Source organism: Desulfuromonas thiophila, assembly GCF_900101955.1.
In the GTDB taxonomy this organism is placed as follows: domain Bacteria; phylum Desulfobacterota; class Desulfuromonadia; order Desulfuromonadales; family Desulfuromonadaceae; genus Pseudodesulfuromonas; species Pseudodesulfuromonas thiophila.
On the sequence record NZ_FNAQ01000010.1, the window covers coordinates 1 to 88,012 of the forward strand.

86 protein-coding genes, 2 tRNA genes, 1 other RNA gene, 2 pseudogenes and 1 riboswitch are annotated in these 88,012 nt (G+C 59.9%); of the genes and pseudogenes, 50 read left to right on the top strand and 41 right to left on the bottom strand.

The window, feature by feature from the left end:
* The 3 genes and pseudogenes from BLR80_RS08620 to istB all read left to right on the top strand — a co-directional run.
* Nucleotides 1-297 (top strand): integrase core domain-containing protein (locus BLR80_RS08620; RefSeq protein ID WP_143012121.1); only part of this gene is annotated, 297 nt, incomplete at its 5' end.
* A 39-nt stretch (nt 298-336) separates the two neighbouring features.
* A pseudogene (istA, locus tag BLR80_RS08625) lies at nt 337-977 on the top strand (IS21 family transposase); the annotation flags it as partial.
* Nucleotides 974-1,768: an IS21-like element helper ATPase IstB gene (istB, locus tag BLR80_RS08630; RefSeq protein ID WP_092078730.1), complete on the top strand. Its 795-nt coding sequence runs from the start codon at nt 974-976 to the stop codon at nt 1,766-1,768. The pseudogene istA and the gene istB, both read left to right, overlap by 4 nt.
* Before the next feature lie 12 nt (nt 1,769-1,780).
* Here the strand turns inward: istB and BLR80_RS12955 are convergent, their stop codons facing one another.
* Entirely contained in the window at nt 1,781-2,014 is a 234-nt protein-coding gene (locus BLR80_RS12955; protein ID WP_171906389.1) for a hypothetical protein, read from the bottom strand.
* 69 nt (nt 2,015-2,083) lie between these two features.
* Nucleotides 2,084-2,900, bottom strand: a pseudogene (locus tag BLR80_RS08635) (IS3 family transposase); the annotation flags it as partial.
* Between the two features lie 239 nt (nt 2,901-3,139).
* On the opposite strand from BLR80_RS08635, the gene mnmE reads away from it, so the two are divergent.
* The 13 genes from mnmE (at nt 3,140) to BLR80_RS08700 (ending at nt 16,261) form a co-directional block, all read left to right on the top strand.
* A complete protein-coding gene (gene mnmE / locus BLR80_RS08640; protein WP_092078733.1) occupies nt 3,140-4,495 on the top strand; it encodes a tRNA uridine-5-carboxymethylaminomethyl(34) synthesis GTPase MnmE in 1,356 nt (451 codons plus the stop codon).
* A 256-nt stretch (nt 4,496-4,751) separates the two neighbouring features.
* Nucleotides 4,752-6,638, top strand: a complete 1,887-nt coding sequence (gene mnmG, locus BLR80_RS08645) for a tRNA uridine-5-carboxymethylaminomethyl(34) synthesis enzyme MnmG (RefSeq protein WP_092078736.1) — start codon at nt 4,752-4,754, stop codon at nt 6,636-6,638.
* Nucleotides 6,631-7,290, top strand: a complete 660-nt coding sequence (gene rsmG / locus BLR80_RS08650) for a 16S rRNA (guanine(527)-N(7))-methyltransferase RsmG (protein WP_092078738.1) — start codon at nt 6,631-6,633, stop codon at nt 7,288-7,290. Before mnmG ends, rsmG begins: the two co-directional genes overlap by 8 nt.
* Nucleotides 7,291-7,369: 79 nt before the next feature.
* Nucleotides 7,370-8,161: a ParA family protein gene (locus BLR80_RS08655; RefSeq protein WP_092078741.1), complete on the top strand. Its 792-nt coding sequence runs from the start codon at nt 7,370-7,372 to the stop codon at nt 8,159-8,161.
* Nucleotides 8,136-8,996 carry a ParB/RepB/Spo0J family partition protein gene (locus BLR80_RS08660; RefSeq protein WP_092078744.1) on the top strand — a complete coding sequence of 287 codons (861 nt, stop codon included), beginning with the start codon at nt 8,136-8,138 and terminating at the stop codon, nt 8,994-8,996. The genes BLR80_RS08655 and BLR80_RS08660 overlap by 26 nt, the downstream gene beginning before the upstream one ends.
* A 485-nt stretch (nt 8,997-9,481) precedes the next feature.
* The gene (locus tag BLR80_RS08665; protein WP_092078747.1) at nt 9,482-9,910 is read left to right on the top strand and encodes a F0F1 ATP synthase subunit B; all 429 of its coding nucleotides are present in this window, start codon (nt 9,482-9,484) and stop codon (nt 9,908-9,910) included.
* On the top strand, nt 9,907-10,506 hold the full coding sequence (locus BLR80_RS08670; protein WP_092078750.1) for a F0F1 ATP synthase subunit B: 600 nt from the start codon (nt 9,907-9,909) through the stop codon (nt 10,504-10,506). Before BLR80_RS08665 ends, BLR80_RS08670 begins: the two co-directional genes overlap by 4 nt.
* Nucleotides 10,503-11,045 (top strand): ATP synthase F1 subunit delta, encoded by a 543-nt coding sequence (gene atpH, locus BLR80_RS08675; RefSeq protein ID WP_092078753.1) that lies wholly within the window; start codon nt 10,503-10,505, stop codon nt 11,043-11,045. Before BLR80_RS08670 ends, atpH begins: the two co-directional genes overlap by 4 nt.
* Before the next feature lie 8 nt (nt 11,046-11,053).
* A complete protein-coding gene (gene atpA / locus BLR80_RS08680; RefSeq protein WP_092078756.1) occupies nt 11,054-12,562 on the top strand; it encodes a F0F1 ATP synthase subunit alpha in 1,509 nt (502 codons plus the stop codon).
* Between the two features lie 24 nt (nt 12,563-12,586).
* On the top strand, nt 12,587-13,453 hold the full coding sequence (atpG, locus tag BLR80_RS08685; RefSeq protein ID WP_092078758.1) for an ATP synthase F1 subunit gamma: 867 nt from the start codon (nt 12,587-12,589) through the stop codon (nt 13,451-13,453).
* 50 nt (nt 13,454-13,503) lie between these two features.
* A complete protein-coding gene (atpD, locus tag BLR80_RS08690) occupies nt 13,504-14,913 on the top strand; it encodes a F0F1 ATP synthase subunit beta (RefSeq protein ID WP_092078761.1) in 1,410 nt (469 codons plus the stop codon).
* A 56-nt stretch (nt 14,914-14,969) separates the two neighbouring features.
* A complete protein-coding gene (locus tag BLR80_RS08695; protein WP_092078764.1) occupies nt 14,970-15,383 on the top strand; it encodes a F0F1 ATP synthase subunit epsilon in 414 nt (137 codons plus the stop codon).
* 215 nt (nt 15,384-15,598) lie between these two features.
* On the top strand, nt 15,599-16,261 hold the full coding sequence (locus tag BLR80_RS08700) for a GntR family transcriptional regulator (protein ID WP_092078767.1): 663 nt from the start codon (nt 15,599-15,601) through the stop codon (nt 16,259-16,261).
* Nucleotides 16,262-16,447: 186 nt separating this feature from the next.
* Here the strand turns inward: BLR80_RS08700 and BLR80_RS08705 are convergent, their stop codons facing one another.
* Entirely contained in the window at nt 16,448-17,215 is a 768-nt protein-coding gene (locus tag BLR80_RS08705) for an ABC transporter permease (protein ID WP_092078770.1), read from the bottom strand.
* Entirely contained in the window at nt 17,205-18,155 is a 951-nt protein-coding gene (locus tag BLR80_RS08710; protein WP_245691439.1) for an ABC transporter ATP-binding protein, read from the bottom strand. Before BLR80_RS08710 ends, BLR80_RS08705 begins: the two co-directional genes overlap by 11 nt.
* 135 nt (nt 18,156-18,290) lie before the next feature.
* Between BLR80_RS08710 and queC the strand changes: the two genes are divergently transcribed.
* The 8 genes from queC (at nt 18,291) to metX (ending at nt 25,369) form a co-directional block, all read left to right on the top strand.
* Entirely contained in the window at nt 18,291-18,974 is a 684-nt protein-coding gene (gene queC, locus BLR80_RS08715) for a 7-cyano-7-deazaguanine synthase QueC (protein WP_092078775.1), read from the top strand.
* 5 nt (nt 18,975-18,979) lie between these two features.
* Nucleotides 18,980-19,759, top strand: coding sequence for a GTP cyclohydrolase FolE2 (gene folE2 / locus BLR80_RS08720; protein ID WP_245691433.1), 780 nt, complete (start codon nt 18,980-18,982; stop codon nt 19,757-19,759).
* A 41-nt stretch (nt 19,760-19,800) separates the two neighbouring features.
* Complete coding sequence (locus BLR80_RS08725; protein ID WP_171906390.1) at nt 19,801-20,463, top strand: TIGR04282 family arsenosugar biosynthesis glycosyltransferase; 663 nt, start codon at nt 19,801-19,803, stop codon at nt 20,461-20,463.
* A gap of 81 nt (nt 20,464-20,544) precedes the next feature.
* A complete protein-coding gene (tolQ, locus tag BLR80_RS08730; protein WP_092078781.1) occupies nt 20,545-21,219 on the top strand; it encodes a protein TolQ in 675 nt (224 codons plus the stop codon).
* On the top strand, nt 21,219-21,635 hold the full coding sequence (tolR, locus tag BLR80_RS08735) for a protein TolR (RefSeq protein ID WP_092078787.1): 417 nt from the start codon (nt 21,219-21,221) through the stop codon (nt 21,633-21,635). The genes tolQ and tolR overlap by 1 nt, the downstream gene beginning before the upstream one ends.
* A 20-nt stretch (nt 21,636-21,655) precedes the next feature.
* Nucleotides 21,656-22,618, top strand: a complete 963-nt coding sequence (gene tolA / locus BLR80_RS08740; protein ID WP_092078790.1) for a cell envelope integrity protein TolA — start codon at nt 21,656-21,658, stop codon at nt 22,616-22,618.
* Nucleotides 22,615-23,916: a Tol-Pal system beta propeller repeat protein TolB gene (tolB, locus tag BLR80_RS08745; RefSeq protein WP_092078793.1), complete on the top strand. Its 1,302-nt coding sequence runs from the start codon at nt 22,615-22,617 to the stop codon at nt 23,914-23,916. Before tolA ends, tolB begins: the two co-directional genes overlap by 4 nt.
* 110 nt (nt 23,917-24,026) lie before the next feature.
* Nucleotides 24,027-24,133: riboswitch (SAM riboswitch) on the top strand.
* A gap of 120 nt (nt 24,134-24,253) precedes the next feature.
* Complete coding sequence (gene metX / locus BLR80_RS08750; RefSeq protein WP_092078959.1) at nt 24,254-25,369, top strand: homoserine O-acetyltransferase MetX; 1,116 nt, start codon at nt 24,254-24,256, stop codon at nt 25,367-25,369.
* A 46-nt stretch (nt 25,370-25,415) separates the two neighbouring features.
* Here the strand turns inward: metX and BLR80_RS12960 are convergent, their stop codons facing one another.
* Nucleotides 25,416-25,574, bottom strand: coding sequence for a hypothetical protein (locus BLR80_RS12960; RefSeq protein ID WP_171906391.1), 159 nt, complete (start codon nt 25,572-25,574; stop codon nt 25,416-25,418).
* Nucleotides 25,575-25,617: 43 nt separating this feature from the next.
* Nucleotides 25,618-26,685 (bottom strand): tRNA 2-selenouridine(34) synthase MnmH, encoded by a 1,068-nt coding sequence (mnmH, locus tag BLR80_RS08755; protein ID WP_092078796.1) that lies wholly within the window; start codon nt 26,683-26,685, stop codon nt 25,618-25,620.
* Between the two features lie 186 nt (nt 26,686-26,871).
* Here mnmH and BLR80_RS08760 point away from each other — a divergent pair, with 186 nt between their 5' ends.
* The 5 genes from BLR80_RS08760 (at nt 26,872) to BLR80_RS08780 (ending at nt 29,390) form a co-directional block, all read left to right on the top strand.
* Nucleotides 26,872-27,144: an AtpZ/AtpI family protein gene (locus tag BLR80_RS08760; protein WP_281241632.1), complete on the top strand. Its 273-nt coding sequence runs from the start codon at nt 26,872-26,874 to the stop codon at nt 27,142-27,144.
* Nucleotides 27,141-27,503 carry an ATP synthase subunit I gene (locus BLR80_RS08765; protein WP_092078802.1) on the top strand — a complete coding sequence of 121 codons (363 nt, stop codon included), beginning with the start codon at nt 27,141-27,143 and terminating at the stop codon, nt 27,501-27,503. The genes BLR80_RS08760 and BLR80_RS08765 overlap by 4 nt, the downstream gene beginning before the upstream one ends.
* A gap of 23 nt (nt 27,504-27,526) precedes the next feature.
* Nucleotides 27,527-28,201: a F0F1 ATP synthase subunit A gene (gene atpB, locus BLR80_RS08770; protein WP_092078805.1), complete on the top strand. Its 675-nt coding sequence runs from the start codon at nt 27,527-27,529 to the stop codon at nt 28,199-28,201.
* Nucleotides 28,202-28,308: 107 nt separating this feature from the next.
* Nucleotides 28,309-28,575, top strand: coding sequence for an ATP synthase F0 subunit C (atpE, locus tag BLR80_RS08775; protein WP_092078809.1), 267 nt, complete (start codon nt 28,309-28,311; stop codon nt 28,573-28,575).
* A gap of 200 nt (nt 28,576-28,775) precedes the next feature.
* Nucleotides 28,776-29,390, top strand: coding sequence for an NUDIX domain-containing protein (locus BLR80_RS08780; protein WP_171906392.1), 615 nt, complete (start codon nt 28,776-28,778; stop codon nt 29,388-29,390).
* A gap of 59 nt (nt 29,391-29,449) precedes the next feature.
* Here the strand turns inward: BLR80_RS08780 and BLR80_RS08785 are convergent, their stop codons facing one another.
* The 9 genes from BLR80_RS08785 to BLR80_RS08825 form a co-directional block, all read right to left on the bottom strand.
* On the bottom strand, nt 29,450-30,427 hold the full coding sequence (locus BLR80_RS08785; protein WP_092078815.1) for a beta-ketoacyl-ACP synthase III: 978 nt from the start codon (nt 30,425-30,427) through the stop codon (nt 29,450-29,452).
* A gap of 55 nt (nt 30,428-30,482) precedes the next feature.
* Nucleotides 30,483-31,439, bottom strand: coding sequence for a PLP-dependent cysteine synthase family protein (locus tag BLR80_RS08790; RefSeq protein WP_092078817.1), 957 nt, complete (start codon nt 31,437-31,439; stop codon nt 30,483-30,485).
* On the bottom strand, nt 31,426-33,270 hold the full coding sequence (locus tag BLR80_RS08795; RefSeq protein WP_092078820.1) for a UbiD family decarboxylase: 1,845 nt from the start codon (nt 33,268-33,270) through the stop codon (nt 31,426-31,428). Before BLR80_RS08795 ends, BLR80_RS08790 begins: the two co-directional genes overlap by 14 nt.
* A 12-nt stretch (nt 33,271-33,282) precedes the next feature.
* Complete coding sequence (locus tag BLR80_RS08800; protein WP_092078823.1) at nt 33,283-34,311, bottom strand: LOG family protein; 1,029 nt, start codon at nt 34,309-34,311, stop codon at nt 33,283-33,285.
* Between the two features lie 49 nt (nt 34,312-34,360).
* Nucleotides 34,361-34,900 (bottom strand): hypothetical protein, encoded by a 540-nt coding sequence (locus tag BLR80_RS08805; protein ID WP_092078826.1) that lies wholly within the window; start codon nt 34,898-34,900, stop codon nt 34,361-34,363.
* A gap of 18 nt (nt 34,901-34,918) precedes the next feature.
* An RNA gene (gene rnpB, locus BLR80_RS08810) (RNase P RNA component class A) lies at nt 34,919-35,294 on the bottom strand.
* 16 nt (nt 35,295-35,310) lie between these two features.
* Nucleotides 35,311-36,015 (bottom strand): zinc ribbon domain-containing protein, encoded by a 705-nt coding sequence (locus BLR80_RS08815; RefSeq protein ID WP_281241634.1) that lies wholly within the window; start codon nt 36,013-36,015, stop codon nt 35,311-35,313.
* Between the two features lie 44 nt (nt 36,016-36,059).
* Entirely contained in the window at nt 36,060-37,187 is a 1,128-nt protein-coding gene (locus BLR80_RS08820) for a Nif3-like dinuclear metal center hexameric protein (RefSeq protein ID WP_092078832.1), read from the bottom strand.
* A 128-nt stretch (nt 37,188-37,315) separates the two neighbouring features.
* Nucleotides 37,316-37,392: transfer RNA gene (locus BLR80_RS08825), tRNA-Ile, on the bottom strand.
* 186 nt (nt 37,393-37,578) lie between these two features.
* Between BLR80_RS08825 and BLR80_RS08830 the strand changes: the two genes are divergently transcribed.
* From BLR80_RS08830 to BLR80_RS13395, 3 genes are all read left to right on the top strand, one after another.
* A complete protein-coding gene (locus BLR80_RS08830; RefSeq protein WP_092078835.1) occupies nt 37,579-38,412 on the top strand; it encodes an MBL fold metallo-hydrolase in 834 nt (277 codons plus the stop codon).
* Nucleotides 38,413-38,437: 25 nt separating this feature from the next.
* Nucleotides 38,438-38,914, top strand: coding sequence for an outer membrane lipoprotein (locus BLR80_RS08835; RefSeq protein WP_245691435.1), 477 nt, complete (start codon nt 38,438-38,440; stop codon nt 38,912-38,914).
* 156 nt (nt 38,915-39,070) lie between these two features.
* Complete coding sequence (locus BLR80_RS13395; RefSeq protein WP_407654989.1) at nt 39,071-39,370, top strand: HesB-like (seleno)protein; 300 nt, start codon at nt 39,071-39,073, stop codon at nt 39,368-39,370.
* An 82-nt stretch (nt 39,371-39,452) separates the two neighbouring features.
* On the opposite strand, the gene BLR80_RS08845 is transcribed toward BLR80_RS13395, so the two are convergent.
* A complete protein-coding gene (locus BLR80_RS08845) occupies nt 39,453-40,244 on the bottom strand; it encodes a lysophospholipid acyltransferase family protein (RefSeq protein ID WP_092078841.1) in 792 nt (263 codons plus the stop codon).
* A gap of 90 nt (nt 40,245-40,334) precedes the next feature.
* On the bottom strand, nt 40,335-40,964 hold the full coding sequence (locus BLR80_RS08850) for a YIP1 family protein (protein WP_092078844.1): 630 nt from the start codon (nt 40,962-40,964) through the stop codon (nt 40,335-40,337).
* A gap of 312 nt (nt 40,965-41,276) precedes the next feature.
* On the opposite strand from BLR80_RS08850, the gene BLR80_RS08855 reads away from it, so the two are divergent.
* Complete coding sequence (locus tag BLR80_RS08855; protein ID WP_092078847.1) at nt 41,277-41,456, top strand: Rho termination factor N-terminal domain-containing protein; 180 nt, start codon at nt 41,277-41,279, stop codon at nt 41,454-41,456.
* 39 nt (nt 41,457-41,495) lie between these two features.
* Here the strand turns inward: BLR80_RS08855 and BLR80_RS08860 are convergent, their stop codons facing one another.
* Both BLR80_RS08860 and BLR80_RS08865 read right to left on the bottom strand, forming a co-directional pair.
* A complete protein-coding gene (locus BLR80_RS08860) occupies nt 41,496-42,356 on the bottom strand; it encodes a YitT family protein (protein ID WP_092078850.1) in 861 nt (286 codons plus the stop codon).
* Between the two features lie 211 nt (nt 42,357-42,567).
* Nucleotides 42,568-42,643, bottom strand: a tRNA-Phe gene (locus tag BLR80_RS08865).
* Between the two features lie 442 nt (nt 42,644-43,085).
* On the opposite strand from BLR80_RS08865, the gene aroF reads away from it, so the two are divergent.
* From aroF to serA, 3 genes are all read left to right on the top strand, one after another.
* On the top strand, nt 43,086-44,123 hold the full coding sequence (gene aroF, locus BLR80_RS08870) for a 3-deoxy-7-phosphoheptulonate synthase (RefSeq protein WP_092078853.1): 1,038 nt from the start codon (nt 43,086-43,088) through the stop codon (nt 44,121-44,123).
* 35 nt (nt 44,124-44,158) lie between these two features.
* Nucleotides 44,159-44,440, top strand: coding sequence for a hypothetical protein (locus tag BLR80_RS08875; RefSeq protein WP_216095198.1), 282 nt, complete (start codon nt 44,159-44,161; stop codon nt 44,438-44,440).
* A gap of 133 nt (nt 44,441-44,573) precedes the next feature.
* On the top strand, nt 44,574-46,172 hold the full coding sequence (serA, locus tag BLR80_RS08880; RefSeq protein ID WP_092078856.1) for a phosphoglycerate dehydrogenase: 1,599 nt from the start codon (nt 44,574-44,576) through the stop codon (nt 46,170-46,172).
* 103 nt (nt 46,173-46,275) lie between these two features.
* Here the strand turns inward: serA and BLR80_RS08885 are convergent, their stop codons facing one another.
* The 7 genes from BLR80_RS08885 to BLR80_RS08915 all read right to left on the bottom strand — a co-directional run bounded on the left by BLR80_RS08885 (nt 46,276) and on the right by BLR80_RS08915 (nt 53,653).
* Complete coding sequence (locus BLR80_RS08885) at nt 46,276-46,947, bottom strand: nitrite/sulfite reductase domain-containing protein (protein ID WP_092078859.1); 672 nt, start codon at nt 46,945-46,947, stop codon at nt 46,276-46,278.
* Between the two features lie 73 nt (nt 46,948-47,020).
* Complete coding sequence (locus BLR80_RS08890; RefSeq protein WP_092078862.1) at nt 47,021-47,860, bottom strand: 1,4-dihydroxy-6-naphtoate synthase; 840 nt, start codon at nt 47,858-47,860, stop codon at nt 47,021-47,023.
* Nucleotides 47,861-47,866: 6 nt separating this feature from the next.
* Nucleotides 47,867-48,607, bottom strand: a complete 741-nt coding sequence (mqnB, locus tag BLR80_RS08895; protein ID WP_092078865.1) for a futalosine hydrolase — start codon at nt 48,605-48,607, stop codon at nt 47,867-47,869.
* Nucleotides 48,604-49,704, bottom strand: a complete 1,101-nt coding sequence (locus BLR80_RS08900; RefSeq protein WP_092078868.1) for a hypothetical protein — start codon at nt 49,702-49,704, stop codon at nt 48,604-48,606. Before BLR80_RS08900 ends, mqnB begins: the two co-directional genes overlap by 4 nt.
* A 115-nt stretch (nt 49,705-49,819) precedes the next feature.
* Complete coding sequence (gene meaB / locus BLR80_RS08905; protein ID WP_092078871.1) at nt 49,820-50,794, bottom strand: methylmalonyl Co-A mutase-associated GTPase MeaB; 975 nt, start codon at nt 50,792-50,794, stop codon at nt 49,820-49,822.
* 84 nt (nt 50,795-50,878) lie between these two features.
* Nucleotides 50,879-53,020: a methylmalonyl-CoA mutase gene (gene scpA, locus BLR80_RS08910; protein ID WP_092078874.1), complete on the bottom strand. Its 2,142-nt coding sequence runs from the start codon at nt 53,018-53,020 to the stop codon at nt 50,879-50,881.
* A 69-nt stretch (nt 53,021-53,089) separates the two neighbouring features.
* Entirely contained in the window at nt 53,090-53,653 is a 564-nt protein-coding gene (locus BLR80_RS08915; RefSeq protein ID WP_092078877.1) for a cob(I)yrinic acid a,c-diamide adenosyltransferase, read from the bottom strand.
* 442 nt (nt 53,654-54,095) lie between these two features.
* Between BLR80_RS08915 and BLR80_RS08920 the strand changes: the two genes are divergently transcribed.
* The 3 genes from BLR80_RS08920 (at nt 54,096) to BLR80_RS08930 (ending at nt 59,439) form a co-directional block, all read left to right on the top strand.
* Nucleotides 54,096-54,656, top strand: coding sequence for a helix-turn-helix domain-containing protein (locus BLR80_RS08920; protein ID WP_092078880.1), 561 nt, complete (start codon nt 54,096-54,098; stop codon nt 54,654-54,656).
* Nucleotides 54,657-54,766: 110 nt separating this feature from the next.
* A complete protein-coding gene (locus BLR80_RS08925) occupies nt 54,767-56,491 on the top strand; it encodes an acyl-CoA carboxylase subunit beta (RefSeq protein WP_092078884.1) in 1,725 nt (574 codons plus the stop codon).
* Between the two features lie 71 nt (nt 56,492-56,562).
* Nucleotides 56,563-59,439 carry a biotin/lipoyl-containing protein gene (locus tag BLR80_RS08930; protein ID WP_092078887.1) on the top strand — a complete coding sequence of 959 codons (2,877 nt, stop codon included), beginning with the start codon at nt 56,563-56,565 and terminating at the stop codon, nt 59,437-59,439.
* Between the two features lie 129 nt (nt 59,440-59,568).
* Here the strand turns inward: BLR80_RS08930 and BLR80_RS08935 are convergent, their stop codons facing one another.
* Nucleotides 59,569-59,778, bottom strand: a complete 210-nt coding sequence (locus tag BLR80_RS08935; protein ID WP_092078890.1) for a hypothetical protein — start codon at nt 59,776-59,778, stop codon at nt 59,569-59,571.
* A gap of 418 nt (nt 59,779-60,196) precedes the next feature.
* Here BLR80_RS08935 and mce point away from each other — a divergent pair, with 418 nt between their 5' ends.
* From mce to BLR80_RS08960, 5 genes are all read left to right on the top strand, one after another.
* Complete coding sequence (gene mce / locus BLR80_RS08940) at nt 60,197-60,622, top strand: methylmalonyl-CoA epimerase (protein ID WP_092078892.1); 426 nt, start codon at nt 60,197-60,199, stop codon at nt 60,620-60,622.
* Nucleotides 60,623-60,727: 105 nt separating this feature from the next.
* On the top strand, nt 60,728-62,104 hold the full coding sequence (locus BLR80_RS08945; RefSeq protein ID WP_245691437.1) for an alginate export family protein: 1,377 nt from the start codon (nt 60,728-60,730) through the stop codon (nt 62,102-62,104).
* Between the two features lie 237 nt (nt 62,105-62,341).
* Nucleotides 62,342-63,688 (top strand): hypothetical protein, encoded by a 1,347-nt coding sequence (locus BLR80_RS08950; RefSeq protein ID WP_092078895.1) that lies wholly within the window; start codon nt 62,342-62,344, stop codon nt 63,686-63,688.
* A 559-nt stretch (nt 63,689-64,247) separates the two neighbouring features.
* A complete protein-coding gene (locus tag BLR80_RS08955) occupies nt 64,248-65,603 on the top strand; it encodes an alginate export family protein (RefSeq protein ID WP_092078898.1) in 1,356 nt (451 codons plus the stop codon).
* A gap of 157 nt (nt 65,604-65,760) precedes the next feature.
* Nucleotides 65,761-67,515, top strand: coding sequence for an FG-GAP repeat domain-containing protein (locus BLR80_RS08960; protein ID WP_092078901.1), 1,755 nt, complete (start codon nt 65,761-65,763; stop codon nt 67,513-67,515).
* 80 nt (nt 67,516-67,595) lie between these two features.
* On the opposite strand, the gene BLR80_RS08965 is transcribed toward BLR80_RS08960, so the two are convergent.
* Nucleotides 67,596-68,918 (bottom strand): ammonium transporter, encoded by a 1,323-nt coding sequence (locus BLR80_RS08965; RefSeq protein ID WP_092078904.1) that lies wholly within the window; start codon nt 68,916-68,918, stop codon nt 67,596-67,598.
* 261 nt (nt 68,919-69,179) lie between these two features.
* On the opposite strand from BLR80_RS08965, the gene BLR80_RS08970 reads away from it, so the two are divergent.
* A complete protein-coding gene (locus tag BLR80_RS08970; protein ID WP_092078907.1) occupies nt 69,180-70,082 on the top strand; it encodes an ATP-binding protein in 903 nt (300 codons plus the stop codon).
* An 86-nt stretch (nt 70,083-70,168) separates the two neighbouring features.
* Here BLR80_RS08970 and BLR80_RS08975 read toward each other — a convergent pair whose 3' ends face one another.
* The 9 genes from BLR80_RS08975 to BLR80_RS09015 form a co-directional block, all read right to left on the bottom strand.
* Nucleotides 70,169-71,320, bottom strand: coding sequence for an ABC transporter substrate-binding protein (locus BLR80_RS08975; protein WP_092078910.1), 1,152 nt, complete (start codon nt 71,318-71,320; stop codon nt 70,169-70,171).
* Nucleotides 71,321-71,409: 89 nt separating this feature from the next.
* Nucleotides 71,410-73,497, bottom strand: coding sequence for an ATP-binding cassette domain-containing protein (locus BLR80_RS13325; protein ID WP_092078913.1), 2,088 nt, complete (start codon nt 73,495-73,497; stop codon nt 71,410-71,412).
* Nucleotides 73,497-74,261 carry an ABC transporter ATP-binding protein gene (locus BLR80_RS08985; RefSeq protein WP_092078916.1) on the bottom strand — a complete coding sequence of 255 codons (765 nt, stop codon included), beginning with the start codon at nt 74,259-74,261 and terminating at the stop codon, nt 73,497-73,499. Before BLR80_RS08985 ends, BLR80_RS13325 begins: the two co-directional genes overlap by 1 nt.
* Nucleotides 74,248-75,258: a branched-chain amino acid ABC transporter permease gene (locus BLR80_RS08990; RefSeq protein ID WP_092078919.1), complete on the bottom strand. Its 1,011-nt coding sequence runs from the start codon at nt 75,256-75,258 to the stop codon at nt 74,248-74,250. Before BLR80_RS08990 ends, BLR80_RS08985 begins: the two co-directional genes overlap by 14 nt.
* Nucleotides 75,259-75,262: 4 nt before the next feature.
* Nucleotides 75,263-75,763: a 2-oxoacid:acceptor oxidoreductase family protein gene (locus BLR80_RS08995; RefSeq protein ID WP_092078922.1), complete on the bottom strand. Its 501-nt coding sequence runs from the start codon at nt 75,761-75,763 to the stop codon at nt 75,263-75,265.
* Entirely contained in the window at nt 75,760-77,625 is a 1,866-nt protein-coding gene (locus BLR80_RS09000) for a thiamine pyrophosphate-dependent enzyme (RefSeq protein ID WP_092078925.1), read from the bottom strand. The genes BLR80_RS08995 and BLR80_RS09000 overlap by 4 nt, the downstream gene beginning before the upstream one ends.
* Nucleotides 77,626-77,661: 36 nt before the next feature.
* On the bottom strand, nt 77,662-78,531 hold the full coding sequence (locus BLR80_RS09005) for a branched-chain amino acid ABC transporter permease (RefSeq protein ID WP_092078928.1): 870 nt from the start codon (nt 78,529-78,531) through the stop codon (nt 77,662-77,664).
* A gap of 240 nt (nt 78,532-78,771) precedes the next feature.
* Nucleotides 78,772-80,262 (bottom strand): hypothetical protein, encoded by a 1,491-nt coding sequence (locus tag BLR80_RS09010; RefSeq protein WP_092078930.1) that lies wholly within the window; start codon nt 80,260-80,262, stop codon nt 78,772-78,774.
* A gap of 289 nt (nt 80,263-80,551) precedes the next feature.
* A complete protein-coding gene (locus BLR80_RS09015) occupies nt 80,552-82,120 on the bottom strand; it encodes a DUF445 family protein (protein ID WP_171906393.1) in 1,569 nt (522 codons plus the stop codon).
* 217 nt (nt 82,121-82,337) lie between these two features.
* On the opposite strand from BLR80_RS09015, the gene BLR80_RS09020 reads away from it, so the two are divergent.
* A complete protein-coding gene (locus BLR80_RS09020; RefSeq protein WP_092078968.1) occupies nt 82,338-82,925 on the top strand; it encodes a nitroreductase family protein in 588 nt (195 codons plus the stop codon).
* A 24-nt stretch (nt 82,926-82,949) separates the two neighbouring features.
* On the opposite strand, the gene BLR80_RS09025 is transcribed toward BLR80_RS09020, so the two are convergent.
* The 3 genes from BLR80_RS09025 to BLR80_RS09035 form a co-directional block, all read right to left on the bottom strand.
* Nucleotides 82,950-83,498, bottom strand: a complete 549-nt coding sequence (locus BLR80_RS09025) for a nitroreductase family protein (RefSeq protein WP_092078936.1) — start codon at nt 83,496-83,498, stop codon at nt 82,950-82,952.
* 408 nt (nt 83,499-83,906) lie between these two features.
* Nucleotides 83,907-84,260, bottom strand: a complete 354-nt coding sequence (locus tag BLR80_RS09030; protein ID WP_143012122.1) for a NifB/NifX family molybdenum-iron cluster-binding protein — start codon at nt 84,258-84,260, stop codon at nt 83,907-83,909.
* A 215-nt stretch (nt 84,261-84,475) separates the two neighbouring features.
* A complete protein-coding gene (locus tag BLR80_RS09035; RefSeq protein WP_092078942.1) occupies nt 84,476-85,786 on the bottom strand; it encodes a sigma-54 interaction domain-containing protein in 1,311 nt (436 codons plus the stop codon).
* A gap of 184 nt (nt 85,787-85,970) precedes the next feature.
* On the opposite strand from BLR80_RS09035, the gene BLR80_RS12720 reads away from it, so the two are divergent.
* The 4 genes from BLR80_RS12720 (at nt 85,971) to BLR80_RS09055 (ending at nt 87,787) form a co-directional block, all read left to right on the top strand.
* Nucleotides 85,971-86,192 carry a hypothetical protein gene (locus tag BLR80_RS12720; protein WP_143012123.1) on the top strand — a complete coding sequence of 74 codons (222 nt, stop codon included), beginning with the start codon at nt 85,971-85,973 and terminating at the stop codon, nt 86,190-86,192.
* Between the two features lie 129 nt (nt 86,193-86,321).
* A complete protein-coding gene (locus BLR80_RS09045; RefSeq protein ID WP_092078947.1) occupies nt 86,322-86,660 on the top strand; it encodes a hypothetical protein in 339 nt (112 codons plus the stop codon).
* Between the two features lie 23 nt (nt 86,661-86,683).
* A complete protein-coding gene (locus tag BLR80_RS09050) occupies nt 86,684-87,055 on the top strand; it encodes an alginate export family protein (protein WP_092078950.1) in 372 nt (123 codons plus the stop codon).
* Nucleotides 87,056-87,238: 183 nt separating this feature from the next.
* Nucleotides 87,239-87,787, top strand: coding sequence for an ammonia-forming cytochrome c nitrite reductase subunit c552 (locus tag BLR80_RS09055; protein ID WP_092078953.1), 549 nt, complete (start codon nt 87,239-87,241; stop codon nt 87,785-87,787).
* A gap of 30 nt (nt 87,788-87,817) precedes the next feature.
* Here the strand turns inward: BLR80_RS09055 and BLR80_RS09060 are convergent.
* Nucleotides 87,818-88,012, bottom strand: a 195-nt coding sequence (locus BLR80_RS09060; protein ID WP_143012125.1) for an integrase core domain-containing protein, incomplete at its 5' end; no start/stop codon positions are given.

An 88,012-nucleotide genomic window follows, 5' to 3' on the forward strand; every position in this document is an offset into this window, starting at 1 on the left:
CGAGGGCTATCCCTGCGCATGGATCACGGCACCCAGTACCTCTCAGACCATTTTCAGAACCAGATCAAGTTCTGGGGGATCACTCCCAGCTTTGCCTTTGTTGCCGAACCCCAGACCAATGGAGTTGCCGAACGGTTCAACCGCACCTTGAAAGAGCAGGCCATCTATGGCCGGGTTTTCCGTAACATCACCGACGTTCGCGAAGCCGTGAAGACCTTCGTGGAGCTTTACAACAGCGAATGGCGTGTTGAGAAAAACGGCTTCAGATCACCCGATGAAATCCGTCAGGCGGCGTAAGCTAAACTTGTGTCCAGGGAACCGGTTCCGCTACAGGTTGAACTGCGCAAGGGAAAGCAGCCTCTGCACGCCTTTGTCGCCACCTTGGGATTCAGCCGTTTTTCGTTTGTTATGTTCACCACCAGCCAGAGTTTCGAGGTGCTGCGACAGTGCCACGAGGAGGCGTTTTCCTTCTTCGGCGGTGTCCCTCGTGAAGTACTTTACGACAACATGAAGACGGTGGTGCTGGAGCGCAACGCCTTCGGTGAAGGGAAACACCGCTTTCATTCCGGGCTGTGGGATGTCGCCAAACATTTTGGGTTCATGCTGCGCCTGTGCCGGCCTTACCGAGCCCAAACCAAGGGAAAGGTTGAGCGGTTCAACCGCTATCTTCGCTACAGTTTTTACTATCCGTTGCTGTCGCGGCTGAAGCAGGCCGGTCTGACGCTGGATGCGGCAACGGCCAACATCGAGGTGCGCAAATGGCTCGACGAAATCGCCAATTGTCGCATCCACAGTGAAACCGAGGAGCGGCCCTGCGATCGCCTTGATCTTGAACAACCGGCGCTGTTGCCATTGCCTTGTCGGCAGACCGTTGAACCGGGAAGACCGAATACCGCCTTCCAGCCTCCTGGCCAGTGACGCCCCTGCAGCGGCCGGTAGCCATTTATGAGCAGATGCTGCAAGGGGGTCAGCTATGAGCGATGTTCTGCATCAACGGATGGTGACCCTGTGCGATGCCCTCAAGTTTCAGGCGGTGGCCAATGTCTATAGCGACCTGGCCGAGGTGGCGGCGAAACAGGAGACATCCTACATCGAGTACCTGGAACAGGTGCTCAAAGCCGAGAATGACCTGCGCCAAGGGCGTTCGCGGCACACCATGGCCAAACTGGCTGGCTTTCCGGCCATCAAGACCTTGGAGGATTACGACTTTGAGTTTGCCACCGGCGCGCCACGGCAACGCATCATCGATTTGGCCGGCATGGCGTTTCTGGAGCGCAAGGAGAACGTCATCCTGCTCGGACCCAGCGGCACCGGCAAGACCCATCTGGCCATCGCCCTGGGCTATCGGGCCACGCAGTGCGGCGTCAAGGTGCGCTTCATCTGCGCTGCCGACCTGATGCTGCAACTTAAGAGCGCCCAGCGGCAAGGCCGTTATAAAGAAGTGTTGCGACGCAGCGTGCTGGGGCCGAGACTGCTGATCATCGATGAAATCGGGTATCTGCCCTTCAGCGACACCCAGGCGAACCTGTTCTTCCAGGTGATCGCCAAACGCTACGAAGAAGGCTCGGTCATCCTGACCTCGAATCTGAGCTTCGGCGAATGGGAGCAGGCCTTCGGCGGCAACACGGCCCTGACATCGGCCATGCTGGACAGACTGTTGCACCATGCCCATGTCATCCAGATCCGAGGCGACAGCTATCGGCTGAAAGAGAAACGCAGAGCGGGCATCATGGGCACCCCGCTACCGACAGCCCAGATTGAAGACTGACAGGCGGGTGGGTCAATTTTCAGTTTCCAAAGAACCGGTAAAATGGGTCAGTTTTCGATTGCCGTTGACAACGTTCTTCTTATGCTCCAGAAACGCCATGCCGGCCTGATCGATGAGGCGCTGAACTGATACTGAAGTTCGGACAGTGTGGCGGCGGGAATAAGGTGGAAAGCCATCATGGTTATGCCGCCAGTCCGAGTGTCGGGCCGGCGTAGCCGGGCTGGAGTTTTTGCCAATATGCTTCATCCTGGGTCTTATCGTCCAGGCTGGAATCAGGCCGCCGGGTGTTATAGAAACCGATCTAACGTTTCAGCCCCTGTTGGACCTGTCGGTTTCAAAGGCGCACAGATAAATGCACTCATATTTCAGAGAGCGCCAGAGTCGCTCAATCATTACATTGTCCATCCAGCGCCCTTTGCCATCCATCGAAATACAGATGTCAGGGTGCTTTTGGAGGCCCTCTTCGAGGGCTTCGGTGCAGAAGTCGGCTTCTATGGTGTTGGACAGCCGCCAGGACAGAGAACCTTGCGGGTTGCCCAGTCCATGATCGCCACTAGGTAGAGAAAGCCCCTGGGCATGGGGATATAACTGATGTCGGCGCCAGACTTTGTTAGAGCGATCGATGATTATCCCTTGCAGCAGATAGGGGTAGATCTTGTGTTGCTTGTTCGGTAACGAGGTCTTTGGCTTTTGGTAAATCGCTGACAGACTCATTTGCTTCATCAACCGGCTGATCAGGGTGCGGCTGACGGCATAGCCTTCTCGGCGCAGATGGCGGGTCATCTGCCGGGACTGTAAAAGTGTGTTTCCAGGTATTGTTCGTCGGTCAGGTGCATCAGTTCCAGATTCAGTTCAGTTTCGCCGCTCGGCCGGTAGTAGGTTGAGTGAGTAACCGATAAAAGCTCGCATTGCTTGACAATGCTCAAGTGTGGATGATTGGGTTGAACTAGGGCTTTCCTTCGGTCGTAGCTCAACGAATGCGACCGAAGGCGTCGGCTAAAAAATCCTGCTCCACCGTGAGCTGGCCGATCTTGGCGTGCAGTTCCTTGATCTGCGGATCATTGTTGTTGCGGGTACGTTCCGCTTTGCTGCTGAATGTTTCGGCCATATTGTCTATAGCCTGTCGCTTCCAGTTGGTGGTTTGTTTGGGGCCTCCTCCGCAGAATCTGTGGGTAGAGGGCGGTAAAAATTAGAGCATTGTCTCCCCCGGGTGGATAGGAAAATAACGAAGACCTGGGCTTTGAACTTGGCCAAATAGCGTTTACGTTTCAACTTGATCATGGAATCTCTCTTTCGTCAGTGCGTGGCTCTACACCTTAATGCACAGTCCGAAATTTTAGTACCAGCTCTATGCGTTAGAGGAGGCTTGTTGTGTACAATACAGCAGATACTATAATTGCGCCTGCTACGGCTATTGGTAATGGTGGTATAGCTATTTTGCGACTTTCTGGGCCCGATAGTCTTTATCTTTTGCAATTGCTTTTTACCCCTATGCGTCCGGATAATGCTTTTTGTAGTCATTATTTAATGTATGGTGTTTTGCGCGATGGCGATTCCCTTGTTGATCGTGTTATGGCTGTCTTTATGCGTTCTCCTAACAGCTTTACCCGTGAGGATGTTGCTGAAATTCACTGTCATGGAAATCGCCATATCGTTAATCGTATTCTTGACCTGTTTCTATCCAGAGGTGCCCGATTGGCACATCCAGGCGAATTTTCTTATCGATCCTTTCTTAATGGTGGAATGGATCTAACGCGGGCAGAAGCTGTTTCCGGATTAATTCAGGCTCGGAGTCATGACGGGGCTGTTCAGGCTCAGCTTCAGTTAGGTGGCAAGCTTCATGCTTTGATTGAGGAGGGGAGCGAGCGGTTGGTTTATATGCTCGCTTTGATTGAGGCTTATCTTGACTTTCCCGAGGATGAAGTATCGCCAGAGCATTATAAGACTCTGGAGGAAGAGGGTAGTGCTGCGCTTTCTTTTTTTTCGCGACTTGCTGATAGTTATTGTTATGGTCGCCTTTTGGCTGATGGGATCAAAATTCTGATTCTTGGTCCTCCTAATGCGGGTAAGAGTTCCTTGTTGAACTGCCTGCTAGGTTATGAACGGGCTATCGTTAGTCATGTCCCTGGTACAACTCGTGATTTTATTCAGGATGAATTTGTTCTTGGTCCATTTGCAGCCCAGTTGATTGATACTGCCGGTCTTCGCGATACTGATGATCCTGTTGAGTTGATCGGAATTCGAGTCGCGCGCGGCAAAATAGTTGAATCCGATCTTATTCTTTTTGTTGTTGATGGCACTTCACCTTTTGACTGTTCTCTTCCTGCAGATATTCCTCAAGGTAAACCACTTCTTTTAATCAATAATAAAATGGATGCGCCAGGCTTTCGAGATTTCCAGATGTCGGTACCTGTGGTTAATTTCTCTGCGAAGACAGGTGAGGGTCTCGATCGATTGAAAGCTAATATGCTTGATTGTTTATTGCCGGGGGGTGATTTGCCTGATCGTGAGTCGGTTGTCATTACCCAGCAACGGCACTATCAATCTCTTAAGGTTGTCAATGCTGAGTTGTCTGCGTTGTTGTCAGCTTTACGTGAAGGTGTTGAGGGTGAGTTTCTTTCTTGTCATTTGCGGCAAGCTCTTCAGGTTTTGTCTGAGCTGACTGGTGAGGTTTCTAATCCTGATATCTTAAGTGTGGTTTTTAGTAAATTCTGTATCGGCAAGTGAAGCTAGTCCTTTGTTGACTTTTATGTCTCCTGACGTCATATGTGTGGCCATTTTCCTTTTCTGTTGATGTCTGGCCATTAATTGCGCACTTAGTGCTCATCTGCTTCTTGCTTGCAGTTAAGGCTCAGTTGTAACTTGCGATTTCGTTTTTCTCTCTAGTTGTAGTATGATTCTTCGGTTGATTTCAATTTTTTCGTCTTCTGGGCTGAATTTGTGTACGAATGTTTCACGTGAAACATGAAGAATCGAGGCAAGAGTGTCGACATACGGTAAGATTTACGATGTGGTAATCGTTGGTGCAGGCCATGCAGGCTGTGAGGCGGCGTTCGCCAGCGCCCGTATGGGTTGCTCAACCTTGCTTTTAAATCTGAGTCTTGATGCCGTGGCGCAGATGTCATGTAACCCTGCGATAGGTGGGTTGGCCAAGAGTCAGCTGGTGCGAGAAATTGATGCCCTGGGTGGAGAGATGGCCCTGAATATTGATCAAACCGGTATTCAGTTTCGGGTGTTGAATACGCGTAAGGGGCCAGCCGTGCAGGCTTTGCGGGCTCAGGCTGATCGACGGTTGTATTCCTTGCGCATGAAACAACGGTTGGAAACTTGTGCCGGTTTGGATCTTAAGCAGGGTTCGGTGTGTCGGTTGCTGTTGGATAAAGACAGAATCTGTGGGGTGGTAACGCGCGAAGGGTTGGTGTTTCGGTGCCGTGCCGTGGTTTTGACTACAGGAACCTTCATGCGAGGGTTGATTCATGTGGGGTTGGATCATTATGCCGGAGGACGCGCGGGTGAGCCTCCATCTGAGGGATTGTCTGATCAGCTGCGATCACTTGGCTTTGATGTTGGACGTCTGAAGACGGGGACGCCACCGCGGCTAAATCGTCGTAGTATTGATTTCAGCCAGACTGAGGAGCAGCCGGGAGACTGTCCAGCCCCTGTGTTCTCTAGTATGTCGTCCGCTGTGGTGCAACATCAGGTGTCTTGTTTTATTACGGGGACCAACGAGCGCACGCATGAAGAAATTCGTAAAGGATTAGATCGCTCTCCGCTTTACAGTGGTGTGATAGAGGGGGTCGGCCCGCGCTACTGTCCATCAATAGAGGATAAGGTTGTTCGCTTTCCGGAAAAAACATGTCACCAGGTTTTTTTGGAGCCAGAGGGTTTAAAGACCGCCGAGATTTATCCAAATGGGGTGCCGACATCTCTGCCAGCAGACGTACAGCTGGCATTTTTGCGGACCATACCAGGGTTGCAGCAGGTAGAGATAATGCGGCCCGGATATGCTATCGAATATGATTATGTCAACCCGGTCCAGCTTAAACCCTCTCTAGAAACCAAGGGAGTTGCTGGACTCTTCAATGCAGGGCAGATTAATGGTACGTCGGGCTATGAAGAGGCGGGTGCCCAGGGCTTGATGGCTGGTCTCAATGCGGTGCGTTATGTGCGTGAACAAGAGCCTATAGTGCTGCGGCGTGATCAGGGGTATATCGGGGTTTTGCTGGACGATCTCGTGACTCTTGGGGCGACAGAACCCTACCGTATGTTTACGTCACGGGCGGAATACCGTTTGCTGCTGAGAGAAGATAATGCCGATCAGCGGCTGACTCCGCTGGGTCGTTCATTGGGTTTGGTAGATGATTCGCGTTGGTTCCGCTTTGAGAAAAAAATGCAGGAGCTATCACGCGCTGAAGAGTTGCTGGAAAAATGTCGGCTTCAGCCGCAGGAGGAAACCATCTGGCGAAGTGTTGGGCTGGATGAACTGAAGAATGGCATGAATCTGAAAACGGCGTTAAGGCGGCCTGAGATCGATATTAATCGACTGACCGGTTGCTTTGAAGAGCTGTCCTCTGTTGATCGGCAGATACTCAGGCAGCTGGAAACAGAAATAAAATACGCCGGATATATTGAACGGCAAAAAAAACAGGTTGAAGCCAGCCGAAAGCTGGAAGCGGTGAGGATTCCCGAGGATTTCGATTATCGATCAATTAATGGTCTCTCTCGCGAGGTGGTTGAAAAACTGCAGCGGGTTCAGCCACGCAATCTGCGTCAGGCGGGAATGATCTCCGGGGTAACACCCGCAGCCGTGGCCATCTTGGCAGTTATGCTGCGCCGACGCTCGCGGGAACGGCAGACGGCTGATGTCTGAGAAGTTATTCTTTCCGCTTGAGTTGTCTGAGCAGTTGCAGCTTAAAGGGCAAAATTCTCGCATCGTTGCCTTGGCCTGCGAGCGTTACATGCAGGAGCTGCTTAACTGGAATCAAAAAATAAACCTGACCGCGATCACAGACTGGGCTGAATGCTGGGAAAAGCACATCATCGATTCGCTGCAGTTGCTGGAGTTTCTGAAGGGAACAGAACGTTTGCTGGATCTTGGTTCGGGTGCGGGTCTGCCTGGTCTGGTGCTAGCCCTCGCCGTACCGCAACTGCAGGTAACTTCTCTGGATAAGGTCGAGAAAAAAATACGCTTCCAACGGCATTGTCAGCGACTGCTCCAACTGAATAATGTTCAGGTTGTTGCAGGGCGGATAGAGCAGCAGGTCTCCATATTGGAAAACAGCTTTGATGTGGTAGTCTGCCGAGCTTTGAACCGACTGGCCGATTTTGCCCGACTGGCGCAGCCTTTTTTGGTCGCTGATGGACGGTTGATAGCGATGAAAAGCACGCAGGTGCAAGCCGAGATTGAGCAATGGCGTCAGGAGGGTGGTGAAGAGACCCTGACGCTGGTGGATGTGCATGAATACCGTTTACCGTATTCAGGGGCCTATCGCGCCCTGGTGACACTAGCCCGGCGAACCTGACGGGTAGTCAACGACAACAAAAGAGCTGTGGTGGTGGCCAAGGGGGGCTTTTGGCTGAAAAGCCCAGAAGGAGAAATATATGGCAGCAACCATACTTGCCATTGCCAATCAGAAGGGCGGCGTAGGAAAAACGACTACAGCAGTAAATCTGGCTGCCAGTCTAGCGGTGGCAGAACAGCGCACGTTGCTGGTGGACATGGATCCCCAGGGCAATGCCAGCAGCGGGGTAGGGGTCGACAGCCGCGGCCTGGCTGAAACGATTTATCCGGTACTGCTGGATGAGGCACTTCTGTCCGAAGTTATTCGTCGCACTGACCTTGGGGGTCTTCATCTGGTTGCAGCCAATACCGATCTTATCGGGGCCGAACTGGAGTTGGTTGCCCTGGATGACCGTGAAACCTGTCTGCAACGCGCCCTGCTTGAGGTGATGGATGATTATGATTATGTTCTCATTGACTGTCCACCCTCGCTTGGCCTGCTGACCGTCAACGCGCTGGTGGCGGCTCATCAGGTTCTTGTCCCGCTGCAATGTGAATACTACGCCATGGAGGGCTTAGGCCACCTGACTAAAACCATTGAATTGATCAGACAGCAGCTCAATCCGAGACTGATTTTAGAGGGTATTGTTCTGACCATGTTCGATCAACGTAATAATCTGTCGCATCTGGTCAGCGAGGAGGCGAGACAGCATTTTGGCCGAAGTGTTTATGATACCGTTATTCCGCGTAATGTGCGTTTGTCGGAGGCGCCCAGCCACGGACAACCGGTGCTGCTGTACGATATTGGCTCAAAAGGGGCTCAGGCTTATATGCAGTTAGCTGAGGAATTTCTCAGGAGGTGTGCACATGGCGAAAAGACCCGCGTTAGGTAAGGGGATGGGGGCTTTGCTGGCAGGCGTGGCCGATCAGCGAGAGGGAAATTATTTTCTATGTCCGATCGAAGAACTCCGCCCACACGGCCAGCAACCGCGCAAGTCGTTCGATGACGAACGGTTGCAGGAACTGGTGGCCTCGATCCGGGAAAAGGGCGTGATTCAGCCTCTGGTGGTTCGGCGGGTAGAGGATCACTACCAGATTATCGCCGGCGAACGACGCTGGCGAGCGGCGCAGAAGGCTGGTCTGAGCGAGATTCCCGTTACGATTCAGAACGTCAGTGAGGATTGGGCTCTGGAAATCGCTCTGATTGAGAATATCCAGCGCGAAGATCTCAATCCGATCGAAGAAGCCAACGCCTACCGTAACCTGATTGAGAACTTTGATCTGTCGCAGGAGGATGTGGCTCGCCGTGTTGGCAAGAGCCGTTCGACGGTTACCAATGCCTTGCGCTTGCTGCGCTTGCCAGAAACGATTCAGCAGGAGGTCTTGAGTGGCCAGTTAAGCATGGGTCATGCCCGGGCGTTGCTGAGTCTGAATGAACCGGAAGATATGCTGGAGGCCAGCCAGCAGATCATTAAAAAGCAACTGTCCGTACGGGAAACGGAGGCTCTGGTAAAAAAAATCCAAGCATTCGAGGGGGGCGGTGCGGCGAAAGTAAAAGCCTCGGTAGCAAGTTTGTCCGCCGAATTGGAACAGTTGCAGGATATCCTGCGCAAGAATCTTGGCACCCAGGTGCGTATCCGGCCGGGCGGGGCAGGTGGCCGCATCGAAATTCATTACACTAACAGCAGTGAATTACAGCGCTTGCTTGATTTTATGAACGTTGTCTAGGAGTAGCTCCGCGTGGGAAAAACAGTCCGGCCGCAGCTGCCGCTGCTGTTTAACTGGCTGCTGAAAAGTCACCTCCGGGCTTTTTCAACGACGTAAGCCGCTGAAGCCATGCTTTCCGTCTTGCTCACAAAGTCAATCAATAGCAGGGTAAGGATTGATTTAGTGAGCCCTGTAAGGGACTCCAGGGGCTGATTCTGAACAGCCTGTTAATGCCGCTGAACAGGGTCGACGGGGATCGGGTGCTTGGAAAACGATTACAGGTTCTGGCCGCAGTGACTGGGGTGCGATGGGCTGGACGGCTACGATCAGGAGCCGCCCCCCCGATGGCGGAAGAAGAATGAAACTGCCTGATTGCTCTATAAAATTCTTGACTTACTACAAAACACTGTGTTAGGAATGCCCTGCTCTGCCCTGCAGGGTTTTTTTATGTATTCACTGGCAGCAAGCGCGAAAACTGGGAACAAAAAACGAAACGAGGTACCGCAGTGATCAGCATTGATTGGACCCTATTGGTGCAGTTTGTCAACTTCCTGGTGCTTATGGCCGTACTCAATGTCCTGCTGTACCGTCCGCTGCGGCGTGTTATGGCTGAAAGGCAGCAGGCAATCGACGGTGGCCATCAGAAAGCACGCGATCTGGAAGCGTCGATCAACGAGAAAATGGAACGCTACCAGAATCAGCTGACCCAGGCCAAGGTTGAAGGTAGCCAGCAGGCTGCCGCCCTGCGCGCCGAGGCCGCTCAGGAAGAAAGCCGTTTGCTGAGCGCAGCCCGCGACGAAGCTGGTCAGCGGCTGGAACAGCTCAAGGGCGCTGTTGCACAGGAAGCTGAACGGGCCCGCAAAGGTCTCAAGAAGGATGCAGAAGGCTTGGCGGCGTCGATCGCCAGCAAGGTTCTGGGGAGAAATGTGAAATGATGTCGCTTGCCCGTATCAACAAGATATGTCGGCCCGTCGTGCTGGGTTCGGCTGCCCTGATCGTCGCTGCTGGTGTCAGCTATGCTTCCGGTGATGCACATCATGCGGATAGTGGTGTGTTGCTGAAGGACTTTCTTTACCGTGTCTTCAATTTCAGTATAACCGTTGGTGTACTGGTCTATTTTGTGGCCCGGCCCCTGAAGAAGGCGCTGAGCGGCCGTCGTGAAGGCATTGAAAAAGCTTTGCGCGAGGCTCAGGAAACTGCCGCTGCCGCCGAAGCCAAATTTGCCGAATACGATGCCAAGCTCAGTCGTGCCGCAGAAGAGATTGTGACGCTTAAGGCAACACTGCAGGCGGAAGCCGTGGCCGAGAAGGAGCGTCTGGTGGCCCAGGCCAGGGCAGCAGCCGACCAGATTCGTCAGGAGGCGGGTAAGACCGCCGAAAGCGAAGTGGCACGGGCACGACTGCTGCTGCAGCAGGAAGCTGCTGGCCTGGCTGTGGAACTGGCAACGGATCTGCTGAAGAAAAACTTCACCCGGGAGGATCAGGCCCGCCTGGTCGAGGAATACAAGATTAAAGTGGGAGAATTGCATTGAGTACCAGCGCGATTTCAAAACGGTACGCCCAGGCTCTGGTGGAGCTGGCGGCGGAGCAGGAACTGGTCGAGCAGACCGGGACAGAGCTGGAAGCTGTTACCGCGCTGCTGGCGCGGGAGCGCGCTTTGCGCCTGCTGATGGAAAGTCCGACCCTGGCCACAGAAAAAAAGCAGGCGATTTTTGCCGACATCGCCGACAAGATACAGCTCAGCGCGATTATGCGCAACTTTGTCGGATTGTTGGTCCAAAAGGATCGCATGCGTTATGTGAAGCAAATCACGACGGATTACCGCGCTTTGGCCGATGCCCGTTCCGGCATTGTGCGGGCGCTGGTGACCTCGGCGACAAAGCTGACCAAGAACCAGGCCGATCTCATCAGGCAGGGACTGGAACAGCAGACCGGTTGCACGGTTGATCTGCAACTGGAGGTGGATTCGAGCCTGATCGGTGGCTTGAAGGCCCAGGTGGGCGACAAGGTTTTTGACGGCAGCATCAAGACCCAGCTCAATCGGATTGAAGATACCTTAAAGAAGGGGTAAGCGGACTCATGGAAATCAAAGCAGAAGAAATCAGCGCGATTATCAAGAAGCAGATCGAGAATTTCGGCCGTGAGGTTGAAGTCAGCGAGACCGGCAGCATCATCTCTGTGGGCGACGGTATTGCTCGTATTCACGGTCTGGATAAGGCCATGTCCGGTGAGTTGCTGGAGTTTCCCGGCAACACCATGGGGATGGTACTCAACCTGGAAGAAGACAATGTCGGCGCCGCCATTCTGGGGGATTCCGAACATATCAAGGAAGGCGATACCGTCAAGCGTACTGAGCGCATCGTTCAGGTACCGGTTGGTGAAAGTCTGATTGGTCGCGTAGTTAATGGTATTGGTCTGCCGATTGATGGCAAGGGCGAAATCAAGTCTGATCATTACAGCCAGGTCGAAATCAAGGCCCCGGGTATCGTTGCTCGTAAATCGGTTCACGAGCCGATGCAGACCGGTCTGAAAGCTATTGATGCCATGGTTCCTATCGGCCGCGGACAGCGCGAACTGATCATTGGCGACCGTCAAACCGGCAAGACGGCAGTGGCCATTGACACCATCATCAACCAAAAGGGCCAAGACGTTATCTGTATTTATGTCGCCATCGGCCAGAAGCGGTCAACGGTCGCCCAGGTGGTTGACAAGCTCAAGCAGCACGGTGCCATGGATTACACCATTATCGTTGCCGCCACTGCTTCCGATCCGGCCCCGCTGCAGTTCATTGCACCCTATACCGGTGTCACCATGGGTGAGTTCTTCCGCGACAACGGCCGCCATGCACTGATCATCTATGATGATCTGTCCAAGCAGGCTGTTGCCTACCGCCAGCTGTCACTGCTGCTGCGTCGTCCGCCTGGACGTGAGGCTTTTCCCGGTGACGTATTCTATCTGCACAGCCGCCTGCTTGAACGTGCGGCCAAGCTCAATGACAACCTCGGCGCCGGTTCGTTGACCGCGTTGCCAATTATCGAGACCCAGGCCGGTGACGTTTCTGCTTATATCCCGACCAACGTGATCTCGATTACAGACGGCCAGATCTTCCTCGAAACCGATCTGTTCTATTCCGGTGTGCGTCCGGCCATCAACGTCGGTCTGTCGGTCTCCCGCGTCGGCGGCAGTGCCCAGATCAAGGCCATGAAGCAAGTGGCCGGTACCCTGCGTCTGGCTCTGGCTCAGTATCGTGAAATGGCGGCTTTTGCTCAGTTCGGATCAGACCTCGATGCGGCTACCCAGCGCCAGCTGCAGCGCGGTGAGCGTCTGGTCGAGATTCTCAAGCAGGGGCAGTATCAGCCGCTGCCGGTAGCCCAGCAGATTGTGGTGATTTACGCTGCCAATAATGGCTATGTTGATGCCTATCCGACTCAGGCCATCCGCCGTTATGAAGCCGAGCTGTTGTCGTTCATGGCGACCAAGCATGGTGATATCATGAATGATCTGACGACGAAAAAGGCCATCGATGCCGATCTGCAAGGTCGTATCAAGGCAGCACTGGAAGAATTTAAGGGCCAGTTTGTTGCCTAACAGCTTTAATCCGAGGGTGCTCTGATGGCAAATCTGAAGGATATCAAGAAGCGGATCGGCACGGTTAAAAACACGCAGCAGATTACCAAGGCTATGAAAATGGTGTCTGCCGCGAAGCTGCGTCGTGCCCAGGACGCTGTTGTCGCTGCCCGGCCCTATGCCGACAAGATGGCCGAAGTTCTGGCCAGCATGGCCTCGCGCGAACTCGAACAGAGTCATCCGTTGCTCGAACAACGTGAAAAAAAGCGTGCTCTGGTTCTGGTGGTTACAGCAGACCGCGGTCTGTGCGGTGGTTTCAACAGCAATATCGCCAAGGCTGCCGAGGCTTTTGCCCGTGCTAACGAGGTGGATTTTGAGGAAATCGCTCTGCGTATAGTCGGCCGCAAGGGCAATGAGATGCTCAAACGCCGCGCCGGTCTGGTGATTGACAAGGTCTATGAAAACATCACCGGGCACATAAGCTATGCCACTGCGGCGTTGCTGGGTCAGGAAATCGTGTCGGACTACGAAGCCGCCCTGTACGACTCGGTGTACGTTTTATATAACCGGTTTAACAGTGCGATCAGCCAGGAAGTCACGTTGACCCAATTGTTGCCGATCCAGCCGGAACCTGTGGTGGAAGACACCTACATGGCCGATTACATCTACGAGCCAGGTTGCGCTGAGGTGCTGTCGTCGATTCTGCCGAAATATGTCGAGGTGCAGATCTTTCGCTCGCTGCTCGAATCGGTGGCGTCGGAGCATGGTGCCCGCATGAGCAGCATGGACAATGCCAGCAAGAACGCGGCGGAGATGATCAATAAGCTGACCCTGCAGTACAACCGGGCTCGTCAGGCAGCCATCACCACCGAGCTGATGGAGATCATTTCCGGCGCTGAGTCGATCAAATAACGTCTACCCGTCTTCGCTCCACCCCGTGGGTGCCAAAGGAGTTTTAGATCATGAATAAGGGAAAAATTGTACAGGTCATCGGCCCAGTCGTTGACGTTCAGTTTGAAGCCGGCAAACTGCCTGAAATCTATCACGCTGTTAAAATCACCAATCCCTCCCTTGGTGGTGGCGAGTGGAATCTGGTGTGTGAGGTTGCGCAGCATCTGGGCGAAAATACCGTCCGGACCATTGCCATGGACTCCACCGAGGGTCTGGTGCGTGGCCAGGAGGTTTTGTCCACGGGCAAGCAGATCGTCATGCCGGTTGGTCGCAAAACCCTTGGCCGCATTCTTAACGTGGTTGGTGAGCCCGTCGACGAGGCTGGACCGGTCAATGCTGACAAGGAATGGGAAATTCACCGGCCAGCGCCGGCTTTTGTCAACCAGTCGACCAAGGTTGAGTCCTTTGAAACCGGTATCAAGGTCATCGACCTGCTTGCTCCCTATGCCCGTGGCGGCAAGATTGGTCTGTTCGGCGGTGCCGGCGTCGGCAAAACCGTTCTGATCATGGAACTGATCAACAATATCGCCCAGCAGCATGGCGGTTTTTCCGTATTTGCCGGCGTTGGCGAGCGTACCCGTGAAGGCAACGACCTGTGGCAGGAAATGAAGGAATCCGGCGTTCTCGATAAGGCAGCGCTGATTTATGGCCAGATGAACGAGCCCCCTGGCGCCCGTGCCCGAGTGGCATTGTCGGCGCTGACCGTGGCGGAATATTTTCGCGACGAGGAGAATCAGGATGTGTTGCTGTTTGTTGACAACATCTTCCGTTTCACTCAGGCAGGTTCCGAGGTTTCGGCACTGCTTGGCCGCATTCCGTCGGCTGTCGGTTATCAGCCGACACTCAGCACCGAAATGGGCGAGCTGCAGGAGCGCATTACCACCACGGACAAGGGCTCGATTACCTCGGTCCAGGCCATTTACGTTCCGGCGGACGACCTGACCGACCCGGCTCCGGCAACGGCTTTCGCCCACCTTGACGCCACGACCGTTCTTTCCCGTCAGATTGCTGAACTCGGTATCTATCCGGCGGTGGATCCTCTCGACTCTTCCAGCCGTATTCTTGATCCTCAGGTCGTCGGCGAAGAGCACTATCAGCTGGCGCGTGACGTGCAGTATGTTTTGCAGCGCTACAAGGATCTACAGGACATCATCGCGATTCTCGGTATGGATGAGCTTTCCGAGGAGGACAAGCTGGTGGTTGCCCGTGCCCGCAAGATCCAGCGTTTCCTGTCGCAGCCGTTCCATGTGGCTGAAGCCTTTACCGGTACGCCGGGTAAATACGTCGAGCTGAAGGATACCATTCGCGGCTTCCGTGAAATTGTTGATGGCAAGCACGATAGCGTGCCCGAGCAGGCCTTCTATCTGGTGGGCACCATTGAAGAGGCGCTGGAAAAAGCAAAATCGATGGCTGCAGCCTGATCGTGTGCGTACAGGGACGGCACCTTGCCCTCCTGCTAAGATAAAGGAAATCGCTCATGGCTGAAAAAATGAAACTGGAAATGGTGACGCCCTATAAAAAGGTGCTGTCAGAGGAGGTTGACGAGATCATCGCGCCTGGCATTGTGGGCGAGTTGGGTCTACTTCCTGGCCATACCCCTCTGCTGACGACCCTGAAGATAGGTGAGCTGACCTATCGCAAAAATGGTGCTGCCTTTCATGTGGCGGTCAATTGGGGCTATCTTGAAGTTGAGGACGATACGGTCACGGTTTTGGCCGAAACGGCCGAGCCGGCCGACGAGATTGACCTGGCACGGGCTCAGGCCGCACTGGGACGGGCAGAAATCGCCCTGAAGACCCTGACGCCGGAAGACAAGAACTACCGGATCATGGAGGCCGCGCTGGAACGGGCTCTGATTCGTATCCAGGTGGCGGGCAAGAAGGTGCGCTAGTCCGACCTTCTGCTATCAGCGCGTGGCATGCAAGACGGCATTTCCTGAACAGGGAGTGCCGTCTTTTTTCTTGGCAGGTTGTATCGGGCAGAAGCGGTTCGGGTAGCGTTGCAAATAGAACTTGCCTTTACGGATGTATACTGTATACACTAAAAACCGTTACCGGAACGATCAATACAGTTTCGCCTGCTGCAGGCGGAAGGAAACAGTTCTTCATGAAGAATAAGTCTATCGAACGTCATCAGACGCTGCGCGAGAAAATTCTCGAAAGTATCCGTGATGCTATTTTGCGGGGTAGCCTGCGGGCTGGCGAGCGGGTATCCGAGCCTGAACTGGCGGAACGCTATGGTATCAGTCGCACTCCGATCCGGGAGGCCTTTCGTCAGCTGGAATCGGAAGGCTATCTGACCGTGGTGCCGCGCAAAGGCGCGGTCGTGACGGCGCTGTCCGAACGGGATGTTGAGGAGTTTTATTCAATCAAAAGTATTCTTGAGGGTTATGCTGCTAATCTGGCAGCGCAGCGCCTGAGCGACAAGGATATTGAAAAACTTGAAGCGATCAACAACCGGTTGGCCAAGCTGGCTTCTGCTGGGGATGTGAAAACCTTTTTTCGCGTTCACAATGAGTTTCATGAACACTTTATCCGAGCGTCTGGCAACTCCCGCCTGCTGGAGTTGATCCAGCAGTTGCTCAAGAAGTTTGACCGCCTGCGCATTGCCTCTTTATCGCTGCCCGGCCGCATGGAGATTTCGGTGCAGGAGCATCGCAAGATCATTGATGCCTTTCGTCAGCGCGACAGCGAAACAGCTGATCTTCTCGTTCGCAAGAACGCGGCCTATGGTGGTCAGGTGTTGATCCAGAGTATGAATAATGATTAGCATCGTATAGCGCCTGTCCACCAGGAGGGGTGCAGCCAAGGTGCGACAGGTTGGCACAGCGCGCAGACCGGATCAACATGTAATCTTCAGGAACGTCACCGGCACAGAGCCTTAGGTGGCGTTTTTTCGTTGGGAGCGATGGGGAGCAATTCAGTGCCGAAAGCTGGCGGTTGCTGACAAAGGAATTCAGGGGCGAAAGCGGGGACAGTGCTCGATCAGATAGACAGCGACGCCAAAGAGGACGAGTGCGCCGGCGAGGCTCAGGCCGAAGGAAAGGGCAAGTTCCAGTTCACCAAAGCCGAGCAGGGCGTGACGGAAACCGTCGAGCAGATAGAGCAGTGGATTGCACAGGGACAGTTTCTGCCACAGCGGCGGCAGAATCGAGACGGGATAGAAGACGCCACCCAGAAAGATCAGCGGCAGCAGCACAAAATTGATATACATGGACAGACCATCAAAACTGTTGGCAAACAGTCCGGCGATCAGTCCCAGCAGGGCGAACAGGAAGCTGGCCAGTAGTGCCATCAGGGCGGCCAGAAAGGGATGGCTCCAGGGTAGCGGGGTGAAAATGCGGGCGATTAGGCCAACGGCTGTGCCCACCAGCATGCCCCGCAGCATGGCTGCCAGACAATAGGCCGCAACGATTTGGCAGGCAGATAATGGCAGAACGAGCAGGTCGGCGATGCTGCCGAGATGGCGTGACATGAACAGCGATGAGGAGGTGTTGGAAAAAGCGTTGTTGATAATGCCCATCAGGATCAGTCCGGGAGTAACAAACTGGACATAGCTGAAACCATCGACAACGCTGATGCGCTGGCCCAGGGTGGCGCCGAAGACAAACAGATAAAGCACCGCGATCATCACCGGGGTCAGCAGGGTCTGACTGTAAACCCGGGTAAAACGGCGAATTTCCTTAAGCAATAGGGTTGTAAAGCAGCGCCGGCTATTGAACATGGAGCACTCCGGTGGTTTTGGCGCTGGCTACATCGCGGGTCAGGTGCAGGAACACGTCTTCGAGACTCGGACCGCTGGTATCAAAATCGCTGATATCCAGGCCAAGCTGCTGCAGCTGTGTCAGCAGCAGACAGACGGAGGTCTCGGCCGGCAGGCGCAATTGCAGCGCACGGCCGCCAGAACTCAGCTGAGGTTGCCAGGGCATCAGTGCCGACGGTATCGCCCGCAGCGGGCGAGACAGCCTGACGTGCAGCTGGCGCTGCTGGATCTGCTGTTTGAGCCGCTCTGTGGCATCAAGCGCTACCAGTCGACCCTGCTTGAGGATGGCGACGCGCTGACACATCTGTTCGGCTTCCTCCAGGTAGTGGGTTGTCAGCAGAACCGTGGTGCCGGACCGGTTGACATCGCGGATGAACTGCCACAGGCTGTGACGCAATTCCAGATCCACACCCGCGGAGGGTTCATCAAGGATCAACAGGGCAGGCTTGTGAATCAGGGCTTTGGCTAGCATGAAACGGCGCTTGGTGCCACCGGAGAGATGATTAACCGGTTTGTGCAGATAGGGAGTAAGGGCCAGGCGTTCAACAATGTGGGCGTACCAGTGCGGGTCGAGCTGGGTACCATAGAAACCGGGCTGCAACTGCAGGGCCTGATGGATGGTGAAAAAGGGGTCGGCGATGAGTTCCTGATGCATGACGCCGAGCTGGCAGCGGGCTGCCCGGCTGCGACTGGCACTGCGGAGTACTGGCTGACCGAAGACATGGATGGCACCGGAACCAATGCGGCAGCCACCAGCGATCATGTTGATGGTGGTACTTTTGCCGGCGCCGTTGGGACCGAGCAGACCGAAGATTTCGCCGGCCTCCACGCGGAAACTCAGATGATCCACCACCAGCTGGGAGCCGAAGTGTTTGCACAGGTCAACTATGTCCAACGCCACTGTCATGGCGGCACTATAACGCAAAAAAGGGATGGGAGATAACCTTTCTTTTCCGCGGGGTTTTGTGTAGAGTGTGCGCCGCCGCGGGGCCGGCTCTCGCCACCCTGACCGACACAGCCGAATGGGACGATAACGATGAAAAAAGCAGTGGTTCTCTACAGTGGCGGCCTGGATTCAACAACCTGTGTCGCCCTGGCACAGGCAGCGGGTTGCCGGGTTCATGCCCTGAGTTTTGCTTATGGGCAGCGCCATCAGATCGAGTTGGAGCAGGCTCGCCGGTTTGCCGGCCGTCTGGGCATCAGCGAGCACCGGATAGTCAGTATCGATCTGCGTCAGTTTGGCGGCAGTGCCCTGACCGCCGATCTGGAGGTGCCCAAGGACTGCTGCGATGAGCCTGGTATTCCGGTTACCTATGTGCCCGCCCGTAACACCATCTTTTTGTCCTACGCCCTGGCCTGGGCCGAGGTGCTCGGTTGTTTCGATATCTATATCGGGGTCAATGCCCTCGACTACTCCGGTTATCCCGACTGCCGGCCCGAGTTTATTGCCGCCTTTGAACAGATGGCCAATCTGGCGACCCGTGCCGCGGTGGAAGGACAGGGCCATTTCCGCATTCACGCGCCACTGTTGCAGCTGACCAAGCGCGAAATTATCGAAACCGGTCTGCGGCTGGGGGTAGACTACAGCCTGACCCATTCCTGCTACGATCCGGATGCCAGCGGTGCCGCCTGTGGCCGCTGCGATTCCTGTCTGCTGCGGCTCAAGGGCTTTCGCGAAGCCGGCCTGACCGATCCGGTGCGCTACCAGGCGCGGGGCTAGCCGCCATGAAGACCATGCCCGATCTGCAACAGAGCCGCGATACCCGCCAGATCGCCATTGATCGCGTCGGCATCAAGGATGTCCGTTACCCCATCGTGGTCCTGGACAAGAACCGGTCACGCCAGCACACCATTGCCAGCGTCAATATGTATGTCGAGTTGCCCCACCAGTTCAAGGGCACCCATATGAGCCGTTTTGTGGAGATTCTCAACCAGTACCGCGGCGAGATTACCTTCTACAATATGGATCGGATTCTGGCGGCCATGAAAGAGCGACTCGAATCCGATTGTGCTCATATGGAGCTGAGTTTTCCCTATTTTATCGAGAAAACAGCACCGGTTTCGGGCGCCCGCAGCCTGATGAGCTACGATTGCCGGTTTATCGGCACCCTGGCCACTGACAAGGATTTTGTCCTGGAGGTCTGTGTGCCCCTGACTTCTCTGTGTCCCTGCTCACGCGAAATCAGCCGCTATGGCGCCCATAACCAGCGTAGCTATGTACGGGTTGCCATTCGCGCTCATGACATGGTCTGGATTGAGGATCTGGTGGCGCTGGTGGAGGAATGCGGCAGTGCGCCGGTCTATGCCCTGCTCAAGCGTGAAGACGAAAAAGCGGTAACCGAGCAGGCCTACGAGAACCCGCGTTTTGTCGAGGACATCGTGCGCGAGGTGACCCGCCGGCTCAAGGCGGTGGCGGCCATAGACTGGTTCAGTGTGGAGTGTGAAAATTTCGAGTCGATTCACGACCATTCAGCGTATGCCACCCTGGAATATCGCCGGGGATAACTGTGGATAAGTCGGTGGTTTCTACAGAGTTATCCACAGAAGTGCCACCGCTGGCGCCGCAGCAGTTGTGGATACTGGCGAAACAGCCGCTGGCGGGGCAGGTAAAAACCCGCCTGGTTCCGCCGCTGCAATCGCGCCAGGCGGCGGCTCTGGCGGGGCTGAGTCTCAAGGATAGTCTGACCCTGGCCAGACAACTGCCGGAGGTGCATACCGGTTTGTGTGTGGCGGGAGATCTCGCCTGGTTTGCCCGCCAGGCTGCTGATCTGCCCTGCCGAGCGCAGGTCGAGGGTGATCTGGGGGCGCGGCTGACGGCGTTGTTCGCGCAGGCTTTTGCCGCTGGCGCCCGTCGCGTCTGCGCCATCGGCAGCGACAGCCCCGATCTGCCACCTGGTCGTATTGGCGAGGCCTTTGCCGCCCTGGCGGACCACGATGTTGTCATAATTCCTGCATCTGATGGCGGTTATGTGCTGATCGGCTGCAGCGGCGCTTATCCGCAGCTGTTTGACGCCATCGCCTGGAGCAGTCCGCTGGTCTGTCGCCAGAGCTGTGAGCGGGCGGTTGCGGCCGGTCTGCGGTTGCGGCTGCTCCCGCCCTGGCACGATCTGGATACTCCGGCGGATTTGCGACGGCTGGCAATGCAGCCCGGCCGGTTGCGGAGTCAGCGTTATGCCCGTCGTTGTCTGCGGGCGTTGCCAAAAAGTTGACCTCCCTGTCAAGAACGGCGGGGCCGGATTGGCCGGTGGCGCCAGCAGGGGGGCGTGTTCTGTAACGAGAAGGAGTGTCAGGTGGCGGAATTGATCTGGAACGCCGGACCGGTCGTCAAACTGGTGATGCTGTTACTGGTTTATCTGTCCGTGGTTTCCTGGGCGATCATATTGTACAAATGGCGGCTGGTGCGGCGGGCCTTGCAGCAGAGCCAGGCGTTTCTCGACTGTTTCTGGAGCAAGCGGCGCCTTGATCTGGTGGCCCAGCAGCTGGATAGCTTCAGCGATTCACCGCTGACGGCACTGTTCCGGGAAGGTTATCAGGAGCTGGTGCGGGTGCAGCCCCCACGCAAGGAGGGCGAGGCGCCGACGCTGGTGCTCAGCGACAGTGGCGCCGACAATATCGCCCGTGCCCTGCGGCGCAGCACGACCCAGCAGACCCAGCAGCTCGAAAAATATCTGACCTTTCTGGCCACTACCGGTTCGACCGCACCCTTTATCGGTCTGTTTGGCACGGTCTGGGGCATCATGGATTCCTTCCATGGCATCGGTCAGACCGGCAGCGCCTCGCTGGCGGTGGTGGCGCCGGGTATTTCCGAGGCCCTCATCGCCACGGCCATCGGTTTGCTGGCCGCCATTCCAGCGGTGGTCGGCTATAACTACTTCCTCAGCAAAATCAACCGCCTGATCGGCCAGATGGATACCTTTAGTCAGGAATTCCTCAATATTGTCCAGCATATGGCGCGGAGGGCGTAATGGAACTGGGCCCTGGGCCACGCCGTGGCGCCATGTCGCAGATCAACGTGACGCCCTTTGTCGATGTCATGCTGGTTTTGCTCATCATCTTCATGGTGACAGCGCCGATGATGGAAAAGGGTGTCGATGTCAATTTGCCGGAAGTCAGTCAGGCGCCTGATCTACAGGCGGCCCAGACCGCGCTGATGGTCAGTATCGACGCCAAGGGGCAGATCTTTGTCTCCGGCCAGGCGGTCGAGAACCCCCAGCAGCTTGTCGCTGTGCTGCAGCAAATGCGTAAGGAGGCAACGGATAAGGCCGTCTATCTCGAAGCGGACCGGGAGGTGCGCTATGAGCAGGTGATGCAGGTGATGGCGGCAATTCGCCAGGCGGGTGTCGAGCGGCTGGGCATGGTGGCTCAGGAAGAACGCCGTTAACGGCAAAGGCAGAAATTCTCATGAGCACTGAGCAGGGCGTTTCCGCTGAAAATTCTTCCGTTCCCGGCGGTCTGCGCCGGACCTTGTTCGTGTCGCTGGGCCTGCATCTGCTGTTGCTGGCTCTGGCGCTCAGTGGTTGGCAGTTTCATCGCCAAAAACCCCGGCCCCAGGTCTATCAGGTGAACCTGCTGCACAAGCCGGTGATGCGGCCGCAGGCGGGCCGGCCCGATGCGCCGACCAAACCGCAGAAGCCGGCGGCTAAACCGGCAGCTCCTGCCCGTCCGCCGCAGTCCGCCAAGCCCAAGGCGCCGCCAAAGCCGGCCGAACCCAAAGCCAAGGTGCCGCCGCCAGCCAAGCAACCGCCGCAACCTGTGCCCCCCAAGCCCGCAGCCAAACCGGCGCCGAAACCCGAGCCCAAAGCGGCACCGAAGGCTGAGCCCAAACCGGTGGTGCCACCGAAGCCGGCGCCTGTCACCAAAGCCAAAGAGGTGGCCAAGCCGAACATTGATCAGCAGTACAGCCAGACCCAGGACGCCATTGCCGAGATGCGCCGCCGCCAACAAAACGCGGCCACGCAGGAATCCAGCAGTCGCCAGCGCATTGAGGAGCTCAAACGGCAACTGGCGGAACAGGCCCAGCGGCCCCTGCCGACCACGGCGGGCGTGACTGCGCCGGTGGGGCAGGTGGGCGGCAGCGGGGATCAGATTGGAGTTGATATGCGGGCCTGGATCGAGGAAAAACTGGCTTCCAACTGGATTCTGCCCGATGCCTATCGTGATCGCGGCCTGCGGGCCGAAATGCGCCTGCGTTTCAGCCCGCAGGGCGCCCTGCTGAGCTTCAACCTGATTCGCTCGTCGGGCAACGCGTTTTTCGATGATTCGGTGCAGCGGGCCGTTGCCCTGTTGCAGCAGGAGGGTCTGCCGACACCACCGGAACGCGTTCTTGAGCTGACAATCGCCTTTGACCCGGAAGAGATGCTATGAACCGCCTTGGTTTTGTTGTGTTCCTGCTGCTCGGCGTGCTGCTGACCAGCCTGGCTGTTCCGGTGTGGGCAGCCGATATCACCATTACCCGCCCCGGCGGCCAGGCTGTGCCCATGGCACTGGTGCGGGCACTGCCCGCCCAGCAGGTCGATCTGGCGCTGGAGACCACGCTGAATCAGGTACTGCAGGCCGATCTCGATCTCAGCGGCCTGGTCAGCCTGATTGATCCGGCGGCCTTTCTCGATGACGCCCGTCGCCCGACGCTGACCAGTCGCGATATCAATTTTGCCCAGTGGCGGATGCTGGGTGCCCAGCTGCTGATCAAGGGGCGTTATCATCTGGCTGGCAGCAACCTGACGCTGGAGCTGCGTCTGTTCGATGTGAGTAACCGGCGCCTGCTGACCGGTCAGAACTACCAGGGCCGGCCACAGGAGGTGCGCCGCATGGCCCATCGCTTTGCCGACGAGGTGATGCGGGCCTTGACCGGCCGCAAAGGGCCCTTTGATACCCGCATTGCCTATATCTGCACCAACAGCGGCCACAAGGAGCTTTACATTGCCGATGTCGATGGTCATGAGCCGCGCCGCATCACCAATCACGGTCACCTGGTGCTGAACCCGGATTTCGCTCCCCATGGCCGGGAATTACTGTTCACCTCCTACCGTCATGGCAACCCGGATCTGTTCCGCAAGGAGATCTTCAGCGGTCATGAGGCGCGGATCTCGCATCAGCCCGGGCTCAACATTGCCGCCCGTTACAGCCCCAGCGGCCGGGAAATCGCCCTGACCCTGTCGCGCGACGGCAATGCCGAACTCTATCTGATGGGCCTTGATGGTCGGATTCACAAGCGGTTGACCAATGCCTGGGGCATCGATGTCGATCCCAGTTTCAGTCCGCTCGGCGACCGGTTGGTGTTCGTGTCTGACCGGCTCGGCAGTCCGCAGCTATTTCTTCTCGATCTGCTCAGTGGTCAGACACAACGTTTGACCACCAGCGGTTCCTACAATGTCACGCCGGCCTGGAGTCCTGATAACCAATGGATTCTGTTCAGCCGCCTGCAACAGGGGGTGTTTAATCTGTTCCGCATCCGGCCAGATGGCAGTGACGAGCAGCAACTGACCTTCGATGGTGGCAGCAAGGAACATGCGCGCTGGAGCCCCGACAGCCGCTTCGTGATTTATTCCGAGCAGCAGGGTAGCCAGAAACGGCTGATGGTGATGCGTGCCGATGGCACCGGCCAGCGGTCGATTCTGACGCCACCGGGCAGCAGCAGTCATCCGGCCTGGTCGCAGCAGTAAGCGGGAGCAGACGAGCTCTGGCTGCGGTGAAAAGAGGCCCTGTTTGTCCGCAGGCGCATTGGAGCGTTGACAAGGACGGTCCCTTGCTCTACCGTGACGGCCAGACATCGTCGTTATCCAGAGTGGTGGAGGGATTGGCCCGATGAAACCACAGCAACCGATCCGCCGGGCGGATGTCAGGTGCTAAATCCAGCCCCGCAACCGGGGAAAGATGGGACGGAGTCTTGCAATACGCTGGATACGTCCTGGTATTGAAAGGCCCTTTTCCCCTCTGCCGGAAAAAGGGCCTTGTTTGTTTTTCTCCGGGGTTTCCCGGCAGGGGGCGCCATTGACCGACATGGAGCAGGTTACCACCCGGTTTGTCACCTTCGAGGAAGAACTGCGTCTGGAGAGCGGCCGGCTGCTGGCGCCCGTGACCCTGGCGTATGAGACCTATGGCCGCCTTAACGCGGTGGCTAGCAATGCCATTCTGGTGGCACATGCCTGGACCGGCGATGCTCACGCTGCCGGTCGTTACAGCCCGCAGGATCGCAAAGGCGGCTGGTGGGACGATATGATCGGACCGGGCAAGGTGCTGGATACCGAGCGTTTCTTCGTGATCTGTTCCAATGTCATTGGTTCCTGCAAGGGTTCCACCGGTCCAACCAGCCTGAATCCGCAGACGGGCCGGCCGTACCGGCTGTCGTTCCCGATTGTCATGGTGCGCGATATGGTGCGCGCACAGCAGCGGCTGATTGACCATCTGGGCATTGGTCGGCTGCTGGCTGTGATCGGCGGCAGCATGGGGGCCATGCAGGCGCTGGAATGGGGCATTCATTTTCCCGAGCGGGTGGGCGCGATTATCCCGATCGCCGGTACCGGTCGGACCTCGCCCATGGCCATCGCGCTCAACGCTCTGGCCCGTCAGGCGATCTACAATGATCCGCTGTGGAAGAAGGGCAACTACAAGCCGGAACATCCGCCGGCCAGCGGCTTTGCCTTGGCACGGGCGGTAGGGCACATCTCGTTTTTGTCCGAACAATCGATGCAGATGAAATTCGGCCGGCGCTTTTCGGCCCGCGATGGTCTGTTCGACTTTTTCGGTCAGTTCGAGATCGAACGCTATCTGGAATACAACGGCAACAGTTTTGTCGAACGCTTTGATCCCAATGCCTTCCTTTATCTGGCCAAGGCCCTCGATCTGTATGATGTGGCCTGGAATTTTTCCAGCCCGGACGAGGCATTGGAGCGGTTGAATTGCCCGTCGCTGTGGTTTGCCTTTAGTTCTGACTGGCTCTATCGGCCAGAGGAAACCGAGGCGGTGGTAGCGATTCTGGCCCGCCAGAACAAGCCGGTGGACTATCACTGCATCGCTTCAGACTACGGTCACGATTCGTTTCTGGTCGAACCGGAAAAGTTCACGCCCTATGTGGTGAGGTTTCTTGATGAGCAGGCCCGCCAGGCCGGTTGCTAAAAAGCGGCATGGCCTGTCAGGTAAAAGAGAGAATGTTGAGGCTGACTCAGAACAGATCGAGCTGACGCGGATTTTTTTTGACGGGAATAAAGAAGGGTTTGGGCAGAAAACGCGGACATTCGAGTAGCCGCGTGCCGTAAAGCTGGCGGCAGCTGCGCAGGCAGCGTTCACACAGGGAGTTGTAGCGCGGGGACTCGGTAGCCAAGGGACACGGCTTTCAGTTTCGGCGCCGGTGAGCAGCGCAGCTGTCAGATCGCGCCATTATCAGGCTGACTCAGAATCCTGTCAATAGCCGCCAGCAGCTCCCTTTGCTGATTGGCAAAGGGATCGATCCACAGGTCAATACGCCGCTCTGGCTTGGTGTGGCCGTAGAGGGGATCGTAATAGTCCGTCATCAACGCGGCGATCAGCGCCGGCCAGTCGCGCTGCTGTTGCAGCTGCAGCAGCGCGTCGACCCGGGCCTGCCCCAGCCGTTGGCGCAGGGCGCGAATGGGCGGGATGAAATCCGCCGCCGGCTGGTCGCCAACGGCATAGTCCTCGGCGATGACCTGTACCCGCTTGTCCAGAGCGGTTTCCAGCCACAGGGTGGTCTCCTGCTGCAGGGCGTCGTACAGACGTAACGGCAGCACCAGCCGGCCGATATGACGGCTTTCGCCTTCTGTCAGGGCCCACTGGTCAGGGCCGATGTGGCGCAGTCGCTCCCACAGCAGGGCTTCAAACTGTTTCTGACTTGGCTGGGGGTGCAGGCCAATGGCGCCGAAGGCACTGCCGCGGTGGTTGGCCAGGCCCTCCAGGTCCAAAACGCTGACCCCCTGTTGATCAAGCTGGCGCAGAATACGGGTCTTGCCGACACCGGTGAGGCCACGCAGAACCAAGAGCCGACCCCAGGTGCCGTTGGCAAAAAAATCAACCACATGACGTCGAAATGCCTTGTGACCACCCTGCAGCTGGAAGGCCGGCAGTCCGGCGAGTTGCATAAAGGCGGTCATGGCCTGGCTGCGCTGTCCGCCGCGCCAGCAGTACAGCACCAGCGGCCGTCGCCGGTCGCCTTGCAGGCGGACAATCTGGTCGATCAGGCGTGGCAGCTGCGGTGCCACCTGTTCCAGTGCGAACTGGCGCGCCGCGCTGCTGCCCTGCTGCTTGTAGAGGGTGCCGACGGCAGCGCGTTCGGTGTCGTTCAGTAGCGGCACGTTGCAGGCGCCGGGGATGTGGCCGTCGGCGTATTCAGCCGGGCTGCGCACATCAATGAACAGGCTGTTCTGATCGCGCCAGTCAAGGGCGGTGGCCAGGTCGATAATCAGTCCGGGATGCAGCATGCGGGATTCCCTTGCGCTCGGGGAGAGGGGCAAACAGGCCGGCGAGTGTAGCACGGATGCGCGGCAGCAGCCACAGTCACAAAGGGGGTGCCGCTTCGAATGCGGCCATTGACCGGCGAAAGCCATTGACAGTTTTTAGCCCCCTGTGGTACAAAACCGCGTTTGAAATGTCAGGCAGTTAGCGAAATGAAGAAATGGAAGCGGGCGATGGCCGAAAACCGGCGCGAGCTGTATAAATCCCTCGGCTTTTTGTCGAGTGTCGGCATCTGCATGGTGGCATCCATTCTCATTGGCATGGCCATGGGCTACTATCTTGACCAGTGGCTTGGTACCGCGCCTTGGCTGCTGCTGATTTTTCTCGGCTTCGGTATCGCTTCGGGTTTTCGTAACATCTTCATTCTGACCGAGCGTGAACTGAAGCGCCAAAAACGCGAAGAAGGCCAGGACCGGCAGGCGTGAAGACCGATGAAACCCTGCTGCTTGCACGGCTGGCACGCCGTAATTGGCTGCTGCTGGTGGTTTTGGTGCTGGCGTCGCTGCCGTTGCAGCGCTGGGATCTGACCCTCGGCGTTGCCAGTGGTGGGCTGGTGGCAGTGGGCGGTTATCAATGGCTGTACCGTTCGCTGGTTCGTGCCCTGCAGGAAGGCAGCGGTGCCGCGCGGCGTTTTCAGCGGGGCTACTTGCTGCGCCTGGCGGTTCTCGCGGTGCTGCTGGTGATACTGATCGCGCTGGTGCGGGTACACCCAGCCGGTCTGGTTGTTGGATTGTCCATCGTGGTCATCAATCTGTTTTGGGCCACTGTTGAGCGTGTATTTTAAGGCATAAGGAGGCGCGATCCCCCATGACTCACCCGTTTCTGATTTTCCAATGGCTCGAGCAACAGTTGCACACCCACATCGGTGAACATGTTACTTACACCTGGTTCGTCATGCTGCTGCTGATCGTGCTGGGTTTTATTGTGTCGCGTGCCGTCAAGATGGTGCCCGCGGGCTGGCAGAACCTGATGGAATCTGTCGTCAGCGGTATTGAAAACCTGATTGTTGAGACCATGGGGCCCAAGGGTAGAACCTATTTCCCGCTGATCGCTACCTTTGCCCTGTTCATTCTGGTTTCGAACCTGATCGCCCTGGTTCCGGGTTTCTACCCGCCGACCGCCAATCTGAACACCAACGCCGCCCTGGCGCTGACCGTTTTTGCCATGACCCATATCATTGGTGTCAAGGAGCACGGCATTTCCTATGTCAAGCACTTCATGGGGCCGATTCTGGCGCTGGCACCGCTGATCTTCATCATCGAGATCATTGGCCATCTGGCTCGGCCGCTGTCATTGTCGCTGCGTCTTTTCGGTAACATGTATGGCCATGAGATTGTGTTGATGATCTTTTTTGCCCTGGTGCCGCTGTTCCTGCCTATTCCGATGATGATGATGGGCATTCTGGTGGCCTTCATCCAGGCCTTCGTCTTTACCCTGCTGGCCATGATCTATATTGCCGGCGCGCTGGAAGAGGCTCACTGATTTCGCTTCATTGCTGAGGCTTTTAACGCGCCGGATGCCGGCGCGAGGTCCTATTCAGTATAGGAAGAAAAACCACCCACCCCAATGTTTGCAGAAGGAGAATGAAGATGACGTTTTTCGCATGGTGTATGATCGCTGCAGGTTTCGGTATGGCTATCGGTTCCTTCGGTACCGGCCTTGGTCAGGGTCTGGCTATCAAATCGGCAGTTGAAGGCGTTGCTCGCAATCCGAGTGCCAGCGGTAAAATCCTCACGACCATGATGATCGGTCTGGCCATGATCGAGTCTCTGGCCATTTATGTCTTCGTTGTGGCCATGATCATTCTGTTTGCCAATCCGTTCACCGCTCAGGTGATGGAGCTGGCCAGCAAGTAATCGTTCTGCCCGCTACGCTTAAAAAGGCGCCCTCCTGTGTGGGGCGCCTTTTTTTGTGTGTAGCCGGCAGAGGGATGGCCGCTGCGGTGGCAATCCGCGCGCGTCATGAGGGCGCGCATTGGGCGGCAGCAATCGGGTTAGCCTGTCTCCCGCAGGGTAAAAAGGCTTGGGCAGAAACGCTTTCGATCAAGGAGAAGCCGATGAATACGCAAGAAAATCACCATGGGCCACTGGCCGGGCAGGAGGTTGAAATCGGCCAGCGTCAGCTGCTCTATCGTGGTTTCATGCAGATTGAACAATTGCAGCTGCGCCATCGTTGCTATGATGGCCATTGGTCGGCCTGGATGCGGCGTGAATTGCTTGATCGTGGCCAGGCCGTGGCGCTGGTGCTGGTTGATCCCGTGGCTCGGATGCTGGTGCTGGTGGAACAGTTCCGCGTTGGTGCCCTGGCGGACGAGGCGGGTGCCTGGTTGCTGGAATTGGTGGCGGGTATGATAGAGATCGGCGAGCAGCCGGCAGCAGTGGCGCTGCGTGAGTGTTTGGAAGAGGCCGGCTGTCAGCCGCACCACTTGACATTCATAAACCGCTTTTATCTGACCCCCGGGGGCAGCAATGAGCAGATTTACTTGTACTACGGTGAGGTGGACAGCCGGGGCCTGAATGGTCGTCTGGCCGGTGCGGCTCATGAGGGCGAGGATATCCGGGTGCGGCTGGTGCCGCTGACGCAGTTGGAGGAACTGTTGGCCAGCGGCCGGATTCGCAATGCCACCACCCTGGTTGGGCTGCAATGGCTGTTGCTGCAGCAGCGGGTCTGAGCGGCTAAGAAGCTCAATGGCGCAGTTCGTTAAGCCCGCCAATGATCAGAAAAGGCGATTCAGAAGCGCAGGATGGCGGCGGCCCAGGTCAGTCCGGCGCCGAAGGTCGTCAGGCCGATGTGCTGGCCGGCTTGAATCCGGCCGCTACGCCAGGCCTCGTCAAGGGCAATGGGGATGGATGCCGCCGAGGTGTTGCCGTAGCGGTCAACATTGATATAGACCCGTTCCGCCGGCAGGCCGAAACGCTTGCCAATGGCTTCAATGATGCGGCGGTTAGCCTGATGAGGAATCAGCAGGTCAAGATCATCTTGAGCGATACCGGCCTTGTCCAGGGCCTCCTGCAGGGCGTCGGCCATGCTGACGACCGCGTGACGGAAGACCTCGCGTCCTTCCATGTGAATGGTGGCGAAGCCGCTGGCCAGATCCGCAGCGGTGAGGGGATGCTGACTGCCGGCCGGGTTGTACAGCAGGCCGTGCTGGCGCCCGTCACTGTGAATTACGCTGCTAAGCAGACCGGCGCTGGTTCTGGCCGGGCCGAGGACCAGGGCGCCGGCACCATCGCCAAACAGCACGCAGGTGTTGCGATCCTGCCAGTTCACCATGCTGGAGAGCATTTCTGCGGCCACCAGCAGGATATGACGATGGCCGCCGCAGCGGATCAGACTGTCGGCCAGATGCAGGCCATAGAGAAAGCCGGAACAGGCGGCCGACAGATCGAAGGCCGCCGCCTGGTGCGCGCCGAGTTTTTCCTGCAGCAGGCAGGCCATGGCGGGAAATTTGAAGTCACCGGTGACCGTTGCCACCAGAATCAGATCGATTTCGCTGGCTGTCAGCTGCGCGGCGGCCAACGCCTGGTGGGCCGCTTGTGCTGCCAGATCAGACAGAGCGCTGCCCGGTTCGGCGATGTGGCGCTGGTGAATGCCGGAACGTTCAACAATCCAGGCATCGCTGGTGTCTACCAGGGTTTCCAGGTCGGCATTGGTCAGAACACGCTCGGGAACCGCATGACCAGATCCGAGCAGACAGCAGGCAGGCATTGTTTTCCTCCCAGACAGGTAAAGAGAGCGGACAGCCAGTAAAGATCATGCCCGGCTAGGGCGGGCAGCAGGCGCAGGTCGAACGGAACAGCGCGGTGCTGAGATAGCGGTCACCGCGATCCGGCAGCAGCGTGACAATGGTGCCGCGCTGCATCCGGGTCGCCAGACGCAGGGCTCCGGCGACAGCGGCGCCGCTCGACATGCCGACAAACAGCCCTTCCTGCAGGGCCAGTTCGCGGGTACAGGCAAAGGCCTCCTCATCGCCAACGGTCAGTTTGTCATCAAGCTGATCGGGCTGGTAGATGGCCGGAACAATGGCTTCACTCATGTTTTTGAGCCCCTGCACCCGGTGCCCGAGGGTGGGTTCGACGGCCACCAGTGCCAGATTCGGGCTGTATTCCTTCAGTGCCCGCCCCGTTCCCATCAGGGTGCCGGAGGTGCCCAGACCGGCAATGAAGGCATCAATGCGGCCAGCGCATTGATGCCAGATTTCCGGTCCGGTGGTTTCGTAGTGCGCCAGCGGATTGTTGGGATTGCTGTACTGGTTGGGCATGAAATAGCGCTCCGGTTCCTGGCGTACCATTTCATGGGCCAAGCGGATAGCGCCATCGGTGGCCTGGCCGGGGGCCGACAGCACCACCTTGGCGCCGTAGGCTTCCAGGACGGCGCGCCGTTCCATGCTGACACAGGGTGGCATGACCAGGGTCACCGGAATGCCTAGAGCCGCGCCCAGCATGGCCAGGGCGATGCCGGTATTGCCGGAGGTCGGCTCCAGCAGGATTTTACCGGGCGTCAGACAACCCTGGGCCAACGCCTGCTTGACCATGTACCAAGCCGGCCGGTCCTTGACCGAGCCGCCGGGATTGCTGCCTTCGAGCTTGGCCAGAATCCGTACCGCCGGGTTGGGATTGAGTTTGCGGATTTCCACCAGCGGTGTGTTGCCGATGGCGCTGGTCAGGTGATCTGCGGCGGGAGTCCGCAGGTTTTTGGCGTGCAATTCAGATGATGCCATGCAGTGGTCCTCCGTGGACGGCCCAGGATTCGAGGCGGCGAATGACACCGGCATCGTCCTCCAGTGGCGGCGCATGCTGGGGTTTGCGCCGTGCATCGAGAACCAGTGCGCCGTTGCAGCCCCAGTGTTTGTCCTGCTGGAAAGCGCCGATGCCGTAGAGATCACGGGCCGGATCGGAACGGGTAAAGCTGACCCACAGCAGGTTCTCCAGGGTAGTAGCAGCAAAGGCGCTGTCATCACAGAGAATCAACAGGGGAAAGCTGTTGATTGGATGGTCTGTAGCGTAATGGCTGCAGAAACGTTGCAGGTCGGCGGTCGGCTGGCTGCCGGGGGCGAAACAGGGCGGCCCCTGCAGCACCAGTACGCCAGGTAGGGCGATCTGTGGCGCGCTGAAGCCGGACGGCAGGTCGAGTCTCTCGGGCAACTGTTCCGGCAACGGGCGCCTGGGTGGTCCGCAGGCGGCGATGACGACCTTCGATCCCTGATTGAGCCCTGTACCACTGTAATCCAGGGTGTCGATGGTGGCATGGGTGTGGAAATGCAGATCACGGCGCCAGTCACAGCGCTGCAGCATGTGCTGTAAAAATGCCGCGCAATTATGAATATCCAGCTGTGCGGCGTCCTGTTCATTGGCGATGAGCAGGTACTTGGCCAGCGATAGCTGACCCTGGCCGAGAATGGCACAAGCCTGGGTCAGCAGTTCCTGTGGCCGATCGCAGGGGCTGTAGGGGGTATAGCGTTCACTGCCGATGGCCAGCAGCAGCGGATGGACACCGGCGGCATCGACGGCATGGACAGCGCGCACGCCGGGAAGCACCTGGGGAATCAGCGTGCCGGTCAGTTCGTGGATGAAGGCGCCGAAGCTGGTGTCCTCCTGTGGGGGACGGCCAACGCTGGTGAAGGGCCAGATGGCGCCGGGGCGGTGGTAGACACGTTCGACCTGCAGCACGGGGAAATCATGGATCAGGCTGTAATAACCCAGATGATCGCCAAAAGGGCCTTCGGGCTTGGTCTGCCGTGGCGCGACCCGGCCGCACAGAACAAAATCGGCTTCCGCCGGTACCGGCAACGGCCAACCGGGGGGCTGGGCCAGCGCCAGGCGCTGGCCGGCCAGGGCGCCGGCAAAAGCCAGTTCCGGCAGACCTTCAGGTAGCGGCATGACCGCGGCCACGGCCAGGGCCGGCGGTCCGCCGACGAAGACATTGACCGGCAGATCCTGGCCACGGCTGGCGGCTGCCTGGTGATGGACGCCGATTCCGCGGTGAATCTGGTAGTGCAGGCCGACTTCCTGATCGGCCGCATAGGCGTTGCCGGCCAGCTGGATACGGTACATGCCCAGATTGCTGTGACGCCAGCCAGGTTGGGCCGGATGTTCGCTGTAAACCTGGGGCAGGGTGATGAAGGGGCCGCCGTCGGCTGGCCAGCTCACCAGCTGTGGCAGGTCATGCAGCTGGCAGCGGTGCGTTAGCACGGCTGCGCTGCGCCGCCGACGTGGCAGCAGATGACTGGCGCCGTGCAATGCCGCCAGCAGGCGGGTTGGTGGCCGCAGCAGGCTGGCAGGGTCGCTTTTGGCACCGATCAGGGCCTGCAGGCGCGGCAGGCTGTCGCGGAAGATATAGCGGGTGCGCTCCAGGCTGCCATAGAGATTCGCCAGCACCGGAAAACGGCAGCCGCGCACCCGCTCAAACAGCAGCGCCGGAGCCTGACGGGCATAGGCCCGCCGGGCGATGGCGGCCAGCTCCAGATGGGGATCGACCTCGATGGTGATGCGGCGCAACTGACCGCTGCGTTCGAGGTCGCAGATACAGCTGTGCAGATTGGCGTAGCCCACGCAAGCCCCGTGCTAGAAGGAATTGATGCGACGGATAAAGGCGATCAGATAGCCGTAGCTGCGGCGGTTGAAATCCACCGCCAGACGGGGCAGCTGCCACAGGTCCGGCTCGTCCTTTTCCTTTTCGAAGGCGCGGCTGGCCCGTACTCTTCCGCCGTCGCGCAGCAGGTCGGAAAACTCTTGTTCCAGCGTGGCGATCTGGCCGGTAGTCAGTTCCTTGTTCAGGCGGATAACCAGCGTCTGGCCGATGTAGCGGCTGGAATGGTAGACCCGGTAGAAGGAGTCGATGACATCAAAGGCTTCCTGCACGTTCTTGGTGATGGTGAACAGGCCGAAGTCCTCGCCGGAAATCAGATTGCGCGGCAGCAGCACCTTGCGCATGAACTGGAACAGATCCTCCCAGTAATTGCTGTTGTCGTCCTCGATCAGTACCAGCGGAATGGGTTGATTCTTGCCGGTCTGTACCAGGGTCAGGGTTTCCATGGCCTCATCAAGAGTGCCGAAACCGCCAGGAAACAATGCCACCGCCTGGGCTTCCTTGAGAAAGGCGACCTTGCGGTTGAAGAAGTATTTGTAGGTCAGGGTGCGGTCACTGTTCTCCATGACCGGATTGGTGTCCTGTTCGAAGGGCAACTTGATGTTTACGGCAAAGGAATTCTCGGCGCCGGCACCGGCATTGCCGGCTTCCATGATGCCGCCGCCGCCGCCGGTGATGACCATGTAGTTGTTGTCGGCCAGCAAGCGGGCGAAGGCCGCGCACTTCTGGTAGATAGGTTCTTCCGGCAGGGTACGGGCCGAGCCGAAGATGGTCACCTTGCGGCGCTCGCGGTAGGGGCTGAAGATTTTGGTGGTGTAGCGCATCTCCTTGAGGGTGGTGCGCATCAGCTTGAGATCGGCCAGGTAATCACTGTCCTGGCCGGCCTTGAGGGCGCTGAGAATCATTTCACGGATGATGTAGGGATGGTGCACCTTGCTTTGAGCCATCAGCTCGTCGATGAGGGTATCAATCGGGCCGTTGGTGCGGGAAAACTGGATATCCATGCAGGATCCTTTCGCCGTAACAAAGAGAAAGACGGCAGGAGTGAGGCTGTCAGCGTCGCTGCAGCAGGGCTCTGCCGTGTTGGCCGCCACCGATGAGCAGTCCTTGGCGGCTGCCACCCTGGTAGCGTTGTTCAACCTGCAGGTAGAGGTCACGCAACGCGCCTTCGAGCTGGTAGAAATGACGTAGCTGCCGCGGCGGCAATGCCTGCTCGATGGGTTCGCACAGGAAAATGATGCAGTTGAACGGTCGCCAGTCCACCGCCAGCAGGCAACCTGCCGGACCGATAAAGGGGCAGGGTCGCTGAAAGTCGGCCTCTGGCAGGGCTGCCGCCTGCAGGGCGGCCACCGCATTGATCAGGGTCAGGTGGTTGTGACCGCTGTCGCAGCAGCTGCCGGCACAGGCTTGGCAGCGCGCTGGGCCATCCGCCGCCAGGAACAGGGCGTACAGCTGGTGTTGCAGTACGGCGATTGCCTGGCTCTGGCAGCGCAGCCAGTCGCGTTCCGTCTCCGGCAGGCGCGCCCATTCGCCACGCAGCTGGTCGATCAGTTGTTGCCAGTGTTGTTGGCGCTGCTGCAGGTCGACAGCCATGTGTCCCTTCACAAAAAAAGGTCGAAGAAGCCCATAAGCCGGGTTCTGTCCCCGTCAGCCGTTACCGGCTCGACGATGGGCGATCATTCCTCTAGGACCGCCGTTGCCGACGGCCTCAAGCAGCCAACCCGGAAGCTTCGGGCGGACCACCCTCAAGCGCTTCCCTATGCGGCCTTGCTCCGGATGGGGTTTACCGAGCCGGCTCTGTCACCAGAACCGCTGGTGAGCTCTTACCTCACCCTTTCACCCTTACCGTGCCATGCACGGCGGTCTGCTCTCTGTGGCACTGTCCCTGGGGTCACCCCCGGTTCCCGTTAGGAACCATCCTGTCCTGCGGAGCCCGGACTTTCCTCCCGTTTCGCAGGCGAAACCGGCGATCGCCTGTGCTTCTTCGACCTTAGTCCAGTAATCTAGTGGGTCTCAGGGGCAATGTAAAGCAGCCGGTTGCAGTGCGGGCAGCTGGTGATGTCGCGATTTTTCAACATGGCGTTGAAGAATTGTGGTGGCAGGCGCATATGACAGCCCTGACAGGTGCCTTCGCGCGCTTCGACCAGTGCCTGGCCATTGAGCCGGCTGAGAATCAGCTCGTAACGCTTGCGCAGGGGTACGGCAATCTTCTCAATGAGTTCGCCACGCTGGCTGTCCTGCTGATGCAGGGCGGCATCCAGCTCTTCCACCAGGGTGGCGATTTCGTTGCAGCGCTGACTGCTGTCGCTGCCGAGACTATCGTGCTGCTGTCGCTTTTCCTCGGCATCGGCCTGCAGCTCACTGAGCACCTGTTCTTTGGCCAGCAGGGCATCCTCCAGATCCTTGACCTGTTTTTTGGCCGCGTCGACCTCCTTGAGCACCGCCAGATATTCCTTCTGGGTCTTGATCTCCGGCAGGCGGCCTTCGCACTGTTCCACCTGGCCCAGTTGCTGCTGCAGGGCTTCCTGACAGCTGTCGCGTTGGGTTTGGGCTTCGGCGATCCGGTCATCCAGCTGGCCCAGCAGTTCCTGCAGGGCATCGGTCTGCTGCAGCAGCTGATCGCGCTCCTTGAGCAGAGTGGTTTTTTTGTGGCGGGCGGAGAAAATCCGCTGATCGAGTTCCTGTACATCAATGAGCAGCTGTACCATGTCCTTCACCGTCGGGCCTCCCTGGGGGGTTGGGTATCTGTGTGTCAAATAAACGTAAAGGGATCCTGCTGTTGTTGCGCGGTTTCGATGGCGACGGACCAGGGGGAGGCAGTCAGAGCCCGGGTCAGGGCCTGCTGCAGGCCCGCGCAGATGATCTGTTCGGTGGCAAAGTGGCCGGCATCGAGTAACGCCAGCCCCAGATCGCGCGCCAGACAGGCATCGTGATATTTGATGTCGCCGGTTACCAGCACGTCGGCGCCCTGGCGGCTGGCTTCGCCGATCAGGCTGGCGCCACTGCCGCCGCAGACGGCAATCTTGCGTACCGGCCGCGTTGCTTCGCCCACCAGCCGCAGCTGGTGGCAGCCCAGCTCAGTCTTACAACGTTCGGCCAATTCGATCAGCGTGACAGCCTGTGTCAGGCGGCCGATGCGCCCGAGTCCCAGGTGCGGGACCGGGTTGTCCAGCGGCAGCAGATCGTAGGCAACCTCTTCGTAAGGATGGGCCTTGAGCAACTGGGCAAGAACGCGCCGCAGCTGGGGGCGTGGCACCAGGGTTTCAAGGCGCACCTCCTCGACCTCGGTCGTGACACCAACCTGTCCCACGAACGGGTCACTGCCGGCCAGCGGCCGGAAGCTGCCCTGACCGGTGCTGGCAAAGGCGCAATGGTCATAGCGACCGAGCTGGCCAGCACCAGCGGCGAACAGCGCCTCGGCAACGGTCTGGTGGTGGTCAGCCGGAACATAAACCACCAGTTTAAGCAGATAGCCGGGGGATAAAGGCTGTAGCACCTCAACCTGCTCCAGCCGCAGATGGGCGGCCAGCCAGTCATTGAGGCCGTCAGCGGCGCGGTCGAGATTGGTATGGGCGCAAACGATGGCGATCTGGTCGCGGATGGCGGAGAAAATCAGGGAACCGCTGCTGTCTTGTGACGAGATGCGGCTGAGGGGCTTGAAGATCAGGGGATGATGGGTCAGCAGCAGTTGGCACTGCCGCTGGCGGGCTTGGTGCAGACTGTTGACATCGGCATCGAGGGCGATCAGGATTCGGTCGATTTTTTGCATTGGATCGCCGACCTGAAGGCCGACATTGTCCCAGCTTTCAGCCAGGGCGGGGGGGTAGAGGCGATGGAGCAGTCCGCACAGATCCTGCAGCCGTGGCCGGTTGTCCTTCATCACCACCACCTGTCAAAAAAAGAGAGTGCAACTGTGGCGCCGTTGCACTCCCGTAAAGCCGGTGGATTGCTGTTGCCTGCAAGGGGTCTGGGCATGGAATTCCTGTTGCTGCAAACAAGCGGAAAAAATGGTGGGCCCACCAGGACTCGAACCTGGGACAAACCGGTTATGAGCCGGCGGCTCTGACCAACTGAGCTATAGGCCCGCGCAAAACAGAGGCTAGATTCTAGTGAAAGGGGCAAACCCCTGTCAAATAAAAAACCTGTTCCCGTTCGGTTCTGGTCGGCCGTGTCTGTCGGGGCTGTGCTATACTTCAAGGCCTGTAATCAAAAGCTGGTGCCGGTAGCCGGGTTTGTATGGATTGGGGTGTGATGATTTCAGGGAGGTGGCAATGGCAGTTACGGTAACGATCCTGTGCGAAAACACGGTGGGGCGGGCGATTCCCGCCATAGGCGAGCATGGTTTTGCCTGTCTGGTGGAAACGCCCCAGGCGCGTATTTTGCTCGATAGCGGTCAGGGGCTGGGCATTGAGCGCAACGCCCAGGTGCTGGACAAGGATCTCGGGGGGCTGACGGCGGCGGTGCTCAGCCACGGTCATTACGACCATGCCGGCGGCTTCGACCAGGTTTTGCGACATACGGGTCCGCTGGATCTGTTTGCTCATCCGGCGATTTTTGCCGAGCGCTATTCGCGCACGGCCCATAGCCTGCGCTTTATCGGTATTCCGCAACGGCGCGAACTGCTGGAAACCCTGGGTGCCCGGTTTCGCTTTACACCGGAGTTTTGTGAGATTGCCCCACAGGTTTTTGTCACTGGTCGGGTCGAGCGTACGACCGACTTTGAAAGTGGTGATCCGAATCTGGTGGTGCGGACAGCAACGGGCGATTTTGTGCCGGATCCTTTTGATGACGACATGGCGCTGGTGGTGCGTAGCGAACGTGGCCTGATCGTTGTGCTGGGTTGCGCTCATGCCGGCATGATCAATACCTTGCGGCACATCCGCCGCCAGTTGCCTGGCGAAACGATTCATGCCGTTCTTGGCGGCACCCACCTGGGACCAGCCGGGCCGGAGCAGTTTCGGCGCACACTGGAGGAATTGGAAGTGTTTGCCATCGAAAAAATCGGGGTTTCGCATTGTACCGGCCAGACACGGGCGGCTCAGGTGCGTGAGCGGCTGGGACAGCGTTTTTTCTTCGCCAGCGTCGGCGCGGTCCTTGAGGTCTGATGGTTTTTTCAACCAGGGAGGTTTGATGATGCACAAGCAGCGCATGAAAGGGATTGGCCGTTTCGGTATTCTGATGGCCCTGGTGGTGATGCTGGCGGCCTGTGGGCGTGCTCCCTCGGCCCAGGTTTATTCGCGGCAGCAGGCCCAACGACAGCTGTCGGTTTATTATGGAACCGTGCTGGCCGTGGCGCCGGCGGTAATCGAAGGCGGGCAGACCGGTCTGGGAGCTGTTACCGGGGGTGTGCTGGGCGGTGTTGCCGGGCACAGTGTCGGTGGTGGTCATGGCCAGGCTCTGGCCACGGTAGCTGGTGCCGTTGGCGGCTTACTGTTGGGATCGGTGGTGGAGGAAGGTGCAGGCCGGCGCGAGGCACTGGAACTGACCATTGAACTCGATAGCGGTGAGCTGATTGCGGTGGTGCAGGTGGCTGACGAGACCTTTGTCGTGGGCGACCGGGTGCGGCTGGTGCGCGGTGCCGATGGCGAGGTGCGTATCCGGCAATAGCCACCGTCGCTGGAAAATTGAAATAAGACAGAGCAGGTTATCTTTGCAGTTGACAGTATTATCGGCTTTTTCTAGGGTATGGCGGAAATATTATTGGCCAAACTGATGATTTTATCGAGCGGCCAGGAGCTGAACCTTCAGAAAGGATCGAAAATGCTGACCATTACTGACGACGCCAAACGGGTTCTGCAGGAGATTCTGCAGCAAAACCCGGGCAAATCCCTGCGTGTGACCATGGCCGGTTTTGGCTGAGGCGGGCCCTCACTGGGCTTGACTCTGGATGAGTCAACAGACGGGGATACACAGAAAACCATCAATGAGATCGAGGTGTTGCTTGATCCACAGGTGATCCGTTTTACCGATGATCAGGTGATCCATTATGTGCAGGATGGCTTCACCATCACCTCCAGCAAGGGCGGCGGTTGCGGTTCGTCGTGCGGTGGTTGCCGCTCCTGATCTCTTCAGCTTTCTTGCAGCGTAACGACAAAGGGCGCATCCTTCAAAAGATGCGCCCTTTGTCGTTCGCGGTGATCCAGTCCTAACCTTGCGGCTGCCAGAGCTGCAGCTGTTCGCTGATAAAGGCGACACAATCGGCCTGTGTCTGGCGGGCCTGGGCTGGGCTGGCGACTGTCAGGGGCGCGCCAAAATGGAAGTGAATGGGCCGGTGTGGCTGGATCGGGCCGAAATCCTTGATCCAGTGGCCGTTACCCCAAGCGTCGGTTCGCAGGGCGACGGGAATCACGGGGACCCCGGCCTTCTGGGCCAGCTTGATGCCGATGCTGTTGAATTGTGCGGCATCAAAGCCGGTGGTGCGGGTGGTTTGGGGAAAGACCACCACCGAAATGCCGGCCGCCAGGCGTTCGCTGCCCTGTTCCAGGACGGTTTTAAGATCCTCGCGCGGGTTGTCACGCTGAACCACAATGGGGTTGCGTGAGCGCATGACATGCCCGAATACCGGATAGTCAATCAGGCTCTGCTTGACAACAAAGGTGACCCGCCGGTAAGGAGCGATGAGACAGGGCAACACGAAGGTTTCCAGGGTGCTCATGTGGTTGGCGATGAACACGCAGGGCTGTTGACTGCTTTGTACATGTTGCAGGCCCTGTAACTGGAACCGGCAACCGCAGGATTCCAACGCCCGCAGGATGGCAAAACTGCTGTGGGCCCAGTCGCCATCGGTATAGATCTGCTGGCGGGCCATCCGCGCGGCCTGGGCGACAATCAGCAGGGCACGGCTGTAAAAGCACAGGCTGGGCAGCTGTTGCGCCAGCCAAGAGGGACGGCCTGGTGGGGAATCATAGCGGCCGTCGGTAAGCGGAACCGTCAACATGGGGAAACCTCCCTGGTCGTGAAAAAGCCCTGACCGGCAGCAAAAGTGCCGGACAGGGCCGTTAAAAAGTCGGATGGTGCCAGGCGGACGCTAACTGCGTGGAGCCGCCTCCTGCACCAGTTCCACTGCCACCGGACAGCAGGACTGGGGCTGGCGAGCGCGGTATTCCGCCGCGACGGCAAAGAGGGCCAGCAGGGCACAGCCGACCCCAAAAACGGCCCAGGCGGTATTGCTGCCGAGCTGGTAGACTTCAATCGCAGCGATAACCAGCAGGTAGGCCAGGGCAGCAAACAGCAGCAGGTTGCCCAGATAGGGAATCGCCAGGGCCAGCACTGCCAGGGGCGCCAGAGCACATAGGTGGGCCACCACGCGGAAGGCGGTCTCCAGCTCACTGTTCCGCCCGAGCAGGCGCATGGCCAGCCACAGCAGGAAGGCGGCAATGTAACTGATGGCCAGAAGACTCACCGGCACGAACAGAATAGCCGACAGGGCGCGCAGCAGGCCGACACTGGCGCCGTTGGCCATGTGATAAAAGGTTACGAAGATTCTGACCACGCCGGCCAGCAGGCCGAGGCGAACAATCAGCAACACCGGCTCGGTGAAGCCACCACTTTTTTCCATGTCGCGCAGCTGGGCCGCGGGAGCCAGCAGCATCTGCCGGATAAAGTCGAGGGTGGCGCGCAGCATGCCGCTGAAGCCACCGGTCGTTTTCTGGTCCATGGGTTACGCCCTCCTGAAACCGTTGAAATCATGAACGGATGAAAGAACCGGACCGACAGCGCCGGCTTTTGTTAAGCCGGACGGGCCTGGGCCCGCAGGTGAATTGCTGTATACAATATACAACAACGTTTGATTATAGTAACAAAAGGCAGCAGCGTCCAGCGCTTTTTGCAGCGATTGTCGGCTGCCGGTTCACCACGGCTGGCATGGCTTGAAGCCTGCAGCGGCTCTGTTATAACAGGGCGAGAAAGGGCGTCATCTGACGCAGTGTCAGGCCGAAGCATAGACAGTGACTTGATGAGGAGGCAGACGATGAAGATGGACCAGATTCGCGCCATTGCCCAGACGCATGGCATCAAGACCGGACGGCTGAAGAAGGCTGATCTGGTGCGGGCCATTCAGCAGGCCGAAGGCAACAGAGCCTGTTTTGCCACAGGACAGCGTGCCGATTGTGGTCAAACCGGCTGTCTGTGGTGGGAGGATTGCGACTAGCCTGGGCGAGCGCTGTGCCGCCGGAGGGCCGCAAACCGCTCAGTAGATCTTGCGGCGCGAGAAGGTAGAACCGATTACGGTGAAGGTGTTTTCGACAATAAACAGGCTGTGGGGATCGGTGGTGAAGGTGATTTCCTCCAGCCGTTTCAGCTGGATGTTGTTGGTGACCACCATCAGAACGCGACGTGGCTCCTTTTTATAGGCGCCGGTGCCTTCGAGAAAGGTGGCGCCGATTCTGAGTTTAGCCATGATCTGGGCTGCAATGGCGTCACTACGCGGGGAAATGATCAGGCACAGCTTGCGCTGGCTGAACAGCGACAGGCTGTACTCAATGCAGACCGAGGCGACAAAGGCGGCGATCAGCGAGGCGATCACCAGGTCGGTGTCGAGGCTGGCGAAACTGCAGGAAAACAGCAGTAGGTTAAACAGAAAGTAGGTTTTGCCGACCCCGATGTTGAAGCGCTGGTTGAGGATCACCGCCACCACGTCGAGGCCGCCGTTGGAACCGAGCGAGCGCAGGACAATGCCAGCACCGCTACCCGAGAGCACTCCGAAGCTGACGGCGGCGTAAAGCTGATCGGTGATGGGCAGTTCCAGCGGCAGCAGCGAATAGGCCAGTGCCACCACCAGCATGGCGACGAAACTGTAGCCAAGAAAACGGCGACCGATATAGAGATAGCCCAGCACGAACATCGGAATGTTCAGCAGCAGATACCAGACGCCGGCATCCAACAGGCCGCCATTGTACTCGATCAGGGCCGCCAGACCAAACAGGCCGCTGGGCACGAAGCCGTGCATGGCGGCGATGCCCTTGTAGCCCAGTGCCTGGAGCAGCGAGCCGCTGACGATCAGAAACAGGTTCCAACTCAGGCGGTAATTGAAATCAACTTTGGGGGACACGGCCTTCTCCTTTCGTGGCTGGCCACCAGGGGCAGCTGTTACAGGGAGAGCGCATGAAGCGGATAAAATTTCTCTGACGCCGTAGGACGTATGGTGACAGGAGACCCCGCTGGGCCCTGGAAGTGGATTGGGACCGCAGCGAACAGGGACAAAACGAAAAAGATGAAAATAAAAAGGGGGTCAGCTTGTGGCTAACCCCCCTTGAATTTTCTGGTGCCCAGAGACAGAATCGAACTGCCGACACGAGGATTTTCAGTCCTCTGCTCTACCGACTGAGCTATCTGGGCGATGCGGGGGCAGTTATAGCCTGAGCCTGTTGGCCTGTCAAGGATGAAATGTGCTGCCTGTGGCCCGGTCCGCCAACTTTTTCCGGATTTTTTTCTTGTCAGTGGCGGACGCCTGTTCTAACGTGTCGATCGTTGTGCTGGCGCGCTGTTTGCGTCGGCAGGTTTGCAGACGAGGTTGTTCGATGCATCACAGCGTTTTTTTCAGCTTTTATTCCTTTTTCTGGTTCGGCTTTAGCAAGCCGTGGGCCCGGGGAGGAGTTTGCTGAGATAGCGCGATGCGCGCCAGACCAGATAAAAACTTCAAAAGACCACGGGCAGCACGGCTTCCCGTGGTCTTTGTGTTTGTGCCTCTCAAGAGCAGGCGCGATCCCACGGGAAGACCGGAGCAGGCGAGCGTGGTCCCATTCAACCGCCGACAGGCGCACACAAAGGAGAGCAGGACATGATCATCGTCATGAAGCAGAAGGTCAGCGCGGAACAGGTGGATGCCGTCAGCCAGCGGATTCGCTCGCTGGGCTATGAGCCCCATATCATTCATGGCGAAAGTCGTGATGTCATTGGTGCCGTCGGCGACGAGCGGGGCAAGATGGTGTTGCAGAGTCTCGAATCCATGGCCGGGGTCGAAAAAGTGGTGCCGATTCTCAAGCCCTACAAGCTGGCCAGCCGCGAGGTTTGCCCGGAGCCGAGCCAGGTGGAGTTGGCGCCTGGTGTGGTTATTGGCGGGGCCGAACTGATCGTTATGGCGGGGCCTTGCTCGGTGGAGAGCGAGGAGCAGATTGTCTTTACCGCCCAGGCGGTCAAGCGTGCCGGTGCCAGGGTGCTGCGCGGCGGCGCCTTCAAGCCGCGCACCAGTCCCTATTCCTTTCAGGGCATGGAGGAAGAGGGCCTGAAGCTGCTTGATCTGGCGCGGCAGGAAACCGGTCTGCCTATTGTGACCGAGGTGGTTAACCCCCGCGATGTTGAACTGGTGGCCCGCTATGCCGATATCCTGCAGGTGGGTGCCCGCAATGTGCAGAACTTTGCCCTGCTGAAGATGTTGGGTCAGCTCGACAAGCCGGTGCTGCTTAAACGCGGCATGGCGACCACCATTCAGGAATACCTGATGAGTGCCGAGTATATTCTGTCCGAGGGTAACCGCCGGGTGGTGCTGTGTGAACGCGGCATCCGCACCTTCGAGACGGCTACCCGCAATACCCTGGATATTTCAGCCGTTCCGGTACTTAAGGAGCAGACCCATCTGCCGGTGGTGATCGATCCGTCTCATGCCACCGGCCACGCCCAGCTGGTACCATCCATGTGTTATGCCGGGGTGGCGGCCGGCTGCGATGGCCTGATCGTTGAGGTGCATCCGACACCGGAGACCGCTGCCAGCGATGGTCCCCAGTCGTTGCGCCCGGCCGAATTTGCCGATATGATGCTTAAATTGAAACGGTTTGCCGAGGTTGCCGAACGTACCCTGCCGCAGGTTGGGGGCTGCTGACCTCGTTGCCAGTCATCGCTGTCTGCGGAGGTTCCATGTTTTTCATCCCCCTGGCCCAACGTGAAAGTATTGCCCTGGTGGTTCACGCCCTGCGTGCCGCTGCCGGCGAGGCCGATTGTCGCCAGTGTCCGGCCCGCCGGGTTTGCATGAAGCAATGCCTGGTGATTGCCGACTCCATTGCCGCCATGCTTGATAATGGCACTCTGCCGGCGCTGGCGGACGAGCCGCAAGATGCTCCGGCCGGTGAGGTGTCGCCCGAGGTGACCAGCATTGGGCCAGGCAAGGGGCGTAAGCCGCACCTCGAAGTGGTCAAGTGAAGCCGGCCAGCTGGCAGGAAATTGACAAGCCGGCCGGCCTGATCGTAGAATAGCGCGCTTTTTCACCGCGCCCGTTTTCAAGCGGGCGCCTTTTTCTGTGTGACCGACTCTGCGAGCCGGGGAAGGAGTCTGCATGAACGTGATCGTTACCGACGAAGTGTCCGAGGCCGGCCTCGAAACCCTGCGCGGCGATGCGCGTATTCACCTTGATGTGAAGTTGGGCCTGAGTGTCGAGCAGCTGCACGAGGAGATCGGCCGCTACGATGCCATCATCACCCGAAGTGGCACCACCGTTGATGCCGCTCTGTTGGCGCGGGCCAGCCGGCTGAAGCTGGTGGCCCGTGCCGGTGTCGGCATTGATAATGTCGATGTCGACTGTGCCAGCAGCAAGGGCATCATCGTGGTCAACGCGCCGCTGGGCAACACCAATTCCGCCGCTGAACATACCCTGGCGCTGTTGCTGTCGCTGTGCCGCAATATCCCCGTTGCCAATGCCAGCCTCAAGAGCGGCGCCTGGAAGCGGGCCCCCTTTACCGGCTTTGAGCTTAAACACCGCACCCTTGGCATCATCGGCCTGGGCAAGGTCGGTGGGCGGGTGGCGTTGCGCGCCAAGGCTTTCGAGATGAATGTGATCGCCTATGATCCGTATATCTCGGAAAAACGCGGTGACGATCTTGGGGTCAAGCTGGTTTCCCTGGAAGATATCGTTCGTTACGCCGATGTGCTGACGGTCCATACACCGCTGAACGACGAAACCCGCGGCATGATCGGGGCGGAGCATTTCGCCCGCATGAAGGATGGCGTGTTGGTGGTCAATTGTGCCCGTGGTGGCATTATCGACGAGGCCGCCATGCTCGCGGCACTGGAAAGTGGCAAGGCCGCCGGTGCCGCTTTCGATGTCTGGAGCAGCGAACCGCCGGCCAGCGAGACCCTCAAGGCCCTCATCGGTCATCCGCGCATGGTGGTCACGCCCCATCTGGGCGCCAACACCTTCGAGGCGCAGAAGAATGTTGCGGTCGATGTCAGTCGCGAGATCATCAACTATCTTGATGGCAAGCCGCTGGAGAACGCGGTCAATATTCCGCGTTTCGATCCCGACCTGATGGAGCACATGAAGCCGTTCATGACGCTGGTCAGCACGCTGGGCGAGTTCATCTCTCAGCTGGCACCGGCCAATCCCGACAAGGTCATCTTCAGTTATACCGGCAAGCTGGCCCGTTTTGATTGCGCGCCCCTGACCGTCTGTGGTCTGGCCGCCCTGCTCAACCGCCAGACCGAGCAGGATGTCAACATGGTCAATGCCCATATGGTGGCGCGGGAGCGTGGCATCGTGGTCGAGGAGGTGCGTACCACCGAATCGGAGCTGTTCTCCAATCTGGTGACTCTGACGCTGGAGTCCTCGGCCGGTCGGCGCACCATCGCCGGCACCATGTTCGAAGGTCGTCCCCGTATCGTAAAAATGCGTAATTTCAATACCGATTTCAGCCCCGAGGAGCACATGCTGGTGATTCACTACGAAGACCGGCCGGGCCTGATCGGCAAGATCGGCACCATTCTGGGCGAGGCCCAGGTCAACATCGGCAACATGAATCTCGGCCGGCAGGAAAAGGCCGGCGAGGCCATGGTGGTGCTGTCGGTGGATACCCCGGCGTCGGAAGAGGCCTTGCGCGCCGTGGCCGAGGCGATTGATGCCCGCTATCTCAAGGCGGTGCACCTGACTGGTGGCGCCTGATCCGGTCCGTTCTCCCTGTGTTTGTCATCAACAAAAAAGCCGTCCTGCAGGACGGCTTTTTTGTTGGCCTTTATTGGCGCAAGGCAGGTTGTATCTCTGCGGGTCAGCCGCCAAAGCTGTCCAGAATCTCCTTCTGAAAAGCCTCGAAACCCATTTCTTCAACAAATTTGCCCAGGCGGCCCTTGCGGTTGTTTTTAACGAACCATTGCACGATGTGGTCCAGCAGCGCCAGGGCTTGTTGGTCATCCAGCCCTTCGCTCAGGGCGGCTGACAGGCGGGCACCAGCGCCGCCATTGCCACCGACGCAGACTTTCCAGCCCTTGGGCGTGCCGATCAGACCGACATCCTTGATGCAGACCTCGGCACAGTCGTTGGCACAGCCGGAGACGCCCATCTTGAATTTCCACGGCAATTCCATGCCGTGATAGCGCTTGTCGAGTTCCAGCCCGAGGCTGACGGAATCCTGCTGGCCGCGTTTGCAGAAGGTGGTGCCGGGACAGATCTTGACCGAGCGGACGCACATGCCGATGGCGGCGCCGGCCGGTTCGTCGAGATCGGCCCAGATGGCATCCAGCTGATCCTCCGGCAGGCCGACGATGGCGATGCGCTGGGCGCTGGTGATCTTGAGGGCTTGGGCCTGGTATTTTTCTGCCACGTCAGCGATTTTGCGCAGCTGCGCCGGATTGGTGATACCGCCGGGAATGTGGGGCGCGACGGCGTAGGTTTCCTTGTCGCGTTGCAGGACGGCACCTTTTTCAAGCAGATCTTTTTTCATGGATTCATGCCTCGCTGAAGTTTGGGGTCAAAAGTTGGGCGTTTTTGCCATGGATGAGCTGGCCTGTCAAGAATCAGGGCGTGGTTGCGAACAGTGGCAGCTTACAGGATGGCACCAGTCCGGCCTGCTCGGCGCGCTGCAGCAAGGTGGTTACCGCCAGCTCACCCTCGGCGCCCAGGTCGCGCGAAAAGGCGTTGACGTACAGGGCGATGTGCTGACGCGTTACCTGCTCCGACAGTTCCTGGGCGTGCTGGCGGATGTAGTCGGCTGACGCCTGGGGCTGGCTGTAAGCGAAGTCGACACTGGCCCGCAGGGCGGTCTCGATTTGGTGGATCAGCTCCGTCGGCAGATTGCGGCGTGCCAGAATGCCGCCCAACGGTATTGGCAGACCGGTCTGTTCTTCCCACCACTGGCCGAGATCCGCCAGGGCCTGCAAGCCCTGGTCGGCATAGGTGAAGCGCGATTCGTGGATGATGACGCCGGCCGCAGCCTGGTTCTGCAGCAGGGCCGGCAGAATGTGGTCGAAGGGCAGCACCCGGGTGCGGTAACGTCCGGCGCCAAACAGCTGCAACAGCAGGCTGGCGGTGGTCAGCTCGCCGGGAATCAGAATCTGCTGGCCGGTCAGGGAACTCAGGGTCTGACCCGGCTGTGCTACCAGCAGCGGGCCACAGCCGCGCCCCAGCGCGCCACCGCTGCGCAGCAGCACATAATCGCGGCGCAAATGACCCAGGGCGTGGTAGGACACCTTGGTCAGATCCAGCACGCCCTGCAGGGCCAGCCGGTTGAGGGTTTCGACATCCTCCAGCTGAACCCTGAACTCAACGTCGGGACAGGTCACCAGACCATGAATCAGGGCGTGAAAGATAAAGGTATCGTTGGGGCAGGGGGAAAATCCCAGACGCACAGACGGCATGAAACATCACTCCTGCGGCAGAGGAGGCAAGTCGGCAAGAAAGGCCAGCGTCGCCTGCTCGGCCCGCTGCATGGCAGTGGCCAGATCCCACTGGCGCAGGTCGCGGTTGCCGGTGGCATTGGACAGGCCGCGCACCTCAATAAACGGCACGCCGACGGCCAGGCATTGGTGAGCGACGGCCGCGCCCTCCATGTTTTCACACAGCCCGCCACAGTGTTGCTGGCGCAACAGCGCCAGATCGTCGCGGCCGCTGCCGCAGGAGACGGTGACGAAGGGACCACAGCCGACCTGACAGCCCAGCTGCCGCGCCAGTGTGCGGCAACTCTGTGCCAGTTGTCCGGTCAGCAGCGGGTCACAGGGAAAGCGGTTGTAATAACATCCGGCTGGCGTGCGCAGCAGGGGCAGGTCAAGCTGGCTCAGATCGCGAAACCCCTGCGGTGTGGCTACCCCCTCGTCACCGTAATGTTCTTCACAGGCGACAGCCAGATCACCGACGGCCAGACCGCTGGCCGGATAGAACCCGCCGCAGCCGTGCAGCACGACCAGCCGTGGGCGTTGCTGCAGCAGCAAGGCCGCTGCCGCCGCCGCGTTGGCCTTGCCGACACCGCCACAGAGCAGCGCCACGGGCTGGCCCTGCAGGGTTCCCTGGCAGAGGTCGTAGGAGCCGAGGCGGTGCTGACGGGGGTGCAGCAGCTGTTCACGCAGCTGCCGCTGTTCGGCGGCCACGGCGCATTGCAGGACAATCATGGCCGCCGGCGGTACCAGCCGCAGCGGATCAGGTCGCGGCGCAACGAGGCACCGTGCTGACGCGGAATGCCCCAGTGCCAGAAACGCTGATTGCGTGGCTGGGTCTCGGCCTGGCTCAGACAGTGGCCGGTTTCGGTCAGCTGGCGGCGGAAACGGTTGTCGGCATCGGCGATGAAGCGCAGCAGCTTGTAGCGTAGTCGGCTGTCAACCCGGTCGGCCACCCAGGCGATCAGGTCGCGCAGCTTGAGCCCTTCGAGATAGTCTTCCAGGCAGCCGTCGAAGCACTCCTGGCAGCAATCGACGAAATCACGCCATTCCAGCAGGATGTTGACGAATTCGTCTTCCGGTTCCCAGCAGACATCGGGGTGGTCGTGCAGCAGCTCGTAGATGCTGTCCTGCTCGCGGGCGCTGAGAAAAAAATCCTCTCCTTCGCTGGCCGGACTCATCTCAAACAGCTCGACCAGTTCGGCCCCGTAGTGGATGTAGTCGAGCTCACGGTTGCTGAAGCCCTGCAGTTCCAGTGGCCGTGAGGCGCGCGGGATGCTGACCAGGGAGAGGTGGTCGTGGGCGAAGTCGGCCGGAAACAGCAACTCCTGCCGGTGCGGCAGGCCATAGCGCGCCAGCAGATTCATGGTGCGGATGTGGTTGGCGGTGAAACAGGTGAAGGCTTTTTCTTCGGAATAGAAGATTTCCGCGCCCAACCGGCTGTTGGCCAGACCGAAGCCGACAAAACCGTCGTGCAGCAGGCGACTGAAATAAGGCCGTAACAGGTCGACGATTTCCAGCGTCGGCATGTAGGGCGAATAAAATACGGTTGGTTGGGTCGGCTGTTCCGGATCGCTGGTGAGTTGCTGCTCGGGGTAGTACTCGAAAACAAAGAAGCTCTCGTCGGAAACCAGCACGCTGCAGGCTTCGAACAGGGCCGGCAGCAGATTGAGATCAGCCAGCACGACAAAGCGGTAGGCATCGCGGCAGTCCTCTACCGGGGCCAGGCTGTAGCCCGGTGTCAGCTGGCGGTAATCGCTGCGCAACTGCTCGCTGGGCCAGACGCGCAGGCCACAGGGCTGCTCTAGGGAAGAACGGAAAAAATGGGCCACGCAGTCAACCTCGGATGGATATACGCCGGATGGGAACAGCAGGGGGCAAACTGCGGTAAGAATAGAGACTTGGCGCGCCAAAGTCAACGCCGCGGCGCAGGCTGGTAATGTACCGTCAGTGGCGGCGAAAACGTTCCAGCAGCCGTTGGCAGGCCGCGCCCGGCGTGGTAATGCCGGCGACGACAGCCTGTTCCACCTGTGGCAGCAGGGCCGCCACCTGGCGATCGTGCAGGAACAGCTCCTTCAAGGCATCGAGCAGCAGCGCCCATAGCCAGTCGCGTGCCTGCTGGCGGCGTTTTTCACTGAAGGTGCCATTGGCCTGCATCTGTTGGCGAAACTGTTGCAGCATCTGCCAGAATTCGGCGATTCCCTGCTGCTGCAGGGCGCTGCAGCATAGCACCGGTACCTGCCAGTCGGGATAACGTGGTCGCAGGATGTGCAGTGCGTTGCGGTACTGCTGCCGGGCCAGCTCGGCCCGCTGGCGATTGTCGCCATCAGCCTTGTTGATGACAATGGCGTCGGCGATTTCCATCACGCCCTTTTTGATGCCTTGCAATTCGTCGCCGGCACCAGCCAGCTGCAGCAGCACGAACATATCGACCATGGAGGCGACGGTAATCTCCGACTGGCCGACGCCGACGGTTTCCACCAGCACGATGTCGTAGCCGGCCGCCTCACACAGCAGCAGGGTTTCACGGGTCTTGCGCGCTACGCCACCGAGGCTGTCACCCGCTGGCGAAGGGCGGATAAAGGCGTTGGCATCACGCGCCAGCTGTTCCATGCGGGTCTTGTCGCCCAGAATGCTGCCGCCGGAGATCTGCGACGAGGGATCGACAGCCAGTACCGCCACCCGGTGTCCCCGCGCGGTGAGATAAAGGCCAAAGGCCTCTATGAAGGTGCTTTTGCCGACGCCGGGCACGCCGGAAATGCCGATGCGCAAGCTGTTGCCGGTGGCTGGCAGCAGGGTTTCCAGTAGGGCATCGGCCTGTTGGCGGTGTTCGATGCGGCGGCTTTCGATCAGGGTGATGCCTTTGGCCAGGGCACGCAGCTGGCCGGCGCGAATCTGCTCGGCAAGGGTGGCGATGGACATGCGTTTCTCCAAAAAAGCGGGCGTACTCGTAAAAGCACGCCCGCTCTGGTTCAGGGAGGCGAAAACAGGTTGGCCCCGTGTCGGCTAATTCTTCTGCCGGGCGCGGATGGCAGCGAGGGTCTCGCGGCCGGATTTAACGATCGGGGTACCGGGGCCGAAGATGCAGGCAGCGCCAGCGGCATAGAGGGCGTCATAGTCCTGCCGCGGGATGACACCACCACAGACGATGACAATGTCGTCGGCGCCGAGTTTTTTCAGCTCCGCCGCCAGCTGCGGTACCAGGGTCTTGTGGCCGGCGGCCAGGCTGGAAACACCAACGGCGTGGACGTCATTCTCCACGGCCATTTTGGCCGCTTCCGCCGGGGTCTGGAACAGCGGGCCGACATCGACATCGTAACCGACATCGGCGTAAGCGCTGGCCACCACCTTGGCGCCACGGTCATGGCCATCCTGGCCCATCTTGGCGATCAGGATACGGGGGCGGCGGCCCTCCTCGGCGGCGAAGGCCTCAACCTGCTGTTTCAGTTCGGCAAAATCGTTATCGTTGGCACACACCGAGGCGTAGGCTCCTGACACCAGTCGAATCTCGGCCCGATGGCGGCCGAATACCTTTTCCATGGCATCGGAAATCTCGCCCACGGTCGCGCGGCAGCGGGCCGCCGCGACGCAGAGGGCAAGCAGATTGGCGTCGGTATTCTGGCAGCCGGCGCTGATGGCGTCAAGGGCGGCTTGGCAGGCGGTTTCGTCACGGCTGGCGCGGATCTGCTGCAGGCGGCGAATCTGCGATTCGCGCACGGCAGTGTTGTCGATATCGAGCACCTCGATGGGGTCTTCCTTCTCCAGCCGGTATTTGTTGACGCCGACAATGACATCGCGGCCGCTGTCGATGGCGGCCTGCTTCTTGGCGGCCGATTCCTCAATACGCAGCTTGGGCATGCCCGACTCGATGGCCTTGGTCATGCCGCCGAGTTCGTCAATTTCGGCCAGCAGCTTGCGTGCTTCCTTGATCAGCTCGCCGGTGAGGCTTTCGACGTAGTAGGAGCCGGCCAGCGGGTCAACCACATTGCAGATGCCGCTTTCCTCCTGAATCACCAGCTGGGTATTGCGGGCGATGCGCGCTGACTGGTCGGTCGGCAGGGCGATGGCCTCGTCCAGAGCATTGGTGTGGAGCGACTGGGTGCCACCCAGTACCGCCGCCAGGGCTTCAATGGTGGTGCGGATGACGTTGTTGTACGGATCCTGCTCGGTCAGGCTCCAGCCCGAGGTCTGGCAGTGGGTGCGCAGGGCCTTGGATTTGGGATTCTTCGGCTGAAACTGCTCCATCAGCTCTGACCAGAGGAAACGGGCGGCGCGCAGCTTGGCCGCCTCCATAAAGAAATTCATGCCGATGGCGAAGAAGAACGACAGGCGTGGAGCGAAGGCGTCGACATCCAGTCCGCGGGCCAGAGCGGCGCGGACATATTCCAGGCCATCGGCCAGGGTGAAGGCCAGCTCCAGGGCGTTGTTGGCGCCGGCTTCCTGGATGTGGTAGCCGCTGATGGAGATGGAGTTGAACTTGGGCATGTGGGCGCTGGTGTAGGCGATGATGTCGGCAATGATGCGCATGGAGGGTTCGGGCGGGTAGATGTAGGTGTTGCGCACCATGAATTCCTTGAGAATGTCATTTTGGATGGTGCCCGCCAGCTGCTCCTGAGTCACGCCCTGCTCCTCGGCGGCAACGATGTAGTTGGCCATGATCGGCAACACCGCGCCGTTCATGGTCATGGACACCGAAACCTTGTCGAGGGGGATGCCACCAAAGAGGATCTTCATGTCCTCCACCGAGTCGATGGCGACGCCGGCCTTGCCGACATCGCCGACCACCCGTGGATGGTCGGAATCGTAGCCGCGGTGGGTCGCCAGATCGAAAGCCACCGACAGGCCCTGCTGGCCGGCGGCGAGGTTGCGGCGGTAGAAGGCGTTGGATTCCTCGGCAGTGGAAAAGCCGGCGTACTGGCGCACCGTCCAGGGTCGGCCGGCGTACATGGTGGCTACCGGGCCGCGCACGAAGGGCGGCAAGCCCGGCAGGCTGTCGAGATGTTCCAGCCCGGTCAGATCCGCGGCGGTGTAGAGGGGCTTGACGACAATGCCCTCGGCCGTATTCCAGTGGAAGCCGGCCAGGTCGTCGGTCTTCTTTTCCTTGCGCGCCAGAGCCTGCCATTGCTCCAGGGTTGGTTTGTCTGCCATCTATGATCCTTTCAGCGATTGTGAAAAAACGGGGGAATGAGGGGCAAGGCCGGATGAAAAGGCCGAAAGTCAGTATTCGATGCCGAGGCGGGCCTCCAGCCCGGCGTTGTAGTAGTGCTTGATGCAGCGCATTTCGGTGACCAGATCGGCTGCTGCGATCAGGGGCGCCGGGGCGTTGCGGCCGGTCAGCACCAGCTCGGTGGCTGGCGCCCGGCAGGCCAGCAGCTCCAGCACGGCTTCCAGGGAAACCAGACCGAAGTCGAGCGCGTTGATCAGTTCATCAAGAATCAGCAGATCGATCTGGCCTTCACGCGCCAGGGTGAAGGCGCGCTGCAGCCCCTGCTGGGCGCAGGCGATATCCTCGGGGGCGGGATGCTGGCGGTTGACGAAGTTGGGCCGGCCGCATTGTTCCACCTGCCAGTTGTTGCCCATACGGCCGGCGCTGTGTATCTCGCCGTAGCTGGAATCCTGCTTCATGAAGTGAAGAATGTGAACGCGCCAGCCGTGCCCGGCAGCGCGGAAGGCCAGTCCCAAGGCCGCCGTGGTCTTGCCCTTGCCATCACCGGTATAGAGCTGTACGCGGCCCCGGCGGTTGGCAGGCAGGCTGGAAAGGGGCTGAGCGTTGCTGGTCATGGCTGGCTCTCCTGTCGCGGGTTGGGAGCATCAACCGCAGTTTTGGCTGGTAGAATTGTTTTTTAAAGACGCTAAAAACTTTTAGCGAGGTGAAATATATCAGCCACTGGAAAGCCTTGTCAAGCAGCCTGATCCGGCCCTTTGTGCCACAAAAGAGCGTGCTAGAACACCTCTTTTTTCGTTGGAGGCGTTCCATTGTCGCGCTGTCTGGTCGTGGCGGAGGCCCGGTTCCGGCCCCGCCGCGCCGCTTTCAGGTTTCTGGCCGGTCATGTTTAATTTTACGTCAAATGGTTGGAATGAAAGGATTATTTTGCCAGTTCGATGATTTACTGCGGGTAAAGGTTTTTACTGACGATAAACTATCCGATTGACAATTAAATCGACATGTTTTATACCGTGCGAGCCAATAGAACCGCTTTCTATTTTTCTGTGAGGCAGGCCCTTGGAATACAACATCGGCGCGAAAATCAAAGAGCTGCGCAAGGCCCGCAAGCTGACCCTCCAGGCCGTCGCCAGCGAGACCGGTTTCTCGCCGGCGCTGATTTCCCAGATCGAGAACAACAACGTATCCCCGCCCATTGCCACCCTGTCGAAAATCGCCCGTTTTTTCGATGTCAAGATCAGCCATTTCTTCGAGGAAGAGGAGGAGGCGCGGCGCTATGAGGTGGTGCGCGTGGTCGATCGGCGCGTGGTCAGTCGGGTGATTTCCAAGGCCGGCAAGGGCCATGGCTATACCTATGAGGCCCTGTCGGTCCACAAGCTCAACAAGAAGATGGAACCCTTCATCGTCAGCCTGTCAGAGCGCAGTGACGATGAAACGCTTTACAATCACGATGGCGAGGAATTCCTGCTGGTACTGGAAGGCTGCGCCGAAGTGCTGCTCGATGACGAACGCATCCGCCTTGACGCGGGCGATGCCGTCTATTTCGATTCGTCCATGCGCCACCGTTTGCTGTCCTATGATGGCCGGCCGGTGCGGGTGCTCGCCATTGTCACCCGCTGATGGTGGCGGCGAGCGCGTAACCTTCTTAACTGCCTGATCTGTCCGGCCGGCTGCGGAAGGCGTGGCTGACCGGGCTGCCTGCTCTCATCAAAATCAAGGGATGGCCAACCATGTCGAAAAACATCATCAAGCCTACACTGGAGAATCCGCTGGATCCGCCTGTCAACGTCGAGTTCACCATCCCTGGTGAAATCCCCGGTCGCAAGGGGCCCTACGAAGAGGCCATGAAGGAAGGGCATGAGCTGATCGAGCGGCCCATCCGTTCCGTTGATGTCGGTCAGATCGAAAAGCAGCACTTCAAGCAGCGCATGACCGTGTGGGAGCGCATCCGGGTGCTGACCAGCGAAAACCCCAACATTCTGTTCCAGAACTGGGGCAAGAATCTCGACGGGGCCTCGCTGGTGACCGGCATTCTCAGCATCAACGGTCGCGACGTGGCCTTCTACGGTCACGATTTCACCGTGCGGGCCGGTTCCATTGATGCCACCAACGGCAGCAAGCTGGCACGGCTGTTCACCATGGCTGGTGAGCAGGGCATTCCGGTTATTGGCATGAACGATTCGGCTGGCGCCTTCGTGCCGGCCGGTGTCGGCGGTCTCGATGGCTATGCCGAGGCGTTTACTGCCCTGCGCAAGATCAGTGGTGTGGTGCCCTCGATCATGTGCATGTTCGGCTTCAACGCCGGCGGCGGTTCCTATCTGCCGCGGCAGGGCAGTTTTGTCATTCAGCCTGAGGACACCTTCTTCGGCCTGACCGGGCCGGGCGTGGTCAAGTCGGTGCTGGGCGAGGATATCTCGCCAGAGGATCTAGGTGGGCCCAAGGTGCATGGCGCGTCCGGCGTGGCCGATCTGACGGTGCAGGACGAAACCGCCGCCCTGCGCGCCGCCGTGCATTTGCTGAGCTATCTGCCGGACAACAACCACAGCATGGCGCCGGTCATCAAGACCAGCGACCCGCTGGAGCGCAAGACCTGGGAAATCAATACCCTGCTGAAAAAGGCCTTCAACTCGCCGACAGGTTTCAATACGCCTTTCGATGTCTCCATCATCATCCAGCAGATTTGCGATCACGGCGACTACTTCGAGATTCAGCCCAATCGCGCCCGCGAGGCCGTGACCGCTTTCGGCCGCCTTGGTGGCAACGTGGTTGGTTTTGTCGCCAACAACAGCGCGGTCGCCTCCGGTCAGATCGACTGTGATTCCGCTGTCAAGATTGCCCGCTTTGTGCGCTTCTGCAATATCTACAACATTCCGCTGATCTTCATGGAAGACACCACCGGTTTTCTGCCGGGGCGTGAGCAGGAGGCGCGCGGCATCGTTCAGGCCGGTCGTTCGATGCTCGATGCCATCGTCGATGTGCGCACGCCGCGCATTCTGCTGATTTTGCGCAACGCCTTCGGTGGCGCCTATGCCTCATATAACAACTACCCCACCGGCGCCGACCTGGTGCTGGCACTGCCGACCACCCGTCTGGCGGTCATGGGGCCGGCCGGCAAGGAGTTTGTCTACAAGAACGAATTGCGCAAGATCCGTTCGGCGGTGCCGGCCATGGTGCAGGAAGGAACCCAGCAGCGCATCGGCGCCGGCATGAACGGTGCCGAAGCCAAGAAGGAGGCCGAAGCCGAAGTGGCCGACTGGCTCAAGCAGCAGGAGGCGGCGCTGAATCTGCGCTACGAGAAGGAACTGATGAACCCGAAGGAGGGTCTGGCCCTGGGCTCGATCTCCTCGCTGGTGATGCCGACGGATCTGCGCGAGGTGCTTGGCCGCAATCTCAATTTCTTCCTGCGGCATTATCAGCCCAGCGCCTGGCAGTCGGTGCAGCGCGAGTTCCATTGATGCGCTTGCCGGTGACGGTTTTCCCAGCGCGAGCATTTACGATAACCCCCCTGTAACGGGAGATTAGGCCCATGGCAAAGCAGACCGATTTCTACACCCACAATCCGCTGATTCATAAAGACCGCCGCCTGAGCCAGTCCACCTCGGCCTGGGTGCGCTCCTTTTCGTGTGAGGCTCTCCGGCCGCTGATTGTCTGTCGCGGTCCGATTCGCAAGGAGGCGATGGATGTTTACGATGAAATGGGCATCCACGGCTACGGCATCCTGCTGTCGGAAAAGGATTCCATCGTCTACCCCAATGCCCTGTCACCGGAACTGCGCAAGCTGACCGACAATCGCCGGGTGCATCGCGTGCCCGATTACACCGGCGCCAGTCGCGAGGAGCGCTTGGAGCGTATCGGCCAGATCATCCAGATCGCCCTTGACAATGGCTACGATTCCCTCTTCGCCGGCTATGGCTTCATGGCCGAGGACGATGAGTTTGTCGCCGCCATTGAAAAAGCCGGCCTGCGCTTTATTGGGCCCTGCAGTGCCACCCAGCGGGGCGCCGGTAAAAAGGACGAGGCCAAGCGCACCGCACTGACGGTCAAGGTATCGGTCACGCCGGGGGTCGACAACGTCACCGCCCGCACCCTGGTGGCCAAACATCCCAGCCGCGAAGCCCTGCTGGCGCTGGTGACGGCCGAGGGTTTGCGCTGTGACAGCCGGCTGCTGGCCGACGAGAGCCTGAGCCTGGAACAACTGGCCGATCATATCCTGATGGCGTCCTACGACAAGGGCATCGATCTGTTCAGCATTGAGGAACTGGGCCGCCAGGTCGAGGCCGAATGCGCTGCCATGTTCCGATCCCATCCCGGCAGCCGCATCCGTCTCAAGGCTATCGGTGGTGGTGGCGGCAAGGGTCAGCGGATTCTTGGCGCTTCGCTGCTGGGTAAGAAGAGTCCGACCGACGCCGATGTGGCCAAGGCCGCCGCGGCGGCACCGGGACTGGTGTTGGAGGTGCTCAACGAGGTCAAGGCGGTGGGCGTCGGTGACAACAAGAACGTGCTGATCGAGCTCAACATTGAACAGACCCGCCACAACGAAATCCAGCTGTTGGGCAACGGCCAGTGGTGTATCGCCCTGGGCGGGCGTGATTGCTCGCTGCAGATGCATGAACAGAAGCTGCTGGAAATCTCCGTGACCCAGGAAGCACTGGCGCTGGAGATCGAAAAGGCCCGTGCCGCTGGCCAGTGCGAAGCCGCCGCCGCGCTGGAAACCGATCTGCAGGTGCTTAAGCGCATGGAGGAGGAGTCCGAGCGTTTCGGCCAGGCGGTAGGGCTGGATTCGGCTTCGACCTTCGAGTGCATTGTCGATCGCGACCGTCATTATTTCATGGAGGTCAATACCCGTATTCAGGTGGAACACCGCGTTACCGAACTGGTCTACCGCCTGAGGTTCACCAATCCCGACGATCCGCAGGATTTCTTCGAGGTGGAATCGCTGGTGGAGGCCATGGCCCTGCTGGCTCTGCACAAGGAGCGTCTGCCGCGGCCCGAGCGTCTGCCGCGTTTTGGCGCCGCTGCCGAGGCGCGGCTCAACGCCACCGACTGCTCGCTGTCGCCGTCGGCCGGCGGTGTTATCCGCTATTGGTCGCGGCCCATCGAGGGTGAAATTCGCGATGATCAGGGCATCAGCATGCTCAATCCGGACACCGGCCTGTTCATGCGCTACCGCGTGGCCGGTGCCTATGATTCCAACATCGCCCTGCTGCTGACCAAGGGCGACGACCGTCGGGCCAGCTACGAGCATCTGGCCAAGGTGCTGCGTTGTACCACCCTGCGCGGTACCGACCTGGCCACCAATCTCGATTTCCACTATGGCCTGGTCAACTGGTTTCTCGGCAACACGGTAATGGCCAAGCCGACCACCCGGTTCGTGGTGCCTTACCTGACGCTGGTGGGTTGTCTGAAGGAAGAGGCGGCCAAGATTGATCCGGTGGTTGCCTTTGTCACCCTCAAAAAGCACTATACCCAGCGTTATGCTGCAGACCCTGAGGCCAAGAAGGCCATTGCCGCCGTTCTCGACCGTAAGGGAACCCTGCTGACCCGGCCGATGCAGAAGCTGCTGGATAATCCGCATCTACTGGCCGGCTGGCTGAGTCTGAATCGCAAGAACTTTCGCCATGACAACGGCAAGCTGGTATGGCTGCGCAATCCGCTGGTGGTACTGGCGGAAACCTACGCCTATCTCAATATGGAATGGCGTGCCGGCGTGCCGGCAGCGGAAATCATCTGGTCGCACGACAATGAGCTGTTGCAGAAGGCCATTGCCTTCTATGCCCGCCTGCGCGAGCACTTCAGTTTGGGTGCGGCCGATTTTGAGGAACTCAATGCCCTGCTAACCCAGGATACCCCCCAGGGCGGCTACAACGCCGCGGACTGGGCCGCTATCCAGTCGGCTCATCTGGGCTTCGAGGCGGGCAACGAGCTGCTTGGTCTGCTGTTCCTGATCGCCGAGCGTACCCGGTTCTTTGATTTCCATGTCGAGCCGAATCTGGAGGTGGTTATTCCCGATGAGCTCAACGACGCCGATCTGCAGGCACGCATGAAGAAGGTTCTGGTGCCGCCGCCGGCGACCAAGGCCGACGAGATCGTCACCCCCGGCGGGGGGATGTACTATGCCCAGGAAGCGCCGGGCATGCCGACTTTCGTCAGGGAAGGGGATCATTTCGAGAAGGGTCAGCCGTTGTTCATTCTTGAGGTCATGAAGATGTTCAACAAGGTTCTGGCTCCCTTCTCCGGCACCATCGACAAGATTCTGATCGAGGGCGGCGATGGTGTCATCGTTTCCAAGGGTCAGCCGATCTTCAAGGTGACGCCGGACGAGCGGTTTGTCGAGAGCGATCCGCTGGCGATCGAAAAAGAGCGGCGGGAGACCACGGCCGCCTATCTGCAGGCGATTCTGTAACCGTTTGGCAAGGAGCTCTTGCGCTGGCCTGGCCTCGTAGGCGTAGAGCCCTGATTGCTACCAACAATGAACCCCGCCGACCGCATGGCCGACGGGGTTCATTGTTTGAACGCGAGCTGGAGGGGGAGGTCAGGCCAGGTTGTAATCGTCGTTCTCGACCGGCTCCGACGCGCCTTCGAGGAAGGAGGCTCGCTGGCTGTCGCGGATGACCTCCTGCACGCCGTGGTTGACCGACCAGACGGTGCCGCAGACCGTGCATTCGACGATGTCTTCGTAGAAGCCATCGGAGTGCAGATCGATTTGGGCGTACTCCTGATTTTTGCATACCGGGCATTTCATGGGGGCGTGTCCTTTCGTTAAAGACGGGTGTGCTCGACTGTTTTTCTTGAGAGTATAAAAGGCGGCAGCGTTCGTGCAAGCCTTTTACCGAGCAAGAGCGCCGTTAAAACGGTATCTTAACGGAAGCCGAAGGCAAAATAGTGGTCAGGTTCTTTTCGTTAAAGTAAAAAAGACCAGATCGGTAAGACAGCGGGTTGGGTCTTCGGGGGTTAACAGGTTGTAAAAACGCCCCTTTGTCCAATTTTCCGCGGCATTGTGGCGGTGCCGGGAGGGTGGCGGCGAACGAGACGTAAAAAAGAATCGCCCAGCTGATTTTGGCGGAAATGAAACGGGATTACAGTTGTCCGAACGGGATACCGCCAGAGGTCCATCCCGTCAGTGAGACGTTCTAACACAAATCTAAAAAGGAGCTTACAGCATGGTAAAGAAAATCAACCACATTGGCGTCGCGGTGACCAGCATCGCCGAGGCATTGCCTTTTTATCGCGATCAGCTGGGCATGGTTTACGAAGGCAGCGAAGAGGTTGCCGATCAGCAGGTACGGGTGGCTTTTCTCGCCGTCGGTGAAAGCCGGATCGAATTGCTCGAACCCACCAGTGAGACCTCACCGGTGGCGCGATTTCTGGCCAAGAGCGGGCCGGGCATGCACCACATTGCCTACGAGGTGGACGATATCGTTGCCTATCTGGAGCAACTGCGTGGCGCCGGAGTGCGGCTGATCGATGAGCAGCCCCGGCGTGGCGCGCATAATACCCGGATCGCATTTATTCACCCCAAAAGCAGTGGTGGGGTGCTGACCGAAATCTGCCAGGCTGGCGACAGCGGAGCGGAAGCAACGCACTGATCAAGGCGTTCTCCGGTTGTTGCGATCCCGGCAGAGACATACAGACAGGCGGCGTGGTGCCGACTGTTGGTTCGTTGCCGCCCATAACGGGGCAACGAGTCTTTGATGCTGGATAAACGTAACAACAAGGAGGAACAGGAAATGAAGAAACTCTGGATGGCGCTGGGCCTGCTGCTGGCCATGACAGCCCCGGCCCTCGCGGTGGATTTTGCGTTTCACGGCGATCTGAAGCACGAATTCCGCATCAACTCCAACCAGACAGGATTCACCGGGGGTAAAGATTTCGCGTCGAGTCTTAAAACGACGCAGTCCAAGATCTATGATGAAGATGCCAACGACAGCTTCGCTCTCATCAAGTACCGTCTGTGGACGGAGATTGCCAGCGATGACGGTGGCGTCAAAGGGGTCTACGCCATTGAGATTGGTGGTGTTAACTTTGGTAACTCCAGCCAGGGAGGTGGTTTCTCCGGCGATGGCAAGAATGTTGAAACCCGTTGGGCTTATACCGACTTCGCCTTGGCCGGTGGACGCCTGAAGGTTGGTCTGCAACCGGTCAAGATCAGCCGCTTTTTGTGGGAAGAAACCGCCACAGGCATTCACTACCAGAATGGTGGTCTTGAACTGGCCTGGTATCGTGGCTATGAGGTGGTCAATACCGATGACAGCAACGATTTCAAAGACCTGGATGCTCTTTATCTGCGTTACAGCCTCAAGCCGGCCGCTGGTGTCAAGCTGGGCCTGTTCGGCTTGTGGCAGCACAGCGATGCCGACAAAACCCTCGGCAGCAAGAGCCTGAACGATCTGACCTGGCGCACCAAGAGTCTGACCGGCTACGACATGGACCTTTATACCCTGGGTCTTGATGGCAGCCTGGAAGCCGGCAGCTTCTTTGCCAACTGGGATCTGATGTACCAGACCGGCGACATGCTGGAGGATGCGGATTTCGGCGGCTACTTCGCTCATGCCGATCTGGGCCTGAAGATGGGGCCGGGCACCCTGACCTATACCGTCTGGTATGCCAGTGGCGATGATGACCGCAGCGATGGCGATCTGGATGCCTTCATTGTCACCGATACCGATATCAATGCCGCCTACTCGTCGGTGGTGCTGTTCCAGGGTCTGAACTCCGACCACTACTTCGCCGCCGAGCCTTATATTCAGGACAAGGGTCTGTTTCTCAACCGTTTGGCCTATGAGCATAAGTTGACCGATAAGCTCACGGTTGGTGCGGCCGCCCTCTACCTGATGACCGCCGAAGATCTCGAATACACGGACAACAACGCTGTTGATCGGGCGGATGACAGCCTTGGGATCGAGATCGACGCCTGGGCCAAGTACAAGCTGTACAGCAGCCTTGAGGTGGCACTGGCCGCCGGTTACCTGGCGGCTGACGACGCCCTCGACTTCTATGAGGTTTCGCGCGACGGCAGCTCGGACGAAGACATCTATGTCATTGTGTCCAGCATTGGGTACAAATTCTGACCCCCCGGCGGCCCCAGGGTCGCTTCTGCCCCTGCCTCCTTCGGGAAGCAGGGGCTTTTTTGCGTGCGGGTTTCATGAAGCGCTGGCTGAATAATCACTGATCTGGTAACCTGCGGTACCCGCAGTCGTCGCTGTTAGCAGCGCCGGAGGCTGGCGACCGTGGGGGGGCGGGCCACCAATGGCTGTCTCCCTTAGTGGAACGATTGTTCGATAGATCTTGACCATGGGGAGGTAAGGATGCGTGTGTGTGCAAGAGCTCTGCTGGGCGCGGTCGCTGTTTTGCTGCTGGCGGGAGCGGCAATGGCGCTGGAGGTGGCGGTTCATGGGGATTTCAGCAACGAGCTGCGCCTCTACAGCAATCAGGCGGAATTTTTTCGCGGCGATTTCGGCTACCAGACCGAACGGCAGCATAAAATCGGCCGCAGCAGCGCCAGCGACAGCTTTGTTACCGCCAAATACCGGCTATGGAGCGAGATTGCCAGCGACGAAGGCGCTGTCAAGGGTGTTTACGCCATAGAGATGGGTGGTCTGCGCTATGGCGACAGTCGACGCGGCGGCGGTTTTTCCGGCGATGGCGTCAATCTCGAAACCCGTTGGGCTTACACCGATCTGGCCCTGGTCGGCGGTCGTCTGAAGCTGGGCTTGCAGCCGGTGCAGATTAACCCCTTTTTGTGGAATGAAACAGCGACCGGCGCGCACTTCCAGCGAGATTTGGGCGGGGCTCAGTGGCAGCTGGCCTGGTATCGCGGTTACGAGGTCGTCAACACCGAGGACAGTAATGATTTCCAGGATCTCGATGCCCTCTATCTGCGCTGCCTCCTCAAGCCGGCCACCGATACCAATCTGGGCCTGTTTGCCCTGTGGCAGCACAGTGATGGCAAAACATTAACGGACGAACCGGCTTTCAATCTGGCTGAACGCGGTAACTATCTTAAAAACTTCGCCGGTTATGATCTGGATCTCTATACCCTGGGTTTTGATGGCAGTGCCCGTCAGGGGAACCTGTTTGCCCGCTGGGATCTGCTCTTTCAGTTTGGTGACTTGCTGGAAAAACAGGATTTTGGCGGCTATCTGATTCATCTTGATCTGGGCGCCAAGAGCGGTTCCGGCAGCTGGACCTATACCTTCTGGCTGGCCAGTGGCGACAAGGATGCCACGGATGACGACTATGACGCCTTTATCGCCACGGACTGTGATACCAATGGTGAAACCAGTTCTGTGGTTCTTTTTGAAGGCTATGCCTCCGATGATTATTTCTCGGCCGTGCCCTATGTGCAGGATAAGGGGCTGATTCTCAACCGGTTGGGGTACGATCACCAGCTGGGCCAGCGTCTGACCGTAGGCGGTGCCATTCTTTATTTGCTGACGGCAGAGAAGGTGCGTTATGCCGATCAGGCGTCGGACCGGATCGGCTGGGAGGTCGATGCCTACGCCCGCTACCTGCTTTATCCCCAGTTGGAGCTGGCCCTGCAGGGGGGCTATCTCTGGGCTGACGATGTCCTGGATTACTACGAGAACGACGACGATGGCCAGGCCGACAGCAATCTGCTGGTCGTTAACGCCCGCGTCCGTTACCGCTTCTGAGCCCTTCCCATCACGATTTCTTTCCATGCCGGTTGCTACCCGGTCTGGCGTCTCGCCGGGCCGGGTTTTTTGCGTGCCAGCCGCTGAAAATTGATATTTTGTGCGAAATCCGGTGTAACTGCCTAAATATACAAAAAACCCTACGTCTTTTTGCTTGACAGGCTGACAAATCGCCAGCTAAATAGAACACAGTTTAAAAATGCACTGGTCGTGGTTGATCAGCCGCAATCCGTATGTTGGCTGTGGCCTGGTTGCCACAGTTTATGAGAGCGAAGGGTGCGCCAGATGGTGGCTCTGTCGCGGGCAAGAGCAGTGGCTTGGCAAGAAAGATATTAGAATGCCGAGAGGTTTTAGCGAATCGACCGCTTTTGGCGATTTCTGGCATGGTTTCTGATGAAGATCGATGGCAGTATCGTCAAGCTAGAACATTGTTGGTTTTTGGGTTGGGCGCAGACGACCGGCAGCGGAACAGCGGGTTCCGTGAATCGAGGCAAATGCCGGACGACGTGCCCGGAATGGGCTTGAACAGGCAACACCAACAAACAAGGAGGAAACCGGTATGAAACGAATGTGGATTGCCCTTGTGGTCATGCTCAGCATGGCAGCACCGGCTCTGGCAGTGGATTTCACCTTTCATGGGGATCTGAATCACCGCTTCCGGCTGTACACCAACCAGGTGAATTTCTTCGATGGCGCGGGGAACTCCTGGCAGAGTATGCACAAAAAAGCCATTACCGAAGAAGATAACAATGATCTTATGGGCGAGATCAAATACCGCTTGTGGACTGAAATGGCCAGTGATGATGGCGCCATCAAGGGTGTCTATGCCATCGAGGTTGGCGGTATCCAGTTTGGTTCCGGCACTGATGGTGATTTTTCCGGTGATGGTGTCGATGTCGAAACCCGCTGGGCCTACACCGATTTCGCCCTTGGCAGCGGCCGCGCCAAGATCGGTCTGCAGACCTTTACCGTTAACAAGTTCATCTGGCAGGAAACCGCTACAGGCATCGACTACAGTGTCCCGGTAGGTAATGGCAATGTTGAACTGGCCTGGATGCGTGGTTACGAGCGGCCGCATAATGATAGTGACCTGGATCACAATGATTTCGATGATCTTGATGCTCTTTATGCCCGCTATAATTTTTCGCCGGCCGAAGGCATGAAAATGGGCCTGTTCGCCCTGTGGCAGCACAGTGATGGCGATACCCTGTCCGATGGTGCGACGGGGCCGAACTACAACTATGTCAGCCGTGGTGGTTTCACCAATCTTGACATGGATCTGTACACCCTTGGTTTCGATGGTACCTTGGCCGCCGGCAACTTCTTCGCTAACTGGGATCTGTTCTATCAGTTCGGTGATCTGATGGAAGAGGTTGATTTTGCAGGCTACTTCGGTCACGTTGACCTGGGTGCCAAGATGGGTAAAGGCAAGCTGATGTTTACCACCTGGTATGCCAGCGGTGATGACGACGCTACGGATGACGATTATGATGCCTTTGTGGCAACGGATATCGACATCAATTCGGAATACTCGGTGGTGCTGTTCGAAGGCTATACCGATGACGATTATTTTGCCGAAGCTCCTTATCTGATGGATAAGGGCATGATCCTCTTCCGTCTTGGTTATGACCACCAGACGACCGATAAGCTCAAAGTCGGCCTTTCTGCTGCCTATCTGATGACTGCTGAGGATATCGAGTACCTCGACAATAACGGCATTGCTCGCTCGGATGATGAGATCGGTGTTGAGGTCGATGCCTATGTCAGCTACAAGCTGTTCAGCTCGACCGAGGTGGCTCTCCAGGCTGGTTACCTGATGACCGGCGACGCCATGGACTACTATGAGGTGGATTGTGATGGCAGCGCCGACGAGGACATTTATATCATCAACTCACGCCTGCGTTATTCGTTCTAAATAACGATGAAATCCATAAAAAAGGCCGGGATTCTCCCGGCCTTTTTTATGTGCAGCCGGGCACTGAGGGGCTATAATGCGGCCGCCCCACCATCAAGGTGGCGGCGGGTTGAATGCCCCAGGAGCCGCAACCGGCTGTAACCAAGGAGGAAACTGCATGAAATGCCTGACCGCACGACTCACCCTGCTGCTGGCCTTGCTGCCCCTTTTGCTGGGCACTCTGGCCGGTGGTGCCCTGGCCCGTGATCTGGCGCAGCTGGAACCGGATTTTGCGCCGCGCACCGGCTGCGTTGTTCTTTCGATCGGTAGCGAGTTTCTCGTTGATCTCGATGCCGATCAGGGATTGACCGCCGGCGATCTGTTGGCCGTGGTGGAACAGGGTGGCGATGTCATTCATCCGGTGACCAAGGAGGTTATCGGCACCCTCGACAAAACCCTGGCCGTGTTGCAGGTCAGTCAGGTCAAGGATGGCTATTCCTATACGCGGCTGCTGCGGGGTGAGGCTGCCGCGCTTAAGGCGGGTACCCTGGTGCGGCGCTACAGCGGCCTGACGGCGCGCTTCCATGATGCCAGCGGCAGCCAGGAGGCGCTTTACGCCCGCCTCAAGGCTGGTCTGCCGGCCCTGCAGTGGAGTGATGGCGAGGGCGCGGCTGATCTGCTGTTCGAAGCCACGGTCAATGGTCTGCAGGTGCGCGATGCCGCCGGCCAACTGATCCGGGCCTATGCCCCGGCCCCTGGGCGCAGTCTCGCTGCCCTGACGCCGCCGACCATGGCGGTTGCGGCCCTGCCGGCCACCGCGACCATTGCCGCCCCAGCGGCCTCGCCATCGACGATGCCGCTGGCTGTTGCGCCGGCCGCACCGGCTTCGCCGGCGAATCTGCGTTACGAAGCGCCGCTGCCGTCGGCGACCCTCAACGGGGCGCTGAGCATGGAGTTTCCCCGCTTTGTCAAGCGTGGCCAGCTGTCTCACGCCACCCAGATGGCTGATTTCGAAGCGATCGGCGGCGAGTTGCTGCTGGCTACCACTGACGGCGGCCGCATCGAAATCTACCGTCTGGGCGAGCAGTTGACGCCCTTCGCCAGTGGCGACAGCATCACCATGGGCCGTATTCTCAACCTGAGCTGGTGGCAGCCGAGTGCCGGCGACGCCTATCTGGCGGTGACGGTCTGGTCCGACAAGCGCGTCTACTCCGACCTGCTGCAGCTGCAGGGGCAGCAGCTGGTGCCTGTGATCAGCGGTTATGGCAGCCTGCTGGCCGGCTTTGATATCGATAGCGACGGTCGCTCGGAGCAGCTGCTGGGGCAGGAATTCTCGCGCGAACATTTCTACGGCAGCCCGGTATGGGCCCTGAGTCTGGCGGGCAATCGTCTTGCGGCACAGGCGCCGGCCTTTGAATTGCCGGCGAACTTCCGCCTGTTTGGTGCCCTGATTACCGATATCACGGGAGATGGTCAGGCCGAGGTGGCTTTTGTCCGCAACCGGCGGTTGTATATCTACAGCGGTACGCAGCAGCTGTACAAGTCGAGCAAGGAACTGGGCGCGTCGGTCTCGACGGTGACCTACGATATCGATCCTGACGCGCAGAATCCGATGATTACCAGCGCCAGTTGCGAGGTGGCGCCGGTGGCGGCCGATCTTGATGGTGATGGCCTTGCGGAGATCGTCGCCATCGCTGCGGATGCCAATTTGCTGCAGAATGTCGGTGTGGCCTCGGCCATCAACAAAAGCTGGCTGGCGGTATTCAAGTTTCAGCAGGGCATGGTGATGAAGGGAACCCTGGGTGACAGCCTGGAGCGGCCGTTGCAGGGCCTGGCAGTACAGCAGGGTCAGGCGCTGATGGTGGCCACGGAAATCAGTGGCTTGCTGGACAAGCATGAAGCCAGTTATGTGCTGGCTGTGCCGCTGCGTTGATGGCTGTCTGGAGATTTTGAAACAACAACGGCTGCCGGGTTGGCAGCCGTTGTTGTTTCGGTTTCGGCAGAAAGGGAAAATTACTGTTCCAGTGAGGCATTTAACAGGCCATAGCCCCGTTCACCATGGAGGGCCTGATCCAGCCCTTCGGCTTCCCCTTGAGGATCGATACGGAATCCGAGGGTTTTTTCGATGAGGATACAGAGGACCAGCGTGCTGACCGATGCCAGGCCAATGGTCGCCGCCATGCCGAGCAGCTGGATGCCGAGCTGATCCCATGCGGTCCAATGGCCACCTGCGCCAGCCGCGGCCTTTTCCATCCAGCTGTCACGAATGAAGAAGCACAGCAGCAGAACGCCCAGACCACTGCCGACGCCGTGAATGCCGAAACAGTCCAGGCTGTCATCGTAGCCAAAGCGGAGTTTGAGCTGCAAGGCGTAGTAGCACAGGCTGGCGGATGCCGCTCCGAGGATCAGCGCCCCGCTGGGCTGCACGACCGCTGCTGCCGGGGTGATGACGACCAGGCCGGCCAGAATGCCGGAGACAAAGCCCAGCGCGGTGGCCTTGCGGAGCAGCAGCGCTTCGATGATGAGCCAGGTCAGCGCGCCGCTGGCGGCGGAAATCTGGGTCATGGTCAGGGCGCGCGCGGTATCGAGACCGCTTTGCAGGGTGGAGCCGGCATTGAAGCCAAACCAGCCGACCCAGAGCAGCCCCGCGCCCATCATGGTCATGACCAGGTTGTTCGGATGCATGGGTTTACGCGGGAAGCCCTTGCGCGGGCCAAGGTAAAGGGCTGCAACCAGCGCACTGATGCCGGCAGAAACATGGATGACCAGTCCGCCAGCCAGGTCAATCACTCCGGCGGGACCGGCATTGAACAGCCAGCCATCGCTCGCCCAGATCCAGTGACACAGGGGGCAGTAGACGCAAAGGAACCACAGGGCGATAAATGCAGCGTAACCGCGCAGGTAAACGCGTTCCGCTATGGCGCCACTGATCAGTGCCGGGGTGATAATGGCGAACTTGCCTTGAAACATGGCGGTGATGTATTCGGGGATGCCATTGGTGATGGTGTCATCGATTCCACGCAGAAAAAAGTAATCGCTGTTCCAGCCGATCAGGCCCCCCCAAATGCTTTGCCCAAAGGTCAGGCTGTAGCCGACGGCGACCCAGAGTACGCCAATAATCGCCAGAGCGATGTAGCTGTGCATCATGGTCGAAAGAACGTTCTTGGTTCGAACCAGACCACCATAGAACATGGCCAGACCGGGAATCATCAGCAGTACCAGCGCGACAGAGATCATCATCCAAGCCGTGGTGCCACTGTCTACCGGGGATTCTGAACTCCAGACACACTGAGGAATCAACACAAGGCTCGCGCCGGCGAGTCGAAGCAGAAACATGCCACTCTCCTTTGAATAGGTGAAAACAACAGTGTTTTCGTTGTTGGCTGGGACCGGTTGGTCTATTTGTGGCGAAGCTAGAGCAACCCTTGTGCCAGTTCTGTGTCTTGCGCCATAATGCCGTTTTGGGCTGTTGCGTCGGCGGTGACGTAAGGGTGTTCTGGTGGATTTGGTGAAAAAAAAGGCAGAGGTGGCGTAAAAGCGGGCAACGGCAGGGACGGTGCCCGTGGGGTCAGCCTGTGCGGGGAAGGAGCGAGACCTATGGAGAAAGATAAGGAACTGGTGGCGCAGCTGAAACGGGTGCTGGCGGCGGTGGAACAAATCCTGCCGCGCGCCGTTGAACCGATTGACTGGAGCCAGACCCTGGCCGCCAGTTGGCGCTGTCATTCGGTGGCCGGCTATCTTGAAGCCATGCCGGCCGGCGAGGCCAACCGGCTGGACGATTTGCTGGGCATCGACGAACAGAAACGCATTGTTGCCGACAACACGGCCCAGTTTGTCGCCGGCCTGCCGGCCAACAACGCGCTGCTGTGGGGTTCGCGCGGCACCGGCAAGTCGTCGCTGGTGCGGGCGCTGCTGCATCATTTCGCGCCGGCGGGCTTGCGGGTGATTCAGATTGACAAGGACGATCTGCACCATCTGCCGGACATCTTCAGCCAGATCAAGGATCTGCCGTACCGTTTCGTGCTGTTCTGCGACGATTTGTCCTTCGAGGCCGGCGAGAAGAGCTACAAGATTCTCAAAAGCGCCCTCGATGGCGCGGTTTACAGTGCGCCGGTCAACTGCCTGATCTATGTCACCAGCAACCGCCGTTACCTGCTGCCGCAGTACGAGACGGATCATCTTGGCAATCTGATGAAGGGCAATGAGATCCGCGCTTCCGACGCCATCGAGGAGAAGAGCTCGCTGGCGGATCGTTTTGGCCTGTGGGTGTCCTTTGACTCCTTCAGCCAGGAGCAGTACCTGCGGGTGGTGCGTCAGTGTGTCGACCAGCTTTGTGCCGCTCAGCGTGCCAGTCTGCCGTGGGATGTCGCTGCCGAGCAGGCCGCCATCGCCTGGTCACACGAAAAAAGCAAGCGCTGTGGCCGCACCGCTTATCAGTTTGCCAAACGCTGGGTTGGCAGTCAGCTGCGCCAGCGCGGAGAGGCCGCGGCGGCCCAGTGACGGCCGGCTGAGGTTTTAACAGCAAAGGGGCGCGATTGCTCGCGCCCCTTTGCTGTTCGGTGCGGTAACGGGTGCTGCTGCGCTCGTCAGTCGGCCAGCACGAAGCGGCCGTTCTTGACCTCGACCATGACCATGGAATCGACATCCAGACCATTGTGGTCGAGGGCGTTGAGGTTGTAGATGCCGGAAACCCCGACATAGTCGCGGGTGTTTTCAATGGCCTGGCGCAGGGCCTCGGCTTCGGTGCCGGCTTGGCGGATGGCGTTGGCGAGCAGCAGAATGGCATCCCAGGCGTAGCCCGAATGGGTATTGATGGGGAATTGCTGATCGTAGCCGCGCTCACGGTAGAGGCGGATGAATTCCGCGATGACCGGTTTCTGCCGGTCCGCGTCCGGCAGCTGGTCGGCCACCAGCAGCTTGGTGGCCGGCATGCGGTTGCCTTCACTGGCGGCGCCGGCCAGTTCGATGTATTTCGGATCGGGCAGACCGTGGCACTGGAACAGCGGCAGAGCAAGGCCGAGCTGCAGGGCATTCTTGGCGACAATGGCGCCGGCCGGGCCGATGGTCCAGACCACCAGCGCCTGGGGTGCGGCGGCGCGCACCTTGGTCAGCTGGGCGGTCATGTCGCTGTCGCGGGCGCCAAAGGATTCGCGGGCGACGATTTCGATGCCGTAGCTGGCGCTGAGCCGCTCGATCCAGCCGGCGCCATCCTTGCCGAAGCCGTCGGCGGCACTGAGCAGGGCAATGCGGCTGAGGCCCTTGTCGCGCAGGTAGCCCAGCAGGCGCTCCACTGCGGTGCGCGACCGTTGCGGCGACTTGAACACCCAGTCGAAGGGACCGAATTGCTCTCCCATGATCACCGGATCGCCGCCCACGGTCATGAGGATGGGGGTTTTGCCGGCGTTGGCGATGGCCTTGACGGCCATACCGGTGTCGGTCATGGTTGGACCGATGATGGCCACCACCTTATCCTTGTGAATGAATTTCTTCGCCAGCGAGGCGGCCTTGGCCGGATTGGCCTCGGTGTCGCCGATGATCAGCTCCAGTTTCCGGCCATTGATGCCGCCTTCCGCATTGATCTTGTCAACCACCATCTCGGCCACCAGTTTGGTGGGTGTGCCGATAAAGGCCGCCCGCCCCGACAGGTCGAAAAACGCCCCGAGTTTGATGGTTTCCTGCGCCACGGCCGGTAGTGCCAGCAGCACCAGTGCCAGCGCGGCCACGATCGTTTTTTTCATGTCCCCTTCCTCCTCTTCCTCTGCTTCTTTCCCCCCTGATCGGGCCGGACGGGAGCTCCCTTTGCTCCCTGAGACCCCTTCGTGCTCTGTCAGACGATTTCGTCCTGGATGCGGTTGTCGAACACCCGCTGGCTCTTGCGCTCCGACCGCGGCAGGCTGGCGTAAGCGACCAGCTCCAAATCGGCGCTGACCAGCAGCTGTTTCTTAATCTGATGACCGCACTCGTGGCACAGTTCCGCATCGCGCTGGGAGCCGACGCCCTGGGCGCGCTCGACGCGTAGCAGCATGTGGTCACGGCCGGCGCTGTCGCGGGTCAGATGAATCTGGTATTCACTGCCCAGCCCCGGCACCTGGGACAGGATACCGTCGATGCTGCTGGGATAGATATTGACGCCGCGGAACTTGATGGTGTCGTCGCTGCGGCCCTTGATGCGCGAGTGGCGCGGCAGCGGATTGCCGCACGGGCACAGCCCCGGCAGGATGCGGGTGATGTCGCGGGTGCGGTAGCGGATCAGTGGCGCCGCCTCCTTGCACAGGCTGGTGACCACCATTTCGCCCCATTCGCCGTCGGGTAGCGGCTGCAGGCTGACCGGATCGACGATTTCCAGCAGATAGTAGTCGCCCCAGTAATGGATGCAGTCGTGCGCCTGGCATTCGATGCCGGTGCCGGGACCGTACAGTTCGGTCAGGCCAGTGATGTCGAACAGCTCGGCCCCGCCGAACAGTTCGGAAATCTTCTGGCGCATGGAGCGGCTGGAGCGTTCGGAACCGTAGATGATTTTGCGGACAGCGATCTTGTCGGCGACGCCGCGTTTGTGAATCTCCTCGGCCATCAGCAGCGCCATGGAGGCGGTGGAGCAGAACACCGTCGACTGGAAATCGAGCAGGAACTGGATCTGCAGGTCGATGTTGCCCGGACCGACGGGCACCGCCAGGGCGCCCAGCTTTTCACAGCCGAGCTGAAAGCCGACACCGGCGGTCCAGACACCATAACCGACGGCGATCTGCACTCGGTCGAGGGGGGTGACGCCGGCCATCTGGTAGCAGCGGGCGAAAAAGTGGCTCCAGTCGTCGATATCCTTCTGGGTGTAGGCCAGCACCTTGCGTTTGCCGGTGGTGCCGGAACTGGCGTGGATGCGGACAATCTGTTCGAAGGGCACGGCTCGCAGCGGGAAGGGATAGCCGTCGCGCAGATCCTCGGCGGTGGTGAACGGCAGGCGTGGCAGATCGGCCAGGCTGTGGATGTCGTCCGGCCGGATACCGGCTTGCTCCAGCCGGGCGCGATAGAAGGGGCTGCCTTCCCAGACGTGGCGCAAGGTCCATTGCAGGCCGGCCAGCTGATGGCTGGCCAGTTCAGCCGCGTCCTTAAAGGTCGGCATAAAGTTCTGTGTGTGCATGGCAGGTTTCTCCAGGCGGATGTTGGTCAGGCCGGCGGCGCCGAGACGGCTGGCGGCCGGGTCGGCATCGCTGGCAGCGCCTAAAAAGGCGGCGCGCAGGGCCGGGTCATTGAGCAGGTGGCGGCTTTCGCCCTCCTGCACCACCCGGCCACCGGCCAGCAAATAGGCGCGATCGGAGGCCGACAGGGCGCGGGCGGCGTTCTGTTCCACCAGCAGGATGCTGGTGCCGGCGCGGGAGAGCTGGTGGATGATGGCGAAGATCTCGTCGGTGATGCGCGGTGCCAGCCCCAGACTGGGCTCGTCGAGCAGCAGCAGGCGCGGTCGCGCCATCAGTGCCCGGCCCATGGCCAGCATCTGCTGTTCGCCACCGGAGAGGGTACCGGCCCGTTGCTCACGTCGTTCCGCCAGGCGCGGAAAGCGGTCGAATACCTGCTGCAGCTGGCGCTGCAGTTCCGTCCGGCTGAGCTTGAGGGGCAACGCGCCAAGCCGCAGGTTTTCCAGCACCGTCAGGCGAGCAAAGACCTCGCGGCCTTCCGGCGACAGGACCAGGCCGCGCCACACCCGCCGTGCCGGCGACAGCCGGCCGATGTCCTCGCCATCGAGCAGAATGCGGCCGCCGCTGGGGTGCAGCAGGCCGAGCAGGCATTTGAGCAGGGTACTCTTGCCGGCGCCGTTGGCGCCGACCAGGGCGACGGTTTCGCCGGCGGTCAGCTCCAGATCAAGGCCGAACAGGGCTTGGGCGGCGCCATAGTGGGCAGTGAGCTGTTCGATACGCAACATCAGGCGGTGGCCTCCAGATTGCCGAGATAGGCTTCCAGCACCAGGGGATTGCGGCGGATGGCCGCCGGCGGTCCGCAGGCGATGCAGCGGCCGCTGTCGAGGACCACCACCTGATCGGCCAGATCCATCACCAGCGCCATGTCATGCTCCACCAGCACCAGGGTCTGACCGGCGCGGCGCAGCTGGCGCAGCTGGTTGGCCACGGCGGCGCTTTCAACGGCGTTCAGACCCGCCACCGGCTCGTCAAGCAGTAGCAGACGCGGGTTGCTGACCGTGGCGCGGGCCAGCTCCAGCCGTTTTTTATCGCCATACGCCAGCACGCCGGCGGGCCAGTCGGCCTTGTCGGTCAGGCCAAAGCGGTCGAGGGCCGCCAGGGCGCGCAGGCGCAGCTGGCGTTCACGGTGGCGCAGATAGGGGGGGCGCAGCAGGGCCATCAGCAGCGAACGGCCGGCGTCACAGGTCAGGCCGGTCAGCACGTTGTCCACCAGCGACAGTTGCGGAAACAGCCGCAGGTTCTGGAAGGTGCGCTGAATGCCAAGGCGCGGTCGCAGCTGGGGCGGCTGGCCGGCCAGATCGCGGCCGGCAAAACGGATGGCGCCGCTGTCGGGCCGCAGCTGGCCGCTGATGGCATTGATCAGGGTGCTCTTGCCGGCGCCGTTGGGACCGATGATGGCGGTTAGCTGACCCGCCGGTACCGCAAAGGACACCTGCGCCAGGGCCGGCAGGCCATCGAACTGCTTGCTGACCTGCTCAAGATGCAGCATGGCCGGATACCTGCTGGCGTTGTTTCAGGGCGGTCCGCCGGCGCAGGGTTTCACTCAGGCCGCGCACCAGGCCCTGGGGCAGAAACAGCAGGATCAGCACCAGCAGCCCGCCGTGAACGAAATCCTTCCAGGTTTCGAACAGGTCGATCCATTCCGGCAGCAGGCTGATGAAGGCCGCGCCCAGCAGACTGCCCCACAGCGAACCCATGCCGCCGATGACCACCATGATGACCAGATCGGTGGAGGCAAAGATATCGAAGGAATCGGGACTGATGAACCCGTAGCTGTGGGCGAACAGGCTGCCGCCGACGGCGGCGTAGACCGCTGACAGCACGAACACCCGAATCTTGGCCGGGCCGACCGCGACACCCAGGGCGGCGGCCGCCACCGGGTCACCGGCCAGCGCTGCCAGGCCACGACCCACGCCGCTGCGCACCAGATTCAGGCTCAGCAGCAGTGCCAGCAGGCAGAAGGACCACAGCAGATAATGCAGCCGGGCCTCGCTGTCGAAGACGAAGCTGCCCAGCTGCAGGGGAGCGATGCCGTAGAAACCGCTCGGTCCGCCGGTAAGACTGTCCCATTCCAGCAGCACGCTGTGCAGCACCAGATTGAATCCCAGGGTCGCCATGGCCAGGTAATGGCCCTCCAGGCGCAGCACCACCAGCCCCAGCAGCAGCGCCACCAGCGCCACCAGCGCGGCCACCAGCAGCAGCGCCGGCCAGGCCGGCAGGCCATAGCGTACCGTGGCGATGGCGGAACCGTAGGCGCCCAGACCGAAGAAGGCGGCGTGACCGAGGGAGATCTGACCGGCGAAGCCGACAAACAGATTCAGGCCCAGCACCACCAGGGCAAGCAGCGCCACCTGGTTGGTCAGCCCCAGATGGTAGGGATTGGTCAGCAGCAGCGGCGTCAGCAGGAGCAGACCGGCAAACAGACTGACAGCCAGCCCGCAACGGTGCAGGCGTATAAAATAGAGCAGACGGGCGCGGCCGGACATGGGCCTAGCCCGCCAGACCGGCGTCGAGGGCCTGCAGATTGACCGCCAGCAGGCGGGCCGGCACCAGCTGCTCGATGGCGGCACGGCAGGCGGAGGCATCGCAGAACAGCGCCTGCTGGCGCAGGGCGCAGCCAAGCAGCACCAGATTGGCCAGGACCGCCGGACCGATCTGGCGTGCCAGGGCGCTGGCATCGCAGCTGCAGCCTGCCGGGGCGCTGGCACTGTTGATGAACAGGGCGCCGTCGGCCTTGAGCAGCGGCCGGTGCACGGCCAGATTGTCGGCCCACAGCAGCAGGGCGACATCGGCCTGACCGGCGCGGATCAGTGGGCTGGCGAAGCCGCCGACCTTGATGGTCGACAGCACGCTGCCACCGCGCTGGGCCATGCCGTGGGTTTCCGAGGTCAGTACCGGCAGGCCGGCGCTGAGAGCGGCCTGAGCGATAACGCGGGTCAACAGCAGCACGCCCTGGCCGCCGATGCCGCTGACGATGATCTGCTGCTTCATGGCTGTTCTCCTGCGTTGGCGGCCTGGATGGCGTTGACCGGGCAGACGGCGATGCAGGCATTGCAGCCGATACAGCGGTCATGATCGACCAGTGCCTGCTTGCCGCTGGCATCCATGGACAGGGCCGGACATTCGAAGGCATCGACACATTTGCGACAGCCGATACAGCTTGCGTCGATGCGGACCGGCGGCGCCTGCTGAGCCTGGCGTACCGCTGGATCCATGACACAGCCGTGGCGGGCAATCAGTACCGCCACGCCGCCGTTGTCACTGCGACTGTGGGCGTCGGCCGCCCGCAGCAGGGTTTCGAAGCGCGCTTGATCGTAGGGGTCGCAGACTTCGAGGAAATCGACACCGCAGGCCCGCACCAGCGGTTCGATGGCAATGGCGCGACTGGCCTCGCCGGTGGCGCGGCGTCCCAGGTGCGGTACCGGCTGGCCGCCGGTCATGGCGGTGGTGGCGTTGTCGAGAATGACGATAACAATGCGGGCCTGCTGCAGAACGGCGTTGATCAGCGCCGGAATGCCCGAATGGAAGAAGGTCGAGTCGCCGATGGTGACCACCACCGTCGGCCAGTCGCCATCGTCCTGGCGGTGGGCCTGATAGAACCCGGCGCCCTGGCTGATGCAGGCACCCATGCAGTGTACCGTGTGTACCGCTCCCAGGTTCAGGCCCAGGGTGTAACAGCCGATATCCGACGGAAAGATGCCCTTGGGAAAGCATTTCTTGATGCTGTAGAAGGCGCTGCGGTGGGGGCAGCCGGGGCAGAGGGACGGGCGCTGGCCACGGCCGCCGCTGCTGACCGGGGCGCTGCGGGGCAGGTCGAGGAAGTCGGTCACCACCTGCAGCAGCACGTCGGGGGTCAGCTCGCCCTCGCGCGGCACGGTGCCACTCTGTTTGCCGACTGCGCCGGGGTGGGCCACCTGCAGTTCGATGACCGGATAGGTTTCCTCCAGCACCAGCAGGCGGTCGTAGTCGCGGCGCAGGGTGGCGCACCAGTCGGGATTGAGCGGGTAGGGCATGCGCACCTGGTACAGATCCATAACGCCGCTCAGGCCGAGGTCGGCCAGCAGATCCACCAGATGGGCATAGACGATGCCGCTGGCCACCAGTGCCGTGCGGCTGTAGCGACGGTCACGGCCGTTGCCCGGCTGCAACAGCGGCTGAAAGGCCGCCTCGCGGGCGATTTCGGCCAGATCGGCGTTCAGCTGCTGGTGCAGGGCCGGCAGAAAGGCCGGGGTGGCGCACCAGCGTGCCGTGTCGGGCACAAAGCGGGCGTTGCGCGGCTGGGGTTCGACCGGGGCCAGGGCCAGGCTCTGGCGCGAATGGCAGATGCGGGTGGTGGGGCGCAGCACAAGGGCGCGGCCATAACGCTCCGACAGGGCATAGGCCGGCGCCACCCAGGCGCGCGCTTCGGCCGGACTGGCCGGATCGAGTACCGGCACCCGCGCCTGCAGGCAGAACAGGCGGCTGTCCTGCTCGTTTTGCGAGCTGTGCGGGCCGGGGTCGTCGGCCACCACCACCAGCAGGCCGCCAACCACGCCCAGGTAGGCCGTGCGCATGAAGGGATCGGCGGCGACATTGAGGCCAACCTGCTTCATCACCGCGACACTGCGCTTGCCGCTGTAGCTGGCGGCGAGGGCGACCTCGAAAGCAATCTTTTCGTTGACCGACCATTCGATGTGCAGCGGTGCGCCAGCGCGCTGGCGCTGGTCGATCAGGGCTTGCAGCACCTCGGTGGAGGGCGTGCCGGGGTAAGCGGCGGCGACCTGACAACCGGCTTCGAGCAGGCCCTGGGCAATGGCCTCGTTGCCCATCAGCAGCTGAGCGGGCGAGGCGGTCGGGGAGCTAGGGGTGGCCATGGGATTCCTGTGACAAGGGGTTGATAACGTCTGTGGTCAATGGCGGCCGAGCAGGCCCTGGGGGCGCAGCGCCAGCACCAGCAGCAGCACAACGAAGGCCACCACGTCCTTGTAGGCGCTGGACAGGTAACCGGCGGAAAAGGCTTCAAGCAAGCCCAGACCGACACCGCCGACAATGGCACCGGGAAAGGAGCCGAAGCCGCCGAGAATGGCCGCCGCAAAGCCCTTCAGGCCCAGCAGCACGCCGACATCGTAACTCAGGGTGGTGATGGGGGTGACCAGCACGCCGGCCAGACCGCCGAGGGCGCCGGCCAGGGCATAGCTGGCCAGCCGCACCCGGCCAGCGGCGATGCCGACCACGGCGGCGGCCGTCGGATTGCAGGCCACTGCGCGCATGGCCAGGCCCAAGGAGGTGCGGTAGAAAAACAGACTCAGCAGGCCGATGGCCAGCAGGGTCAGCAGCAGAATCCACAGGGTCTGCGGCAGAACCGTGGCACCGAGCAGCGCGATGGGCCGATCCGGTGTCAGCGGTGGCAGGGCCATGCGGTTCTTGCCCCAGATCAGGCTGATGGCGCCCCGCAGAATGATGGACAGGCCGACGGTGAGAAAGATCAGCACCAGCGGGTCGCTGCTGCGGGCCGGGCGCAGACCGATACGTTCCAGCAGCATGGCCACCAGCGCCACCAGCAGCAGGGCCAGCGGCAGGCCGGCCGCCATGGGCAACCCCAGACTGAACAGGGCTGAAAACAGGCACATGCCGCCGAGAGTGACAAAATCAACCTGGACGAAGTTGACAATGCCCATGGTGTTGTGAACAACGCAGAAACCCAGGGCGATAAGGGCGTAGATGGCGCCACTGGTGAGGCCGCCGAGAAAAAACTGCAGAAAATCGCTGAAGTTGTTCACCAGAGTCCTCGTTCGCCGGAATGCAAAAAAGTGGCGACAGGGTAGAGCAGACAGCCGCAACAGTCAATAAAACAAAGGTTTGAATGGCCTGGCTGCGGCCTGGGGCGTCAGCGGAGGGGGAATGATGGCGGTCAAAAGAACCGCAAGCCGGAAAATGCCAGGCGGTGGGGGAAGGGCATGCAACAGGAACGGGGCCCGGCACTTGCCGGACCCCGCGGAGAACGTGATGTTTAATTCTGACTAAAAGGGCCGGATTTCAAAACGTTGCTCAATGCCTGCCTGCTGGAAGGCGCCATTGTACATGGCGGCGACATCGTTGTAGATCACCTTCGGGAACAGCGCGAAAAGGTAGGTCTGAACCTCCATGTTGAGGTTCTGCATGGCGGTGACGGAATCCTTGAAAAAGGCGCCGAAGGTGGCTTCAGCCGTGAACATCTGGGCAACCGCCGCATCGCCGTCCTGGTAGATACTGGCCATGCACGGCATCGCCGGAGCATGATGAACGCCGGTGCCCAGGGCCATGTTGGCATAAAATAGGGTACAGAGTTCAACAATCTGGACTTGGTCATTGTTGCCCAGGGCAAACGCCCGCGGGAACTTCCAGCCCTGGGTCATCAGCGGCATGCCAGCGGGATTCTGGCCGGTCCACATGGGAACAAAAAACTGGTTCAGCAGGCTTGGCAGCTGTGCTTTCATGTCCGCCACATCGGAAAAGTACACATCAATGATCGGGCCGCCCGTCTGCGGGTTGCTGGGGTCGTACATGGGATTGTCATAGCTTTCGTTGAACGGGGTCTGACCGTCCCAGGCGAACAGTTCCGCCATGAACTCCTGTACCAGGGCACTGAAGTTGCCCAGAGGAGCGCCGTTTTTGAACATGGGCAGTGTCGCACGCATATAGGCTTTCAGCGCATCGGCAACCTCCGCAGCGGAGTAGCCCGGAATGGCGACGCTGGGCATGATGCTGTTCATGCTCATGCCGGCGATATCGGCGTTGGTGATCTCGACACCTTCAAGCAGATCGGCAACATCGAATCGCGGGCCCCACCAGCTCTGCAGCGGGCTGTCCAGTTCCCAACGGTAGTCGGTTTCATAATTCAGCGCGTTGCGGACGCCCCATTTGATCTGGCTGGCCACACTGCGGCAATGCAGATTGAACAGGCTGTTTTTGGTGCCGGTCAGATCGGCATAGCCAACCTTTGAAACCGCCAGCGGATTGAGGGCTGCGACAACAATGTAGTCGGTCAGCTGATCTTCGTGGCCGGCCAGGCGGACACCGGGATAGGCGGCACTGAGCATTTGCAGGGTCGGCGCTGATACCGTATAGACCGCGACCGCCCAGGGGGCGTTAACGCCGTAGCGGGGAGAAAGAGTTTTGAGCCATTGGTCATCTTTGTTTGACCAGAGTTCGATCAGGGCGCCGTATTGGGTCTGGCCCTGAATGGCGACGGTGGGGAAATGAACGATATCGACGACATCCTTGCCTTCCATGTTCTCTTCTGCGCTGATCGGCTTGAGGCTGTAACAGCCATTGTGCGCAAACTCATCCCTGATGGCCTCGGCCACCTCTTCGACGATGGCCTGGGTGTCGGCCGTTGACCGGTCGATGGCGATCTTGCCAAGCACGGTGAAGGATTTTACATCCTGGGAGGTGGCAGCGCTGGCGGTTCCAGCGAACCAGCAGGTCAGCGCCAGTGTGGTGACGGCAAGGGTTTTCCCAACGTGAAACATCTCTTCCCTCCATGAAAAATAGGATAAAAGCCTGCCGCAACGGCTCCTTGCGGTTGCGGCGGTTGATGTCTCTTGCGCAGGGACTGTGCCAGAATGGATTTTTGAGGCGATAGAACCCAATCGTGCCCGGATTCAGGCCGATTTTTTCCGACAGGGCAGATCATGGAAGCTTCGATATATTGTGAAATGACGTTATAGGGTTGGTTGTATGACGTTATATTACGATATTGATATGGCTGGTTGCCTTGATGCGCTGCGGCAGATCCCTCGGGGGCGCGCCAGAGGGCGGCTAGGCCAGCAGCAGCAGATTGAGCAGACCAAGCAGAAAACCGAGCAGGGCACCGAACAGGTTGATATAGCGGAACTGTTCCTTCATGATGCCGAGCAGCAGGCCCTCGACCTGCAGGATGTCAAGGCCGTTGATCTTGTCCTCCACCAGCCGGCAGATGTCGAGGCGTTGGGCCAGCGGGGGGATTTCCTGCTGCAGCAAGCCGCGCAGACGCTGGTAGAGGACGGCGTTGAGCTGGGCGCGGGCGTCGCTGGGCAGCAGGGCGTCCAGCCGACCGATTGGCCGACGATACAGCAGGTCATGCAGGAGCCGGCTCAAACCACGGTCCAGCTGGTGCAGCACTGCGCGCTCGCGCAGCAGGCGCAGCAGCGTCCGGGCCAGCAGCTCTGCCGCTTCACTGCGGCTGGTCGCCGTTGGCAGCAGGCCGGCAAGGGTCCGGTGCCGTTGCTGGTGGTAGAGCCGGTCGAGGAGATGGCTGAGCTGACGTTGCAATTCGGGCTGTCGCAGCAGCTGACCCAGCAGCCGCTGCAGCAGACGGCGCAACTGTTTTTCACTTAATCCGCTGCTGAGTTGCCGCAGGGGGCAGTCGAGCAGGGCATCAAGCAGTGGCAGCAGGCGGCTGGACAGCGCGTCCTGTCCTGCCGGGCTGTCCAGCCAGCCGGCCAGCCGCTGGGTCTGCTGTTCCAGCAGTCGCGGCAGATGGGCGTAGAGGGCGTCGCCGCTGAACAACATGGCCACCAGATTGCGCAAACCGTCAATGCTGTCGATAAAGCCGTCGAGGGCCTCGCGGGCGCGGCTGTTCAGCAGTTGCTGCGTGTCCTGCTGCCGTAGCAGGGTGGCCAGGGTCATGCCCAGCTGTGGTGTCAGCTGGGGCAACAGCTGGTGCAGCAAAGGAGCCAGGGCCGGCAGGGTCTGGCGCAGGCTGTGATCGCTGGTCAGGGTCTGTTGCAGGCGGGGCAGCAGCCAGCTGGTCAGCAGCTGACGGCTGACGCGGCGGCCCAGCAGGGGAACCAGGCGTTGCAGCAGCTGATCGCGCAGGCGGTGGTAACGCTGGGGTGGCAACAGCTGGTCGAGACGCTGGTGGGCGAGCTGGTCAAGACCCTGCTGACACAGCTGGCGCAGCTGACGCTGCAGGGCTGGCCGCCGGCTGGCCCGCAGCAGTCCGCGAGCGAGACGCAGGCGCAGCAGATCAAGCAGGGCCGCAATACGCGGCTGAAATTCGGCTGGCAGCAGCCGGGCGGCTGGTCCCAGCGGCTGGGCCAGCAGCTGATCGAGCTGGCGGGCAATAGTTTGTTCCAGCGCCGCGCGCACGTCGGGCCGGTCGAGGGCGGTGGCCAGATCGGTTGGTGTCAGCAGATGGTCACCGACCATGGCGCCCATCTTGCGTGCCAGTTCGGTTCGCCGGGCCGGAATGATGCCGGGTGTCAGTGGCACCCGCCAGCCCAGCAGATGCCAGGGCCGCAGGGGGCGGAACAGCATGCGAATGGCGATATGGTTGGTGACATAGCCGATCAGGGCCCCGAGCAGGGGTGGGATCAGCCAGGGCAGATAGGGGGCGAGAATTTCCATGCAACAGCTCCGTCGGATCATTGCCGGGCAACGGCGCCGCGCCGCGCGGCAGGTTCAGAATCGTTCAAGTTTTTAGCGGGGGCGGGCAGCCAGTGGTTGCCGTGCCCTGCTTTGTATACCGCAGCTGTTGCGCCGGACTCAAGCCTGCCGGCCGGTCGGAATGGCTGTGGTGCTGCTGGATTGGCCAGAGACGGTGCAGGCGAAGGGAGACGAAAAAATGTTGAAGGACTTGTTACAGCGCAACCGGAGTTATCGGCGCTTTGCCCAAGAGGTGCTGATTGCCGAGGATCAGCTGCGCGAACTGGTGGCGCTCACGCGGCTGTGCGGCGCGGCGGCCAACCTGCAGCCGTTGCGTTATCTGCTGTCGGTCGAGCCGCAGCGCAACAGCCGGATTTTTCGCCATCTGGGCTGGGCCGGCTATCTCAAGGACTGGGCCGGGCCGGTCGAAGGCGAGCGTCCCAGCGCTTACATCGTTGTGCTGGGTGATACCACCATCAGCGAGAATTTCGGCTGCGATCTGGGTATCGCCGCGCAGACGCTGTTGCTGGGCGCGGTCGAACAGGGACTGGGGGGCTGCATGATCGCATCGATGCAGAAGCAGAAGCTGCGGGAGGAATTCGACATCCCGACCCGGTTCGAGATTCTGCTGGTCATTGCCCTGGGCAAACCGGTGGAGCAGGTGCGGCTGGTGGACAAGGAGCCCGCCGGCGATATCAAATACTGGCGCGATAGTGCCGGAGTGCATTATGTGCCCAAGCGTACCCTCGATCATCTGATTCTGCCCTGGCCGGAGGATCTGGTCTGAACCCTGCGGCCCTCGCGGCGCCAGTTACTGGCCGAAACGCTGTTGGTGCAGCCGCTCCTGCGCCAGGGACTCGGCGGCGTGGCCGGGCAGTGTCGTGCCGGTCCAGCCGATGCCGACAATGGTGGCGACGCGCAGGTTTGGCGGAATGGCCAGGCAACTCTGCACCCAGCTTTCGGCGCTGCGGTTGGCGTCGTGCGGCCGCTGGCGGATCTGTACCCAGCAGCTGCCCAGGCCGGCTTCGCTGGCAGCCAGGTGCAGCAGGGTGGTGGCCAGGGCGCAGTCTTCGATCCAGACATCGCTGATCTGTGGATCGGCGCAGACCACTACGGCCAGGGCGGCATTGGCCAGAAAGGCCGAACCCTGTTGTTTGGCTTGGGCCAGCTGGCCCAGTAGCGCCCGATCCTCGACAAAAATGAAGTGCCAGGGGGAGCGGCCGCGCGAGCTGGGGGCGCGCAGGGCCACTTCGCGCAACAACTGCCGTTGCGCCTCTGTCAGGGGCTGGTCGGTGAAGCTGCGGACGCTGCGGCGCTGACGCAGCAGGGCAAGCAGGGCGGAAGGGGCCGTTTCGCTCATGGAGGACTCCTGCGGTAATGGGCTGACGCACCGTTGTGAAGCAACGATCCGCAAGGGGCGAACCGCAGGGGCGGCGCGTTGACAGAAAAAAAGAACCCCCGTGATCCGAGGGTCACGGGGGTCAAGCATAACAGAATCCGACAGCATGAAAACACAGGACCGGCGATGCGCGATCGCACGGCACAGCGAAAATCGAAAACGGGAAAAGAGTTTTAAGGGGCGGAAATTATGGCAGGGCCGATTGACATCACATAACAAATAAAACAATCTTCAAGGCCCTGCCCAATCGCATGACATCCGATTTTAATGCTGCTTTAACCGCTTTTTCCCCTCCCTACAGAGATTCCCGTGAACGGGAATCGAAATCCTTTGATGTGTTTGTTCGGTCGCGCTGAATCCCCCGGCGCCTTATTGTCGCTGCCGGTGGAGCTGACCGCTGCAGCGCGGCAGGCCTTCGGCCAGCCAGTCCTGCAGGGCCTGTTGAATCGGGCCGCTGGCGCCCCAGCGCGACCAAATCCCCTGGTGACGCAGGCGTACCTGATAATGCTGTTGAATGCCGGAGCAGAGCACGCCCTGCACACCCTGGGTAGCCAGCCAGCGGCAGACATCCTCGCCGCGTGGACAGCATTGTTCGGGGCCCAGTTGGCAACCGCCTTCGGCGTCGATTTCGCCAAAACAAAAGCAATGGGCCTGATCGAAGCGCGGATGCACCCGATCGGCGTTGCAGGGAATGGCGATGCGCAAGGGGGTTGCGGGATTCATGGGGCAGAGCAGTTTGCACAGGTGATGCCAAAGCTGTTGAAAAATAAAACGCCTTGATTTCAGCAGGTTGGCTTGAAGCAGATGGGGTCGGTATGGTGCCGGCTGTTGCAGTTGCAACTGACAGGGCGGTCGAAAAGCGGTTTCTATTTAGTAACAACAGACGGTTAGGTTGGCGTGTTGCATGTGCAACGATCGTGCAACGTCTGCAACCGTTTTCAGTCGAGCCGATATTTTTTCAGCCAGCGCCACAGTGTGGAGCGGTTGACGCCCAGTTCGCGCGCCAGTTGCTGGCGGTTGTTGCGGTGGCGCAGCAGCATCTGGCGCAGGCTGTCGGCATCGGGCGGTCCCTCGACCCGCCGGCTGACGGGAATTGCTGGCCGCAGTGACAGCTGCCGCGCTTCGATCTGGCCACCCCGACAGAGAATGACGGCCCGTTCAACGATGTTGAGCAGTTCGCGGATGTTGCCGGCGTACTGGTGGTTGAGCAGCAGTTCCAGTGCTTCGGGGCTGAAGCCGTGCACTTTCTTGCCGTACTTGTGACAAAAGCGTTCCAGGGCGGTTTCCAGCAGCAGGGGGATGTCTTCGTTGCGCTCATTGAGCGAAGGAATCTTGAGGGTGACGACGTTGAGGCGGTAGAACAGGTCACGGCGGAAGCGTTTCTGCTCGACTAGTTCGGCCAGGTTGCGGTGGCTGGCGGTAACAAAGCGGACATCGGCGCGGCAGGTTTCGTCACTGCCAAGGGGCTGATATTCGCTGTTTTCCAGCACCCGCAGCAGTTTGACCTGCAGTGACAGCGGCAGATCGCCTATCTCGTCGAGAAACAGGGTGCCACCAGCGGCCTTGGCCAGCCGGCCGGCGCGGTCCGCCACGGCGCCGGTGTAGGCGCCCTTGCGCACCCCGAAAATTTCCGCTTCCAGCAGGGTTTCCGGCAGGGCGCCGCAGTTGATCACGACCAGTGGACCGTCCTTGCGGGTGCTGAGATTGTGCAGGGCGCGGGCGAACAGCTCCTTGCCGGTGCCGCTGTCGCCCTGCAGCAGCACGGTGACATTGCTGGCGGCGATATCGGGCAGAATATCGAACAGCTGCTGCATCTGCGGATTGCGGCTGATCATGTTCTGAAAGCTGAACTTTTTGCGGATCTCGCCGGCCAGGGCATGCAGTTGTGACAGGTCGCGGAAGGTCTCGACCCCGCCGACGGGTTCGCCGGCGGCATTGCGTAGCACCGCGGCATTCACCGAAATCGGCACCTCGCGGTTGTCACGGTCGAGCACGTTGACCTCGCGATTATGTACCGGCTCGCCACTGGCCAGGGCCTGGCGCAGGGGACACTGGTCGAAGCAGACGCTGGTGCGGAAGATTTCGCAGCAGGGCTGGCCAAGGGCCTCGGCGCGGCTGAAGCCGGTGATCTGCTCGGCGGCGCGGTTGAACAGGGTGATGCGCAGCTGGGCGTCGACGGTGAAAACACCGTCGGCGACGCTGTCGAGAATGGTCTGCAGATGCAGCAGATCGGCGTGCTGGCTGGACATGCAACCTCGGCGGCGGGAGGAGATGGGCGACAGACAGACCGGCAGCATAGCACAGTCTGGCACCGTCTGGCCATCAGACCCAAGCACCGGGCAGCGCGCCACCGGTTTCACTGGTTTGGGCCCCCTGGCCATGTTACTCTGTGGTAACGCGACGTCTGCCCGGTTCCCCAGGCTGGAGGCTGCCATGACCATCGTATTCGATTCATCGATTCATCAGGCCATCGTGCAACAAATGGCCGAGGGCGTTTCCCTGTCGGCCTCCCCACGACCCTTCAACCGGCGGGTTGCCGCCGTCTTCCCTGCGGTCAGCTGTTTCCTCGGGGTAACGTCTGGCGCCTCCTTGTTTCTCCCAGGTAACAGGAAAATCCTCTCAGACTCTTGCCTGCTTTCTGTAAAATCCATTTGATTCCGGCATCTTAACCTGCATGGACATTTTTCGGCACGGGCTTGGCACTGTGGTTTCGCACAGCGCGGCGCCGGTCGGACGCGCGCCGACCGCGGTCGTCAATCCACTTCGCAGGAGGAGATCCCGCCCATGCTTTTTGACCGTTTCCGCTTGTTCCGGCCCACGCTGCCGAACGCCCTTGTGTTGTTGGGTGCCCTGCTGCTGGCCAGCCCCGCTGGGGCCCAAAGTCTGCTGCAGGCGCTGCGGCAAGGCACCCCGACCCTGCAGTTGCTGCCCGCTTTTGAGGACAAGAGCGTCGATGATGCCACCCGCCCGGCCCGCCAGCTGGGCCTGCGCAGCCGGATCGGCTACCGCAGCGGTGAGTTTGCCGGCTTTCAGGCCTATCTGCAGCTGCACAATGTCAGCCACGCCGAGGAGGCGTTCCGCTTCGTGCAGGATGGCCGCGTGCGTGGCGCGACCGCGATCTGATCGCCGATCCCGATGGCAGCCGCGTGCACCAGGCCTGCCTCGATTACCTGGCGCCGGCGCAGACGCGCCTGCGTCTTGGCCGGCAGAAAATCGTGCTGGAAGACGCCCGCCTGATCGGCAATGTGGACTGGCGTCTCAATGGTCAGTCCTTCGACGCTCTGAGCCTGACCAGCCAGCCGCTGGCGGATCTGAGCCTGTTTGCCGCCGCGATCAACCAGGTCAATACCATCACCCTCGATCTCGATCACCTCTATCTGTTCAATGCACGTTACCGTCTGGCGAGCTTCGCCAGCCTGACGGGTTATCTCTATCTGCTTGATAGCGAAGACCGCCGCGCCAGCGCCCGCGACAGCGCCACCTGGGGGGTGCGTCTGGCCGGACAGCAGGCGGGCTAGAGCTATGCCGTCGATCTGGCGTGACAGGACGATTACGCCGATGGCGAAAACCAGGGTGGCCGCTTCTGCAGCCTGTTCGCGCGCTACCAGTTCGCGCCGCTCTTCGGTCTGGGTGCCGGTTACAGCCGCATCAGTGGCCAGGACGGCAGCAGCCGGCCCTTCGCCGAGGCCAGCCATCAGGACATGCGTACCCTGGCCTGCGCTGATTGCCACATGCCCTATGTGCGGGAGGGTGGCGTCAAGTACTCCAGCCACAAGGTGGGCAGCCCGCTGGAGGATATCCAGAACACCTGTCTGACCTGTCATCGCGAAAGCGAGGAAGAGTTCAAGCAGATCGTCAAGCGCAAGCTTGAGCGCAAGAACGAACTGGCCCGTGCGGCGGCGGCCGCGCTGGCCAAGGCCCATTTCGAGGCGGCCAAGGCGTGGGAGCTGGGCGCCACGGCTGAAGAAATGGCCCCGGCCCTGCTCGATATCCGCCATGGCCAGTGGCGCTGGGATTTCGGTGTCGCGTCCCACGGTGGCTTCTTCCATGCGCCGGAAGAAACCCTGCGCATTCTGGCGACCGCCATTCACAAGGGGCAGAGCGCCCGCATCAAGTTGCGCACCGTGCTGGCCCGCCATGGTGCCGCTGACTATGAGGCGCCCGGTTTCAGCAGCAAGGAAGAGGCTCAGGCCCTGATCGGTCTGCCGATGGACAAGCTGGTGGCCGAGAAGATGCAGTTCCTCGTGTAGCGGAACCGGTTCCCTGGACACAAGTTTAGCTTACGCCGCCTGACGGATTTCATCAGGTGATCTGAAGCCGTTTTTCTCAACACGCCATTCGCTGTTGTAAAGCTCCACGAAGGTCTTCACGGCTTCGCGAACGTCGGTGATGTTACGGAAAACCCGGCCATAGATGGCCTGCTCTTTCAAGGTGCGGTTGAACCGTTCGGCAACTCCATTGGTCTGGGGTTCGGC

Excerpts from the sequence above, each read along its gene's own strand:
- BLR80_RS08780 (WP_171906392.1), top strand. The coding sequence starts at position 28,776 with ATGAATACGCAAGAAAATCACCATGGGCCACTGGCCGGGCAGGAGGTT.
- serA (WP_092078856.1), top strand. The coding sequence starts at position 44,574 with ATGAACGTGATCGTTACCGACGAAGTGTCCGAGGCCGGCCTCGAAACC.
- BLR80_RS08930 (WP_092078887.1), top strand. The coding sequence starts at position 56,563 with ATGGCAAAGCAGACCGATTTCTACACCCACAATCCGCTGATTCATAAA.
- BLR80_RS09055 (WP_092078953.1), top strand. The coding sequence starts at position 87,239 with ATGCGTACCCTGGCCTGCGCTGATTGCCACATGCCCTATGTGCGGGAG.
- BLR80_RS08975 (WP_092078910.1), bottom strand. The coding sequence starts at position 71,320 with ATGAAAAAAACGATCGTGGCCGCGCTGGCACTGGTGCTGCTGGCACTA.
- BLR80_RS08925 (WP_092078884.1), top strand. The coding sequence starts at position 54,767 with ATGTCGAAAAACATCATCAAGCCTACACTGGAGAATCCGCTGGATCCG.
- BLR80_RS08805 (WP_092078826.1), bottom strand. The coding sequence starts at position 34,900 with ATGGCTGTCGACCTGCAGCAGCGCCAACAACACTGGCAACAACTGATC.
- BLR80_RS08990 (WP_092078919.1), bottom strand. The coding sequence starts at position 75,258 with ATGTCCGGCCGCGCCCGTCTGCTCTATTTTATACGCCTGCACCGTTGC.
- BLR80_RS08970 (WP_092078907.1), top strand. The coding sequence starts at position 69,180 with ATGGAGAAAGATAAGGAACTGGTGGCGCAGCTGAAACGGGTGCTGGCG.
- atpG (WP_092078758.1), top strand. The coding sequence starts at position 12,587 with ATGGCAAATCTGAAGGATATCAAGAAGCGGATCGGCACGGTTAAAAAC.
- BLR80_RS08705 (WP_092078770.1), bottom strand. The coding sequence starts at position 17,215 with ATGTTCAATAGCCGGCGCTGCTTTACAACCCTATTGCTTAAGGAAATT.
- BLR80_RS08655 (WP_092078741.1), top strand. The coding sequence starts at position 7,370 with ATGGCAGCAACCATACTTGCCATTGCCAATCAGAAGGGCGGCGTAGGA.
- BLR80_RS08790 (WP_092078817.1), bottom strand. The coding sequence starts at position 31,439 with ATGGCATCATCTGAATTGCACGCCAAAAACCTGCGGACTCCCGCCGCA.
- tolB (WP_092078793.1), top strand. The coding sequence starts at position 22,615 with ATGAACCGCCTTGGTTTTGTTGTGTTCCTGCTGCTCGGCGTGCTGCTG.
- BLR80_RS09035 (WP_092078942.1), bottom strand. The coding sequence starts at position 85,786 with ATGTCCAGCCAGCACGCCGATCTGCTGCATCTGCAGACCATTCTCGAC.
- BLR80_RS09000 (WP_092078925.1), bottom strand. The coding sequence starts at position 77,625 with ATGGCCACCCCTAGCTCCCCGACCGCCTCGCCCGCTCAGCTGCTGATG.
- BLR80_RS08855 (WP_092078847.1), top strand. The coding sequence starts at position 41,277 with ATGAAGATGGACCAGATTCGCGCCATTGCCCAGACGCATGGCATCAAG.
- BLR80_RS08915 (WP_092078877.1), bottom strand. The coding sequence starts at position 53,653 with ATGACCAGCAACGCTCAGCCCCTTTCCAGCCTGCCTGCCAACCGCCGG.
- rsmG (WP_092078738.1), top strand. The coding sequence starts at position 6,631 with ATGTCTGAGAAGTTATTCTTTCCGCTTGAGTTGTCTGAGCAGTTGCAG.
- meaB (WP_092078871.1), bottom strand. The coding sequence starts at position 50,794 with ATGTCCATCGCCACCCTTGCCGAGCAGATTCGCGCCGGCCAGCTGCGT.
- metX (WP_092078959.1), top strand. The coding sequence starts at position 24,254 with ATGGAGCAGGTTACCACCCGGTTTGTCACCTTCGAGGAAGAACTGCGT.
- BLR80_RS08985 (WP_092078916.1), bottom strand. The coding sequence starts at position 74,261 with ATGCTGCATCTTGAGCAGGTCAGCAAGCAGTTCGATGGCCTGCCGGCC.
- queC (WP_092078775.1), top strand. The coding sequence starts at position 18,291 with ATGAAAAAAGCAGTGGTTCTCTACAGTGGCGGCCTGGATTCAACAACC.
- BLR80_RS08850 (WP_092078844.1), bottom strand. The coding sequence starts at position 40,964 with ATGGACCAGAAAACGACCGGTGGCTTCAGCGGCATGCTGCGCGCCACC.
- BLR80_RS08815 (WP_281241634.1), bottom strand. The coding sequence starts at position 36,015 with ATGGTACAGCTGCTCATTGATGTACAGGAACTCGATCAGCGGATTTTC.
- BLR80_RS08945 (WP_245691437.1), top strand. The coding sequence starts at position 60,728 with ATGCTGGATAAACGTAACAACAAGGAGGAACAGGAAATGAAGAAACTC.
- BLR80_RS09025 (WP_092078936.1), bottom strand. The coding sequence starts at position 83,498 with ATGAGCGAAACGGCCCCTTCCGCCCTGCTTGCCCTGCTGCGTCAGCGC.
- BLR80_RS08760 (WP_281241632.1), top strand. The coding sequence starts at position 26,872 with ATGAAGAAATGGAAGCGGGCGATGGCCGAAAACCGGCGCGAGCTGTAT.
- mnmH (WP_092078796.1), bottom strand. The coding sequence starts at position 26,685 with ATGCTGCATCCCGGACTGATTATCGACCTGGCCACCGCCCTTGACTGG.
- scpA (WP_092078874.1), bottom strand. The coding sequence starts at position 53,020 with ATGGCAGACAAACCAACCCTGGAGCAATGGCAGGCTCTGGCGCGCAAG.
- mce (WP_092078892.1), top strand. The coding sequence starts at position 60,197 with ATGGTAAAGAAAATCAACCACATTGGCGTCGCGGTGACCAGCATCGCC.
- BLR80_RS08660 (WP_092078744.1), top strand. The coding sequence starts at position 8,136 with ATGGCGAAAAGACCCGCGTTAGGTAAGGGGATGGGGGCTTTGCTGGCA.
- BLR80_RS13325 (WP_092078913.1), bottom strand. The coding sequence starts at position 73,497 with ATGTTGCGTATCGAACAGCTCACTGCCCACTATGGCGCCGCCCAAGCC.
- BLR80_RS08890 (WP_092078862.1), bottom strand. The coding sequence starts at position 47,860 with ATGCCGTCTGTGCGTCTGGGATTTTCCCCCTGCCCCAACGATACCTTT.
- BLR80_RS08800 (WP_092078823.1), bottom strand. The coding sequence starts at position 34,311 with ATGGATATCCAGTTTTCCCGCACCAACGGCCCGATTGATACCCTCATC.
- BLR80_RS12720 (WP_143012123.1), top strand. The coding sequence starts at position 85,971 with ATGACCATCGTATTCGATTCATCGATTCATCAGGCCATCGTGCAACAA.
- folE2 (WP_245691433.1), top strand. The coding sequence starts at position 18,980 with ATGAAGACCATGCCCGATCTGCAACAGAGCCGCGATACCCGCCAGATC.
- atpB (WP_092078805.1), top strand. The coding sequence starts at position 27,527 with ATGACTCACCCGTTTCTGATTTTCCAATGGCTCGAGCAACAGTTGCAC.
- BLR80_RS09015 (WP_171906393.1), bottom strand. The coding sequence starts at position 82,120 with ATGGAAATTCTCGCCCCCTATCTGCCCTGGCTGATCCCACCCCTGCTC.
- BLR80_RS08835 (WP_245691435.1), top strand. The coding sequence starts at position 38,438 with ATGATGCACAAGCAGCGCATGAAAGGGATTGGCCGTTTCGGTATTCTG.
- BLR80_RS08670 (WP_092078750.1), top strand. The coding sequence starts at position 9,907 with ATGATGTCGCTTGCCCGTATCAACAAGATATGTCGGCCCGTCGTGCTG.
- BLR80_RS08700 (WP_092078767.1), top strand. The coding sequence starts at position 15,599 with ATGAAGAATAAGTCTATCGAACGTCATCAGACGCTGCGCGAGAAAATT.
- BLR80_RS08695 (WP_092078764.1), top strand. The coding sequence starts at position 14,970 with ATGGCTGAAAAAATGAAACTGGAAATGGTGACGCCCTATAAAAAGGTG.
- BLR80_RS12955 (WP_171906389.1), bottom strand. The coding sequence starts at position 2,014 with ATGAAGCATATTGGCAAAAACTCCAGCCCGGCTACGCCGGCCCGACAC.
- BLR80_RS09010 (WP_092078930.1), bottom strand. The coding sequence starts at position 80,262 with ATGTTTCACGTTGGGAAAACCCTTGCCGTCACCACACTGGCGCTGACC.
- BLR80_RS09030 (WP_143012122.1), bottom strand. The coding sequence starts at position 84,260 with ATGAATCCCGCAACCCCCTTGCGCATCGCCATTCCCTGCAACGCCGAT.
- BLR80_RS08885 (WP_092078859.1), bottom strand. The coding sequence starts at position 46,947 with ATGAAAAAAGATCTGCTTGAAAAAGGTGCCGTCCTGCAACGCGACAAG.
- BLR80_RS08845 (WP_092078841.1), bottom strand. The coding sequence starts at position 40,244 with ATGTTGACGGTTCCGCTTACCGACGGCCGCTATGATTCCCCACCAGGC.
- BLR80_RS09045 (WP_092078947.1), top strand. The coding sequence starts at position 86,322 with ATGCTTTTTGACCGTTTCCGCTTGTTCCGGCCCACGCTGCCGAACGCC.
- BLR80_RS08950 (WP_092078895.1), top strand. The coding sequence starts at position 62,342 with ATGCGTGTGTGTGCAAGAGCTCTGCTGGGCGCGGTCGCTGTTTTGCTG.
- tolA (WP_092078790.1), top strand. The coding sequence starts at position 21,656 with ATGAGCACTGAGCAGGGCGTTTCCGCTGAAAATTCTTCCGTTCCCGGC.
- tolR (WP_092078787.1), top strand. The coding sequence starts at position 21,219 with ATGGAACTGGGCCCTGGGCCACGCCGTGGCGCCATGTCGCAGATCAAC.
- atpD (WP_092078761.1), top strand. The coding sequence starts at position 13,504 with ATGAATAAGGGAAAAATTGTACAGGTCATCGGCCCAGTCGTTGACGTT.
- mqnB (WP_092078865.1), bottom strand. The coding sequence starts at position 48,607 with ATGATTGTCCTGCAATGCGCCGTGGCCGCCGAACAGCGGCAGCTGCGT.
- BLR80_RS08785 (WP_092078815.1), bottom strand. The coding sequence starts at position 30,427 with ATGCCTGCCTGCTGTCTGCTCGGATCTGGTCATGCGGTTCCCGAGCGT.
- BLR80_RS08960 (WP_092078901.1), top strand. The coding sequence starts at position 65,761 with ATGAAATGCCTGACCGCACGACTCACCCTGCTGCTGGCCTTGCTGCCC.
- BLR80_RS08995 (WP_092078922.1), bottom strand. The coding sequence starts at position 75,763 with ATGAAGCAGCAGATCATCGTCAGCGGCATCGGCGGCCAGGGCGTGCTG.
- aroF (WP_092078853.1), top strand. The coding sequence starts at position 43,086 with ATGATCATCGTCATGAAGCAGAAGGTCAGCGCGGAACAGGTGGATGCC.
- BLR80_RS08965 (WP_092078904.1), bottom strand. The coding sequence starts at position 68,918 with ATGTTTCTGCTTCGACTCGCCGGCGCGAGCCTTGTGTTGATTCCTCAG.
- BLR80_RS09020 (WP_092078968.1), top strand. The coding sequence starts at position 82,338 with ATGTTGAAGGACTTGTTACAGCGCAACCGGAGTTATCGGCGCTTTGCC.
- istB (WP_092078730.1), top strand. The coding sequence starts at position 974 with ATGAGCGATGTTCTGCATCAACGGATGGTGACCCTGTGCGATGCCCTC.
- BLR80_RS08955 (WP_092078898.1), top strand. The coding sequence starts at position 64,248 with ATGAAACGAATGTGGATTGCCCTTGTGGTCATGCTCAGCATGGCAGCA.
- BLR80_RS08830 (WP_092078835.1), top strand. The coding sequence starts at position 37,579 with ATGGCAGTTACGGTAACGATCCTGTGCGAAAACACGGTGGGGCGGGCG.
- BLR80_RS08935 (WP_092078890.1), bottom strand. The coding sequence starts at position 59,778 with ATGAAATGCCCGGTATGCAAAAATCAGGAGTACGCCCAAATCGATCTG.
- BLR80_RS08820 (WP_092078832.1), bottom strand. The coding sequence starts at position 37,187 with ATGAAGGACAACCGGCCACGGCTGCAGGATCTGTGCGGACTGCTCCAT.
- atpA (WP_092078756.1), top strand. The coding sequence starts at position 11,054 with ATGGAAATCAAAGCAGAAGAAATCAGCGCGATTATCAAGAAGCAGATC.
- BLR80_RS08875 (WP_216095198.1), top strand. The coding sequence starts at position 44,159 with ATGTTTTTCATCCCCCTGGCCCAACGTGAAAGTATTGCCCTGGTGGTT.
- atpE (WP_092078809.1), top strand. The coding sequence starts at position 28,309 with ATGACGTTTTTCGCATGGTGTATGATCGCTGCAGGTTTCGGTATGGCT.